At 71.0% G+C, this 107,436-nt stretch carries 100 protein-coding genes, 2 tRNA genes and 2 pseudogenes (1 of these 104 cut by a window edge); 45 read left to right on the top strand and 59 right to left on the bottom strand.

Annotated elements, in window-relative coordinates; translation table 11 throughout:
• From ACYU7L_RS08465 to ACYU7L_RS08515, 11 genes are all read left to right on the top strand, one after another.
• Positions 1 to 152, top strand: partial view of an MCE family protein gene (locus ACYU7L_RS08465; protein ID WP_460794999.1) — the 3' end only. Its footprint begins 883 nt before the window's first position; 152 of the gene's 1,035 nt are visible here — the last part of the coding sequence; its start codon lies beyond the left edge, outside the window; the stop codon is at positions 150 to 152.
• Positions 149 to 1,111: an MCE family protein gene (locus tag ACYU7L_RS08470; RefSeq protein WP_460795001.1), complete on the top strand. Its 963-nt coding sequence runs from the start codon at positions 149 to 151 to the stop codon at positions 1,109 to 1,111. The genes ACYU7L_RS08465 and ACYU7L_RS08470 overlap by 4 nt, the downstream gene beginning before the upstream one ends.
• 1 nt (position 1,112) lies before the next feature.
• Positions 1,113 to 2,258 carry an MCE family protein gene (locus tag ACYU7L_RS08475; RefSeq protein ID WP_460795003.1) on the top strand — a complete coding sequence of 382 codons (1,146 nt, stop codon included), beginning with the start codon at positions 1,113 to 1,115 and terminating at the stop codon, positions 2,256 to 2,258.
• Complete coding sequence (locus ACYU7L_RS08480) at positions 2,255 to 3,745, top strand: MCE family protein (RefSeq protein WP_460795005.1); 1,491 nt, start codon at positions 2,255 to 2,257, stop codon at positions 3,743 to 3,745. Before ACYU7L_RS08475 ends, ACYU7L_RS08480 begins: the two co-directional genes overlap by 4 nt.
• Entirely contained in the window at positions 3,742 to 5,046 is a 1,305-nt protein-coding gene (locus tag ACYU7L_RS08485; RefSeq protein WP_460795007.1) for an MCE family protein, read from the top strand. The genes ACYU7L_RS08480 and ACYU7L_RS08485 overlap by 4 nt, the downstream gene beginning before the upstream one ends.
• Positions 5,043 to 5,687 carry a hypothetical protein gene (locus tag ACYU7L_RS08490; protein ID WP_460795009.1) on the top strand — a complete coding sequence of 215 codons (645 nt, stop codon included), beginning with the start codon at positions 5,043 to 5,045 and terminating at the stop codon, positions 5,685 to 5,687. The genes ACYU7L_RS08485 and ACYU7L_RS08490 overlap by 4 nt, the downstream gene beginning before the upstream one ends.
• A complete protein-coding gene (locus ACYU7L_RS08495; RefSeq protein WP_460795011.1) occupies positions 5,687 to 6,661 on the top strand; it encodes a J domain-containing protein in 975 nt (324 codons plus the stop codon). The genes ACYU7L_RS08490 and ACYU7L_RS08495 overlap by 1 nt, the downstream gene beginning before the upstream one ends.
• Before the next feature lie 246 nt (positions 6,662 to 6,907).
• Entirely contained in the window at positions 6,908 to 10,372 is a 3,465-nt protein-coding gene (rpoB, locus tag ACYU7L_RS08500) for a DNA-directed RNA polymerase subunit beta (protein WP_460795013.1), read from the top strand.
• Positions 10,373 to 10,458: 86 nt separating this feature from the next.
• Positions 10,459 to 14,334: a DNA-directed RNA polymerase subunit beta' gene (locus ACYU7L_RS08505; RefSeq protein WP_460795015.1), complete on the top strand. Its 3,876-nt coding sequence runs from the start codon at positions 10,459 to 10,461 to the stop codon at positions 14,332 to 14,334.
• 139 nt (positions 14,335 to 14,473) lie between these two features.
• Positions 14,474 to 15,715, top strand: a complete 1,242-nt coding sequence (locus ACYU7L_RS08510) for a geranylgeranyl reductase family protein (RefSeq protein ID WP_460795017.1) — start codon at positions 14,474 to 14,476, stop codon at positions 15,713 to 15,715.
• The gene (locus tag ACYU7L_RS08515; protein ID WP_460795021.1) at positions 15,712 to 16,539 is read left to right on the top strand and encodes a lysophospholipid acyltransferase family protein; all 828 of its coding nucleotides are present in this window, start codon (positions 15,712 to 15,714) and stop codon (positions 16,537 to 16,539) included. The genes ACYU7L_RS08510 and ACYU7L_RS08515 overlap by 4 nt, the downstream gene beginning before the upstream one ends.
• 80 nt (positions 16,540 to 16,619) lie before the next feature.
• Here ACYU7L_RS08515 and ACYU7L_RS08520 read toward each other — a convergent pair.
• Positions 16,620 to 17,531 (bottom strand): annotated as a pseudogene (locus tag ACYU7L_RS08520) (acyltransferase family protein); the annotation flags it as partial.
• A gap of 35 nt (positions 17,532 to 17,566) precedes the next feature.
• Here ACYU7L_RS08520 and ACYU7L_RS08525 point away from each other — a divergent pair.
• Positions 17,567 to 18,466 carry an NUDIX domain-containing protein gene (locus tag ACYU7L_RS08525; RefSeq protein WP_460795025.1) on the top strand — a complete coding sequence of 300 codons (900 nt, stop codon included), beginning with the start codon at positions 17,567 to 17,569 and terminating at the stop codon, positions 18,464 to 18,466.
• Here ACYU7L_RS08525 and ACYU7L_RS08530 read toward each other — a convergent pair.
• The 8 genes from ACYU7L_RS08530 to ACYU7L_RS08565 form a co-directional block, all read right to left on the bottom strand.
• Positions 18,454 to 19,086 carry a hypothetical protein gene (locus ACYU7L_RS08530; protein ID WP_460795028.1) on the bottom strand — a complete coding sequence of 211 codons (633 nt, stop codon included), beginning with the start codon at positions 19,084 to 19,086 and terminating at the stop codon, positions 18,454 to 18,456. The two genes, ACYU7L_RS08525 and ACYU7L_RS08530, sit on opposite strands and share 13 nt — an antisense overlap.
• A 202-nt stretch (positions 19,087 to 19,288) precedes the next feature.
• Positions 19,289 to 20,440, bottom strand: coding sequence for a hypothetical protein (locus ACYU7L_RS08535; RefSeq protein ID WP_460795030.1), 1,152 nt, complete (start codon positions 20,438 to 20,440; stop codon positions 19,289 to 19,291).
• Positions 20,437 to 21,909, bottom strand: coding sequence for a PstS family phosphate ABC transporter substrate-binding protein (locus ACYU7L_RS08540; RefSeq protein WP_460795032.1), 1,473 nt, complete (start codon positions 21,907 to 21,909; stop codon positions 20,437 to 20,439). Before ACYU7L_RS08540 ends, ACYU7L_RS08535 begins: the two co-directional genes overlap by 4 nt.
• A complete protein-coding gene (locus ACYU7L_RS08545; RefSeq protein ID WP_460795034.1) occupies positions 21,906 to 23,111 on the bottom strand; it encodes a hypothetical protein in 1,206 nt (401 codons plus the stop codon). Before ACYU7L_RS08545 ends, ACYU7L_RS08540 begins: the two co-directional genes overlap by 4 nt.
• Positions 23,111 to 24,799, bottom strand: coding sequence for a hypothetical protein (locus ACYU7L_RS08550; protein WP_460795036.1), 1,689 nt, complete (start codon positions 24,797 to 24,799; stop codon positions 23,111 to 23,113). Before ACYU7L_RS08550 ends, ACYU7L_RS08545 begins: the two co-directional genes overlap by 1 nt.
• Entirely contained in the window at positions 24,796 to 26,793 is a 1,998-nt protein-coding gene (locus ACYU7L_RS08555) for a glycosyltransferase (RefSeq protein ID WP_460795038.1), read from the bottom strand. Before ACYU7L_RS08555 ends, ACYU7L_RS08550 begins: the two co-directional genes overlap by 4 nt.
• The gene (locus ACYU7L_RS08560) at positions 26,790 to 27,065 is read right to left on the bottom strand and encodes a hypothetical protein (protein ID WP_460795040.1); all 276 of its coding nucleotides are present in this window, start codon (positions 27,063 to 27,065) and stop codon (positions 26,790 to 26,792) included. The genes ACYU7L_RS08555 and ACYU7L_RS08560 overlap by 4 nt, the downstream gene beginning before the upstream one ends.
• Positions 27,066 to 27,208: 143 nt before the next feature.
• Positions 27,209 to 28,420 carry a glycoside hydrolase family 5 protein gene (locus ACYU7L_RS08565; RefSeq protein WP_460795042.1) on the bottom strand — a complete coding sequence of 404 codons (1,212 nt, stop codon included), beginning with the start codon at positions 28,418 to 28,420 and terminating at the stop codon, positions 27,209 to 27,211.
• Positions 28,421 to 28,521: 101 nt separating this feature from the next.
• Between ACYU7L_RS08565 and ACYU7L_RS08570 the strand changes: the two genes are divergently transcribed.
• The 4 genes from ACYU7L_RS08570 to ACYU7L_RS08585 all read left to right on the top strand — a co-directional run bounded on the left by ACYU7L_RS08570 (position 28,522) and on the right by ACYU7L_RS08585 (position 35,103).
• Positions 28,522 to 29,784: a hydroxyacid-oxoacid transhydrogenase gene (locus ACYU7L_RS08570; protein ID WP_460795044.1), complete on the top strand. Its 1,263-nt coding sequence runs from the start codon at positions 28,522 to 28,524 to the stop codon at positions 29,782 to 29,784.
• A gap of 119 nt (positions 29,785 to 29,903) precedes the next feature.
• Complete coding sequence (locus ACYU7L_RS08575; RefSeq protein WP_460795046.1) at positions 29,904 to 32,750, top strand: FAD-binding and (Fe-S)-binding domain-containing protein; 2,847 nt, start codon at positions 29,904 to 29,906, stop codon at positions 32,748 to 32,750.
• A 132-nt stretch (positions 32,751 to 32,882) separates the two neighbouring features.
• The gene (locus ACYU7L_RS08580; protein WP_460795049.1) at positions 32,883 to 34,067 is read left to right on the top strand and encodes a class I SAM-dependent methyltransferase; all 1,185 of its coding nucleotides are present in this window, start codon (positions 32,883 to 32,885) and stop codon (positions 34,065 to 34,067) included.
• Complete coding sequence (locus ACYU7L_RS08585; RefSeq protein WP_460795051.1) at positions 34,054 to 35,103, top strand: hypothetical protein; 1,050 nt, start codon at positions 34,054 to 34,056, stop codon at positions 35,101 to 35,103. Before ACYU7L_RS08580 ends, ACYU7L_RS08585 begins: the two co-directional genes overlap by 14 nt.
• Before the next feature lie 125 nt (positions 35,104 to 35,228).
• Here ACYU7L_RS08585 and ACYU7L_RS08590 read toward each other — a convergent pair whose 3' ends face one another.
• Both ACYU7L_RS08590 and ACYU7L_RS08595 read right to left on the bottom strand, forming a co-directional pair.
• A complete protein-coding gene (locus tag ACYU7L_RS08590; protein WP_460795053.1) occupies positions 35,229 to 35,741 on the bottom strand; it encodes a DinB family protein in 513 nt (170 codons plus the stop codon).
• Between the two features lie 246 nt (positions 35,742 to 35,987).
• Positions 35,988 to 37,481 (bottom strand): HNH endonuclease signature motif containing protein, encoded by a 1,494-nt coding sequence (locus ACYU7L_RS08595; RefSeq protein ID WP_460795055.1) that lies wholly within the window; start codon positions 37,479 to 37,481, stop codon positions 35,988 to 35,990.
• Between the two features lie 377 nt (positions 37,482 to 37,858).
• Between ACYU7L_RS08595 and ACYU7L_RS08600 the strand changes: the two genes are divergently transcribed.
• The 4 genes and pseudogenes from ACYU7L_RS08600 (at position 37,859) to ACYU7L_RS08615 (ending at position 40,258) form a co-directional block, all read left to right on the top strand.
• On the top strand, positions 37,859 to 38,677 hold the full coding sequence (locus ACYU7L_RS08600) for a patatin-like phospholipase family protein (RefSeq protein WP_460795057.1): 819 nt from the start codon (positions 37,859 to 37,861) through the stop codon (positions 38,675 to 38,677).
• 46 nt (positions 38,678 to 38,723) lie between these two features.
• Positions 38,724 to 39,254 (top strand): annotated as a pseudogene (locus ACYU7L_RS08605) (DNA topoisomerase IB); the annotation flags it as partial.
• A gap of 113 nt (positions 39,255 to 39,367) precedes the next feature.
• Positions 39,368 to 39,727, top strand: a complete 360-nt coding sequence (locus ACYU7L_RS08610) for a hypothetical protein (protein WP_460795059.1) — start codon at positions 39,368 to 39,370, stop codon at positions 39,725 to 39,727.
• 3 nt (positions 39,728 to 39,730) lie between these two features.
• Positions 39,731 to 40,258: an O-acetyl-ADP-ribose deacetylase gene (locus ACYU7L_RS08615; RefSeq protein ID WP_460795061.1), complete on the top strand. Its 528-nt coding sequence runs from the start codon at positions 39,731 to 39,733 to the stop codon at positions 40,256 to 40,258.
• Here the strand turns inward: ACYU7L_RS08615 and serC are convergent.
• Entirely contained in the window at positions 40,234 to 41,358 is a 1,125-nt protein-coding gene (serC, locus tag ACYU7L_RS08620; RefSeq protein WP_460796634.1) for a phosphoserine transaminase, read from the bottom strand. The two genes, ACYU7L_RS08615 and serC, sit on opposite strands and share 25 nt — an antisense overlap.
• A gap of 158 nt (positions 41,359 to 41,516) precedes the next feature.
• Here serC and ACYU7L_RS08625 point away from each other — a divergent pair, with 158 nt between their 5' ends.
• Positions 41,517 to 42,035, top strand: coding sequence for a GNAT family N-acetyltransferase (locus ACYU7L_RS08625; protein ID WP_460795063.1), 519 nt, complete (start codon positions 41,517 to 41,519; stop codon positions 42,033 to 42,035).
• A gap of 78 nt (positions 42,036 to 42,113) precedes the next feature.
• On the top strand, positions 42,114 to 42,731 hold the full coding sequence (locus tag ACYU7L_RS08630) for a hypothetical protein (protein ID WP_460795065.1): 618 nt from the start codon (positions 42,114 to 42,116) through the stop codon (positions 42,729 to 42,731).
• Between the two features lie 18 nt (positions 42,732 to 42,749).
• Here ACYU7L_RS08630 and ACYU7L_RS08635 read toward each other — a convergent pair whose 3' ends face one another.
• Both ACYU7L_RS08635 and ACYU7L_RS08640 read right to left on the bottom strand, forming a co-directional pair.
• A complete protein-coding gene (locus tag ACYU7L_RS08635; RefSeq protein ID WP_460795067.1) occupies positions 42,750 to 43,616 on the bottom strand; it encodes an SDR family NAD(P)-dependent oxidoreductase in 867 nt (288 codons plus the stop codon).
• Positions 43,604 to 44,707: a citrate synthase 2 gene (locus ACYU7L_RS08640; protein WP_460795070.1), complete on the bottom strand. Its 1,104-nt coding sequence runs from the start codon at positions 44,705 to 44,707 to the stop codon at positions 43,604 to 43,606. Before ACYU7L_RS08640 ends, ACYU7L_RS08635 begins: the two co-directional genes overlap by 13 nt.
• 125 nt (positions 44,708 to 44,832) lie before the next feature.
• On the opposite strand from ACYU7L_RS08640, the gene pdxH reads away from it, so the two are divergent.
• The 3 genes from pdxH to ACYU7L_RS08655 all read left to right on the top strand — a co-directional run bounded on the left by pdxH (position 44,833) and on the right by ACYU7L_RS08655 (position 49,386).
• Complete coding sequence (gene pdxH, locus ACYU7L_RS08645) at positions 44,833 to 45,516, top strand: pyridoxamine 5'-phosphate oxidase (protein ID WP_460795072.1); 684 nt, start codon at positions 44,833 to 44,835, stop codon at positions 45,514 to 45,516.
• 121 nt (positions 45,517 to 45,637) lie between these two features.
• Positions 45,638 to 47,374 (top strand): ABC transporter ATP-binding protein, encoded by a 1,737-nt coding sequence (locus ACYU7L_RS08650; protein WP_460795075.1) that lies wholly within the window; start codon positions 45,638 to 45,640, stop codon positions 47,372 to 47,374.
• Positions 47,371 to 49,386, top strand: a complete 2,016-nt coding sequence (locus ACYU7L_RS08655) for an ABC transporter ATP-binding protein (protein WP_460795077.1) — start codon at positions 47,371 to 47,373, stop codon at positions 49,384 to 49,386. The genes ACYU7L_RS08650 and ACYU7L_RS08655 overlap by 4 nt, the downstream gene beginning before the upstream one ends.
• Positions 49,387 to 49,653: 267 nt before the next feature.
• Here ACYU7L_RS08655 and ACYU7L_RS08660 read toward each other — a convergent pair whose 3' ends face one another.
• From ACYU7L_RS08660 to ACYU7L_RS08815, 32 genes are all read right to left on the bottom strand, one after another.
• Entirely contained in the window at positions 49,654 to 50,025 is a 372-nt protein-coding gene (locus tag ACYU7L_RS08660) for a hypothetical protein (RefSeq protein WP_460795079.1), read from the bottom strand.
• A complete protein-coding gene (flhA, locus tag ACYU7L_RS08665) occupies positions 50,022 to 52,061 on the bottom strand; it encodes a flagellar biosynthesis protein FlhA (RefSeq protein WP_460795081.1) in 2,040 nt (679 codons plus the stop codon). The genes ACYU7L_RS08660 and flhA overlap by 4 nt, the downstream gene beginning before the upstream one ends.
• Positions 52,062 to 52,139: 78 nt before the next feature.
• On the bottom strand, positions 52,140 to 53,285 hold the full coding sequence (locus ACYU7L_RS08670) for an EscU/YscU/HrcU family type III secretion system export apparatus switch protein (protein ID WP_460795083.1): 1,146 nt from the start codon (positions 53,283 to 53,285) through the stop codon (positions 52,140 to 52,142).
• Positions 53,282 to 54,043 carry a flagellar biosynthetic protein FliR gene (locus ACYU7L_RS08675; protein ID WP_460795085.1) on the bottom strand — a complete coding sequence of 254 codons (762 nt, stop codon included), beginning with the start codon at positions 54,041 to 54,043 and terminating at the stop codon, positions 53,282 to 53,284. Before ACYU7L_RS08675 ends, ACYU7L_RS08670 begins: the two co-directional genes overlap by 4 nt.
• Positions 54,044 to 54,050: 7 nt before the next feature.
• Positions 54,051 to 54,320, bottom strand: a complete 270-nt coding sequence (gene fliQ / locus ACYU7L_RS08680; protein WP_460795087.1) for a flagellar biosynthesis protein FliQ — start codon at positions 54,318 to 54,320, stop codon at positions 54,051 to 54,053.
• An 11-nt stretch (positions 54,321 to 54,331) separates the two neighbouring features.
• Positions 54,332 to 55,165, bottom strand: a complete 834-nt coding sequence (gene fliP / locus ACYU7L_RS08685) for a flagellar type III secretion system pore protein FliP (protein ID WP_460795089.1) — start codon at positions 55,163 to 55,165, stop codon at positions 54,332 to 54,334.
• Complete coding sequence (locus ACYU7L_RS08690; protein ID WP_460795091.1) at positions 55,162 to 55,617, bottom strand: flagellar biosynthetic protein FliO; 456 nt, start codon at positions 55,615 to 55,617, stop codon at positions 55,162 to 55,164. The genes fliP and ACYU7L_RS08690 overlap by 4 nt, the downstream gene beginning before the upstream one ends.
• Before the next feature lie 3 nt (positions 55,618 to 55,620).
• Positions 55,621 to 56,601, bottom strand: a complete 981-nt coding sequence (fliN, locus tag ACYU7L_RS08695; protein ID WP_460795093.1) for a flagellar motor switch protein FliN — start codon at positions 56,599 to 56,601, stop codon at positions 55,621 to 55,623.
• Entirely contained in the window at positions 56,598 to 57,557 is a 960-nt protein-coding gene (locus ACYU7L_RS08700; protein ID WP_460795095.1) for a flagellar motor switch protein FliM, read from the bottom strand. Before ACYU7L_RS08700 ends, fliN begins: the two co-directional genes overlap by 4 nt.
• Before the next feature lie 91 nt (positions 57,558 to 57,648).
• Positions 57,649 to 58,122 (bottom strand): flagellar basal body-associated FliL family protein, encoded by a 474-nt coding sequence (locus tag ACYU7L_RS08705; RefSeq protein ID WP_460795097.1) that lies wholly within the window; start codon positions 58,120 to 58,122, stop codon positions 57,649 to 57,651.
• Positions 58,119 to 59,030, bottom strand: a complete 912-nt coding sequence (locus ACYU7L_RS08710) for an OmpA/MotB family protein (RefSeq protein ID WP_460795099.1) — start codon at positions 59,028 to 59,030, stop codon at positions 58,119 to 58,121. The genes ACYU7L_RS08705 and ACYU7L_RS08710 overlap by 4 nt, the downstream gene beginning before the upstream one ends.
• Positions 59,030 to 59,797 (bottom strand): flagellar motor protein, encoded by a 768-nt coding sequence (locus tag ACYU7L_RS08715; protein WP_460795101.1) that lies wholly within the window; start codon positions 59,795 to 59,797, stop codon positions 59,030 to 59,032. The genes ACYU7L_RS08710 and ACYU7L_RS08715 overlap by 1 nt, the downstream gene beginning before the upstream one ends.
• Positions 59,797 to 60,099 carry a flagellar FlbD family protein gene (locus ACYU7L_RS08720; RefSeq protein WP_460795103.1) on the bottom strand — a complete coding sequence of 101 codons (303 nt, stop codon included), beginning with the start codon at positions 60,097 to 60,099 and terminating at the stop codon, positions 59,797 to 59,799. Before ACYU7L_RS08720 ends, ACYU7L_RS08715 begins: the two co-directional genes overlap by 1 nt.
• Before the next feature lie 172 nt (positions 60,100 to 60,271).
• Complete coding sequence (locus tag ACYU7L_RS08725) at positions 60,272 to 61,108, bottom strand: flagellar hook-basal body complex protein (RefSeq protein WP_460795104.1); 837 nt, start codon at positions 61,106 to 61,108, stop codon at positions 60,272 to 60,274.
• 63 nt (positions 61,109 to 61,171) lie between these two features.
• Positions 61,172 to 61,681, bottom strand: a complete 510-nt coding sequence (locus ACYU7L_RS08730) for a flagellar hook assembly protein FlgD (protein WP_460795106.1) — start codon at positions 61,679 to 61,681, stop codon at positions 61,172 to 61,174.
• A gap of 9 nt (positions 61,682 to 61,690) precedes the next feature.
• Complete coding sequence (locus ACYU7L_RS08735) at positions 61,691 to 62,953, bottom strand: flagellar hook-length control protein FliK (protein WP_460795109.1); 1,263 nt, start codon at positions 62,951 to 62,953, stop codon at positions 61,691 to 61,693.
• A complete protein-coding gene (locus ACYU7L_RS08740) occupies positions 62,950 to 63,939 on the bottom strand; it encodes a transglycosylase SLT domain-containing protein (RefSeq protein WP_460795111.1) in 990 nt (329 codons plus the stop codon). The genes ACYU7L_RS08735 and ACYU7L_RS08740 overlap by 4 nt, the downstream gene beginning before the upstream one ends.
• On the bottom strand, positions 63,936 to 64,397 hold the full coding sequence (locus ACYU7L_RS08745) for a flagellar FliJ family protein (RefSeq protein WP_460795113.1): 462 nt from the start codon (positions 64,395 to 64,397) through the stop codon (positions 63,936 to 63,938). Before ACYU7L_RS08745 ends, ACYU7L_RS08740 begins: the two co-directional genes overlap by 4 nt.
• On the bottom strand, positions 64,394 to 65,719 hold the full coding sequence (locus ACYU7L_RS08750) for a FliI/YscN family ATPase (RefSeq protein WP_460795115.1): 1,326 nt from the start codon (positions 65,717 to 65,719) through the stop codon (positions 64,394 to 64,396). Before ACYU7L_RS08750 ends, ACYU7L_RS08745 begins: the two co-directional genes overlap by 4 nt.
• Complete coding sequence (locus tag ACYU7L_RS08755; protein WP_460795117.1) at positions 65,716 to 66,426, bottom strand: FliH/SctL family protein; 711 nt, start codon at positions 66,424 to 66,426, stop codon at positions 65,716 to 65,718. The genes ACYU7L_RS08750 and ACYU7L_RS08755 overlap by 4 nt, the downstream gene beginning before the upstream one ends.
• A complete protein-coding gene (gene fliG, locus ACYU7L_RS08760; RefSeq protein ID WP_460795119.1) occupies positions 66,410 to 67,423 on the bottom strand; it encodes a flagellar motor switch protein FliG in 1,014 nt (337 codons plus the stop codon). Before fliG ends, ACYU7L_RS08755 begins: the two co-directional genes overlap by 17 nt.
• Positions 67,420 to 69,009 (bottom strand): flagellar basal-body MS-ring/collar protein FliF, encoded by a 1,590-nt coding sequence (gene fliF / locus ACYU7L_RS08765; protein WP_460795121.1) that lies wholly within the window; start codon positions 69,007 to 69,009, stop codon positions 67,420 to 67,422. Before fliF ends, fliG begins: the two co-directional genes overlap by 4 nt.
• The gene (gene fliE, locus ACYU7L_RS08770; protein ID WP_460795123.1) at positions 69,006 to 69,359 is read right to left on the bottom strand and encodes a flagellar hook-basal body complex protein FliE; all 354 of its coding nucleotides are present in this window, start codon (positions 69,357 to 69,359) and stop codon (positions 69,006 to 69,008) included. Before fliE ends, fliF begins: the two co-directional genes overlap by 4 nt.
• A 1-nt stretch (position 69,360) precedes the next feature.
• Positions 69,361 to 69,756 (bottom strand): flagellar basal body rod protein FlgC, encoded by a 396-nt coding sequence (locus ACYU7L_RS08775; protein ID WP_460795126.1) that lies wholly within the window; start codon positions 69,754 to 69,756, stop codon positions 69,361 to 69,363.
• 2 nt (positions 69,757 to 69,758) lie between these two features.
• On the bottom strand, positions 69,759 to 70,112 hold the full coding sequence (gene flgB, locus ACYU7L_RS08780; RefSeq protein WP_460795128.1) for a flagellar basal body rod protein FlgB: 354 nt from the start codon (positions 70,110 to 70,112) through the stop codon (positions 69,759 to 69,761).
• Positions 70,113 to 70,299: 187 nt separating this feature from the next.
• A complete protein-coding gene (locus ACYU7L_RS08785; protein WP_460795130.1) occupies positions 70,300 to 70,788 on the bottom strand; it encodes a hypothetical protein in 489 nt (162 codons plus the stop codon).
• A 2-nt stretch (positions 70,789 to 70,790) separates the two neighbouring features.
• Positions 70,791 to 71,156: a response regulator gene (locus ACYU7L_RS08790; protein ID WP_460795132.1), complete on the bottom strand. Its 366-nt coding sequence runs from the start codon at positions 71,154 to 71,156 to the stop codon at positions 70,791 to 70,793.
• 113 nt (positions 71,157 to 71,269) lie between these two features.
• Positions 71,270 to 71,617: a hypothetical protein gene (locus tag ACYU7L_RS08795; RefSeq protein WP_460795134.1), complete on the bottom strand. Its 348-nt coding sequence runs from the start codon at positions 71,615 to 71,617 to the stop codon at positions 71,270 to 71,272.
• Positions 71,614 to 71,997, bottom strand: a complete 384-nt coding sequence (fliS, locus tag ACYU7L_RS08800; RefSeq protein ID WP_460795136.1) for a flagellar export chaperone FliS — start codon at positions 71,995 to 71,997, stop codon at positions 71,614 to 71,616. The genes ACYU7L_RS08795 and fliS overlap by 4 nt, the downstream gene beginning before the upstream one ends.
• A 33-nt stretch (positions 71,998 to 72,030) precedes the next feature.
• A complete protein-coding gene (fliD, locus tag ACYU7L_RS08805; RefSeq protein WP_460795140.1) occupies positions 72,031 to 73,446 on the bottom strand; it encodes a flagellar filament capping protein FliD in 1,416 nt (471 codons plus the stop codon).
• A gap of 130 nt (positions 73,447 to 73,576) precedes the next feature.
• The gene (locus tag ACYU7L_RS08810; protein ID WP_460795142.1) at positions 73,577 to 74,770 is read right to left on the bottom strand and encodes a flagellin N-terminal helical domain-containing protein; all 1,194 of its coding nucleotides are present in this window, start codon (positions 74,768 to 74,770) and stop codon (positions 73,577 to 73,579) included.
• 201 nt (positions 74,771 to 74,971) lie between these two features.
• Complete coding sequence (locus ACYU7L_RS08815) at positions 74,972 to 75,814, bottom strand: sigma-70 family RNA polymerase sigma factor (RefSeq protein ID WP_460795144.1); 843 nt, start codon at positions 75,812 to 75,814, stop codon at positions 74,972 to 74,974.
• Between the two features lie 230 nt (positions 75,815 to 76,044).
• On the opposite strand from ACYU7L_RS08815, the gene ACYU7L_RS08820 reads away from it, so the two are divergent.
• The 7 genes from ACYU7L_RS08820 (at position 76,045) to ACYU7L_RS08850 (ending at position 81,902) form a co-directional block, all read left to right on the top strand.
• Positions 76,045 to 76,521: a flagellar protein FlgN gene (locus ACYU7L_RS08820; RefSeq protein ID WP_460795146.1), complete on the top strand. Its 477-nt coding sequence runs from the start codon at positions 76,045 to 76,047 to the stop codon at positions 76,519 to 76,521.
• 3 nt (positions 76,522 to 76,524) lie between these two features.
• Complete coding sequence (flgK, locus tag ACYU7L_RS08825; protein ID WP_460795148.1) at positions 76,525 to 77,937, top strand: flagellar hook-associated protein FlgK; 1,413 nt, start codon at positions 76,525 to 76,527, stop codon at positions 77,935 to 77,937.
• Positions 77,937 to 78,836: a flagellar hook-associated protein FlgL gene (gene flgL, locus ACYU7L_RS08830; RefSeq protein WP_460795150.1), complete on the top strand. Its 900-nt coding sequence runs from the start codon at positions 77,937 to 77,939 to the stop codon at positions 78,834 to 78,836. Before flgK ends, flgL begins: the two co-directional genes overlap by 1 nt.
• 74 nt (positions 78,837 to 78,910) lie before the next feature.
• The gene (fliW, locus tag ACYU7L_RS08835; protein WP_460795152.1) at positions 78,911 to 79,297 is read left to right on the top strand and encodes a flagellar assembly protein FliW; all 387 of its coding nucleotides are present in this window, start codon (positions 78,911 to 78,913) and stop codon (positions 79,295 to 79,297) included.
• A 37-nt stretch (positions 79,298 to 79,334) separates the two neighbouring features.
• Positions 79,335 to 79,571, top strand: a complete 237-nt coding sequence (gene csrA, locus ACYU7L_RS08840; protein WP_460795155.1) for a carbon storage regulator CsrA — start codon at positions 79,335 to 79,337, stop codon at positions 79,569 to 79,571.
• A 250-nt stretch (positions 79,572 to 79,821) separates the two neighbouring features.
• Positions 79,822 to 81,426 (top strand): MDR family MFS transporter, encoded by a 1,605-nt coding sequence (locus tag ACYU7L_RS08845; RefSeq protein ID WP_460795157.1) that lies wholly within the window; start codon positions 79,822 to 79,824, stop codon positions 81,424 to 81,426.
• On the top strand, positions 81,423 to 81,902 hold the full coding sequence (locus tag ACYU7L_RS08850) for a MarR family winged helix-turn-helix transcriptional regulator (protein WP_460795160.1): 480 nt from the start codon (positions 81,423 to 81,425) through the stop codon (positions 81,900 to 81,902). The genes ACYU7L_RS08845 and ACYU7L_RS08850 overlap by 4 nt, the downstream gene beginning before the upstream one ends.
• Positions 81,903 to 81,987: 85 nt before the next feature.
• On the opposite strand, the gene ACYU7L_RS08855 is transcribed toward ACYU7L_RS08850, so the two are convergent.
• From ACYU7L_RS08855 to ACYU7L_RS08865, 3 genes are all read right to left on the bottom strand, one after another.
• Positions 81,988 to 83,577: a glycoside hydrolase family 13 protein gene (locus tag ACYU7L_RS08855; protein ID WP_460795162.1), complete on the bottom strand. Its 1,590-nt coding sequence runs from the start codon at positions 83,575 to 83,577 to the stop codon at positions 81,988 to 81,990.
• 275 nt (positions 83,578 to 83,852) lie between these two features.
• Positions 83,853 to 84,692, bottom strand: coding sequence for a hotdog family protein (locus ACYU7L_RS08860; RefSeq protein ID WP_460795164.1), 840 nt, complete (start codon positions 84,690 to 84,692; stop codon positions 83,853 to 83,855).
• Entirely contained in the window at positions 84,689 to 86,062 is a 1,374-nt protein-coding gene (locus ACYU7L_RS08865; protein WP_460795166.1) for a cryptochrome/photolyase family protein, read from the bottom strand. Before ACYU7L_RS08865 ends, ACYU7L_RS08860 begins: the two co-directional genes overlap by 4 nt.
• 48 nt (positions 86,063 to 86,110) lie before the next feature.
• On the opposite strand from ACYU7L_RS08865, the gene ACYU7L_RS08870 reads away from it, so the two are divergent.
• Entirely contained in the window at positions 86,111 to 86,797 is a 687-nt protein-coding gene (locus ACYU7L_RS08870; RefSeq protein ID WP_460795168.1) for a metal-dependent transcriptional regulator, read from the top strand.
• 124 nt (positions 86,798 to 86,921) lie between these two features.
• Positions 86,922 to 87,272, top strand: coding sequence for a hypothetical protein (locus tag ACYU7L_RS08875; RefSeq protein ID WP_460795170.1), 351 nt, complete (start codon positions 86,922 to 86,924; stop codon positions 87,270 to 87,272).
• Between the two features lie 19 nt (positions 87,273 to 87,291).
• On the opposite strand, the gene ACYU7L_RS08880 is transcribed toward ACYU7L_RS08875, so the two are convergent.
• Genes ACYU7L_RS08880 through ACYU7L_RS08890 form a run of 3 tightly spaced genes read right to left on the bottom strand, consistent with a single transcriptional unit; the run spans position 87,292 to position 90,446 of the window.
• Positions 87,292 to 88,155, bottom strand: a complete 864-nt coding sequence (locus ACYU7L_RS08880) for a Sir2 family NAD-dependent protein deacetylase (protein WP_460795173.1) — start codon at positions 88,153 to 88,155, stop codon at positions 87,292 to 87,294.
• Positions 88,152 to 88,421 (bottom strand): DUF2277 domain-containing protein, encoded by a 270-nt coding sequence (locus ACYU7L_RS08885; protein ID WP_460795175.1) that lies wholly within the window; start codon positions 88,419 to 88,421, stop codon positions 88,152 to 88,154. The genes ACYU7L_RS08880 and ACYU7L_RS08885 overlap by 4 nt, the downstream gene beginning before the upstream one ends.
• Before the next feature lie 54 nt (positions 88,422 to 88,475).
• Positions 88,476 to 90,446 (bottom strand): beta-propeller domain-containing protein, encoded by a 1,971-nt coding sequence (locus tag ACYU7L_RS08890; RefSeq protein ID WP_460795177.1) that lies wholly within the window; start codon positions 90,444 to 90,446, stop codon positions 88,476 to 88,478.
• A gap of 106 nt (positions 90,447 to 90,552) precedes the next feature.
• Here ACYU7L_RS08890 and ACYU7L_RS08895 point away from each other — a divergent pair, with 106 nt between their 5' ends.
• Positions 90,553 to 91,722, top strand: coding sequence for a saccharopine dehydrogenase family protein (locus ACYU7L_RS08895; protein ID WP_460795179.1), 1,170 nt, complete (start codon positions 90,553 to 90,555; stop codon positions 91,720 to 91,722).
• Positions 91,723 to 91,847: 125 nt separating this feature from the next.
• Here the strand turns inward: ACYU7L_RS08895 and ACYU7L_RS08900 are convergent.
• The 3 genes from ACYU7L_RS08900 to ACYU7L_RS08910 form a co-directional block, all read right to left on the bottom strand.
• Positions 91,848 to 91,923, bottom strand: a tRNA-Arg gene (locus tag ACYU7L_RS08900).
• A gap of 85 nt (positions 91,924 to 92,008) precedes the next feature.
• The gene (locus ACYU7L_RS08905; protein ID WP_460795182.1) at positions 92,009 to 93,286 is read right to left on the bottom strand and encodes a DUF1501 domain-containing protein; all 1,278 of its coding nucleotides are present in this window, start codon (positions 93,284 to 93,286) and stop codon (positions 92,009 to 92,011) included.
• Positions 93,287 to 93,324: 38 nt separating this feature from the next.
• The gene (locus tag ACYU7L_RS08910; protein WP_460795183.1) at positions 93,325 to 95,115 is read right to left on the bottom strand and encodes a DUF1800 domain-containing protein; all 1,791 of its coding nucleotides are present in this window, start codon (positions 95,113 to 95,115) and stop codon (positions 93,325 to 93,327) included.
• Positions 95,116 to 95,420: 305 nt separating this feature from the next.
• Here ACYU7L_RS08910 and ACYU7L_RS08915 point away from each other — a divergent pair, with 305 nt between their 5' ends.
• Both ACYU7L_RS08915 and ACYU7L_RS08920 read left to right on the top strand, forming a co-directional pair.
• On the top strand, positions 95,421 to 96,551 hold the full coding sequence (locus ACYU7L_RS08915; protein ID WP_460795185.1) for an LCP family protein: 1,131 nt from the start codon (positions 95,421 to 95,423) through the stop codon (positions 96,549 to 96,551).
• Positions 96,542 to 96,733, top strand: a complete 192-nt coding sequence (locus ACYU7L_RS08920) for a hypothetical protein (RefSeq protein ID WP_460795187.1) — start codon at positions 96,542 to 96,544, stop codon at positions 96,731 to 96,733. Before ACYU7L_RS08915 ends, ACYU7L_RS08920 begins: the two co-directional genes overlap by 10 nt.
• A 113-nt stretch (positions 96,734 to 96,846) precedes the next feature.
• Here ACYU7L_RS08920 and ACYU7L_RS08925 read toward each other — a convergent pair whose 3' ends face one another.
• From ACYU7L_RS08925 to ACYU7L_RS08935, 3 genes are all read right to left on the bottom strand, one after another.
• On the bottom strand, positions 96,847 to 97,224 hold the full coding sequence (locus ACYU7L_RS08925; protein ID WP_460795189.1) for an MscL family protein: 378 nt from the start codon (positions 97,222 to 97,224) through the stop codon (positions 96,847 to 96,849).
• Between the two features lie 54 nt (positions 97,225 to 97,278).
• The gene (locus ACYU7L_RS08930) at positions 97,279 to 97,920 is read right to left on the bottom strand and encodes an SAF domain-containing protein (RefSeq protein ID WP_460795192.1); all 642 of its coding nucleotides are present in this window, start codon (positions 97,918 to 97,920) and stop codon (positions 97,279 to 97,281) included.
• Positions 97,921 to 98,004: 84 nt separating this feature from the next.
• Positions 98,005 to 98,301 carry an FmdB family zinc ribbon protein gene (locus ACYU7L_RS08935; protein WP_460795194.1) on the bottom strand — a complete coding sequence of 99 codons (297 nt, stop codon included), beginning with the start codon at positions 98,299 to 98,301 and terminating at the stop codon, positions 98,005 to 98,007.
• Positions 98,302 to 98,394: 93 nt separating this feature from the next.
• On the opposite strand from ACYU7L_RS08935, the gene ACYU7L_RS08940 reads away from it, so the two are divergent.
• The gene (locus ACYU7L_RS08940) at positions 98,395 to 101,073 is read left to right on the top strand and encodes a penicillin acylase family protein (RefSeq protein WP_460795197.1); all 2,679 of its coding nucleotides are present in this window, start codon (positions 98,395 to 98,397) and stop codon (positions 101,071 to 101,073) included.
• Here the strand turns inward: ACYU7L_RS08940 and ACYU7L_RS08945 are convergent.
• Complete coding sequence (locus ACYU7L_RS08945) at positions 101,070 to 101,699, bottom strand: 5-formyltetrahydrofolate cyclo-ligase (protein ID WP_460795199.1); 630 nt, start codon at positions 101,697 to 101,699, stop codon at positions 101,070 to 101,072. The two genes, ACYU7L_RS08940 and ACYU7L_RS08945, sit on opposite strands and share 4 nt — an antisense overlap.
• 23 nt (positions 101,700 to 101,722) lie before the next feature.
• Between ACYU7L_RS08945 and ACYU7L_RS08950 the strand changes: the two genes are divergently transcribed.
• The 7 genes from ACYU7L_RS08950 (at position 101,723) to ACYU7L_RS08980 (ending at position 107,418) form a co-directional block, all read left to right on the top strand.
• Complete coding sequence (locus ACYU7L_RS08950; protein WP_460795201.1) at positions 101,723 to 103,126, top strand: UTP--glucose-1-phosphate uridylyltransferase; 1,404 nt, start codon at positions 101,723 to 101,725, stop codon at positions 103,124 to 103,126.
• 37 nt (positions 103,127 to 103,163) lie between these two features.
• The gene (glp, locus tag ACYU7L_RS08955; RefSeq protein ID WP_460795203.1) at positions 103,164 to 104,444 is read left to right on the top strand and encodes a molybdotransferase-like divisome protein Glp; all 1,281 of its coding nucleotides are present in this window, start codon (positions 103,164 to 103,166) and stop codon (positions 104,442 to 104,444) included.
• A gap of 42 nt (positions 104,445 to 104,486) precedes the next feature.
• Complete coding sequence (gene moaC, locus ACYU7L_RS08960) at positions 104,487 to 104,954, top strand: cyclic pyranopterin monophosphate synthase MoaC (protein WP_460795205.1); 468 nt, start codon at positions 104,487 to 104,489, stop codon at positions 104,952 to 104,954.
• A complete protein-coding gene (locus ACYU7L_RS08965) occupies positions 104,951 to 105,436 on the top strand; it encodes a MogA/MoaB family molybdenum cofactor biosynthesis protein (protein ID WP_460795207.1) in 486 nt (161 codons plus the stop codon). Before moaC ends, ACYU7L_RS08965 begins: the two co-directional genes overlap by 4 nt.
• Positions 105,437 to 105,486: 50 nt before the next feature.
• Positions 105,487 to 106,050 carry a GNAT family N-acetyltransferase gene (locus ACYU7L_RS08970; protein WP_460796636.1) on the top strand — a complete coding sequence of 188 codons (564 nt, stop codon included), beginning with the start codon at positions 105,487 to 105,489 and terminating at the stop codon, positions 106,048 to 106,050.
• Between the two features lie 375 nt (positions 106,051 to 106,425).
• Positions 106,426 to 107,256, top strand: coding sequence for a divisome protein SepX/GlpR (gene sepX, locus ACYU7L_RS08975; RefSeq protein WP_460795209.1), 831 nt, complete (start codon positions 106,426 to 106,428; stop codon positions 107,254 to 107,256).
• Positions 107,257 to 107,342: 86 nt separating this feature from the next.
• Positions 107,343 to 107,418: transfer RNA gene (locus ACYU7L_RS08980), tRNA-Ala, on the top strand.
• Positions 107,419 to 107,436: the final 18 nt, after the last annotated feature.

Raw genomic sequence — 107,436 nt, forward strand, 5'->3', positions numbered from 1 at the left:
CGCTCAAGCTCGAGAAGATCGGCCGCACGGCGACGTACGGCTCCTGGTTCAACTTCTACCTCTGCTCCTTCAACGCGAAGGTCAATCTCCCCGCCGGCCTGGCCGTCCCGGTCAAGTACGACGTCGGCTCCTCAAGGTGTGATCTCGGATGACCCCGTTTCGTGAGCGCAACCCCGTGATCATCGGGGCGATCAGCATCGCGGTCCTGATCGGCATCCTGGTCTCGGCCTTCCGGGCCGACGACCTCCCGATCGTGGGCGGCGGCGACATCTACCACGCGGCCTTCGCCGAGTCCGGTGGCCTCAAGCCCGACGACGAGGTCCGCATCGCCGGCGTCCGCGTCGGCAAGGTCGAGAAGGTCGAGCTCGACGGCGACCACGTGCGCGTGGAGTTCCGGGTCGAGGAGGGCGCCGACTTCGGCGAGGAGACGCGGGCGTCGATCAAGGTCAAGACCCTGCTCGGGGCCATGTTCTTGGCCATCGAGCCGGCCGGCGACGGTCAGCTCGACACCGACGACGAGATCCCGGTCGAGCGCACGAGCTCGCCGTACGACGTGATCGACGCGTTCGAGGGCCTCGGCGAGACCTCCCAGGACATCGACACCGACCAGCTGGCCGAGTCCATGACGACCCTGTCCGACCTCACCCGCAACACCCCCGAGGAGTTCAAGGCGGCCCTCGACGGCGTCTCCGCACTGTCAACCAACATCGCGGCGCGCGACACCCAGATCAACACCCTGCTGAAGAACCTCCAGAAGGTGTCGACGACGCTCGACGACCGCGACGACGACATCATCACGCTGATGAGCGACTCCGAGGTGCTGTTCAAGGCCGTGGTGAAGCGGCGCAACGCCGTGCACCGGCTGCTGGTGTCGACCTCCACGCTCTCCCGCGAGCTGACCCGCATCGTCCGGGAGAGCCGAGCCGACCTCAAGCCGGCCCTCACCCACCTCAGGAGTGTCGTGAAGGTGCTGAACAAGAACGAGGACAACCTCGACAACAGCCTGCGACTGATGGCGCCCTTCTATCGCGTCTTCGCCAACACCCTGGGCACCGGCCCGTGGTTCGACACCTACATCCAGAACATCCCGCCCGTCCCGGAGGTGGGCTGACATGGAGCAGGTCAAGAAGCTGCTCGTCCCCGGGATCGTGCTGATCTTGGTGGTCGCGGCCGGGATCGCGATCTTCGGCGGCGGCGAGCGCAAGACGCTCACCGCGCACTTCCCGCGCACGGTCTCGGTCTACGAGGGCAGCGACGTTCGGGTGCTCGGGGTCCCGATCGGCGAGGTCATGTCGGTGACCCCCTCGGGCACCGACGTCGAGGTGAAGATCTCCTACGACGCCGACGTCAAGGTGCCGGCCGACGCCCAGGCCCTCATCGTCGCTCCGGCCGTGGTCGGGGACCGCTACATCCAGCTCGCGCCGGTCTACAAGGAGGGCGAGGTGCTCGACGACGGCGCCGAGCTCAGCACCGAGCAGACCAGCATGCCGCTGGAGCTGGACCAGATCTACCAGAGCATCGACGACCTCACCGTGGCGCTCGGCCCGACCGGCGCCAACAAGGACGGTGCGCTCTCCGACCTGCTCACCACCACCGCCGAGAACTTCGGCGGCCAGGGGGCGGCCTTCAACCAGACGATCAAGGACTTCGGCAAGTTCAGCGGGACCCTGGACGACAACAAGGAGGAGCTCTTCGGCGCCGCCGAGAAGCTCGGCTCGTTCCTCAAGACCCTGGCCGACAACGACGAGACCGTGCGCGACTTCAACACCTCGGTCGCCGATGTGTCGAAGATGCTGGCGGGGGAGCGCCGCGCGCTCAAGCGCTCGCTGCGCAACCTGTCGACGGCCATGGAGACGGTGTCCACCTTCGTCAAGGACAACCGTCAGCTCCTGGGCGACAACATCAAGGGGCTCAACCGGGTCTCCAAGGTGCTGGTCAAGCAGCGCGGCGCCCTCGACGAGATCCTCGAGGTGGCCCCGTTGGCGCTGAACAACCTCGCCCTCACCTACAACCCGCAGGCCGGCACGCTCGACACCCGCGCCAACCTCGGCGAGCTGCTCAACCAGGTGCAGAACGACCCGGAGGTCCTGCTCTGCGGCCTGGTCAACCAGGTGGACACGCGGGGCCGGATCTGCGACCTGATCGGTTCGATCCTGCCGCGCTCGGCCGCGTTCGGGCAGGGGGGCGTCGCGACCTCCCCCGAGCGCTTCGACGCCACCCTCGCCGGGCTCGCCGGACTGACGGAGGGAGCACGATGAGCCTCACGACGATGCGCACGGCCGTCCTGGTGGTCGTGGCGGCCCTGCTGCTCTCGGCCTGCGACTTCAGCGTCTACAAGCTGCCGCTCCCCGGTGGCGCCGACACCGGCGACAACCCGCTGACGGTGACCGTGGAGTTCCGCGACGTCTTGGATCTCGTGCCGCAGTCGACGGTCAAGGTCAACGACGTCAACGTCGGCAAGGTGACCGACATCGACCTGGACGGGCAGACGGCCGTGGTCGAGCTCGAGATCCGCAACGACACCGAGCTGCCGGCCGACGCCGTGGCCGAGATCCGTCAGACCAGCCTGCTCGGCGAGAAGTTCGTCCAGCTGGCCGCCCCCGCGGACAGCGCCGAGCTGGCCGCGACGGCGACGGACGGCGAGGTCGGGCTGCTCGCAGACGGGGCCCGGATCCCGTTGGAGCGCTCGGGGCGCAACCCCGAGGTCGAGGAGGTGCTGGCCGCGTTGAGCCTGGTGCTCAACGGTGGCGGCATCGCGCAGCTGAAGACCATCGCCGGCGAGCTCAACCTGGCCCTCGAGGGGCGTGAGGGATCGGCCAAGTCGGTCCTGCGCCAGGTCGACACGCTGGTCACCACGCTCGACGACAACCGCGACGACATCGTCGACGCCATCGACTCGCTCAACGAGCTCTCGAAGTCCGCGAACTCCCAGGAGCGCACGATCAAGCGCACGCTCGACGACCTGCCCGCCGCGGTGGAGTCGCTCGACGGCCAGCGCGACGACCTGGTGAAGGCGCTGCGGGCGCTCAACCGGCTCAGCGGCACCGGGGTGCGCGTGATCAAGGCGTCGAAGAACGCCACGATCGACACCCTCAAGCAGCTCACGCCTGTCCTCAACAAGCTCGCCGACAGCGGCGACGACCTGGTCAACTCGTTCCAGGTGTTCTTGACCTATCCCTTCGTGGACGAGGTCATCGGCCGCGACCCCCAGGTAGCGCGCAACCTCCACATGGGCGACTACACCAACCTCTCGATCCAGCTCGACCTCAACCTCGACGGCACGCCCCCCACGATCCCGGGCCTGCCCGAGGAGGTCTGCATCCCCTTCCACGCGATCGACGAGAACCTCGCGGACCTGGACCTCACCGAGCTCTGCAACGGTGCCCGCGAGCGGCTCAGCGAGTGCCTCAACGACCTGGTGGACGGCGACGCCGACATCGCGCGCTGCGCCCGGTTCCTGACCGGGACCGTGGAGGACCTCGCGAACGTCGTCTGCGCCACCCCGCTCGGCGCCCTGGTCGGTGCCCTGTGCCCCGCCCGCCCGCGCAGTGGCGGGGACGGCGGGGGCAGCGGGAGCGGACTGCCGGACCCGCTGGGTCTCGGTGGCCTGCTCGGTCTCAACCGGGCCCCGCTGGGGGCGGACCCCCGCCCCACGAGCGGCACAGGAGCGACGTTAGGTGAGCTGATGCAGGCCTATGACCCGGATCTGGTGTCCCTGCTGGTGCCTGCGACGGTGACGCGATGATCACCCGTCGCACCAAGGTCCAGTTGGTCATCTTCGTGATCATCACGCTGGTGGGCGTCAGCTACGTCGGCGCCAAGTACGCACGCCTGGACCGGCTGCTCTTCGACGACGCCTACACGGTGGTCGCCCACTTCGAGCGCTCCGGCGGCATCTTCACGGGCGCCGAGGTCTCCTACCGCGGCGTGCGCATCGGCGAGGTCGAGAAGATGGTCCTCACCGAGGACGGCGTCGACGTCCACCTCGGCATCGACAACGAGCACGACGAGATCCCCTCCGACACGGTGGCCCTGGTCGGCAACCGCTCGGCCGTGGGCGAGCAGTACGTCGAGCTGCAGCCCGAGGTCGACGACGGTCCCTTCCTGGAGAACGACTCCGAGATCCCCGTCGACATGACCCGCACGCCGATCGCCACGGAGAAGCTCCTCACCGACCTCTCCAACACCGTGAACTCGGTGGACCGCGAGGACCTGCAGACGGTCGTGACCGAGCTCGGGATCGGCTTCGACGGCACGGGGGAGGACCTGCAGCAGATCATCGATACGGGCAACTCCTTCATCGAGACCGCGGATGAGAACTTCGAGCTCACCACGGAGCTGATCCGCGACAGCAACACGGTGCTCAACACCCAGCTCGACTCCGCCGGCTCGATCCGCTCCTTCGCCCGCGACCTGAGCCTCTTCTCGGGGGCGCTGGCCGGCTCGGACGCCGACCTGCGCTCGGTGATCGACAACGGCAGCGCGACAGCCAACCAGCTGCGTCGCTTCCTCGAGGACAACGAGGTCGATCTGGCCTCGCTGATCAACAACCTGGTCACCACCGGCGAGATCGTGATCCGGCGCCTCGACGGGGTCGAGCAGCTGCTCGCGGTCTACCCCTACGTGGTGGAGGGCGGCTTCACGGTCGTGGCCAAGGACCCCCGCTCGGGCATGTACGACGCGCACTTCGGGCTGGTGCTCACCACCGAGCCCGAGGTCTGCCACGCGGGCTACGAGGTCACCGACACCCGGCCGCCCCAGAACCTCGAGGACCGGCCGATGGTGATGAACGCCCGTTGCACCGAGCCGCCCACCCAGAGCAACGCCCGAGGAGCCTCCCAGGCCCCGCGCGCGGGCGCCGAGTACGACGACGCACCGGTCGTCGCGCGGGTCGACCCCGACCAGGGCGAGGTCCGGTGGGGGAGCTCGGCCGCCACGGGCGAGTCGGCGGACGCCGCCCGGCCGGGTACCTTTGCCCCTCGGAGTCTTGGAGAGGAGTCGTGGAAGTGGTTGCTGCTTCATCCGCTGACGCAGACGCGGAAGTGACCGACGCCCGACCCGACCCCGACACGGCCGCCGAGGACAGCTCGAAGGCGCGCCCCGAGGAGAGCCCAGAGGAGAGCTCAGCCGTCCGAGGGCCCCGTCCCTCCGAACGGCTGCGGCGAGTGCTGCTCGCCGTACTCGTCCTCGCGGTGCTGGTCGCCGGCGCCGCGCTGGCGTGGACGCTGGTGCGCGCCGACGGCGGCGAGGCGCAGACCGCGCGTGACGACGTCATGGCCCAGGCCGAGCAGTTCGTGCTGCGGGTCAACAACTTCGGGCCCGACGACCTCGACGAGCAGGGCAAGCTGACTGACTACCAGGAGCTGGTCAACGAGGTCATCACGACCAAGCTCGAGGGGGAGTTCGCCCAGGGCGTCCCCGTCAACGAGACGCGCGCCGCGCAGCTCGGCGAGACCAACGCCGGTGACGTCTATGCCATGGGGGTCTCGCGTCTGGACGACGACTCCGCGACCGTGCTGGTCGCCGGTGGGGTCAGCGTCACCTACGACCCGCCCGCTGGGGCGAAGAGCCGCCCCGAGAGCAGGGGAGTGCCGACGTCGTTCCAGTTCCGCATCCAGGTGCAGCTGGTCAAGGTCGACGGCGAGTGGCTCGTCGACGAGTACACCCCCCTGGTGCAGGAGCCGTGATGCAGGCCAACTGGTACGACCTCCTCGACGTCGACCCCGGCGCCTCCACCGAGGAGATCCGGACGGCGTGGAAGAGCGCTGTCGCCGATCTGGACCCCACCGACCGACGCTTCCGGGTCTTCAACCAGGCCGCCGAGGTCCTGCTCGACGACGACCGCCGCGCGGCGTACGACGCTGAGCTGGCCGCGCAGGCCGAAGCCGAAGCCGAGCCGGCGCTGCTGGCTGAGGCCGAGCCCGAGCCCGAGGTCGGGGTCGGGGTCGCGCCTGAGCCGGAGCACGAGCCGGACACCGTGTCCATCGACAAGAGCTCGACCGAGGACGAGGAGGTGGCGCCCAGCGACTCCGAGACCGTCGCGGGCTCCGCGACGTCACGTCGCGCCGTGCCGCTCCTGCTGCTGGTCGGCCTGGGCGTGCTGGCCCTGGTGCTGGCGGCGGGAGCAGTCGCCACGCACCTGCTGCGCCCCTCGAGCGAGGCCGTCGCCGACGCCGCCGAGGAGGCCGAGCGCGCCGCGCAGCAGGCCGCGACGATCGTCTTCAGCTATGACCACACGCGGATGGACGCCGACCGGGAGGCCGCCTCGGCCCTGCTCACCGGCGACTACCGCGAGGAGTACGAGCAGCTCTTCGCCGTGCTCGAGGACAACGCGCCGCGGCTGGGCACCAAGGTCGAGGCGGAGTTCATCTCCTCCGGCATCGTGCGCACCGGCTCGGGCCGCGACGCCGATGACCGGGTGCAGGTCTTCGTCGCGTTCGACCAGGTCTCGACCGACAAGCAGAACACCGAGCCTGGCGCGCCCACCGCGGTCTACGCGGTCCTGACCATGGAGAAGGTCGACGGCGAGTGGCTCGTCTCCGACGTGCAGGGCCCGCCGATCGAGGAGGCCCCCGCTGCCGAGCAGCCCGACTCCGACCCCGGCCCCGAGCCGGACCCGGCGCCGGGCCGGGAGAGCAGCACGCCCACGCCGGAGGGGTGAGCGTCACAGCCGTTCTCCCCAACACGGGGGAGCGGTGCTTGACCCCGCGCGCCGCGACCTTCATGATCGTGCGCATGGTGGGGACGCTCGTCGCCCCTCTCCCGTGCGACCGGGTTGTCGCGCGCCTGCGGCTGCGCTAGTCTTACTCTTTGCGCCCGCTCTCAAATACTCTTCGGCCTGCCCGGTGGCCGGTTAGTGGTGGGCCGGCGCCACACAACCTTCAGCGATCCCTTCGAAGGAAATCTCTTGGCCGCGCGCACCAACGCTGGTAACTCCCGTCGAATCTCTTTCGCAAAGATCAGTGAGCCTCTCGAGGTTCCGCAGCTCCTCTCCCTCCAGACCGACAGCTTCGACTGGCTGGTCGGCAACGAGAAGTGGCAGGCCGTCGTCGAGCGACGTCTCGCCGCCGGTGAGGACGTGTCCCGCAAGTCGGGGCTGACCGAGATCTTCGAGGAGATCTCTCCGATCGAGGACTTCTCCGAGACGATGTCACTGTCGTTCGAGAACCCGGTGTTCTACGACCCGAAGTACACCGTCGACGAGTGCAAGGAGAAGGACTTCACCTACTCCGCTCCGCTCTACGTCTCCGCGGAGTTCACCAACAACGACACCGGTGAGATCAAGGGCCAGACGGTCTTCATGGGCGACTTCCCGCTCATGACCGACAAGGGCACCTTCGTCATCAACGGCACCGAGCGTGTCGTCGTCTCCCAGCTCGTGCGCTCCCCGGGCGTCTACTTCGAGCGCTCGGCCGACAAGACGTCCGACAAGGACATCTACACGGCCAAGCTGATCCCGTCGCGCGGTGCGTGGCTGGAGTTCGAGATCGACAAGCGCGACCTGGTCGGCGTCCGTCTCGACCGCAAGCGCAAGCAGAACGTCACGGTGCTGCTCAAGGCCCTCGGCTGGACCAACGAGCAGATCCGCGAGGAGTTCGGCGAGTACGAGTCGATGATGCTGACCCTGGAGAAGGACCACACCCAGGGCCAGGACGACGCGCTGCTCGACATCTACCGCAAGCTGCGCCCGGGCGAACCGCCCACGCGTGAGGCTGCGCAGACGCTGCTGAACAACTACTACTTCAACCCCAAGCGCTACGACCTCGCCAAGGTCGGTCGCTACAAGATCAACAAGAAGCTCGGTCTGACCGAGGCCTTCGACCAGCAGACGCTGACCGTCGACGACATCGTCGCCGCGATCAAGTACATCGTCGCGCTGCACGACGGCCGCGAGCAGATGGACTCGCCCCAGGGCGAGCTCGGCGTCTCCTCGGACGACATCGACCACTTCGGCAACCGGCGCATGCGCACGGTCGGCGAGCTGATCCAGAACCAGCTGCGCACCGGCCTGGCCCGCATGGAGCGGGTCGTCCGCGAGCGGATGACGACCCAGGACGTCGAGGCCATCACGCCGCAGTCGCTGATCAACATCCGTCCCGTGGTGGCGGCGCTGAAGGAGTTCTTCGGCACCTCCCAGCTCTCGCAGTTCATGGACCAGACCAACCCCATCGCGGGGCTGACGCACAAGCGTCGCCTCTCCGCGCTGGGTCCGGGTGGTCTGTCCCGTGACCGCGCCGGCATGGAGGTCCGCGACGTCCACCCGTCGCACTACGGCCGGATGTGCCCGATCGAGACCCCGGAAGGCCCGAACATCGGCCTGATCGGCTCGCTCGCCTCCTACGGACGGATCAACCCGTTCGGCTTCGTGGAGACGCCCTACCGCAAGGTCATCGACGGTCAGGTCACCGACCAGATCGACTACCTCACCGCCGACGACGAGGACCGCTTCGTCATCGCCCAGGCCAACGCGGCCATGGACGACGACCTGCGCTTCGTCGAGGAGCGGGTGCTGGTCCGCCAGCGCGACGGCGAGGTCTCCGAGATCCTGGCCGGCGAGGTCGACTACATGGACGTCTCGCCGCGCCAGATGGTGTCGGTCGCCACGGCGCTGATCCCGTTCCTGGAGCACGACGACGCCAACCGCGCGCTGATGGGCGCCAACATGCAGCGCCAGGCCGTGCCGCTGATCGTGAGCGACTCCCCGATCGTCGGCACCGGCATGGAGTACCGCGCCGCCGTCGACGCCGGTGACGTCGTCACCGCGGAGAAGGCCGGAGTCGTCAAGGAGGTGTCTGCGGACGCCGTCGAGACGATGAACGACGACGGGACCTACCAGACCTACCGCCTGGCCAAGTTCCGCCGCTCCAACCAGGGCACCTGCATCAACCAGCGCCCGCTGGTCAGCGAGGGTGACCGACTCGAGGTCGGTACGCCGATCGCCGACGGTCCGTGCACCGACCAGGGCGAGATGGCGCTGGGCACCAACCTGCTCGTCGCCTTCATGCCGTGGCACGGTCACAACTACGAGGACGCGATCATCCTCAGCCAGCGCCTGGTGCAGGAGGACGTCCTCACCTCGATCCACATCGAGGAGCACGAGGTCGACGCCCGCGACACCAAGCTCGGTCCCGAGGAGATCACCCGGGACATCCCGAACGTCTCCGAGGAGATGCTGGCCGACCTCGACGAGCGCGGCATCATCCGCATCGGCGCCGAGGTCACCACCGGTGACATCCTCGTCGGCAAGGTCACGCCCAAGGGCGAGACCGAGCTGACGCCGGAGGAGCGGCTGCTGCGCGCGATCTTCGGTGAGAAGGCGCGCGAGGTGCGCGACACCTCGATGAAGGTCCCGCACGGTGAGTCCGGCACGGTCATCGGCGTGCGCGTCTTCGACCGCGAGGACGGCGACGAGCTGCCCCCGGGCGTCAACCAGCTGGTCCGCGTCTACGTCGCCCAGAAGCGCAAGATCTCGGTGGGCGACAAGCTCGCCGGTCGCCACGGCAACAAGGGCGTCATCGCGAAGATCCTGCCGATCGAGGACATGCCGTTCATGGAGGACGGCACCCCGGTCGACGTGATCCTCAACCCGCTGGGCGTCCCGCGACGGATGAACATCGGGCAGATCCTCGAGCTCCACCTGGGCTGGCTGGCCAAGCAGGGCTGGGACCTCAACCTGCACGAGGACCCGGCCGACTCGGACTGGAAGAAGCGCCTGATCAAGATCCACGCCGAGTCCGCGGAGCCCAACTCCAAGGTCGCGACGCCGGTCTTCGACGGTGCTCGTGAGGACGAGATCACCGGTCTGCTCGGCTCGACGCTGCCCAACCGTGACGGCGTGCGGATGATCGGCGAGAAGGGCAAGGCCGACCTGTTCGACGGCCGGTCCGGCGAGCCGTTCCCCGACCCCGTCTCGGTCGGCTACATGTACATCCTGAAGCTGCACCACCTCGTGGACGACAAGATCCACGCGCGCAGCACCGGCCCCTACTCGATGATCACGCAGCAGCCCCTGGGCGGTAAGGCCCAGTTCGGTGGCCAGCGGTTCGGCGAGATGGAGGTCTGGGCGATGGAGGCGTACGGCGCCGCCTACGCCCTGCAGGAGCTGCTCACGATCAAGTCCGACGACGTCCCCGGACGCGTCAAGGTCTACGAGGCGATCGTCAAGGGCGAGAACATCCCCGACTCCGGTATCCCCGAGTCGTTCAAGGTGCTCGTCAAGGAGATGCAGTCGCTGTGCCTCAACGTGGAGGTCCTGTCCCAGGACGGCACCGCCATCGAGATGCGTGACGCGGAGGAGGACGTCTTCCGTGCCGCCGAAGAGCTCGGGATCGACCTGTCGCGTCGTGAGCCCAGCTCGGTTGAAGAAGTCTGAGTGACGCGGGAGGCGCACCCACCGGTGCGTCTCCCGGCCCTCGGTCCACACATTTTTCAAGAATCAAACGAAGGACAGCAGCCACCGTGCTCGATGTGAACTTCTTCGACCAGCTTCAGATCGGCCTGGCCACCGCGGACGACATCCGGACGTGGAGCCACGGCGAGGTCAAGAAGCCGGAAACCATCAACTACCGCACGCTGAAGCCCGAGCGTGACGGCCTCTTCTGCGAGAAGATCTTCGGTCCCACCCGGGACTGGGAGTGCTACTGCGGCAAGTACAAGCGCGTGCGCTTCAAGGGGATCATCTGCGAGCGCTGCGGCGTCGAGGTGACCCGCTCCAAGGTCCGCCGTGAGCGGATGGGCCACATCGAGCTCGCCGCGCCGGTCACCCACATCTGGTACTTCAAGGGTGTCCCGAGCCGCCTCGGCTACCTGCTCGACCTGGCCCCGAAGGACCTCGAGAAGGTCATCTACTTCGCGGCCTACATGATCACCTCGGTCGACGAGGACGCGCGTCACCGCGACCTGTCCTCGCTCGAGGGCAAGGTGCAGCTGGAGCGCGAGCGCCTCGAGAAGCGTCGCGACACCTCCATCGAGGACCGCGCCCGCAAGCTCGAGGAGGACCTCGCCACCCTCGAGGCCGAGGGTGCCAAGGCCGACGCGCGCCGCAAGGTCAAGGACGGCGCCGAGCGGGAGATGAAGCAGCTGCGCGACCGTGCCCAGCGCGAGATCGACCGCCTCGACGAGGTCTGGAACCAGTTCAAGTCGCTCAAGGTCCAGGACCTGATGGGCGACGAGATGCTGTACCGCGAGATGAAGACGTGGTTCGGCAAGTACTTCGAGGGCCACATGGGCGCCATGGCGATCCAGAAGCGCCTGCAGGACTTCGACGTCGAGGCCGAGGTCGAGTCGCTGCGCGAGACCATCGCGACCGGCAAGGGCCAGAAGAAGGTCCGCGCCCTCAAGCGCCTCAAGGTCGTCGACGCGTTCCGCAAGACCGGCAACCAGCCCCAGGGCATGGTCCTCGACGCCGTCCCGGTCATCCCGCCGGACCTGCGCCCGATGGTCCAGCTCGACGGTGGCCGCTTCGCCACCTCGGACCTCAACGACCTCTACCGTCGCGTGATCAACCGGAACAACCGCCTCAAGCGGCTGCTCGACCTCGGCGCGCCGGAGATCATCGTCAACAACGAGAAGCGGATGCTGCAGGAGGCCGTCGACTCGCTGTTCGACAACGGCCGTCGCGGTCGTCCCGTCACCGGCCCGGGCAACCGGCCGCTGAAGTCGCTGTCCGACATGCTCAAGGGCAAGCAGGGTCGCTTCCGTCAGAACCTGCTCGGCAAGCGCGTGGACTACTCGGGCCGTTCGGTCATCGTGTCGGGTCCGCAGCTGAAGCTGCACCAGTGCGGTCTGCCCAAGCAGATGGCGCTCGAGCTCTTCAAGCCGTTCGTGATGAAGCGCCTGGTCGACCTGTCGCACGCGCAGAACATCAAGTCCGCCAAGCGGATGGTCGAGCGCGCCCGCCCGGTCGTGTGGGACGTCCTCGAAGAGGTCATCACCGAGCACCCGGTGCTGCTCAACCGTGCGCCCACGCTGCACCGCCTCGGCATCCAGGCCTTCGAGCCCCAGTTGATCGAGGGCAAGGCCATCCAGATCCACCCGCTCGTGTGCTCGGCGTTCAACGCCGACTTCGACGGTGACCAGATGGCGGTGCACCTGCCGCTGTCCGCCGAGGCCCAGGCCGAGGCGCGGATCCTGATGCTGTCGACGAACAACATCCTGAAGCCGTCGGACGGTCGCCCCGTGACCATGCCGACCCAGGACATGATCATCGGCCTGTTCTTCCTCACCACCGACCGTGAGGGCGAGCCGGGCGAGGGTCGTGCGTTCTCGACGCCCGCCGAGGCGATCATGGCCTTCGACCGTGGCGAGATCTCGCTGCAGAGCAAGGTCAGGATCCGCCTCGACGACGTGGTTCCGCCGCTGGACCACGGCGCCGACTGGGAGACCGGTCAGTCGCTCACGCTCGAGACCACGCTGGGCCGCACGATCTTCAACGACACCCTGCCGGCCGACTACCCCTTCGTGAACTACGAAGTGGGCAAGAAGGCCCTGGGCGCGATCGTCAACGACCTGGCCGAGCGCTACACCAAGGTCGAGGTCGCGGCCTCGCTGGACGCGCTGAAGGACACCGGGTTCGCCTGGGCCACCCGCTCGGGCGTGACGGTGTCGATCGACGACGTCACGACGCCGGACGACAAGAAGACGATCCTCGCCGGCTACGAGGCTCAGGCCGAGAAGGTCCAGAAGCAGTTCGAGCGTGGTCTGGTCACCGACGACGAGCGTCGCCAGGAGCTCATCGAGATCTGGACCCAGGCCGCGGCCGAGGTCGGGAAGGCGATGGAGCTCAACTTCGACCGCGCCAACCCGATCTTCATGATGGTCGACTCTGGCGCCTCCGGAAACATGAACCAGATCCGGCAGGTTGCGGCCATGCGTGGTCTGGTGGCCAACCCGAAGGGCGAGATCATCCCGCGCCCGATCAAGTCGAACTTCCGTGAGGGCCTGACGGTTCTCGAGTACTTCATCGCGACCCACGGTGCCCGCAAGGGTCTGGCCGACACCGCGCTGCGTACCGCCGACTCGGGCTACCTGACCCGTCGTCTGGTGGACGTCTCGCAGGACGTCATCATCCGCGAGGACGACTGTGGCACCGAGCGCGGTCTGCCCAAGCGGATCGGCGAGCGCACCTCGGAGGGCACCGTCGTCATGGCGGAGAACGCCGAGACCGCCGCCTACGCCCGCTCGGCCGCTGTCGAGATCGTGCACCCGGTGACCGGCGACGTGCTCGCTGCCGCCGGTGAGGACCTCGGCGACGTCAAGATCGGCGAGCTCATCGCTGCCGGGATCGAGATCGTCAAGGTCCGCTCGGTGCTGACCTGCTCGGCTCGCACCGGCACGTGCGCCAAGTGCTACGGCCGCTCGCTGGCCACCGGCAAGCTCGTCGACATCGGCGAGGCCGTCGGCATCATCGCGGCCCAGTCGATCGGTGAGCCCGGCACGCAGCTGACCATGCGCACCTTCCACACCGGTGGTGTGGCCTCGGCCGACGACATCACGCAGGGTCTGCCCCGCGTCGTGGAGCTCTTCGAGGCCCGCTCGCCCAAGGGTCGCTCGCCGATCTCGGAGGCGGCCGGTCGCGTGGAGATCGAGGAGACCGACAAGGCCCGCAAGGTCCTGGTCACCCCCGACGACGGCTCCGAGGTCCAGGAGTACCCGGTCTCGAAGCGCTCGCGCCTCATGGTCGAGGACGGCCAGCACATCGAGGTCGGCCAGATGCTCACGAACGGAACGCCCGACCCGCAGGACGTCCTGCGGATCCTCGGTGTGCGCCGTGCGCAGGAGCACCTGGTGGACGAGGTGCAGACCGTGTACCGCAGCCAGGGTGTGGCCATCCACGACAAGCACATCGAGATCATCGTGCGGCAGATGCTGCGCCGGGTCACGGTCATCGAGTCGGGCGACACCAACCTGCTGCCCTCCGACCTGGTCGACCGGGTGCGCTTCGAGGAGGAGAACCGTCGCGTCGTCTCCGAGGGCGGTCAGCCGGCCTCGGGACGTCCGGTCCTGATGGGCATCACCAAGGCCTCGCTGGCGACCGAGTCGTGGCTCTCGGCGGCCTCCTTCCAGGAGACCACCCGCGTCCTCACCGACGCGGCGATCCACGGTCGCTCGGACTCGCTGCTGGGTCTGAAGGAGAACGTGATCATCGGAAAGCTGATCCCGGCGGGCACCGGCCTCGAGCGGTACCGCAACATCCGGGTGGAGCCGACCGAGGAGGCCCGCGCCGCGGCGTACTCCGTCACGGGCTACGACTCCTACGACTACGAGTTCGGCAACACCGGTGGCGGTGCTGCTGTCGCTCTGGACGACTTCGACTTCGGGTCCTACCAGAACTGACGCTCGACGTCTCGGACGGCCTCGTCTCCCTCGGGAGGCGGGGCCGTCCGCCATTTGCGGCCCGCCTGACGAAGAGGGGGCGGGCTCGGCGGCCGGTCCGGATTGGGGCGCAGATGGGGCCGCCTGTCAGAATTGACCGGTGAGCACACTCCCCGCCCAGACTGATCTGCTGGTGGTCGGCGCCGGCCCCGCGGGCTCCGCCGCCGCCGCCTGGGCCGCCCGCTCCGGCCTCGACGTGCTGCTGGTCGACGCCGCGGTCTTCCCGCGCGACAAGACGTGCGGGGACGGTCTGACGCCGCGCGCGATCGGGGAGCTGCAGCGTCTCGGGCTCGAGGACTGGCTGCGCGCGCACACGGTCAACCAGGGCCTGCGCGCCCACGGCTTCGGCCAGACGCTGCACCTGCCCTGGCCCGGCGGCTCGCTGCCCGACTGGGGCTCGGCGGTGGCGCGCACCGAGCTCGACGACCACCTGCGCACGACCGCCATCAAGGCCGGTGCCGCGGCTGTCGACGGCGCCCGCGCCGTGGACGTGCGGATGGACGGCGACCGGCTCGCCGCCGTCGTCTTCGACCACGCCGGTGAGCGGGTCGAGGTCGCGTGTCGGCGGCTGGTCGTGGCCGACGGCGTGCGCTCCCCGCTCGGCAAGCTGCTGGGCCGCGAGTGGCACCGCGACACCGTGTACGGCGTGGCCGGGCGCTCCTACATCGAGTCCTCCCGCTCCGACGACCCGTGGATCAGCAGTCACCTCGAGCTTCGTGGGGAGGAGGGCGAGATCCTCTCCGGCTACGGCTGGATCTTCCCGCTCGGCACCGGCGAGGTGAACATCGGCGTCGGCACCCTGGCGACCGCCAAGCGCCCCGCCAACGTGGCGCTGCGTCCGCTGATGAAGCACTACGCCGACCAGCGCCGCGAGGAGTTCGACCTGTCCGGCGACCTGCGGGCCCCGACGTCGGCCCTGCTGCCGATGGGCGGCGCGGTCTCGCACGTCGCGGGGCGCAACTGGGCGTTGATCGGCGACGCCGCGGGCTGCGTGAACCCGCTCAACGGGGAGGGCATCGACTACGGGCTCGAGACCGGCCGCCTGCTCGTGGAGCTGCTGGACAGCGGCACCGAGGACCTGTCCACTGCCTGGCCGGCCCTGCTGCGCGAGCACTACGGCGAGGCGTTCTCGATCGCGCGTCGGCTGGCCGGCCTGGTGACCGTGCCCCGGCTGCTGCCGACGCTCGGCCCCGTGGGCATGCGCTCGGACTGGATGATGACGCTGGCGCTGCGCTGGATGGGCAACCTCGTCACCGACGAGGACCGCGACCGCGCCGCCCGGGTGTGGGCGTGGGCCGGGCGCCGCTCCGTGGCGCGCGACGCCCGTCCGCCGTTCACGTGAGCACGGGGGCCTATCGCCTCAGCGCGGCTGTCGGTGGCACGCTCCTGCGAGGGCTGGGCATCCGGACCCGCTGGGAGGGGCTCGAGCACGTCGCCGGCTCCGGCCCGGTGCTGCTCGCGGCCACGCACGTGTCCTACCCGGACTTCGTCTTCATCGGACAGGCGGCTCTCCAGCGAGATCGCCACGTCCGGTTCATGGCGCGGCACGACGCCTGGGGTCACCCGGTCGCCGGGCGCGCGCTCAGCGCGATGCAGCACATCCCCGTCGACCGCCGAGCCCCAGCCGCGGCGTACCTGCGAGCGCGGCGGATGCTGCGCGAGGGAGAGGCCGTCTGCGTCTTTCCCGAGGCCGGGATCTCCTACTCCTACACCGTGCGCCCGCTGATGCGCGGCGTGGCGGCCCTGGCTAGCGAGACGGGCGTCCCCGTGGTGCCGGTCGCGATCTGGGGCAGCCAGCGGATCTACAGCGTCGGCCGGCCCGTCGCCGGCCGGGAGCCGGGGCCGGACTGGACGCGGGGGCGTCAGGTCGACGTCCACTTCGGCGAGCCGATGGCCGTGGCGTCCGGCGAGGACCTCAGCGCGTGGACCCATCGGCTCGGGGGGCGGCTGACGGAGATGCTGGAGGCGCTGCAGCTGCGGCCCGAGCATCGCCCCAGGCCGGGGGAGTACGCGCCGTGGTATCCCCACCACCTGGGAGGTCAGGCGCCGGACCGGCTCGAGGCGCTCACCTTGGACGAGGTCCCCCGCTCGGCTGTGCTGCCCTCCTGGGGCCCCTCTCCCGACGTGTGGTCGGGAGAGCCGGAGCGCCGGTTCGACCGGCGCTGACGCACCAGCCGGGTGATCTCGTTGACGGGATCGACGAGGTGGGCCAGGGCTCGCGCGACCGGCTCCCAGGACAGCAGGCTGGACAGGGCGATGCCGATCAGCACCGTCACCAGCAGCTGCGCCCCCGGCCGCTCCGGGAGCCACTCGTCATAACCGGCGTAGCCGGCCCCCTTCACCGCGAAGCCGTGGAGCAGGTAGACCACCATGCTGTAGCGACCGGCCCGGGTGATCCAGGACCGACCGTGCGGGATGAGCGTGAGCACGCCGAACGCGCTGACGACGCCGATGAGGAGGAGAAGGCCCCGGTCGGCGAAGGCCCCGGGCACCGCCGCCCCCATGTCGTCGTACGACGAGCGCTGGTAGAGCCACTCCGTGCTGATCCAGGCGTCGGTGCGCCCCGCCAGCCACCACAGGCCGGCGATCGTGGCCAGGCCGGCGAGCCAGGCGCGGGGGCGGCGCACCTGCTCGAGCTCCCAGCCGGTGAAGTGCAGGCCGAGGACGAAGAAGGGCAGCAGCGCCATCGCCCGGTTGAGGTCGAAGACCTCCGCGTTGACCAGCGGGCCGAGCAGGCTGATCACGACCGAGGCGGGGATGGCGACCCAGTGCCGCTTGAGCACGGGCGTCGCCAGGCGCCAGACCATGAGCACGGCGAGGTACCACATCGGCCAGTGCGGATCGAGCCAGAGCCGCTCGAGGGGCTCCTCGCCGCCCGCCTCCTGCCGGAACAGCGCGAAGAGGCCCTCGAAGACCAGGTAGGGGAGCAGCAACGTGGTCACCAGCGAGCGGAAGTGGCGGCGGGTCCACTCGAAGCTGCGCGACAGATAGCCGGTAATCAGCACGAACGCCGGGATGTGCACGTAGTAGATCGCGTCGTAGACGCGCCCCGTGAGGTCGCTCGCAGGGATGAGCACCAGCGCGTGACCGACGACCACGGCGGTGACCAGCAGCATCTTGGCGTTGTCCAGCCAGGGGTCACGTGGCTTGGCAGGCATCACCCCACGGTACCCAGGGCGATAGGTTGTGACACATGGGGAACCTTCCACGCCGGCAGCGGGTCGCGGCGTACGCCGTGATCGTGCGCAGCGGACGGATCCTGCTGTCCCGCCTCGCACCGCACATCTCCGTCGAGGAGCTGTGGACCCTGCCCGGTGGCGGGATCGACCACGGTGAGGACCCGCGCGACGCGGTGGTGCGCGAGGTCTTCGAGGAGACCGGGCTCGATGCGAGCGTCGGCGACCAGGCGCGGGTCTATTCGGCCCACCTCCCCGGGGCGTGGCGCGACGGCCGACGCGTCGACGCCCACGCGCTGCGCATCGTCTATGACGGCTGGGTCCCGATCGACGCCCCCGAGCCACGCGTGGTCGAGGTCGACGGCTCCACGGTCGAGGCGGCCTGGCAGCCCGTCTCCGCGGTCCTGGACGGCACTCTTCCTGTCGTGCCCATGGTGCTCGAGGCGCTGGCCGACCACCGGCCCGCACGCACCCAGCGGGTCGCGGCCTACGCGCTCGTGCGCCGCGACACGCCCGAGCCGGCCGTGCTGCTCACCCGGCTCTCCGCCCGCGCCGCCCACCCGGGCGCCTGGACGCTGCCGGGTGGTGGCATCGAGCACGGCGAGCGCCCCGCCGAGGCGCTGGGCCGCGAGGTGAGCGAGGAGTGCGGCGTCGAGTGCACGATCGGCCCGCTGCTCGACGTGCACGACGTCCACTTCACGGGGACCGCGCCGTCCGGGCGCACGGAGGACTTCCACGGCGTGCACCTGATCTATGGCGCGACCGTGCCCGACGGCGTGGAGCCGCAGGTCACCGAGGTCGACGGCACCACCGACCGGGTCGCCTGGGTCCCGCTCTCGCAGCTGGGCCTGTCGGAGTGGCCGGTCCTGGACGTCGTGGTGCACGCGCTCGAGGTCGCTGCTGCTCAGTCCGCCTGAGGGTTCGGGCCGGCCTGAGCGTCCGGGTCGACCTGAGCGTCTGGGTCGACCTGCGCGTCCGGGTCCGTCAGCAGCACCCGGACCCGGGCGGCCTGTGACGGCTCGGGTGCGGCAGCCAGGAGGGCGGCGGCGTCGCGCTCAGCGGAGCTGCGGATCATCTCGGCGACCAGCTCGGCCTGCGAGATCAGCAGGTCGGCGCGTCGGTTGGCCTCCGCCTCGGCGTCGTCCAGCATCTGCTGGGCGACGAGCTCGGCCTCCCGGAGGATCCGCGCCACCTGCTCGGAGAGCGGGGACCCCTCGACCTGCGGGGACTGCTCGCGCGTGGACAGCTGGCGGCGGGGTCGCTCGAGCGCCGGCGTCCGGCGCGGTGGCGGCACGGGACGGTCCTTGGCCCTGGCGACGGCTGCGCGTCCGATCTGCTGGGCGGTCGTGTAGGCGTCGACCGGAGGCGGCGCAAGGGCCGGAGCTGGGGTCGATGCAGGGGTTGAAGCTGGGGTTGAAGCTGGGGACGGCCGCGTGACGGCCGGCCCGGTGGCGGACTCAGCGTCCGTCGTGGCATCGGGCACGACGCCGGCGCGGCCCATCACGGCCATCACCGTGGGTGCGGGTCGGGTGCTCATCGCCCACCTCCACCTCAGTCCTCGGACACCCGAGTGCACCTCCAGCCTAGATCCTCCAGGCCCCGACCGGCGTTCGGATCGCGAGGTGTGCCGCGCTCGTGGCGGGGCTGTTCCCCGGCCGAGAGGCGCCTGTTGCCCCAGCTCGAACCCAGCCCGATCCCAGCCCGATCCCACGAGCGCTCGAGCCCGATCGACGCGCTGCTCACCAGGGAGCGACCGCCACCTCGCAGACGTTCAGCTTGGGGTGCGCGACGTTGTTCGTGACGCGGTAGGACGACACGATGAACGCGCGCGTCTGACCCGCCACGGTCCACCACAGCCGCAGCATGCCGTTCTGAGGCAGGTCCAAGGGGCCCACCGTCCCCCGCTCGTCGTCGTACCCGAGGCCGATCGTCTCGACGTGGTTCTCCACGAGCCCCTCTCCGGTGACGTACTCGACCCAGACCCGGGCGTCGGAGGCGGTCGGCGTCAGCCAGAACGACGCGTCGCCGTTGCGGCCGGTCTCGCAGCGCAGCGACATCCGACCGATGGCCGGGTAGGGCGCCGAGGTCTCCTCGTGGCCGAGCGCGTCCGCGTCACCGTGCCAATTGAGTCCGTGCCAATTGAGTTCGGGCCAATTGAGCTCGGGCCAGTCGAGCCCTGGCCGCACATCGGTGCGCGTCTTGAAGACCGCCTTGACCGAGCACGAGCGGTAGCGCGGGGGGTGGTGGAAGCCGTTCCACCACCAGTCCAGCCGGAAGGAGGTCGCCGGCGCGGTGGTCGCCGCCCCCGCGGGCTGGTGGCGACCGGGCCGCTGACTGATCACGCCGTGCAGATAGCCCGACGAGTGGTTCTCGATGCGGGTCCGCTGGTTGAGGCCCTCGTGGGCATAGCGCCCGGTGCCGCCGGTCCCGTCGTCGGCCGCATCGGAGAAGGTGTAGATGCGAGGAACCTTCACGGCGACGACCGCGCGGTCGCTCTTGGTCTCGTACTTCGCGATCCACATCTGGGTCTCCGCGCTCCGGTCGCTCGCATAGAGCCGGAGCATCGTCGCGCCGGGGCGGCAGACGAAGGTCGCGTGGCCGATCCCCGGCACGACGGCCGTCCTGGTGAAGCGCTTGCGGCGGTCGGTGCCCGTCCACTTCACGGTGACGCGCTGCACGCGCACCGCCGCGTCAGTCCGCGCCCGCCGTGCGACGGCGGCGGTCGTGGGGTCGGACTCCCCCCGGGAGGAGGTCGTCGCCGAGCGGTCACGGGCGACCGCACCCGCGGAGGGGACGGCGCCAGCGGCCAGCACCAGGGTGAGGGCGGCCGCGACGGCCGCGACCGGTGCTCGCCAGGTCGAGTGCTCCCGGCCACGGCGTACGACGCTCATGACACCGGCTCCGGGGGAGGGGCGGGCGTGGCCTCGGTCGCGTCGTCGGGGATGAACACCTCAGGCTCGGTCCCGCCCGCGACCCACGCGAGCTGGGTCGCCACGAGTGCGTCGGGCAGCGGCACCAGCCGCTCCGAGGTCGCCTGGTCCTGCGCTCCGGTGAGATAGCCGGTCAGGAACCTGCGCACCTCGCTGCGCTCCAGGGAGCGCGTGGTGGTGGTGATCAGCAGCTGGCGGCCCAGGGGGTAGGCGCCGCTCGTGATCGTGCGCTGGCTCGGGAAGATGCAGTCGTCCTCGCCCTCGTCGGTCACCTCGAAGGGGCGCAGCTGATCCTCGAAGAGCTCGTAGTAGCTGAAGCGGAAGTAGGCCACCCGGCCGTGCACCGCGTTGATGCGCGCGAGCGCGGCGCTCGCCTGGGAGCTGCGCCGAGCCACGACCCGGTGGGCGGCATCCGCCGTCCGGTAGGCGCCGAGGGCCTTGCCGCGGACCTGGTAGGCCGTGTCGAGCCGGGCCTGGTCGGCCGCCTGGTCGGCGGCACTGCGCTGGTCTCGGATGCCCTTGTCCCGCTCCTCGGTGGCCGCCCGCACCTCGGTCTTCGCGTCGTACAGCCTCTGGCGCGCGGCGACGAGGACCCGGCGAGCATCGGCAGCCTGGCGCTTGCGGGTGACCGCCCAGCGGGCGAGGTCCTGGTCCTGGCCGCGCCCGACGACGTACTCCCGACTGCCGGCGTCGGTGTCGAAGGCGCGGTAGTCGGAGCGGAGGTTGGCCATCGAGGGCTCGGGCGCGTCGAGCACGGTGCGACCGAAGAACCCGAAGGCGTTGTTCTCGCTGTCGGGGCCCCCCACCCCCAGCGTCACGTCGTCGAGGCCGAGCTGGTTCCAGTTGGTGAGGGGCGAGCCGGCCCGATAGATCTCCTCGACCTCGGGCACGGACAGGCAGTCACCGCCGACGTCGGTCTCGGAGCGGATCGCCACCACGACCGCCTCGGACGCGATCTGGAGCTGGACGACGTCGAGCCCGGCGTCCTGGCAGACCCGCCACTCCGCCTCACTCATCGGCCGGGCCGAGTCGACCAGGTCGACACCGCCCGCGCACAGGCTCGCGAACGCCTCCTCGGCACCGTTGTCACCGACCCGGACCTGGGCGAGTCCGCTACTGCCCTCCTGGGCCTCGGCCGCATCGGCGGTCAACGAGCCCCGGGTGGCGCCGTCGATGTCGACGATGCCGGAGGGGCGATCGGGGAGCGCCTCGCGCGCCGCCTCGATCTGCGCTCGGTCGCGGCGCTCCTGGGCGGCCGATTGAGCCTGCTCACGGTTGACGACGTCGGTGGCCTCGTCCCCCTGGTCGCTGGTGCAGGCGACGGCGGACAGACTCAGGGACAGGCCCAGCGAGAGACTCAGCATCATCGCTGCTCTGGTCCGCGCGACCCCGGTGCGCCCCCTGTCGTGCGAGCCGTGCGGGCTGGTCATTGCGTCTCCTCCCCGTCCTGCTCGTGGGCTTCGGTCCCGCTCGCTGTCCCTGGCTCCGGCTCGGCGTCGGGCGGGTACTTGTAGCGGGTGCCGAGCTCGAGGACCTCGAAGTCGTCGAGCGTGAGCCCCTGCAGCTCGTTGCCGGCGAGGAGGCCCGCGGTGGCGTCGCGCTGGGCATAGAGCGTGGGCACGGCAGCGCGGTCGACGATGATGGCCCCGTAGGTCCGCAGCGTCGCCACGATGGCGTCGGCCAGCCGGCGCTGTTGGATGGTGAGCTCGATCTCCTCGCCGGTCAGCGGGTCGATGGCGGGTCGCAGGACGACGTCGCTGCGCAACCGGACCCGGGCCCCCTCGGGCAGCGACGCACCGCGTCCGTTGCCGTCGGTCGAGGAGGCGGGGGAGACGAAGGTGCGCTGCGCCGGGCCCGGCACGCTGAGCGCGAGGGCGTGCTCGATCCGTCCCGCCTCGAGCTCGCCCGGGCGGATCAGCCCGGCGAAGAGCGGGAGACCCGAGCCACGGGCCCCCACAAGCTGGGGCTCGCCGTAGCCCGTGCCGTCGAGGTTCCACCGGCGGGCGAAGTGGTAGCTGATCGTGCCGTCGTCCTCGCGCCGGGCACGCCACAGGTCGTAGGCGGTGTCGCTGTCGAGGTCGACGATCGTGAACCAGCCGTCGTAGCGGGCGTCCGGGTCGATGTCGGACGGTACGGCGAGCGAGTCGCCCTCGATCTCGTCGCCACAGGTGAGCTGCCGGCACACCAGGTCGGTCGGCACGCCTCCGGCGACGACAGGGGTCGTCCAGGCCTCGGTGTTGATGTAGATGCCCTCGTCGACGACGCGGCGCTGGGTGCGCGGGGGGAGGTCGCCCTCCTGCTCGATGACGCCGATCCGCTCCTTGGCCAGGGCGATCATCTCCGAGGAGCGCTCATCGATGCCGACGGTGTCGACGCGGACGTTCCACGGGGAGTCGGCGGAGAAGAACCTGCGCTCGTCGAGGGCGGCGGCCGCGGCGGTGGCGCCGGCAGCGGCGCCTGGGGTCTCCGCCGCGCCCGGCGACGCCGTCACCGTCGTGGTGACGGTGGCCTCTGGTGCGTCGGAGCCCACCCCGAGTCCGCAGCCGGTCGCCAGCTGCAGGGCGAGCAGGGCGGCCCCGAGAGGGAGCAGACGAGTGGTCGTGCGGTCGAGGCGGCGAGCGTCGACGTCCATCACTCACCTCCGGAGGTGAGATCGAGAGGTGTGTCGTCCCGGTTGGGATCGTGTCCCTCGGTCTGCTTCGTCGTCGTGAAGTCGGCAGGGACGCCGACCAGCACGTAGCGCTCGGTCGCATAGACCGTGTCGAGTCGAGGGTCGGTGCCGTCGACCGCGTCGGCGAAGCGCTGGCTGAGCAGATCCTTGGCGACGTTGGTCGAGAGCAGCAGGTAGTCCACGGTGTCCGGGGGCGCGTCGGCTGCGTCGTGCCACGCGCCGTCACCGTGGTCCACCCGGTCGAAGAAGAGCTCGGGCTCCCCGGTCAGCAGGATGACGGCGAAGGTGTTGGAGTTGTCGGTGAGCACCGAGCCGTGCTCGGTGACGTGGTCCTCGATGTAGGTCGCCATGGCGAGCTCGTCGACGATCCCGACCACCCTTCCGTCGGCCGAGATGGCGCCCTCCTGGGAGTCCTGGGTGCGGATCGCGTCCGCGAACTGCGCCTCGAGGCTCTGGTGGGGATAGTCGGACATGGCACGGAAGGTGAGGGGGATGCTCACCACCAGCCCGAGGATCAACCCACCCGTCACCAGCGCGCCGCCGCCGGGCAGCACCCGGACCAGCCAGATCGCGCCGATCACGCTGAAGACCAGCATCGGGAGCCCGTCGCGCATCGCCATCGGGTTGTCGGTGAGGTCGAGTGCCGCGGAGGCGGCGGGTGCGGCGACGGCCAGCACGAGCGCCAGGCCGAGCCAGGCCGAGAAGCCGTTGCGGGTGAGCACGGCGGCGACGAGCAGGGCAGGCAGGACCACGAGGGCCAGCGGGGCGGCACTGAGCACGAGGTCCCACGTCGCGCGCGCAAGCTCACCGGCCGACTGGTCGCCCCCCATCTGGCCCACGCCGCTGTTGCGCTCGGTGATCCAGGCGATGGGGCTGCCGAGCAGCAGCGCGTTGAAGACGCACCACAGCGCGACGACGTAGGTCGTGGGGCTGCTGAACCCCACGGTGGTGCCCTCCACCTCCTTGCCGTCGGCGCCGGCGTGCGCGAGGACGACGATGATCATCACGAGGGAAAGGCACAGCCAGAGCAGGCTGCTGTAGCCGGTGAGCGCGGCCGCGGAGAAGGCCAGACCGGCGATCATCACGAAGCGGATGTCGGCCGTGACGTACCAGGCGAGCAGAGCCCCGAAGGCCACGACCACCGGCGCCAGCCAGAGCAGGGCGTGGGCGCCGTTGCTGCCGTAGAACGCGAACATCGGGTTGAGCGCCAGCGCCACCAGCACCGCCACGCGCAGGGGGCCGGCGATCTCCGCGCGGCGCATCATCGTGTTCAGGACGACCGCGATCAGCCCGGCGAACACCGCGGACCCGAGCGGCACCAGCACCAGCGACTTGGCCACCGTGCCGGACACCGTCAGCGGGGTGATCGCCAGCGTCACCAGCGGCGCGTGGTCGAAGCCGACGGCCGACAGCTTGGCCGGATCGTTGTGGAAGATCATCAGCGCCCGGTTGAAGCGGTCCAGCACCTCGAAGCCCACGACATGCAGGTCCACGATGAGCCAGTAGCCCAGGACGGCGTAGGCCGTGGTGAGCGTCAGGAAGACGGCGAGGCTCTCCAGCCGGCGGCGGGGGATGTCGTGCACCCGCTTGCCGGAGTTCTGCACCATCTCCGGCCTCTGCCGGGGTGGCGGCACCAGGACGGCGGTCATGGCTTCGCCTCATCGAGCCCGTGCTCGGTCTTCTCCCAGAAGAACGGGTTCGTGAACAGCTGCGCGAAGCCCTTCCAGGCGGCCCAGCTCATCAGGCCCCAGTAGAGCGGCGAGAGCAGGGCATGGCGGGTCAGACCGAACTGGCCGCGCTGCAGACTGCCCGCCACGTTGAGATAGACGAAGACGAAGTTGCCGATGAACAGCATCGAGGCGGCGACGTAGAAGACGAAGTTGGGGAAGAGCTGACGGATCAGGTCGGCCTCGGTGAAGACGTAGAGCGTGGTCAGAGCCCAGAAGATCGGGTTGATCAGGAGCAGGAAGGCGCTGCCCATGGTCAGGTTGAAGCTGAGGAAGTCCTTCGGCCCGAGCTGGCCCAGCAACGTCAAGGGGTGGCGCATGTGGACGAGCCAGGTCTGCAGGTAGCCCTTGATCCAGCGGCTGCGCTGGCGGATCCAGTTGGGGAGGCTGCTGTTGGCCTCCTCGAGCGTCGTCGAGTCGATCATCGCGGTGCGGTAGCCCTCGCGGTGCAGGCGCATCCCGAGGTCGGCGTCCTCGGTGACGTTGAAGGGGTCCCACCCGCCGAGCTCGCGCAGCCGCTCGGTGATGAAGTGGTTGGACGTGCCGCCCAGGGGGATCGGCACCCGGTCGGCGGCCATGGCGGGGAGCACCAGCTCGAAGTGCATGGAGTACTCGTTGGCGAACCAGGCGGTGAGCTGGTTCTGGTCCTGGTTGAAGTAGTTGAGCTTGGCCTGGACGCAGGCGACCTCCGGGCCGGCCCGGTCGAAGGCGATGACGGCCTTCTTGAGCTGGTCGGGGTCGGGGCGGTCCTCGGCGTCGAAGATCACGCAGAACCGTCCCTCCGCCAGGAACAGTCCGTAGTTGCAGGCCTTCGGCTTGGTCCGCGGCTGGCTATCGGGCACCACCACCAGGTGGAAGTGCGGTGGCAGGTCCAGGTCGCGGATCGTCTCGACGGTCTCGGGGTCGTCCTCCTCGCACAGCAGCTTCACGTCGAGCTTGGTGCGCGGGTAGTCGAGGGCGTTGATGCCGCGCACCAGGCGCGGGACGATCCCGGCCTCACGATAGAGCGGCACGAGGATCGTGTACGTCGGCAGTGCGCGCTCGTCGAGCCCGGCGAGGTCGGCGTCGGTCACGTCGGTCTCGAAGTGGGTGCCGAGCGCACGCAGCGTCAGCCGCAGCTTGTAGGACGACGCGGCGAGATAGAAGGCGCTGCACACGGCGATGAACCCGATGGCGGTGCCCATCGGCCAGATCACTGCGCAGACGAGGACCGCCACGGCCAGCGTGATGAACGAGATCTTCTGGGCGGGCGAGATGACGACGTGCGCGGAGTCGTCGGGGCGCGACTCCATCAGCGACGACACCGCCGCGTGGCTCCAGACGTCCGCGTGGACGCGCTGCAGCACCTGGTCGATCTCGCTGCGGTTCGCCATCACCTGGCGGACCGGTAGACCCACCACGTCCTCGAGGTAGGCCAGGGGCATCGGGTCGAGCGGCCGGGCGACGGCCACGAACAGCAGTCCGTCGGCCTCGCCGACGGGGACGCAGCGCAGCGCCTGTGCGGTGGTGGCGGGCAGCCGCCGGGCGATCTCCAGGTCGGGGACGAAGCCGTCCAGACTGACCCGGTCGAGACCCGACCGATCCGCGAGGACTGCGACGAGGTCGTCCTCGTCCAGCGCGCCGTAGGCGACCAGGATGTCGCCGACGTGCTCACCTGTCCTGCTGTTCTGGCGGCGTGCCATCGCGACGTCGCCGGGCCCCACCAGCTCGAGCTCGAGCAGCAGGGCGAGCATCCGCTCGGCCTCCTCGGGGCCCTCGACGAGCGCAGGGGCGAGCAGCTGCTCCTGGTCGGCGAGGTCGCTCGAATCGGTCTCGGGCGGTGTCTCGGGAGGGGGTGTCTCTGGAGGGGGCGTCTCGGGAGGGGGAGGGAAGCCGGCGGCGGCGCTCCTCGCCTCACCGGACGTCGAGGTGGTCACGACGCACCCGATCCGAAGCCGCCCGGGGACCGGACGACGAGACCGCCCGGGTCGCTCTCGCGGCGAGACGTCGACCGCTGGCGGGGCCGCATCAGGAGATAGGCGAGGAAGGCCAGCCCGAGCACGACCAACGGGGCGATCAGGAAGCCGACGAAGACGACCGTGAAGATGACCAGCGTGACCACGAGGCCGAGCACTCCCGCGCCCACCGAGGTGCGATCCGTCGCCGCGCGTCCCGCCTCGGACTGTCCCTTCCTGGTGATCGTTCGCATGGTGTCCTCCTGACTCGCACCCCCCTGGGCGGGCCGAGTCCCTACCTCAGACTAGGGACACGGGCCGGGCCGCGCAGGGACTTCCGTCCCCTTGGCCGTGTGCTGGCCGACACGTTCCCCGCAGGTGTAGGCCGGTGGAGATCTCACCTGGAAATGGACCGCAGCCACGATGCGACGAGCTGACCGTACGGCGAGCGGGGGGTGTCGCTGCCCGCGTCGAGCAGCGACATCGGGTCGTCGCCGTGCCGGGCCCACACCCAGAACAGCACGCCGGTGTCGGTCTCCTCGGCCCAGGCGAGATAGTCCGCGACGTACGACGACGACGGGTCCTCGGCCCCCAGCTCCGCGGTGATCAGCGGCACCTGCTGGGCCAGGGGAGTGAGCACCGCGTCCCAGCACTCCCGGGTGCCGCACTGCTTGAAGTCATAGCTGTGCATCGCCGCCACCAGCTGGTCGTCGTAGGGCCGGTGCTCGAGCCAGCCCGACAGGTCGTTGGCATAGTCGAGACCGCCCAGCAGCACCGGCTGGCGAGCACCCGCCTCCCGGATCGCGGCGACGACGTCGGCCATGCCGACGGCGGTGTACGTCGCGCCCGACGGCGGCACCCGGTCGTCCTCGGCAGGCGGCGTGCACCCGCCGTCGCGCCAGCACGCCCAGGTGAGCTCGAACGCCCACTCCCCGCGGGCGTCGTCGAAGCGTGAGTAGGGCTCGTTGAAGGCGTCGAACATCACCGACGGGTGGTCGCGGAAGGTGGTGGCGACCGAGGTCCAGAAGGCCAGCGAGTCCTCGTCGGGCATCGCCAGGTTGCCGAACTCCGGCTCCCCGGCCCGCTTGCGGCTGTGCAGGTCGAGCACGGCCACCAACCCCGCCTGGTTGAGAGCGTCGACGAACCCGACGACCTCGGCGCGATAGTCCGCGACCGCCGGCTCGTCGCCCGGGCCGGCGCTCTCGTCGACCGGCGCCTCCCGGGTGCCCAGCCAGCAGTCCTGGTTGAGCGGGATCCGCACGGTGGTGGCGCCCCAGTCCGCGATCAGTCGGGCCTCGCTGGCGGCTGGGTCCTGCGCCACCACGTCGACCAGGGCGGAGAGCGCCCAGCCCTGGGCGCAGGGGTACTCGAAGCCCGACCAGTTCACGCCGCGAGGGATGAAGGTCTCCCCGGTGCGCCGGTCGACGAGCCGGTCGCCGTCGACCACGGGTCGGGGTGCGGTGCCGGTCCCCGGGCCCGCTGACCCGGTGGGGGACCCGTCCGGCGCGCCCGGATCCTGAGACGACGTAAGTCTGGGCGCTGCGACCCAGACCGCCAGCGCGGCCGCACAAGCCAGCGCCAGCAGCACGGCGGCCCGCCAGCGACGCATGGCTCTCCTCCTGACGATGCCCCCGCCCGATCGTAGGGCGCGGGCGCTCGGGGCGTCCTGGGTTCGGCCCCGTCGCGGCGTGAGATCGCTACTGTGGCGCCATGCGCGAGACGGTGTTCACCTATGCGGCTCCGGCGTTGAAGTTCGGCCCCGGCGCGTCCAGCGAGATCGGCTACGACCTGACCCAGTACGGCGCGTGGCGCGTGCTGCTGGTCACCGATCCGGGGGTCGCGGCGACCGGCCACCCGGCGCGGATCGCCGAGGAGATCGCCGAGTGCGGCATCGACGTGACGACGTACGACCGGAGCCACGTGGAGCCGACCGACGAGTCGCTCACCGACGCCATCTCGTTCGCCCGTGACGCCGGACCCTTCGACGCGATCGTCGCAGTCGGCGGCGGCAGCGCGATCGACACCGCGAAGGCGGTCAACCTGCTGACGACCAACCCCGGCGAGCTGATGGACTACATCAACGCGCCCGTGGGCAAGGCGCGCGCACCCGAGAAGCCGCTGCTGCCGCTGGTCGCCGTGCCCACCACCACCGGCACCGGCAGCGAGAGCACCACGATCTGCGTGCTCGACGTGCTGGCGCTGCACGTGAAGACCGGCATCAGCCACCCGCGGCTGCGCCCGACGCTCGCGGTCGTCGACCCCCGGCTGACGATGTCCCAGCCGACGATGGTGACCGCGGCCTCCGGCATGGACATCCTGTGCCACGCCCTGGAGAGCTGGACCGCCCGGTGGTACGCCGACTTCGACGCCAAGGAGCCCCAACAGCGGGTGCCCTACTGCGGTGCCAACCCGGTCGCCGACATGTGGGCGGAGAAGTCGCTGCGGCTGCTCGCGGGCGCGTTCCGCACCGCCGTCCGCAACGGCGACGACGTGGAGTCGCGCGAGCAGATGGCGCTGGCCGCGACCTTCGCCGGCCTGGGCTTCGGCAACGCCGGCGTCCACATCCCGCATGCCAACGCCTACCCGATCGCCGGTCGGGTGCGCGACTACCGTCCCGCGGGCTACCCGCAGGACGAGGCGATGGTCCCGCACGGGATGGCGGTCTCGCTGACGGCGCCGGCGGCGTTCGCCTTCACGTTCGAGGCCGACCCCGCCCGCCACCTCGCCGCGGCCCGGATGCTCGACCCGGACGTCACCGAGAACGGCGCCGACACCCTCCCCGGCGTGCTGCGCGCGCTGATGCGCGACATCGGCATCCCCAACGGCCTGGCCGAGGTGGGGTACGGCGAGAGCGACGTCGACGCGCTCGTGGAGGGTGCGCTCAAGCAGCAGCGGCTGTTGGCGACCGCCCCTCGCTCGGTCACGGCCGCGGACCTGGCCGGTGTCTTCCGGAGCTCGATGCAGCACTGGTGAGCCCGGCCCGTCACACCCGGTCTCCGTCACACCTGGTCTCCGGGACCCGGACGGGCCTGCGGTCCGAGGTGCGTGCCGTGGGAGGATGACGGCGGCCGAATCGGGCCGCGAGAGGAGACGTGACGGTGGCACAGGAGACGCTCAGCGGCACGGACCTGGTCGCCGAGCTGCGACGGCGCGACGTGCTCGACGTCGACGACTCCACGCTCTCGCGGGCGCTGTACTCCTCCGACGCCTCGCTCTACCGGATCGTCCCGCAGGCCGTCGTCCGGCCCCGCCACCCCGACGAGCTGCTCGCCGTACTCGACGTCGCGCGCAGCCTCGGCACCTCCGTCACCATGCGCGGCGCGGGCACCTCGATCGCCGGCAACGCCATCGGTCCCGGCATCGTCGTCGACACGCTGCGCCACCTCAACAACGTCATCTCCCTCGACGTCGAGTCCGCCACGGCCCGGGTCCAGCCGGGCACGGTGCACGCCACCCTGCAGCGCGCGGCCACCCCCCACGGGCTGCGCTTCGGCCCCGACCCGTCGACCCACACCCGCTGCACCGTCGGCGGGATGATCGGCAACAACGCCTGCGGCTCGCGTGCGCTCGGCTACGGCCGCAGCTCCGACAACGTCGAGGGCCTCAAGGTGGTCTTCGGCAACGGCGAGCAGGCCACGCTCGGCCCCGGCGCAAGCGACAGCACCGGACACGGGGCGGGGCATGGGGCCACCGCCGACCGGCTGCGGGCCTTGGCCGGTGACCACCTGAGCCACGTGCGGACCAACTTCGGCCGCTTCACCCGCCAGGTCAGCGGCTACTCCCTCGAGCAGCTGCTGCCCGAGCAGGGCGGCCGGGTCGACCGGTTCCTGGCCGGCTCCGAGGGCACGCTCGGCCTGATCCTCGAGGCCGACGTCCGGCTGGTGCGCGACGCTCCCGTGCGCACGCTGGTGGTGCTCGGCTATCCCGACATGTTCGAGGCTGCCGACGCGGTGCCCGCGCTGCTCGACCAGCCGCTGGTGGCCTGCGAGGGCCTGGACGCGCGCATCGTCGACATCGTCCGCGCCACCGGCGGCTCGGTGCCGCCGCTCCCGCGCGGGGCCGGCTGGCTCTTCGCCGAGGTCACCGCCGACACCGCCGCCGAGGCGGACGCGATCGCCCAGCGCGTGGTCGCCGCGGCCGGCGCGCTGGAGCACCGCGTCGTCACCGACCCGGCCGAGTCGGCCGCGCTGTGGCGGATCCGCGAGGACGGCGCCGGGCTGGCCGCCCGCAGCCTCAGCCGCCCCGCCTACTCCGGCTGGGAGGACGCTGCCGTGCCGCCCGAGCACCTCGGCGCCTGGCTGCGCGACTTCGACGCGCTGCTCAAGGACCACGACCTCGACGGCGTCCCCTACGGCCACTTCGGCGACGGCTGCGTGCACGTGCGCATCGACTTCCGCTTCGAGGACCGCGGCGCGAGCTTCCGCGCGTTCCTGCTCGACTCCGCGCGCGCCCTGCAGAAGTACGGCGGCTCGCTGTCGGGTGAGCACGGCGACGGCCGGGCCCGCTCCGAGCTGCTCCCGCTGATGTACGACGAGGACTCGCTGCGGCTGTTCGCCGCCGCGAAGGCCATCGCCGACCCGGACAACGTGCTGAACCCCGGTGTGCTGGTGGACCCGGACCCGCTGGACGGGTCGCTGCGCCCCGGCCGGCCGCGCCACGAGCCGCTGCCGATGTTGCGACTCACCCACGACGCCGGCTCGCTCGCCAACGGCGCGCATCGCTGCACCGGCGTCGGGAAGTGCGTCGCCGGGCCCGGCGGCGGCGTGATGTGCCCGTCGTACGACGCGACGCGGGACGAGAAGGACTCCACCCGTGGCCGCGCACGCGTGCTCCAGGAGGCGCTCGACGGCGAGCTCGTGCGCGGCCTCGACGACCCGGCCGTCCACGACGCGCTCGACCTGTGCCTGTCGTGCAAGGGCTGCGGCCGCGACTGCCCCACGGGCGTCGACATGGCGACGTACAAGTCCGAGGTGCTGCACCAGCAGTACAAGGGCAAGCGCCGCCCCCGCAGCCACTACACGCTCGGGCGGCTGCCGAAGTGGGCCAAGCTGGCTCAGCCGGTGACGCCGCTGGCCAACCGGGCGCTCAAGCTCGGCCCGCTGGCGCGCGTCGCCAAGGCCACCGCCGGCATCGACCAGCGCCGGTCGATCCCCGCCTTCGCGCCCAAGTCGCTCAAGTCGCAGGCCAAGGCGCGCGCCAAGGCTCTGTCCAAGGGGGGTGGAAGCACTCCGGTGCAGACACCCGACGTGTGGATCTGGGCCGACTCGTTCACCAACCACTTCCTGCCCGGCGGCGGGATGGCGGCGATCGAGGTGCTCGAGGCGGCCGGCCTGCGGGTCTCGGTGATCCCCGAGCCCGCCTGCTGCGCGCTGACCTGGATCACCACCGGCCAGCTCGACCAGGCCCGCTCGATCATGGCGCGCACGGTCGCCACGCTCGCGCCGTACGTCGCCAGCGGCGTGCCGATCATCGGCCTCGAGCCGTCGTGCCTCGCGACCCTGCGCAGCGACGCGGTCGAGCTGCTCGACGACCCGCGCGCCCTCGAGGTGTCGCGCGGGGTGATGACCTTCGCCGAGCTGCTGGAGAAGCAGGGCTGGACTCCGCCCGACCTCACCGGCGTCGAGATCGTCGCGCAGCCCCACTGTCACCAGTCGTCCGTGCTCGGCTGGGACGCCGACGAGCGTCTGCTGCGTCGCGCCGGCGCAGTCGTGACGAAGGTCGGCGGCTGCTGCGGGCTGGCCGGCAACTTCGGCGTCGAGAAGGGGCACTACGAGGTGTCGGTGGCGGTCGCCGAGACCCAGCTGCTGCCGGCGGTGCGCTCGCACCCGGACGCGATCGTGCTGGCCGACGGGATGTCGTGCCGGATCCAGCTCGACGACCTCGCGGGCGTCCCGGCGATGCACCTGGCCGAGCTGCTCGCGTCTAGGATCGAGCGGTGAACCCCCGCCAACGCCGACTCGTGATCCCCGTGGCGCTGGCGGCGCTGATCGTGATCGTCGTCATCGCCTCGTTCCTCTAGAGAAGCCTCCCGGAGCACCGTGTCCGAGCCCCTCCTCCGTGTCCTGTCCCGCATGCGCGGGCACCTGCTCGACCCCGAGGGCCTGGTCCGCGCCGTCGCGACCGGCCGCCAGAAGGGCCAGCAGCCGCCCTGGAAGCGGGTCGAGCTGCGCTACGTCGACCTGAAGGCCGGGCGCCACCTGCAGGTCGTGGCCTACGACGAGACGCAGGCGCACACCAGCAACCACCTCGCCGGCGACGCCGCCCGCGACGCCGTCGACGACCTCCTCGACATGCCCTTCGCCAACTGGCACGTCGAGACGACCACCCAGACCCACCAGGTGCGGGTGACCAAGAAGCTCGAGGCGCTCGTGCACACGGCGGACCGGGTCGAGGAGGTCGAGGTCGAGCGCGGCCACGACCGCGAGAAGCCGCGGCTGCTCGCCGAGGACGACCCGGTGCTCAAGGCGCTCGGCATCTCCGACGCGCACGGGCGGATCAAGCCGACCCGGCAGGCGAAGTACCGCCAGGTCGAGGAGTTCCTCCGCCTGCTCGACAGCTCGCTGACCGAGGCACTGAGCGGCGCGCACCTGCGCAAGCCGACCGCCGAGGACCCGCTGCGCATCGTCGACCTGGGCTGCGGCAACGCCTACCTGACGTTCGCGGCGCAGCACTACCTCTCCACGGTCCGCGGCCTGCCCGTCGCGCTCACCGGCGTCGACGTCAAGGAGCAGTCGCGCGAGCACAACAGTTCGGTGGCCGGCGAGCTCGGTGTGGACGCCTCGTTCGTGGTCGGCACCATCGCCGGCGCCGAGCTCCCCGAGCCGCCCGACGTGGTCCTCGCCCTGCACGCGTGCGACACCGCCACCGACGAGGCGCTCGCCCGCGCCGTCGGCTGGGGTGCCTCGCTGGTGCTGGCCGCACCCTGCTGCCACAACGACATCGCCGCCCAGCTCCGCCGCAGTCCCACCCCCGCGCCGTACTCGCTGCTGACCCGGCACGGGATCCTGCGCGAGCGCTTCGCCGACACCCTGACCGACGCGCTGCGTGCCTCGCTGATGCGGCTGCAGGGCTATCGCGTCGACGTGGTCGAGTTCGTCGGCAGCGAGCACACCCCGCGCAACACCATGCTCCGCGCGATCCGCACGGGCAAGCCGGTCAAGGGCGGCGGCGTGCGCAAGGAGTACGACGACCTCGTCGAGACGTGGGCGATCCAGCCCAAGCTGGCGCTGCTGCTCGAGGAGCATGTGGACGCGTGAGACGGCAGGGGCGCTGCTCCTGGCCGTCCCCTTCGCCCTCGGGCTGAGTGCCGCGAGCGGGTCCGGCGTCGAGCCCGACGTGCTCTTCTCGTTCGCCGACCCCGAGATCGTCGAGTCCAGCGGCCTGGTCGCGACCGACGGTCTGGTCGTCACCGTCAACGACTCCGGTGACGCGGCGCGGGCGTTCGTCGTCGACCCCGGCTCGGGGGAGACGGTGGGGGTGACCCGGTGGGACCCGGGGACCGACGACGGCCGGCCCGACGACGTCGAGGCGCTCGCTCCCGGTCCGGACGGCACGGTGTGGGTCGGGGACATCGGCGACAACGGGGCGTCGCGCGACTCGATCCAGGTCGTCCGGGTGCCGGTGGGGCGCGGCGAGCTCTGGGGCTCGGAGCCGGTCATCGACCTCGTCTATCCCGACGGCGCCCGCGACGCGGAGACTCTGCTCTCCCACCCCGTGACCGGCCGGCTCTTCGTGGTCAGCAAGTCGGTGTTCGGCGGCACGGTCTATGCGGCGCCACCGCGGTTGGACCCGGCTGCGCCCAACCGGATGAGGGCGATCGGGCCGGTGATCGGGATCGCCACGGACGGCGCGTTCTTCCCGGACGGGCGGCACCTGATCGTGCGCAGCTATACGGGGGCGACGGTCTACACCTTCCCGCAGCTGGCCGAGGTGGGGTCGATGGACCTGCCGGACCAGGAGCAGGGGGAGGGGATCGCCGTCGACAGGCGTGGCCGGGTGCTGCTCAGCTCGGAGGGGCTGGCAGCGCCGGTGCTGGAGCTCAGGCTGCCGGCAGGGGTGCGGAAGGCGGTTGCGGAACCGACGGAGGAGCCCTCGGCCGAGCCCTCAGCGGGGGCATCCGGGCGGCAGGAGGCGGCCGATGTCGACGCTGACGGTGACGACGCTGACGGTGACGACGACGCGTCGGAGGGCGAGGGCGTCTCGGAGGATGTCTGGGCCTGGTTGGCGTTGGCCGGCGGGTTCGCCGGACTCGGGCTGATCGTCTGGCTCGCGGGGCGTCTGCGCCGGAGGTGAGGCTGGCCGGGTGCTGCTCAGGCTCCGCGCCGCGGGCCTCGCTCAGGTGCGTCGGCCACTACGTAGCCCTTGAGGCGCCCGATGTGCGGGCCGCGTGATCGGGGTGACCGGCCGGTTCCCGCAATCTAGGTCGAGGCCGGACTGCGGGCGGCGAGGATCTGCTCTCGCAGGATGTCGGCGTGGCCGCAGTGCTGGGCGAGTTCCCGCAGGACGTGGAGGAAGATCCAGCGCATCGGCAGAGGTCCTCGACGATTGCCCTGGACGACGTCGTCGAGCCCCAGAGGTGCTGTGGCCGTGCGAGACGCCTCGCACGTGTGGTCGTAGGCCGCTCGCACCGTCTCGATGGTGTCGCCCTCGCGGAGGACGAACGACTCCTCGGGGTCCGCGGGGCAGTCGATCTCGCTGCGCATGCGGCCTGTGATGGCCTCGTCGAACCACACCTGCTCGACGAACCGCGCGTGCTTGACGAGTCCGAGCAGCGTCGTGCTGGAGGGCACCAGCGACCGGCGAGCCTCGTCCTCGGTGAGCCCGTCGAGGCAGTGGGAGAGCGCGCGGCGATGGTCGTCGACGAACGACTCGAACTGGTCGCGTAGAGGTGCCGAGAACATGGCTGGGTCATGGCTCGGGGTAGTGGGCACGGGCCGAGGATACGGACAGGAGGCTTCTCGGCCCGACGGAGTGTGCGGATCTGAGGAGCAGGCCGTGCCCCTCCGCTGTGGTCCAGCAGGGCACTTCTTCGGTGGTCGAGCAGGTTGCGCAGCAACCGACGTCGAGACCCGCGCGGCCAGGGCGCGCCCGAGTCACTCGTTGATCGAGCAGGGCGCGCAGCGCCCGACGTCGAGATTCACCACGTACGGGGGGTGAGGAGGGTGCTGCCGGGTGGCCTATTCGCGGCGTGGTCGGTGTCTGACCCAGTCGGGTGGTTGGGCGGGTGGTCGGTCGGGGTCTCGGTGTCGCCGTGGTGGGGGTGGTTGGAACTCGGGCAGCCCGTCGCGTGGGTTGAGCCTGACTTCCCAGGGGGTGTGGTGGATGGTGCGGTGGTGGTGTCCACACAGCAGCACCATGTTGTCCAACGATGTGGGGCCGCCGTCGACCCAGTGGGTGATGTGGTGGGCGTGGCACATCACCGGTGGCCGGGTGCAGGCCGGGAACGCGCAGTGCCGGTCGCGTACGACGAGGGCTCGCCATAGGGCGGGGGTGACCAGGCGGTGGGCCCGGCCGACGTCGAGCTGCTCGCTCGGGCCTCCGAGTGCGATGGGGATGATGTCGGCATCGCACGCCAGACGTCGCGCGGTGGCCGCGGACATCGTGAGTCCTTCGTCGGTGACGCCGAGCCCGGCAGCGAGGTCCGCGGCGAGTCCGGTGTGGTCGAGGCCGAGCAGTGGCCAGTCGATCCCGCCCTCGAGGGTGCTGGGTGCATGCCGGTTCAGGTGGCCGACCAGAGCTTGGTAGTCGATGGTGACGGTCACCCGCGGCCTGGCGCCGTGACACTCGGGCGCCTGGTCGGTGTCCAGGCCGTGCTGGGCGTTCTGGATAAGCGCGTCCCACAAGCGTGCGCCGTGGTCGCGGGGATCGATCACCTCACCACTACAACCGTCATCACCGGTGCCGTTCTCCTCACCGGTGTCGAGCGCGGGCTGGGGCTTGGTCAACGGCAGGAGCGCTGCTTTGAGGATCGCGGCGTCCTCCACCGACCCCCGGCCTTTCACGCGGACGCCGCCGGCGCCGTCGTCGACGATGGACAGGAACCGGTTGAGGTGGGCGGCGCGTTCCTCCCGGTCGAGTGCCTTCTCGAGGTCACGTTCGGTGCGCTCAGGGTCGATGACGTGGATCAGGTGGCGGGCTGCTTTGGCGAGCTCGGAGGCATCCAACACCCCGGCCTCGGCCAACAACAGAGCCTCGGCCTCGGCACGCAGGCGCGGGTTGGTGGGCAGCTGCTCGATCGCGTCGACGATCACGGCCGCCTGCTCCGGTGAGACCTTGCCGGCACGTAGTGCTTCGAGGGTGGCGCGGCGCTCGCCGCGCAGGAGGCCGGCGTGGTCTACCGCCCGTTTGCCCTGAGCGCGGCGCAGGCCGGCTAGGTGGGTGAACCAGTCGCCGGTCGAGGCCCAGGCGAGCTCGGTCTTGGCGGCGGCGCGGGCGTGGACCTCGGCCAGCATCTCGGCTTCGAGGGCGGCCACGTGGGCACGGAGAGCTTCGAGGGCGGCGACGCCTTCGAGGAGGTCATCGACGGGGCGGGTGGCCCACAGCACGGAGTCCAGCCCAGCCAACGCGTGGTCGGCCAGACCGAGCGCATCGACGGCGCCACCGATGGCACCGTCGATGGCACCGATGGCACCGGGTCCGGTGTCGTCGGGGCCGTTCGGGGTGGTCGCCATAGACATCACTCAAACAGGTGGCACCGACATTGACCCCCGGTTTGACCTGGTCTGGTCTCGAATTGTGGACAACATTCGAAAGTTTTTCTGGCGGCCCACTAACTGTCCACAGGGGCGGGTTACAGGTGGGGTCTCGACGTCGGTTGCTGCGCAACCTGCTCGACCAGCGAGGGCACGTGGGGGTCTCGACGTCGGTTGCTGCGCAACCTGCTCGACCAACGGGGTGGCGCGACCTGCTCGACCAGCGAGGGGGGTGCGACTTGCTCGACCACCTAGGGTGCTCGTTTGCCGAGGTCGGGGGCTGCGGGACGTTCGCCCCTGCAGCCCGACCCTTCGTCGGCCCGATACTGACGTCAGGGACCGACCCGGGAGGCGACATGACGCGCGAGCACAGCCCTCCCAAGGTCGCGGTCGACGGTCACCCCGCGCTCATCGAGTCCCGCCACCCGCTGGCGATGGTCTATGGCGGCGGTGGTGTGTTCGGGATCGCCTACACCGCCGGGGTGGCAGCGGGCCTGGCCGCGACCGGCGTACCGGTCGCGACCGCGCCCTCGCTCGGCACCTCCGCGGGCTCGTGGACCGCATCGGCGGTCGCGCTGGGGATGACCTACGAGGACATGGGGCACGCGAAGGCGACGCCGGTCCCCAATCGGCACGCCGGTGTCCTGGCCGACGTCGCTCGCGGTCTGTTCGGAGAGGCCACTCACCCGCTCGTCAGCGTCTCGGCGGTGGCGCTGCGCAGCGGGCGGCGCCACATCCTCGACGGCGGTCGCTACCCCCTCGCGGACCTGGTGGCGGCCTCGTCCGCCGTACCCGGGCTCCTGCCTCCGCACCGCGTCGACGGTCGGCTCTACATCGACGGCGGGATGTGGTCGGCCACGTCGGTCGACGCCGCGGCCGAGGCGGACCACGTGATCGTGGTGGCCCCGTTGGCCGGTGTCGTGATGGGGGCGATGGGGCGCACCGCCGGGTTCCTGCTCGAGCGTGAGCTCAACAAGTGGCGCTCGCGGCACCCGGAGAGCACGATCACGCTGATCCGGCCCAACCGGGCGATGGCCGAGATCGCCGGGATCCGCCCGCTGGCGCTCTTCGTCGATGCCCGGGCTCGCCAGGTCTACCCCCTGGCGGTCGAGCAAGGGGTACGGCGCGGCGAGCAGCTGCGCCGACTGCGCAAGGAGGCCGGCCCAGCAGCCTGACCAGAGCGCAGGTTTGCCGGAGGCCCCTCCTGGCAACCTGCACGCCATGGTGCGGCTGCGCAGGACCTCACCCGATCAGCCGGGGTGGACGCGCCGGCGGGCGGGCCGCGGGTTCGTCTATCTCGACCAGTCCGGGGTCCGGCTCCCGGACGAGGCCGTCGAGCGCATCAAGTCGCTGGTGATCCCGCCGGCCTGGAGCGACGTGTGGATCACGCCGCACGCCCACGGGCACCTGCAGGCGGTCGGGACCGACGACGCCGGACGGCGCCAGTACATCTACCACGACGACTGGCGCACCCGGCGCGACGCGGAGAAGTTCGAGCGGATGCAGGCCTTCGGAGAGGCGCTGAGCAAGGCGCGCGAGCTGGTCGTCACCGACCTCGGGCGCGAGGGGATGCCGATCGAGCGGGCCTGCGCGGCCGCCGTACGCCTGCTCGACCTCGGCTACTTCCGGATCGGCAACGACGTCTATGCCGACACCAACGGCAGCTTCGGGCTGACCACCCTGGAGCGCCGCCACGTGCGGCGGCGCGACGGCAAGCTGGTCTTCATGTTCACCGGCAAGTCCGGCGTCGACCACCGCATCGAGATCGACGACGCCGTGGTCATCGAGGCGATCCAGGTGATGCGCCGGCGGCGCCACGAGGACCCCGGCTGCTCGCCTACAAGAACGGTCGCTCCTGGCGGGGCGTGCTGCCCACGCTCGTCAACGACTACGTCCGCGAGACCACGGGCCTGGAGGGGTCGGCGAAGGACTTCCGCACCTGGCACGCGACGGTGCTCGCGGCAGCCGCACTCGCCGAGACCGAGGAGCACGGCGAGAGCGCGGCCTCGCGCAAGCGCGCGGTCTCGGGGGCGATGAAGGAGGTCTCGTCGTTCCTCGGCAACACGCCGACGCTGGCGCGCTCGTCGTACGTCGACCCGCGGGTGGTCGAGGCCTATGAGCACGGGCAGACCATCGACCTCTCCACCGCCCGCAGCGCCGAGAACCCCGATGAGCGCCAGATCGCCCTCGAGCGGGCGGTGCTCGACCTGCTGCGCGAGGATTGAGCCATGCGGATCACAGCGGTGGAGGGCGACATCACCGGCCAAGACGTCGACGCGGTCGTCAACGCTGCCAACCGACGGATGCGCGGCGGCGGGGGAGTCGACGGCGCGATCCACGCGGCGGGCGGGCCCGCGATCCTCGAGGACTGCCGGCGCCGCTTCCCCGACGGCCTCGCGACCGGGCGAGCGGGGTGGACGGTCGCCGGGGAGATGGCCGCACGCTGGGTGATCCACGTCGTCGGCCCCAACCACCGCGCCGGCGAGACCGACCGGTCGCTGCTGACGTCCTGCTACTCCGAGGCGCTGCAGGTGGCCGACGAGCTCGGCGCCCGCACGATCGCCTTCCCGCTCATCAGTGCCGGCATCTACGGCTGGCCCAAGGACGACGCGATCACCGCGGCGCTGGAGACGCTGCGGGCCACGCCCACCGGGGTGGAGGAGGCCCGCATCGTCGCCTTGGGCCGCACGTCGTACGACGAGGTGGCCGCCGCCCTGCGGCAGCAGCCGGATCAGGCCAGGCGCTCGACCACGTAGTCGATCGACGCCGTGAGCGCCTCGATGTCGGCGGGGTCGACGGCGGGGTACATCGCGATCCGCAACTGGTTGCGCCCCAGCTTGCGGTAGGGCTCGGTGTCGACGATGCCGTTGGCGCGCAGCACGGCCGCCAGCGCAGCCGCGTCGACGGAGTCGTCGAAGTCGATGGTGCCGATGACCAGCGACCGGTCGGCCGGGTCCACGACGTACGGCGTGGCGAGGGCGTGCTTCTCGGCCCAGCCGTAGAGCGCGTCGGACGACGCCGTGGTCCGCTCGACCATCCCCGCGAGCCCGCCCTGGGCGTTCATCCAGTCTAGCTGCTCGGCCATCAGGAACAGCGTGGCGACCGACGGGGTGTTGTAGGTCTGGTTCTTGGCGGAGTTGTCGATCGCGGTCGGCAGGTCGAAGAACGCCGGGATGTGCCGACCGGAGCCGGCGATCTCGGCGGCGCGCTCCAAAGCCCGCGGCGACATCGTCGCGATCCACAGGCCGCCGTCGGAGGCGAAGCACTTCTGCGGCGCGAAGTAGTAGACGTCGGTCTCGGTCAGGTCGACCGGCAGACCACCGGCGCCCGAGGTGGCGTCGATGAGCACGAGCGCGTCGTCGTCGGCGCCGGCCGGGCGCACGACCGGGGCCATCACCGCGGTGGAGGTCTCGTTGTGCGCCCAGGCATAGGCGTCCACGCCCGCCTCGGCGACCGGGTCGGGCCGCGAGCCGGGGTCGGAGGCGATCACCGACGGGGCGTCCAGCCAGGGCGCCTGCTGCGCGGCCTTGGCGAACTTCGAGGAGAACTCGCCGAAGGTCAGGTGCTGGCTCTTGCGCCGGATCAGCCCGAAGGTCGCGATGTCCCAGAACGCCGTGGCGCCGCCGTTGCCGAGCACGACCTGGTAGCCCTCGGGCAGCGAGAACAGCTCGGCCAGCCCCTCGCGGACCCGGCCGACGGTGTCGCGGACCGGGGCCTGACGGTGCGACGTACCCATCAGGGAGGTGCCGGTCGCGGCGAGCGCGTCCAGCGCGGAGGTGCTGATCTTCGACGGGCCGGCGCCGAAGCGGCCGTCCACGGGGAGGAGGTCAGCGGGGATCGTGATCGCGTCCGTCACCTTGTCGCTCACGGGCAACCTTTCGATGGTCTTTTCGATGGTCGAGGTGGTCGAGGATGACGGCGCTGTCAGCCGGATCTATTGTGACAGCCCGCGCAGCCACGGACACATCCGATATCGCGCGCCGAGGATCAGCCACAGCAGCCAGGAGGACGCGGATGGAGCAGACGCTCGAGGGGGGCGCGGGGACCGGACAGCTGGAGATCCGGCGCGTGGGCTTCGGCCACCCCGACGCCCTGCGGCTGGTGGACGAGGTGCAGGCGGTCTACGTCGAGCGCTACGGCGGCCCCGACGACACCCCGCTGGAGCCCGCGATGTTCGAGCCGCCGACCGGCTCGTTCTTCGTGGGGTACGTCGGCGGTGCCGCGATCGCGACCGGGGCCTGGCGTCGGCGCGATGACCTCGAGGTCTTCGGCACCCGCGCGAGCGCCGAGATCAAGCGGATGTACGTCGCGGACAGCCACCGCGGAGCCGGGCACGCGCGCCGGATGCTGGCCCACCTCGAGGAGACCGCGGCCCGGGCGGGGGCGGAGGCGCTGGTGCTCGAGACCGGCACCCGCCAGCCGGAGGCGATCGCGCTCTACGTCAGCTCGGGCTACGTCGAGATCGGCAAGTTCGGCTACTACGCCCACTCGCCGATCTCCCGGTGCTTCGGAAAGGCACTGGGCTTCGGGTAGGCCTGGGCGTCGGATAGGGCCCGGCTGACGTGCAGGAATCCCGGACGGTCCGCGACTGAACCTCTTAGCGTCGATGACGTGAACCCTGTTCTCTCCTCTCGGCCCTCGCTCGCTGCCCTTCCGCTGCTGCTGCGCACGCTCCTCGCCGCTCTCGCGCTCGCACTTGTCGTCCCGGTCCTCGCGGCCGCCCCAGCGGGAGCGGTGATCGAGGACTACGCGTCGTACGAGCCCCAGAAGCGGTGCTCCCCGAACGCCAAGGCCGGGACCGTGCTGCTGGCCGGCTGGCTCGTGCGCAGCTTCGGCGGCGGCAACGGGTCGATCTCGCGCAGCTGCGGGAGCGGCGGCACCTCCGAGCACAAGGAGGGACGCGCCATCGACTGGATGGCCAACGCCTCGAACCCCGCCGACGTGAAGCGGGTGCAGCGGTTCTTCGACAAGGTGTTCGCGACCAGCCCCGGTGGTCAGGAGCACGCCTGGGCGCGCCGGATGGGCATCATGTACGTCATCTGGGACGACCGGATCTACTCCAGCTGGAACCAGTTCGCGGGCGACCCCTACCTCAGCTCCTCGTGCAAGCGGAGGAAGCGCTGCTCGCCGACGCTGCGGCACCGCGACCACGTGCACGTCTCGCTGACCCGCCGCGGCGCCAAGGGCCTCACCAGCTGGTACGTGCCCCGCCTGAACCGCCGCCGCTGAGCCCAGGCGTACGGCGGATCAGCCGGCCGAGCGCCTCGCCTGCAGCCGGCGCTGCTTGGCCACGAAGCGAGCCGACATCCGCTGGGTGAAGCCGGGTGCCAGGCGGCCGATGCGCCAGGCGATCCGGGCGGTGCGCGGGGTGACGAGCATCGCCTCGTCGCGGGCGATCGCCTCCAGCACCTGCTCGGCGAGCACGCTGGCGTCCATCGGCCGCCGCACGCCCTGCCCGCGCAGGTAGTAGTCGCGTCCGTGGAAGCGCCCCACCGCCCCCTTGTCGAGGATCGGCGTCTCCACCGCCGAGGGGCACACGACCGTCACGCCGACGCCCTTGGCCCGCGCCTCCGAGCGCAGCGCGAGCGAGAGCCCGACGACGGCGTGCTTGGTCGTGACATAGCTGGTCAGCATGCCGCCGGCCATCAGCCCGCCCATCGAGGCGGTGTTCACGATGTGGCCGTGGCCCTGGCGGACCATCAGCGGGTACGCCGCGTGGACGCCGTGCACCACGCCGCGGATGTTGACGTCGATGATCGCGTCCCAGTGGGCGAGCGTGAGCTCCTCGGTCTCGCCGCCGAACGAGATCCCGGCGTTGTTGAACATCAGGTCGAGCCGCCCGGAGCGCGCGACGACGTCGTCGACCACTGCCTGCACGGCCGCCGCGTCGGTGACGTCGAGCGCCACGGCGCGCGCCGTACCGGGACCCGTCTGAGCCTGATCCTGTGCAGCGACCGTCCGCTCGGCCGCGGCCCGGTCCAGGTCGGCGCAGACGACGTCTGCACCGGCCCGGACCAGGGCGGTGGTGAGCGCTGCGCCGATGCCGGAGCCGGCACCGGTCACGACCGCGGTCTGCCCGCGGAAGCGCTCGGGGTCGATGCCTACTCGGCCCACGCGTCGTTCCAGCCCTCGACCGAGCTGGCCGGGCGCGTCGACGGACCGGTGTAGACGGCCGAGGGTCGGATCAGTCGCCCGGTGCGCTTCTGCTCCAGGATGTGCGCCGACCAGCCGCCGGTGCGGGCGCAGGTGAACATCGAGGTGAACATGTTCGACGGCACCTCGGCGAAGTCGAGCACGATCGCGGCCCAGAACTCGACGTTGGTCTCGAGCACCCGGTCGGGACGACGCTCGCGCAGCTCGGCGAGGGCGGCCTTCTCGAGTGCCTCGGCGACCTCGTAGCGGGGAGCGTCGAGCTCCTTCGCCGTACGACGCAGCACGCGGGCGCGCGGGTCCTCGGCCCGGTAGACGCGGTGGCCGAAGCCCATCAGCCGCTCGCCGTTGTCGAGCAGCCGCTTGACGTAGGCGGTGGCGTCGCCGGTCTCCTCGACGTCGCGGATCATGCCCAGCACGCGCGAGGGGGCGCCGCCGTGCAGCGGGCCGCTCATCGCGCCGATCGCGCCGGAGAAGGCCGCGGCGACGTCCGCGCCGGTGGAGGTGATCACGCGGGCGGTGAACGTGGAGGCGTTCATGCCGTGCTCGGCGGCCGAGCTCCAGTAGGCGTCGATCGCCTTGACGTGCTTGGGGTCGGCCTCGCCCTTCCAGCGGATCATGAACCGCTCCGCGAGCGTGGCGCCCTTGTCGACCTCACGCTGGGAGACGACCGGCTGGTCGAGCCCGCGGGCGGCCTGCGCGGCGTATGACAGCACCATCACGGCGACCCGGCTGAGGTCCTCGCGGGCCTGCTCGTCGGAGATGTCGTAGGTCTGGCGCATCCCGAAGGCGGGGGCCAGCATCGCCACGGCCGCCTGGACGTCGACGCGGATGTCGCCGGTGTGCACGGGGATGTTGTAGGGCTCGGCCGGCGGAAGACCCGGATCGTAGGCCCCGTCGATGAGCAGGCCCCAGACCTTCTCGAACGGGACGCGCCCGACGATCTCCTCGATGTCGACGCCGCGGTAGCGCAGCGCCGAGCCCTCCTTGTCGGGCTCTGCGATCTCGGTCTCGAAGGCGACGACGCCCTCCAACCCGTGGTGCACCTCGGTCATGAGGCTCCTTTGCCTGTGTCTGCCGGGCGCGTCGAAAGCCCCGGTTTGCCTCACGCATTGTGCACCCCCGCACCCCCTGCCCAAACACGCGAGCGTCCCAGTGGCCGGCTGGCTAGGCTCTGGACATGACCGACGCCGCCCGTTCCCCGAGGCCGGTGCCCGGCCTCACCCCCGCCCTCGCAGCGCTGCGGGAGGACTACACCCGCGGCGGTCTCGAGGAGCACGACCTCGCTGCGGACCCGATCACGATGTTCGGTCGGTGGTTCGACGACGCCCGCTCCGGCGGCCTCCACGAGCCCAACGCGATGGTGCTCGCGACGGTCTCCCCGGCGGGCCGCCCGTCGTCGCGGATGGTGCTGCTCAAGGGCGTCGACGACGAGGGCTTCGTCTTCTTCTCCAACCGCGGCTCCCACAAGGGGCGCGACCTCACCGCCAACCCGGCCTGCGCGCTGCTCTTCCCCTGGCACCCCCTCGAGCGCCAGATCCGCATCGAGGGGAGCGCCACCGAGCTTCCACGCTCGGCCGTCGAGGACTACTTCGCCCAGCGCCCGCGGGGCTCCCAGCTCGGCGCCTGGGCGTCGCCGCAGTCGCGTGAAGTGGCCGGTCGGCACGCCCTCGCCGCGTCGTACGACGCCGTGGTGGCGCGCTTCGCCGACGACGAGCCGGTGCCGGTGCCCGACGAGTGGAGCGGCTGGGTCGTGGCCCCGGAGACGGTGGAGTTCTGGCAGGGCCGCCCCGGCCGGATGCACGACCGCCTCGTCTACGAGCGCGACGGCTCCGGCTGGCGCACCTTCCGGCTGGCGCCGTGAGGGGGGTGTCGGTTTCCCCGGTCGACCGGGGAAACCTGAACTTGTCCGGCGAAACTTCGCCCGACAACATCAGCGATCCCCGGTCGACCGGGGAAACCTCCGGCCCCGAAGGCCGCCCCTGATGCTGCTGCGCCTGCTCCGCCTCCACCTCGCGCCGTACCGCTCCTGGCTGCTGGCCGTCCTCGGTCTGCAGTTCGTCGGGGTCGTGGCCATGCTCTATCTCCCCAGCCTGAACGCCGACATCATCGACAACGGCATCGCCCGGGGCGACACCGGCTACATCCTGCGGGTCGGTGCGGTGATGCTCGCCGTCTCGCTGGTCCAGATCGTCTGCTCGGTGGGTGCCGTGTGGTTCGGAGCGCGCAGCGCGATGGCCTTCGGGCGCGACGTGCGGGCCGCGCTGTTCCACCGCGTCGGCACCTTCTCGGCGCGCGAGGTGGCGCACTTCGGGTCGGCCTCGCTGATCACCCGCGGCACCAACGACGTGCAGCAGGTGCAGATGCTGGTGCTGATGACCTGCACGATCGCGGTCTCGGCCCCGATCATGATGGTCGGCGGCGTCGTGATGGCGCTGCGCGAGGACCGCGGGCTCGGCTGGATCCTGGCCGTCGTGGTGCCCGCGCTGTTCCTCGCCGTGGGGCTCGTGGTGAGCCGGATGGTGCCGAGCTTCCGTGCGATGCAGGAGCGCATCGACGCCGTCAACCGGGTGCTGCGCGAGCAGATCACCGGGATCCGGGTGGTGCGGGCCTTCGTCCGCGAGCCGCAGGAGGTACGACGCTTCGCGGTCGCCAACGCCGAGCTGACCGAGGTGGCCGTGCGCGCCGGGCGGTGGATGGCGACGCTCTTCCCGCTGGTGATGCTGGTCGTCAACGTCTCGAGCGTCGCGGTCATCTGGTTCGGAGGGCAGCGCGTTGACTCCGGTCAGATGGAGGTCGGGGCGCTGACGGCGTTCCTGTCCTACCTGATGCAGATCCTGATGTCGGTGATGATGGGCACCTTCATGCTGATGATGCTGCCGCGCTCCGCGGTGTGCGGCGAGCGCGTGCTCGAGGTCCTCGAGACGCCGTCGTCGGTCGTCACGTCGGCCGACCCCGTCACCCCGGATCCCGAGCGCCGCGGCTGGCTCGACCTGGAGGGCGTGGCCTTCGCCTATCCCCGGGCGGAGGCGCCGGTGCTCACCGACCTGACGTTCTCCGCGCGCCCCGGTCAGACCCTGGCCGTGGTCGGCTCGACCGGGGCCGGCAAGACGACGCTGGTCAACCTCGTGCCGCGGCTCTTCGACGCGACCGCCGGCGCGGTCCGGGTCGGGGGCGTCGACGTGCGCGACCTCGACCCCGAGGCGCTGTGGAGCCAGATCGGCCTGGTGCCGCAGAGGGCCTACCTCTTCAGCGGCACCGTTGCGAGCAACCTGCGCCACGGCCGCCCCGAGGCGAGCGACGAGGAGCTCTGGGCAGCCCTCGAGGTGGCGCAGGCAGCGGACTTCGTGCGGGCGCTCCCGGAGCGGCTCGAGGCCTCCGTCAGCCAGGGCGGCACCAACTTCTCCGGCGGCCAGCGCCAGCGGCTCGCGATCGCCCGCGCCGTCGTGCGCAAGCCCGGGATCTATCTCTTCGACGACTCCTTCTCGGCCCTCGACCTCGCCACTGACGCCCGGCTGCGCGCGGCGCTGCGTCCGGCCACCCGCGACGCGACCGTGCTGATCGTGGCTCAGCGGATCGCCACGATCCGCGACGCCGACCTCGTCCTGGTGCTCGAGGAGGGCCGCATCGTCGGCCGCGGGACCCACGACGAGCTGCTGCGAGACTGCGCGACCTATCAGGAGATCGTCAGCTCCCAGCTCACCAGTGAGGACGTCGCATGAGCGCCCCGGAGAACAAGCCGGCGAGCACGGCCAAGAGCATGCCCGTCAGCAAGGGCAAGGCCTTCGAGGCCACCGAGCGGATCGAGGCCGGCCCCGGCGGCCCGGGGCGCGGCCCGCACGGCGGCGGGATGGTGGGCCAGAAGGCGATGACGTTCGGTCCGTCCGCCAAGCGCCTGGCCGCGCGGATGCGGCCCGAGCGGCTCAAGGTGGCCGCGGTCGTGCTGCTGGGCATCGTCAGCGTCGCGCTGATGTCGGTCGCGCCGCGGATCCTGGGCCACGCCACCGACCTGGTCTTCGACGGCTTCGTCGGCCGCGGACTCCCGTCCGGCAGCACCCGCGACGAGGTGGTCGCGCAGCTGCGCGAGCGCGGGGACGACACCCAGGCCGACATGATCGCCGCGATGGACGGCCTCGTGCCCGGGCAGGGCGTCGACTTCGACGCGGTCGGGCGGGTGCTGCTGATCGTGCTGGCCATCTATGCGGCGGCCTCGCTGCTGGCCTGGCTGCAGGGCTTCATCCTCAACGAGGTCGTCCAACGGACCGTCTACCGGATGCGCGAGGACGTCGAGACCAAGATCAACCGGCTGCCGCTGGGCTACTTCGACCGCTCCCCGCGCGGTGAGCTGCTCAGCCGCGTCACCAACGACATCGACAACGTCAGCCAGACGCTGCAGCAGACGATGAGCCAGCTGCTCACCTCGCTCATGACGGTGCTCGCGGTGCTCGGGATGATGTTCTGGATCTCCCCGCTGCTGGCCCTGGTCGCGCTGATCTCGGTGCCGGTCTCGCTGCTGGTCACCCGCGCGATCATGAAGCGCTCCCAGGGCATGTTCGTCGCCCAGTGGCGGCGCACCGGACAGCTCAACGGCCACATCGAGGAGGCCTTCTCCGGCCACGCCCTGGTCAAGGTCTTCAACCGCCGCGAGGAGGTGGAGCGGGCCTTCGCCGAGCAGAACGACGAGCTGTACGACGCGAGCTTCGGGGCGCAGTTCGTCTCCGGGCTGATCATGCCGGCGATGATGTTCATCGGGAACGTCAACTACGTCCTCATCGCGGTGATCGGCGGCCTCCGCGTGGCGAGCGGATCGCTCTCGCTGGGCGAGGTGCAGGCGTTCGTGCAGTACACCCGCCAGTTCACCCAGCCGCTCACCACGGTCGCGTCGATGATGAACCTGCTGCAGTCCGGTGTCGCCTCCGCCGAGCGGGTCTTCGAGCTGCTCGACGCCGACGAGGAGCCGGTCGACCCGCCGGCGCTGGCGGAGCCCGCCGTACGGCGTGGGGAGGTGGCGTTCGAGCACGTGTCGTTCCGCTACGACCCCGAGACGCCGCTCATCGACGACCTGTCGCTGGTCGCGCGCCCGGGGCAGACGGTGGCCATCGTCGGCCCGACGGGCGCCGGCAAGACGACGCTGGTCAACCTCGTGATGCGCTTCTACGACATCGACGCGGGACGGATCACCCTGGACGGGATCGACATCACCGCGATGCCGCGCAGCGCGCTGCGCGGCCAGGTCGGGATGGTGCTGCAGGACACCTGGCTGTTCGGCGGGACGATCCGCGACAACATCGCCTACGGGCGCCCCGACGCCTCCGAGGAGGAGATCCTCGAGGCCGCCCGCGCGACGTACGTCGACCGGTTCGTGCACGCCCTGCCCGACGGCTACGACACGGTCGTCGACGAGGAGTCGGGCAGCCTCAGCGCGGGGGAGCGCCAGCTGGTCACGATCGCCCGCGCGTTCCTCGCCGATCCGGCGCTGCTGATCCTCGACGAGGCGACGAGCTCGGTCGACACGCGCACCGAGCTGCTGGTGCAGCACGCGATGGCCGCCCTGCGCAGCGAGCGCACGTCGTTCGTGATCGCCCACCGGCTCTCGACGATCCGCGACGCCGACCTGATCCTGGTGATGGAGGACGGGGCGATCGTCGAGCAGGGCACCCACGCCGAGCTGCTCGAGCGGGACGGGGCCTACGCCGCGCTGCACCGCTGGCAGTTCGCCGCAGCTGTGGACTGAAGCCTCGGAGGGGCGACGCCGGAAATATCCCTTGTCGACCCCCGACCCCGGACGTACCGTTGTCGCACACGGGAAAGGAGGTGGTCCGACAGATGAAGTCTTTCAGGACGCGTGAGGTGGCTGCTCGCTAGCAGCTCCACCGCCGACGGCAGCGTGTTGCAGCCGCTGGCAATTCCAGGGCAGTCACCCGGCCCGCAGGTGAACCGGTCAGTCCTCCGGTTCGGACGACTCGTCGTCGAGCCTGCGGGCCGTTCCCATTTCAGGCGCTCATGTCCGGTCCGGGTCCGCGCCCATGTTCGGCGCCATCTGCTGGAAGACACCCGCGGCGACGTCGGGCGACACGTCGGCGGCCAGGTCCCGTGGGGTGGCCGGACCGGTGCTCAGGTCCGGGGCCTTCTCGAAGGCCGCGCCGACCACGTCCACGGGCGCCACCGGCTGACGTTCGGCCCTGGTCGCCTCGAGCGCCTTCTCGGACATCCGCTTCGCCAGGCTCAGCACGCCCCACACCGCCACCAGGCAGAGCAGCCAGCGCTGCAGCGCGACCTCCAGGGAGAGGATCCCGTCGACGTAGACCGCCCACCACGCCGGCCCGCTGAGGAGCAGGGAGCCCCCGATCACCGAGACCGACATGGGGTTCACGACATCACGGCCAGGTGGTTGTCAGCGCTCACCACGCCCTCCGACCGGATCTGGTCGGCACCGGTGAGCTCCTGGTAGGACAGCACCGCGAGCTTCGGCAGCATCGACTCGACCAGGCGGCGGACCGCCGGCCGGATCTGCGGCGCGCAGACGAGCACGGGGGAGACGTTGCGGTTCTCGGCCTCGGTGATGAGCTGGGCCAGGTGGCTGAGCATCAGCTGACCGATGTCGGGGGAGATCGCGATGGTGGGTCCGGCGTCGGTGGCCCGCAGCGACTCGAGCAGCTGCTGCTCGAGCTGCGGCTCGAAGGTGATGACGTGCAGTGCCTTGTCGACGAGGTACGGCGAGGCGATGCCGGGCCCGAGGGCGGCGCGGGCGGCCTCGACCAGCGAGTCGGTGTCCTTGGTGCGCGCGGCCCGCAGCGAGAGAGCCTCGAAGATCCGCACCAGGTCGCGGATCGCGACGCCCTCGGTCAGCAGCGTCTGCAGCACCCGCTGGACCTCGCCGAGGCTGAGCTGGGCGGGAGTGAGCTCCTCGATCACGACGGGGTGCGAGCGCTTGACGACGTCGGTGAGCATCTTGACGTCCTCCCGGCCGAGCATGCTGGCCGCGTGCTGGGTGATGACCTCCGCGAGGTGGGTGGTGATCACCGAGGCCCGGTCGACCACGGTCGCGCCGCTGAGCTCGGCCTGGCTGCGCAGCTCGGCGGGGATCCACTTGGCCTCCAGGCCGAAGACGGGCTCGCGGGTGGCCTTGCCGGGCAGCGAGGCGAGGAAGTCGCCGATCGCGAGCACGGTGCCCGCCGGGGCCTCGCCGCGGGCCACCTCGGTGCCGAAGAGCAGGATCGCGTAGGTGTGCGGCGGCAGGTCCATGCTGTCGCGGGTGCGCACCGGCGGGGCGACGACGCCCAGCTCGCCGGCGATCTTGCGGCGCAGCGCCTTGACCCGCTCCAGCAGGTCGCCACCGACGCTGGGGTCGACGAGGTCGATCAGGTCGACGGCCAGCTCGAGGCCCAGAGGATCCACCTGGATCTCGGCCACCAGCTGCTCGGGGGACTCCGCGGTCGGGAGCGCCTCGGTGGTCTTCGGCGCCTCGATCGGTTCGACCTCCTGGGGAATCCGCGACGAGGCGATCAGCATGATGCCGCCGGCGAAGATGAAGGGGATCTTGGGCAGCCCGGGGATCAGGCAGAGGCCGAACGCCGCGAAGCCGGCGACGCGCAGCGGCATCCGGTTCTTGGTGAGCTGGCGGACGATGTCGGAGCCCATGTCCTCGTCGGCCGTGGAGCGGGTGACGATCAGGCCGGTGGCCACCGACAGCAGCAGGGCGGGGATCTGGGAGACCAGGCCGTCGCCGACGGTGAGCAGGCTGTACGTCGTGACCGCCTCGCCGAAGGGCATGCCGAGCTGCGCGACGCCGACCGCGAAGCCGCCGATCAGGTTGACGATGGTGATGATGACGGCGGCGATCGCGTCGCCCTTGACGAACTTCGAGGCACCGTCCATCGCGCCGTAGAAGTCGGCCTCGCCGTGCACCTCGGCTCGGCGACGCCGGGCCTCCTCCTCGTCGATGAGACCGGAGTTGAGGTCGGCGTCGATGGCCATCTGCTTGCCCGGCATCGCGTCGAGGGTGAAGCGGGCGCCCACCTCGGCCACGCGGCCGGCACCGTTGGTGATGACGACGAACTGGATGACCAGCAGGATGACGAAGATGATCATGCCGACGATGAGGGAGCCGCCGACGACGAAGTGGCCGAAGGTCTCGATGACCTTGCCGGCATAGCCGTCGAGCAGGACGAGCCGGGTGGCGCTCACGTTGAGCGCGAGCCGGAAGAGCGTCATCACCAGGATCACCGCGGGGAACGAGGCGAAGTCCAGAGGCTTGTTGACGAACATCGCGACCATCAGCACCAGCAGCGCGCCGGTGATGTTCAAGGCGATCAGCATGTCCAGCACAGCCGCGGGGAGCGGCACGACCAGCATCACGACGATCATCACGATGCCGACGGGAACGCCGAGCTGGGTCAGACGCTTCATGAGGGCCTTCCGGAGGGTCGCTGCAACGAGTGCCCTCCATGGCACAGACTCACGGACCCCGTCCTGGCGTCCGCCTGCTTATCGGCCGGGTGTCGCGACAACTGAAGGGTTGGGTCGGCGACGTCGCACCGGGCTCGTGGCCGGCAGCTCCTCGCGCCCACGCGGGGTGTCGTGCTGGCCGCCGAGCTGGCCGCGGGTGCGTCGGCTGATCACGAAGGCGAGCACCTGGGCGACCGCGCCGAAGAGCTCGGTCGGGATCTCCTGGCCCACCTTGGTGGAGCCGTAGAGCGCCCGGGCCAGAGGTACGTCGCGCACCAACGGCACGCCGGCCTCGGAGGCGGCCTCGCGGATCTTGGCCGCGATCACGCCGGCGCCCCGGGCCACGACGCGCGGGGCGCCGTTCTCAGGGTCGTAGCGCAGGGCGATGGCGACGTGGGTCGGGTTGACCAGCACCACGTCGGCCTGCGGGACGTCGCTCATCATCCGGTTGCGGGCGGCCGCGAGCTGGCGGCCGCGGATGGCGCTCTTGACCAGGGGGTCGCCCTCGCTCTGCTTGTGCTCGCGCTTGACCTCGTCCTTGGTCATCCGCGTCTGCTTGCCCATCTTCTTGCGCTGGAAGGCATAGTCGGCGCCGCCCAGGACGACGCCGGCGATCGACACGTTGATGACCAGGCTGGTGGCGTCGTCCTTGACCGTCTCCAGCACCGTGGGGATCGAGGGCAGGCTGCCGACCATCGGCATCAGCCCGCGGATGGACAGGTAGCCGAGGTAGGTCACGACGCTGGCCTTGAGCAGCATCTTGGTGCCCTCCCACAGCGCCTGCAGACCGAAGATGCGCTTGGCGCCCTTGATCGGGTCGAGCTTGGACAGCTTGGGCTTCAGCGACTTGGTGGCGAGGTAGAACCCGCCCTGGGACAGGGCCCCGGCGATGCCGACGACCATCACCGCGGCGCCGAGCAGGAGCAGCGTGAGCGCGATGTGCTTGGCGCCGTTGGCGGCCAGCTGCAGGGCCAGGGCGGGAGAGGCATCCGCGCCTGCACGCAGGCTGGTGATCATCAGCTCGCGCAGGTTCGACAGCTCGATCCCGAGCAGCTTGGGCAGGAACGCGCCCACGATCAGCATCGAGGCCCAGGAGCCCAGCTCCTGGGTGCGCGGGACCTGGCCCTCCTTGCGGTTCTCCTTGTTCTTCTTCGGTGTGGGTTTCTCGGTCTTCTCCTCGCTCATCCCACACCCGCCAAGGCCGCCATCGCCTCGTTGGCCAGGGTGACCAACCGGTCGACGGCGTCGGGGAGGACGGGGAAGGAGAGCCCCACCAGGAGCAGGGTCAGCGCGATCTTGACCGGGAACATCACGTTGATCGCGTTGAGCTGGGGTGCGACCTTGGTGAGCAGGGCCAGCGCGAGGTCGGAGACGAAGAGCACCGCGATCATCGGCAGGGCGATCTGGACGGCGGTGACGAAGAAGAGGCTGAACGCGGTGGTGATCACGTCGTGGATCCGGCTGAAGTCGGGGGTCGCCCCGAGCGGAAGGAAGTCGAAGGTCTGCAGCAGGCCGCCGATGACCAGCAGGTGGCCGCCGCTGACGAACAGCAGGGTGGTGGCGAGGAGCTGGTGGACCTTGCCCATGACGGTGCTGGAGTTCATCGACAGGGGGTCGAAGCCCTGGGCCAGCGAGAAGCCGCCGAAGACGTCGATGAGCGCGCCGGCGGCGGCGATCGCGGCGAGGAGCAGGTGGGTGGCGAAGCCCATCGAGAGCCCGATGACGACCTGGGTGCCGGCGTCGACCATCAGGTCGACCCCGTCGGTGGAGATCGCTTCAGCCGAGGGCGCGGCGGCGAAGGCGAGGCCCAGGGCCACGATCATCTTGGCCATCCCCGGCACGGAGCGGCCCGCGAACGGCGGGACCACGGCGAGCCAGGTGAGGATCCGCACCGAGGCGAGCAGGTAGGCGATCAGCGGCGCGCCGTCGATGGTGAGTGTCATGGGCGCCTCAGCCGAGCAGGGACGGGATGCGCTCGAAGAGGTCGACGGTGAAGTCGATCATCGTGGCCAGCATCCAGTTGCCGCAGACGATGAGCGCGACGCCCACGGCGAGCAGCTTCGGCACGAAGGCGAGCGTGAACTCCTGGATCTGGGTCATCGACTGGAACAGCGAGACGGTGAAGCCGACGACGAGCGAGGTGAGGAGGATGGGGGCGGAGAGCTTGAGGGCCACCATCATCGTGTGCATGGCGATCTCGATGATCGCGGTGTCAGTCATGTCGGCGGCACCTATCCGTAGCTCGCGACGAGGGATTTGATGACGAGCGCCCAGCCGTCCACGAGGACGAAGAGGAGGAGCTTGAACGGCAGCGAGACCATGACCGGCGGCATCATCATCATGCCCAGCGCCATCAGGGCTCCGGCGACGACGATGTCGATCACCAGGAACGGGATGAAGATGATGAACCCGATGATGAAGGCCTGCTTGATCTCGCTGAGCACGAACGCCGGGGCCAGGGTGGTCAGCCCGACCTCGTCGCGGTTCGCGGGCAGCTCGCGGTCGGCCACGTTGGTGAGCAGCCGCAGCTCCTCGTCGCCGGTGTTGTCGAGCATGAACTCGCGCAGCGGCTCGACACCGTCACCGAACGCCTGGCTGGAGTTCTTGTCGCCGTCCAGGTAGGGCTGCACCCCGAGCTCGTTGATGTCACCGAGCACCGGGCCCATGATGAACAGGCTCAGGAAGAGCGCGAGTCCGGCGAGCACCTGGTTGGGCGGCGTCTGCTGCAGCCCGAGCGCGTTGCGGGTCAGGCCGAGCACGATGAGGATCTTGGTGAAGCTGGTGCAGGTCAGCACGATCGCCGGCAGCAGCGAGAGCAGGGTGAGCCCGATCAGGGCGGTCACCGAGGTGCTGGGGCTGTCGGTCAGACCGTCGAGCTCGATGGTGACGCTGGAGCCGCCGCTGGGTCCGCCCGGTCCGCTGGGGCCGTCGGGGGCGGCGTACGCCGTGCCGACCGCCGTGAGCAGCCAGAGGGCGGCGACGAGCAGGAGCAGGGTGAGGGCGCGGCGTGACGTGGCAGTGAGGGGGGCAGTGAGGGGGGGAGAGATGGAGGGAGCGAGCGTCACGAGGTCCGCCTGCTGGCCGCCGTGAAGGCCTGGCGCCAGGTCTGCGGGCTGAGCACGGAGCCGACGAGCGGGCCGGTGCCCGCCGAGGGGGTCGTGGCGCCGATCCGGGCCACCTTGGTCCCGCCCTTCGCCACCGTCTGCTCGGAGTCGTCGCCGTCGCCGAGCAGGGCCAGCGCCGCGGTGTCGGCCTCGGTCTCGAAGTCCTCGATCTCGTCGGGCTCGAGCTCGGCGAGGACCCGGATCTGCTGCTCGGTCACGCCGAGCACCAGCACGCGCGAGCCGACCGTGACGACCGACACCGACGACGAGCGGCTCAGCGCCTGGCGCTGGACGATCTGGATGAGGGCGTCTCGGCTGCCGCGGAAGCGCCGGGAGGTGAGCTTGGCCAGCAGCATGAGCAGTCCGAGGACTGCTGCGAGCGAGAAGGCCAGGCGCAGCGTGAGCTCGAGCAACGATCAGCCCACCGAGGTGTCGGTGATGATCTCGGTGACGCGCAGACCGAAGTCCTCGTCGACCACGACGACCTCGCCGCGGGCGATGAGCCGACCGTTCACCAGCAGGTCGGCGGGGCTGCCCGCCGCCCGGTCCAGCTCGAGCACGGCGCCGGGGGAGAGCGCGAGCAGGTCCCGCACGGTCATCCGGGTCCGGCCGAGCTCGACCGTGACCTCCATGTCGACGCCGTGCAGCATCTCGATGCCGCGGCGGGGGACTGCGCCGTTCGTCTGGGGGATGTTGCCGACGGCCGGAAGCGCCTCGTAGGAGACCGCGCCGGCCTGGGGCTGCGGGGCCGCAGGCAGGGGAGTGGCTGCCTGGGGGACAGCCTGGGGCACGGGCTGGGCAATCGGCTGGGCAACGGGCTGGGCAACGGGCTGGGCAGCCGGCTGGGTCATCGGCTGGGCAATCGGTTGGGCGACCACGACCTGCGGCTCGGGCTGCGCCGCGGGGACGGGCTCGGGCTCCGCGGCGGCCTGCTCGGCCGCGGCCAGAGCAACCAGAGCGGTGCTCAGCGTCGCGTCCTGGAGCAGGACCGCGGCCGCGAAGCCGCTACCGAGGAGCGGTACGACGGTGAAGTCGGGGCCGACGTCGCCCACGATGAGCTTGAGGTCGACCTCCTTGGCGGGGCCCACCTGGGTGCCCAGCGCCGTGGCGATCACGTCGAGCGTGGGCTGCACCGCGGCGGCCAGGTCGAGGCCTCCGAGCGGGCTGGTCTCCAGCGCTGCCACGAGGTCCTGGGCGACGAGCAGTCCCAGCCGACCGGTGACCGGGCCCTGGAGCTCGGCCGTCACCCCGCCGGCGAAGGCCGCCGTGACGTGCTCGGTCCCGGGCTGGGCGCCCATGGCGACCAGGGGCTCGGCGGATGGGATGACCTCGGTCGCGGCGGTGGCCACGGCGATCGCCAGCTCGGTCAGCTGGTCGGCGAGGGGGGCGGCGGTCATTGCTTCTCCTTCGGGGTGCCCACGATGAGGGCGGCGAGACGGGGGCCACGGGCCCCGGCGGTGGCGTGGGCGAACGTGGTGCCGTCGACGACGACGTCGAGCGGGGCTGAGGCAGGGTGACCCAGGCGGAGCACGTCGCCGGGACGCAGGTCGCCGAAGTCGTCGGGCGAGAGCTGGGTCGGGCGGAAGCGGACCGCGATGTCCACCGGCACGGTCTGGAACTGGGTGGCCAGCTCGCCGGCGGCGCGGGCGCGCTGGTGGCGCTCACGCTCCGAGACGGGCGCGGGCGCCGCCGCCTTGACCATGTGCGGCAGCAGCTCCTGGAAGGGAAGGCACACCGTCATCGGGTGGCTCTTCTCGTTGATCTTCAGCTCGAGGGTCGCGACCACCATCACGTCCGAGGCGCCGGCCACCTGGGCGAACTGGGGGCTGTACTCGACGCGCAGCACCTCCGGAAGCAGGGGCAGCACGCCCGCGAGGGAGTAGCGCATCTCGCCGAGCAGCCGCTCGACGAGACCGGCGACGATGCCCGACTCGATCTCGCTCAGCGGCCGCGCCGGCTGCTTGGAGTTGCCGTGCCCACCGAGCATGTGGTCGACGCACGACATCGTCGCGACCAACGGGATGTTGAGCACGCACGAGGCGTTCAGGGGGTCGGCCGAGAAGATCGTGAGGTACGTCGAGGCGTCGAGCGAGTCGACGTACTCCGCATAGCTGCGCTGCTCGATCGACGTCAGCGTGACCGAGGAGACCATCCGCAGTGAGGACGTGAAGACCGTCGTCGCCTGGCGGGCGAAGCCGTCGAAGGCCAGCTGCAGCATCCGCGAGTGCTCGCGGGAGAGCTGGATCGGACGACGGAAGTCGTAGGGGACGGGCTCGCTACGGGTACGCCGACGGGCACGACCGGCCTGATGCGCCGTTCGTGGAGGCAGATTCGTTGCCGCGGAGGGATGCACGAACCATGCATCGGCCCCACTTCGCGGGATCTGAAGGGTCCGCGCGGATCCGTCCTGGATCCGCGCGAGTCCCCTCAGCCGCCGTCTGCGGTCACTGGGTGACGAAGTCGGTGAAGTACACCTCCATCACGTCGCCGTGGTAGTCGTGCTCCAGCTCCTTGATCAGCTTCTCCTTGAGCTCGCCGCGGTACTCCGGGTTGCTCAGCTTGTCGAAGTCCTGGCCGCTGAAGAGGTCGATCGCCGCGTCGAGAGCCTTGCTCCCATCGGCCTCGTGGGCAGTGGTGGTGAGCTGCAGCGCGAGCCCGATCTTCAGGTAGTGCCCGCCGGTCAGGTTCACCTGGATCGGCTCCATCGACACGACCTCGCCCGGCTCCGGCGGCGGCTCGGCTCCGCTCGGCTTGAGCATGAACCACCAGGCCGCGGCAGCGACCAGGACGACGACGCCGACGATCATCAGCAGCTTCTTCTTGCTGCGCGGCTCGGCGTCGCCCTTGGCCTTCTTGCCCTTCTTGCCGGTGCCGGTGCTGCCGGCAGCGGCCTCGGGGTTGATGGCTGACACGATCATCCCTCTTCTCCCTCGTTGGCTCGTCGCTCGGCCACGATGTTGTCCAGCAGTTCGCGACTCTCTGCGGGGATGCCCGAGAGGACCACGATGTCGACGCGCTTGTTGACCCGCTGCGAGCCCCGGATCTTGGGGTCCCACAGCGGCTTGGTGTTGCCGAAGGCGGACGCCGAGAGGCGGTCCATCGGCACCCGGCCCTTCTCGTTGAGCCGGCGCAGCACGGTGATCGACCGCGCGGCGGAGAGGTCCCAGTCGGTGGCGTAGTACTTCGGCGTGACCGGCACCTGGTTGGTGTGTCCGTCGACGCGCAGCGGGTCCGGGATCTGGCGCAGCACCGGCGCGAGCACGTCCACGACCCGGTTGCCGCGCGCACTGAGCGTGGCCAGGTTGGCGTTGAAGACCACGTGCTGCGAGACCAGGCTCACGACCAGCCCGCGATCGTCGATCGAGGTGAGCACGTCGGTGCCCAGGCCCTCCCGGGCGAGGGCGGCCTTGACCCGGCGGGCCAGGGCCTGCAGCCGGTTCACCTCGGCGGCCGCGGCGGCGTACTGTGCCTGCAGCTTGTCACGGTCGTGCTTGCTGATCGCGGAGTCGATGCGGGACCGCTCCTCCTGGGACAGCTGCTTGAGCGACTGGGCCGTGACCAGCTCGGGCGTCAGGTTGCTCCCGCTCTGCTCCAGGACGGTCTCGCCACCCTCCATGAAGGAGTTGGTCTGGCCGCCGAAGCCGACGGCCAGGCCGGAGCGCAGCGCGTTGTACTTCGCCTGGTCGACCTGGCTCATCGCGAACATCACGATGAACAGCACCATCAGCAGCGTCACCATGTCGGCGTAGGTGACCATCCACCGCTCGTGGTTGTCGTGCTCCTCCTCGATCTGCTTCTTGCCCTTGCGGCCACCCCCGCCCGACATCAGGCTGCCTCGTCCTCACGCTGCTCCGTGGGGAGCAGCGACTTCAGCTTCTGCGCGATGATGCGCGGGTTGGAGCCGGCCTGGAGCGCGGCGATGCCCTCGATGGCGAGCTCCATCCGCGCGACCTCCAGGTCGCTGAGCCGCTTGAGGCGGCTGGCGATGGGCAGGAAGATCACGTTGGCCGACATCACGCCCCACAGCGTCGCCACGAAGGCGCCGGCGATGAGGTGGCCGAGCTCCTCGGGGGCGCCGAGGTTCTCGAGCACGTGCACCAGGCCCATCACGGTGCCGACGATGCCGATGGTCGGCGCATAGGCGCCGGCATCGGCGAAGAACTTCGCGGCCTGCTTGTCGGCGAGCTTCTTGGCGAAGACCTCGGACTCCAGGATGTCGCGCAGCTCCTCGGGGTCGGTGCCGTCGATGGCCATGGTGACGCCGCGGACCAGGAACGGGTCGTCGATGTCGGCGAGCGAGTCCTCCAGCGCCAGCAGGCCCTCGCGACGCGCCTTGTCGGCGAGCGTCACGATGGACGGGACGAGGTCGCCGGCCGTCTGGGCCTTGCCCAGGAAGGCAGTCTTGAGCGCCTTCATGGAGGACTTGAAGTCGGAGATCGTGCCGCCGGCGATGCTGATGAAGGTCGTACCACCGAGGACCAGCAGCATCGGCGGGAACAGCAGCAGGCTCATCGGGCTGCCGCCCTCGAGGATGTTCGCGATGATGATCACCACGAACGCCATGCCGATGCCGATCAGGGTTGCCGGATCCATCAGGACTCCCGGCGGTCCGCGTTGAGCGCGGGGTGAGGAGTCACCGTGCCGAGGGTGGGTGCCCGGTGGCGCTCGTGGGGGCTGTCATGCGGCGTGGGCGCGACCTCGAGGCGGGTGCTGATCGCGATCACCTCACCGCGGTGCTCGCGGATGGCGTCGACCACGTCCTCGAGGGGCTCGGTCACGACGTACTTCTTGCCATCCACCAGGGTGACCACGGTGTCCGGTGTCGAGTCGACGCGCTCGATCAGGTCGGAGTTCAAAGCGAACACCGATCCCGAGAGTCGGGTCAGATAGATCATGAGACGCACCGTCCTTGTGCATGACTGCGAGTGGCCGTCCGTGGCAACTCAATAGATAGTTTCGGCGGCCCCCACCTCGATCTGAGGGGTTGAGCCGAGGTAAATGCGACCCGCTCGGGCGTACGACGGGGCACGCCCGCGTGGGCGGGCCCCGTCGAGGCCTGGTGAGCGGTCAGCGCTTGATGTTCACGAGCTCCTCGAGCACCTGGTCCGAGGTGGTGATCACGCGTGAGCTGGCCTGGAAGCCGCGCTGCGCGAGGATCAGGTTGGTGAACTCGGCGGCGAGGTCGACGTTGGACATCTCCAGGGCGCCGCTGATGAAGGTGCCGAGCTGGCCCTCGCCGGAGGCCCCGACGACGGCGTCGCCGGAGTTGGCCGTGACGCGGTAGCTCGTGCCGCCGACCTTCTCGAGACCCATCACGTTGGCGAAGTTGGCCAGGGCCACCTGCGCGATGTCGCTCTGGGTGCCGTCGGCGAAGAGCCCGCGGACCTTGCCGTCGGACCCGATGTTGTACGACGTGAGCTTGGGCGTCGCGTTGAGCGGCAGGGTGATGTCGCCAGGAGCCCCGGTCCGGAGGCCGGTGGCGGGGTCCACGGCGTAGCCCTGGACCCGGTTGCCCTCGGGGTTCACCAGGGTGCCGCTCTCGTCGAACGTGAACGCGCCGGCCCGGGTGTAGAGCGTCTCGTTGCCCTTCTGGATCACGAACATGCCGTCGCCCTGGATCATCAGGTCGGTGGTCTTGCCGGTGGTCTGCGCGGAGCCCTGGCCGAAGTTGGTGCTGGTGGCGGCCACCTGGACGCCGAGGCCGACCTGGATCGGGTTGGTGCCGCCGCGCTGGGCGTTCTCGCCGGAGGCAGCGGTGAGCATCTGGCTCAGCGTGTCGGAGAAGACGGTGGTGCTGGACTTGAAGCCGGTGGTGTTGGCGTTGGCGATGTTGTTGCCCGTGACGTCCAGCATGGTCTGGTTGACGCGGAGGCCGCTGATGCCGGCGAAGAGTGAGCGAAGCATGGTGGGGTTCCTCTCGGGAGGGTCAGGCGCCGGTGGTGGCGCCGGTCGTGCGGGACGGGAAGGTCAGGGGGTCTCGGGCGTGGCGCCCGTGGGAGGAACGGTCGTTCCGGTCCCGGACTGAAGGGGGGCCCCGACAGCAGGCAGGGCGGCAGCAGGCAGGTTGGCCACGACCGACTGGACCTGGCCGAGCGTCACCTGGGCGCCGTTGACGTCGAGCATCGGGCCGCCTGAGCCGAAGGAGACCGAGCCGACCGGACCGGACTTGGTCACGCCCTCGGCGTCGAGGTAGGTGACGTTCTTGCCCACCATGTTGCTCGCGCCGAAGGTCACCTGCGCGCTGACGAGGGCCGCGGTCTGGTCGGCGACCTCCTGCATCTTCTCCAGGGAGGTGAACTGCGCCGACTGGGCCAGGAACTCACCGGAGTCGGCGGGGTTCAGCGGGTCCTGGTAGCGCAGCTGCGCCACCAGGAGCTCGAGGAACATCTGCTTGTCCTCGCCGTTGGCCGCAGCGGCTGCCGACGGCCCACCGGTGTACATCCCGGGGGCGACGCCCTCGGTTGCGGTGATTGACACGTGTCCTCCTCAGACGGTCACGTCGATGCCCGCGGTGCGGGCGCCGGTGACGGGGTCGACTCGATGGGGCGAGGTCGCCGCACCGTCTGTGCCGTCCATGGCACTGCTGCTTCCACGCGTCCCTGCGTGCTGGTCTGTGTTCGGCTCCCCGTCGGGGTCGCCGTCGCCCGAGCCGGACGCGCCGGATCCCAGGTCGCTCAGGAAGTCCGAGCCGTACTGCTGGCTCAGCTGCTGCCCGAACTGCTGGCTCGTCTGCTGGCCGGCGGTCGACTGGCTGACGCCGGGGGCGCCGCTGGCCAGGTCGCGGACCACGATGCGGGCGTCGCCGTTGCCGATGGTCTCCAGGAGCCTGCGCAGCTCGGAGCTCCCGTTGAGCAGCGACTCCTGCGCCTCGGCGCCGGCGGCCAGACTGACGACGAGCTGCTCGCCTGGACGCGAGATGAGCACGACGCGCACCTCGCCGAGGTTCTCGGGCTGCAGACGCAGCGTCAGACGCTGCATGCCGTTGCCGTTGCCGGCGATGCGGACCACCTCGGGGAAGACCTGCTCGGTGACCCGTGCCTGCGCGGCCGGGGCCGTGCCGTCCACCGCGGTGGTGGCGACGGTGGCGGTCGGGCCGTTCACGCCGAGCCCGGTGGGGGCCGGCGCAGCCTCGTTGGCGGCGGTCATGCCGGCCGGGATCGCGCCTGTTCCGGTCGTGGCACCAGTGCTGGGTCCGGTCGGCGCAGCCGCATCGAAAGCACCGTCCGCCGCAGTGGAGGTGGGGCTCGTGAGGGACCCGGGGGTGGCACCCGGCTGCGGTGTCTGCGGCTGACCGCCGGTGCCGGGGCGCGAGGAGCCGCCGCCGGGGATGCCGGCCGTCGGGGCCGCGAGGTCGGCGTCGGCGAGCGCGGCGGTTCCGCCGGTCTTGGCGTCGGTGGTCCCATCGGCATCGGGCGCGGGGGCGGCGAGCTGTGCCGCTGCCTCCGCCGTGGCCGGACCGCTCGCCGGGATCAGCTGTGCCAGGCCGGGGGGCACGGGGGCCCACGGAGCAGCGGTGTCGACGTCCGCGCCGTCGGCAGCCGCGGGCGCCTCCGCCGGGGTCTCCTCGGCCGCCGGCTCACCGGTGCCCGCGTCGACCGGGACGGCCGGCCCACCCAGCAGCTGCTGGACGAGCGCGAGGAACTCCTCGCCGGCCTGGGCCGAGCCGGAGGCGTCGCGTCCGCCTGCTGATGGCGCCGCCACGGGCGATGCCACCGGCATCGGCCCGACGGGAAGTGCGGTCGAGCTCATGACTGTCTCACCATCGCTAGCACGGAACGGACGTAGTTCTGGGTCTCGGCATAGGGCGGGATGCCGTCGTAGCGGATGACCGCACCGGGCCCGGCGTTGTACGCCGCGAGCGCGAGATCGGTGCGCCCGAAGCGGTCGATCAGGGTGTCGAGCAGCCGGGCGGCGCCGTCCACGGCCTGGGCCGGGTCGAACGAGTTGCGCACTCCCAGGCCCGCGGCCGTCGCCGGCATCAGCTGCATCAGGCCGCGCGCGCCGGCCGGGCTGACCGCGGTCGGGTTGTAGCCCGACTCCTGCTTGGCGACGGCGGCGAGCAGCGTGGCGTCGACGCCGTACTTGGCGGCCGCCGCGTTGAAGAGCGCGGAGTACGGCGTGCTCGCGGAGACGCGGGAGCTGCCGGACGCGCTCGACGCCGCTGAGACGGACGAGGCAGGTGCCTCGTTGACGATCCGGCGGATCGCGGTGGGGGTCTCGTAGACCGGCGAGATCTGGACGCTCTTGCCCGGACGCGGGGCCTCGATCATCTGGTTGTTGCCCAGGTAGATCGCGACGTGGTTGACCGGCGACTTGAACGCCAGGATGTCCCCGGGCTTCGCCTGGGCCAGGCTCGACACGGCGGTCCCGGCGGTGGCCTGCTGGTAGGAGACCCGCGGCAGGTCGTGGCCGAGGTTGCGGTAGACGAGCTGGACGAGTCCGGAGCAGTCGAGGCCCTTGTCAGGGTCGGTGCCGCCCCAGACATAGGGCACGCCGAGGTACTTCTTCGCCTCGGCGACGACCTCCTCGCCCTTGGTGCTCCCACCGGCGCCGCCAGCGGCGTTCGTCGCGGTGGTGCCGCCGGCGCGCTGGAGGGCGTCGGCGAACTCGGTGCCGGAGGTGGCGCTGGTCGCGCCGGAGGTGCTGGCCGCACTGATGCCCGAGGGCGCAGGGACCAGCGCTGCGAGCTGTGCCTGGATCTGCCCGATCCGCGCGGTGACGTCGATGATGCTCATCGCAGCGCCTCCTCTCGGGCGACTCGCTTGGCGTGGCCTCGTCGCCACACGTCGATCGCGGTCTCGTCGAGGTCGCGCTCCTCGCGCTTGGCACGCTCGGCGCGGCGCTCGGCGGCCCGGTTGGCGAGCAGGGTCTCGACGGCGGCGAGCCGGCTCTTGTCGCTGGTCCAGCGCTCACGCGCGGCCATCGTGACCGTCTCGGCCGACTCGAGGGCGTGGCGCGTCTCGATGGCCACCTCCGACCAGGACAGCACGGTGCGCTGACGGTCGAGGAAGGTGCCCAGGTCGCCCGAGGCGTACGGCGCGAGCGTGGCGAGGTGCTCGCGGATCATCGTGAGCCGCTCGGCCAGCTGACGCTCGTCGGCCAGCGCACGGACCAGGCCGATCCGGCTGTCGCGCTCGCGCACCGAGCGGACCCGGGCGACGGCGCGCAGGCCGGGGTCGTGGACGGTCTTCACGAGGCCACCAGGTCGATCAGGCGCTGCCAGGTCTCAGCCGTCGGCGTGGCGTCGTCCATGTCCTGGCGCAGGAAGTCGTTGATCTGGGGGAGCAGCGCCAGCGCGGCGTCGGCGTCGGCGTCGGCACCGGCGACGTACGCGCCGATCTCGACGAGCTCGCGGACGTTGCGGTAGGCCGCCATCAGGCGACGCAGGTGCGAGGCCGCCTTCTTCTGCTCCGGGGAGCAGATCGCGGAGGCGACCCGGGAGATCGACTCGAGCACGTCGATGCTGGGGAAGTGGCCGGAGGTCGCGAGCGACCGGGCCAGCACGATGTGGCCGTCCAGGATGGAGCGGGCGGCGTCACCGATCGGGTCCTGCATGTCGTCGCCCTCGACGAGCACCGTGTAGAGGCCGGTGATGCTGCCGTCGGCGGAGGTGCCGGCGCGCTCGAGGATCTGGGGGAGCAGGGTGAAGACGCTCGGCGGGTAGCCGCGGGTCGCGGGCGGCTCGCCGGCGGACAGGCCGATCTCGCGCTGGGCCATCGCCACGCGGGTGAGGCTGTCCATCATCAGCACGACGTCGCGGCCGCTGTCGCGGAACCACTCGGCGATCCGGGTGGCGACCAGCGCGGCGCGCAGCCGGACGACCGGCGGCTCGTCGGAGGTGGCGACGATGACGACCGAGCGGGCCAGGCCCTCGGGGCCGAGGTCGTTGTCGAGGAACTCGCGGACCTCGCGGCCGCGCTCGCCCACCAGGGCGATCACGGAGACCTCGGCGTCGGTGCCGCGGGCGATCATCGAGAGCAGGCTGGACTTGCCGACGCCGGAGCCGGCCATGATGCCGATGCGCTGGCCGCGACCGCAGGCGGTGAGGGCGTCCATCGCGCGGACGCCGAGACCGAGCTGCTCGTCGATGCGCGGACGGCTCATCGCGGGGGGAGGGGTGTTGTCGACCGAGACCGAGGGGAGGTCGAAGATCGGCGGGCCGCCGTCGAGGGGACGCCCGAGTCCGTCGAGCACGCGACCGCGCAGGGCCTCGCCGACGTTGATGCGCAGCGGGCCGCCGGTGGAGCGGACGTGGTCGCCGATCCGCAGACCGGTGGTGGAGGCGAGCGGGAGGCAGACGAGGCCGGCGGGGCCGCTGGCCACGACCTCGACGGGCACCGGCGCGGGGCCGACGACCTCGAGCAGGTCGCCGACGGCGGCCGGCACGCCGGTGATGCGCACCGAGAGGCCGAGCAGCTCGGCGACGCGGCCGAGCGTGCGGGGGCGTACGGCGAGGAGCGCGCGCTGGTGCAGGTCGGAGCCGACCAGCTGGCGCATCGGGAGGTTCGACGTCATCGCAGGACCTCCGCGAGCCGCTCCAGCGCCGTGCTGATCCGCAGGTCGATCACGGCCTCGTCGGTCTCCACCAGCGCCTCGCCGGAGGCGAGCTCGTGGTCGGGGACGACCTCGACGCCGAGCTCGGCCAGGCCGGCGACGGCCTCCGAGCCAAGCGCGCCGGATTGCAGTGCGCCGGGGTGCAGCCGGACCCGCACCGCCGCGCCCCGGGGCAGCACCGCGAGCACGCGTCGTACGACGTCGGCGCCGGGGTCGGCGGCGATGGCGACCTCACGGCCGAGCACCTCGTGGGTGACGCTGAGGGCGAGCTCGGTGGCGTCGTCGGCCAGCTGGGCGCACACGTCGGCGGCTGCGTCCTGGAGCTGCTGGGCGGCGAGCAGGAGCCCCTGGATCGCGGTCTGGTGCTCCGCCTCACGACGCTCGGCGTCGCGACGGTTCTGCACCAGGAGCGCGTGCGCCTCGGCGACCGCCTTGTCGTGCGCCTCGCGGCGACCCTGGGCCCAGCCCACGGCATAGCCCTGGGCCCGGGCGGCCGCCCGCGCCTGCTCGGCGAGGCCGCTCAGGTAGTTCTCGGTGACCTCGTCGCCGAGCACGGTCGACTGACCGAGCCGGGTCCAGGTGCCGGTGCGCAGGTCCGGGCTGGGGGACAGGGTCGAGACCGCCGCCCCCTCGCCGCCGCGCAGCACCGGGTCAGAGAACGAGCTCATCGTCGTTGCCCCTCCGGACCATGATCTGACCCTGCTCCTCGAGCAGGCGGATCGTGCGGATGATGGACTGCTGCGCCTCTTCGACCTGGGCCAGGCGGACCGGGCCGAGCAGCTCGACCTCTTCGAGGAGGGTCTCGGACGCACGCTCGGACATGTTCTTGGTGATCTTGTCGCGGACGATGTCCTGGACGCCCTTGAGCGCCAGCGCCAGCTCGGCGTTGTCGACCTGACGCAGCACCTGCTGCACCGAGCGGTCGTCGAGGTTGATGATGTCCTCGAACATGAACATCTTGTTGCGGATCTCCTCCGCGAGCTCGGCGTCGATGGCCTCGAGGCCCTCGACGATCTGACGCTCGGTGGAGCGGTCGGAGCGGTTGATGATGTCGACCAGGGGGTCGACGCCGCCGACGCGGGAGAGCTCGGCCGGCTGCAGCACCGACGACAGCTTGCGCTCGAGCACGGACTCCACCGAGCGGATGACCTCGGGGGAGGTCCGCTCCATCACGGCGATCCGGTGCGCGACCGCGGCCTGCTGGTCGGAGGGCAGCCCGGACAGCACGAGGGAGGCCTTGTCCGGCGTCATGTGCGCCAGCACCAGGGCGATCACCTGCGGGTGCTCGTCCACGATGAACGAGCGCAGCTGGGCCGGGTCGGCGCGGTGCAGGAACTGGAACGGCATCTTCACCGCGGCGGCCTGCAGCCGGGCCATGATCTCGGCGGCCTTCTCCACGCCGAGCGACTGCTCGAGCATGTTGCGGGCGAAGGTCAGCCCGCCCTGGGTCATGTTCACCCGGGCCTTGGCCATCTCGGTGAACTCGGTGAGCACCGACTCGGTCTCGGAGGCGCTCACGGAGTCGAGCTGGGCGATCTCGGCGGAGATCGCCTCGACCTCCGCGTCGGAGAGGTGGCTCAGAACGTCGGCGGCCTTGTCCTTGCCGAGCTGGATCAGCACGATGGCGGCCTTGCGGACGCCCAGGGTGGCGAGTGCTCCCATCATGGGCGGTCCACCAGCCATCCGCGCAGCAGGGTGGCGACGTCTTCGGGCTGACGCTCGACCAGCGAGGTGAGCTCGTCACGCAGCTCGTCGGCGGCGTTGCCCTCGGCCGCCTCGAGGGCGGTCAGGGCCGGAGAGGTCTCGAGGACCGGCTCGGCGGCGACGCGGGCGGCGTTCTCCTGGCGCAGCTGCTCCACGACGTACGACGTGGCCTGGGCGCGTGCCTTGGCCCGCTTGCGGCCCTTGAGCCAGGCGAGGAGCAGGGCGAGCAGGACGACGACGACGATGGCGATGTTGCGCAGCATCTCGCGCTGCTCGGCCTTGGCAGCGGCGGCGGCGGCGGCGGCCAGCTCGGCGGCGGCCGCGTCGTCGGCACTGCGGTCGAAGGGCATGGTGGAGACACGGATCGTGTCGCCGCGCTCCCGGTCGATGCCGGCCCCTGCGGCGAGCAGGGCCTGGACCTCGACGGGGTCGATCGCCACGGCGGTGGCGGAGTCGAGGATGACGGCGAAGTGGATGGAGTCGACGCTGCCGGGGGCGGCCTCGCGGGTCTCCTTGACGGTGTCGAAGGGGTTGTCCTCGGTCACCGACTCCTTGTCGTAGGCGGACTCGCCGCCGCCTGTGCCGGTGTTGTCCATCTGCCCGTCGGGGCCGACGACGCCGCCGGCCTGGGCATTGGCGCCGGGACCGGTGTAGGTCTCGGTGGTGCGCGAGGACGACAGCGGCGGGTCCTCGGGGTCGGACTCATAGGTGACCGACTCGGAGACGGCCTTGTCGAAGTCGAGGTTGGCGGTCACCTGGACGGTGGAGTTGCCGGGGCCGACGACCTTGTCGAGCATGGCCTGGACCCGGGCGCTCATGTCGTTCTGATAGTCGCTGACCTGCTGGTTGCGCGTGGTGGCGGCGCCTCCGGAGGCGCCGTCGGTGCTGGACAGCACCCGGCCCTCGGAGTCGGCGACGGTGACCTTCTCGGGGTCGAGGCCGTCGATGCTGGAGGCGACCAGGTGGACGACCGCCTGCACCTGCTCGCCGTTGAGCGTGTTGCCGGGAGCCGTGTCGACGAGGATCGAGGCGGTGGCCGGCTCCTGCTCGTCGGCGAAGACCTGCTTGGCGGGCAGCGCGAGGTGGACGACGGCGGTGTTGACGCCGGAGATGCCCTCGACCGTGTTGGCGAGCTCGGCCTCCATGGCGCGCTTGAAGTCCGTCTGCTCCTTGAACTGCGAGGTGCCGAGGCCCTGGTCGTCGAGGAGCGAGTAGCCCTCGTCGCTGGAACCGGGCAGACCCTCGCCGCTCAGCGCGATCCGGGTCTCATAGACCTGCTCGCGGGGCACCATGATCGTGGCGCCGCCGTTCTCGAGCTTGTAGGGGATCGCCTGGGAGTCGAGCTCCTCGATGACCGCCGAGGCGTCCTCGGAGGCGAGGTCGCTGAACAGCGGCGCATAGTTGGGCGTCGAGACCCAGCGCAGCACCAGGAAGCCGCCCATGAGCAGGGCCGCCACGCCGACGAGCGCCACGGCCCGCTGGCCGATCGTGAACGACGAGAAGATGGTGCGCAGCCGATCGAGGCCGCGCAGGGCGTTGTCCTTCATCCGATCGGGATCCGCATGATCTCGTTGAACGCCTCGATGGCCTTGTTGCGCACCGCGACGGTCAGCTGGGTGGTGACCTTGGCCTCGGTGGCCGCGGTCGTGTAGTCGTGGATGTTGTCGAGGTCGCCGGTGGCGGCCTTGACGGCCAGCGCGTCACTGCGGTCCTGGACCGACTCGAGCCGCTCGATGCCGTCGAGCAGCAGGTCGCCGAACGCCTGGTTGACCTGCGGGGTGCCGCTGGGGCCGGAGACACCGCCGCTGGAGGCGAGGCCGTCCAGGCGGTCGGTGGTGGCGACCTGCGGGGGGACGTACGGCGTGAAGCCGATCGCCTCGATGCCGGGGACACTCATGTCAGCCACGTCCGATCTGGAGGGCAGCGCCGTAGGTTTCCTGCGCGTTCTTGGTCACCTGGACCGAGGCCTGGTAGCCGCGCTGGGCCATCACGAGCTGGGTCATCTGGCTAGACATGTCCATCTCGGGGAGGCGGATGTAGCCCTCCTCGTCGGCCAGCGGGTGGTCCGGGCTGTGCACCATCCGGCCCTCTGGGTCGCTGAGCGCCACCCCGCTGACGGCGACGCCGCTGCCGTCGGGACGGGCGCTCACCATCAGCATCTGGGACTGGAAGGCGGCCCCGTCCGTGCTGGTCGCGGTGTTGGCGTTGGCGATGTTGTGGGCCAGCGAGTCGAGCCACGTCTGGTGCATGCCCATCGACGAGCCGGCGATGTTGAGCAGGTTGAAAGCAGTCATGATCAGGCCCCTGCGATGGTCGAGAGGATCGTGGAGCGGTCCGAGACCGCCCGACTGATCACCTGGTACTGGAACTGGGACTGCACAGCGGCGAGCGTCTCCTTGCGGAGATCGACGTTGTTGCCGTTGGCGCCCACGGGGGTGTTGGTGGGGGTGCTCGCGATGGCGGGCTCGGCGCTCAGGTCGCCGGTGCCGATCGCGGCACGCAGGGAGCTCTCGAACTCCACGCTCGTCGCCCGGAAGCCCGGGGTGTCGACGTTGGCGATGTTGTCCGCGATCACCTGCTGACGGGTGGAGAGCCCGTCGAGGGCATAGTTGAGGACCGCGCCGACAGAGTCGGGGATGGCAAAGGACACGCTTGCTCGGCCTTCCAGGAGGAAAACGAAGTCGGTGCCAGTCCATCGGCGGGGGAGGAGCGATCCTTGCTCGCAGCATCCTTCGGCCATGCCGGAGGGGTTCTTAAGGGATCGCCAGAAAACAGCAAGAACCCGCCCTTTCGGGCGGGTTCACTGTGGTCTTGCGGGGTGCGTGCTGGACCAGGGCTCAGCTGAGGATGACCGAGAGCCGTCCCGAGCCATAGCCGGGGATGTCGAGTACCACGTCCTCGCGGCGGCCCAGGGTGAGGGCGCGCACGAGCATGTCGTGGGGGATCGGGTCCCCTGCCGGGTGCATGCCATAGAGGCGCACGTGGCCGGCGTTCTCGACGTTGAAGATCGACGCGGCGATGTTGAGCGCCTCGTAGAGGTTCTCGGCGATCGTCTCGTCGAGCGCGCCGGCCGCGATGACCGACTCCGCCTGCTTGACCGGCACCAGCCCGAGGGCGGCGCCGAGGTAGGCCGACATCTTCAGGTCGCACACGATGACGCCGGTCACCCGGAGCATGTCGTCGACGAAGGCCGCGATGCTGACCGGCGTCTTCGGGCCCGGAGCGAGCGGAACGCCCGGCGTCAGCGTGACCGGCTTGTCCAGCAGACCGGCGAGCAGCTCCCGGATCTGCATCGGGGTGGGGAGGTGCGTGGGCAGGCTGCTCATGGCTAGGCCCCCACAGCGGCGCTGAGGACCTCGTCGAAGGCCTCGGGCGTGAACGGCTTGGCGATCAGGAACGCGGCACCGGTGCTCGCCGCCCGGGTGCGCATCTCCTCGGAGCCCTCCGAGGTGACGAAGCCGAAGGTCACGGTGGACCCGGCGGCGCGCAGCGCGGCGAGGCAGTCGATCCCGTTCATCTCCGGCATGTTCCAGTCGGAGAGGATCAGGTCCGGCGGCGAGGCCAGCGCGAGGTCGAGGCACTCCTTGCCGTTGCCGGCCTCGACGATGTCGTGCCCGCCCCAACCGGCCTGGCGCAGCGTGCGGATGACGATCTGGCGCATCACGCGGCTGTCGTCGGCGACGATGATCTTCACGGGAGGGTCCCTTCGAGTTTCGTGATTGTTCGGCGTCCGCCGGAGCGGAGAGCCACGTCCCTACCATCGGGCGGGAGGGCTCTGTCTTTAGCGGATTCGGCCGGAAGTGGCCCTCAGGCCTGGATGTCGAGGTACAGCGCCGGCCCCACGCCGCGCACAGAGGCGCGACCGGTGGCGCGGTCGACCCGGTCGGCGAAGGCGTGCTGCTGACGGCTGGCGTCCAGCCGCTGCTGGAGGGTGTCCTGCACCCGCCGCTGCCGCTCGAGCAGGGCCAGCGCGCGCTCGACGAGGTCGTCGGGGATCGGGCCGTCGAGCTCGGGCTCGTCCCAGCTGGCGGGGGGAGCGACGGTCGCGTCCTCGTCGAGCAGTCGCTCGGCGCGCATCACGTCGAGCTCCAGACGATCGAGGGCCGTCTCCCACACCAGGTGGCGCCGCTTCTCGGGAGAGAGCCGGTGGTTCATGCGCTCGCGGAGACCGTGGCCATCGCCGCGTCGCGCCAGGCGTCGCGCAGCTGGCTGACCACGTGCAGGCAGAACGTCGTGATCTCGAGGTCCTTGCCCATGTTGGCGCGGACGAGCTCGGTGTGGAGGTAGTCGTAGAGAGCGCCGAGGGCGGGTCCGCCGGACCAGGCCTCCGGCTTCAGGCTCGAGCGCAGCTCGAGGACGATCTCCTGCGCGTGCAGCAGCTGCTCGTGTGCCACGGACCTCTCGCCCGTCTGCAGAGCCGTCGCCGCGCGCTGCAGGTCGAGGACCAGCCGCTCGTAGAGCATCACCAGGAGTGATGCGGAGCTCGCGGTGGACACCGACGCGTTGAGGTAGGTGTTGCGTGCGTTCGGGATCATGGCTGGCCTTCCGGGGTCAGGCGCTGGGTGGGGCTATCGGGAGGAGTAGGACGGGAGGGAGTTGATCTGGCCTGCCAGCCAGCTGCTCTGGCTGTTCATGTTCGACAGGGCGACCTCGAGAGCGTTGAACTGACGCGAGAGGGTGGTGCGCCGTAGCTCCAGGCGCAGGTCCCAGGAGTCGATGTTGTTCTGAAGCCGGTCGATCGTGGACTCTCGTCCCTTGACCGCTCCCGTGACGGTCCCGGTGGTCGGGTCGCTTGCGGCCTTGGACACGATCTCCAGTCGGGCGGCCCAACCGTTGGTCGAGCCGGGGACGTCGGGGTCAGCCTTCGTGAACTGGGCGGCGACCGCGGCCGGGTCGGCCGCGTAGGCCTCCTTGAACTTGGCCTCGTCGAAGACCAGCTTGCCGGCGCGGTCGGTCTGGATGCCCATCCCGGCCATCGTCGTGTTGCCGGAGCCGAAGACGGTGTTGAGCAGGGCACTGCGCACGCTGCGTGCGGTGGCGTCACCCGCGAGGGTGCCAGCCTTCGCGGCGCCCTTGGCGCCGGCGGTCTGCTCGTCGATCCAGCCGAGAGCGGTGTTGAGCTGGTCGACCAGCCCCTTGACCGAGGAGACCAGGCTGGTGGGGTCCTGCTTCACCGTGACGGTCGAGATCGTCTGCGGCGATGCAGCAGTGGCCTTGTCGGCGGTCACGGCGTTGTCGGCGATCGTGATGCTCACACCGGGCGCCACGTCGGCGAACGTGTTCGTGGCCGAGGTCAGCGTGAGGCCGGCTCCCAGGGTGATCGCCGCGTCGGTGCCGATGCGTGCCCCGGGGGCCTGCTGCGCGAGGGGGGTGCCTGCGGCCGTCCCACCGGCATCGTCGTAGGAGAGCGTGAAACCGGACGCCGCGCCGGTCTTGTCGGCGGTGACGACGAGGCCGTACTGGGCGCTGCCGTCGGCCGCGGCGCCGGTGCGGACGACAGTGGCCGTCAGCCCGGTCTTGTTGTCGGTGTCGTTGATCGCATCGGCGAGCCCCTGGAGGGTGCCGTCCGTGGTCAGCGTGATGGGCGACTTGGTCGGGTCGGTGAAGTCGAGCCGCATCGGGCCGGTCGTCACTGCCGGGGCGTCGGTCTTCGCTGCGAAGGAGAAGCTGACCTGGTGGGCAGTGGCGACGGAGGTGACGCCGACGGTGAAGTTGGTGGCCGCGGCGCTGGCGCCTGCGGTGACGGTGACCTGCGAGCTGCTCGAGGTCGCCTTGAGGCCCTGCCAGGTCTCAGCCTTGGCGAGGGTGGTGGCGGCGCTGCCCAGCGTGGCGATCCGGGTGTTCAGCTGCTGAAGAGCTGAGAGGGTCGACCTCTGGGATGCCTGCTGGGTCTTGAGGCGGTTCTGCGGGATGGCCTCGAGAGGCATCAGCTGATCGACGATTGCGGCGCCGTCGAAGCCACTGAGTCCGCCGATGCTGGCCATGACCACTCCTGAAGTCGAGACGGGCGAGGGCATGAGGGCCCTCGGGAGCCCGGTGGGACGCGGGTTGCGCGTCCCACCGGGACCGGGGTGTTGTCAGCTCAACCGCGAGAAAGCGGAGGAGCCAGGTGGATCAGCGCAGCAGGGAGAGGACGCCCTGCGGGGCCTGGTTGGCCTGGGCCAGCATGGCCGTGCCAGCCTGCGACAGGATCTGCGAGCGAGTGAAGTTCATCATCTCGGACGCCATGTCGGTGTCGCGGATCCGGCTCTCGGAGGCCGACAGGTTCTCGACGGCCACGTTGAGGTTGTTGATGGTGTGCTCGAAGCGGTTCTGCAGGGCACCGAGGTCGGCGCGGGAGGTGGAGACCTTCGCGATGGCCTTGTCGATGCTCTTGATCGCCACGTCCGCGCCGCTGGCCTGGGTGAACTTGACTTCGCGAGCACCGAGCTCTGCAGCGTTCTCGGTCACGCCCGCACCAGCCGTCTTGGCGGCAGCGCCGGTCACGACGAGATTGCTGCCAGAGACTGTGGCAGTCGCCGCGCCAGCACCGAGCGCGGCGGTCATCTGCGTGTTGAGTGCAGTCGTCCGCTTGGTGACGTCGTCGTCGGTCGCGGCGTACTTGACGCTCGCCAGGTCGAAGCTCTTGCCGTTGACCGAGATGACGCCGTTCAGGTCGTCGAAGCCGTCGCGCGTGGTGAGATTGGCGGTGACCGTCTGCACCGACGCAGTACCTGCCGTGGTGTCCACTGTTGCGGCGCCGCCCGACGTGGCGGCGGTGGTGCCACCGACCGTGGAGACGTCGACAGCCTGGACGCCGAGACCGGTCGCGCTCATGTCCTGCGCGACCTTCACGGAGATGTTCTCGCCGGTGTTGGCACCCACCTGGAACTTGCCGTCGTACTTGCCGTCCAGCAGGCTCTGGCCGCTGAACTTGGTGGTGTCGGCGATCCGGGTCAGCTCCGACTTGAGCTGGCCCATCTCGGACTGGATGTTGTCCTTGGCGGCCTGGTCGAGCGAGCCCGTGTTGGCGCCCTGGACGGACAGGTCGCGCATCCGCTGCAGGATCGAGTGGGTCTCGGTCAGTGCACCTTCAGCAGTCTGGACGACGCTAACGCCGTCCTGGGTGTTGCGGACGGCAACCTTGAGGCCACCCACCTGCGAGCGCAGGCCCTCGGAGATCGCAAGACCGGCAGCGTCGTCGGCCGCGCGGTTGATGCGGAAACCGCTCGACAGCTTCTCGAGCGACTTGGACATCTGACCCTGGGTGACCGACAGGTTGCGGTACGAGTTGAGGGCGTCGATGTTCTGGTTGATGCGGAGGCTCATGATGGGTTCCTTCCCAAAGGTTCTGTTTGTCTTCTGGAGTCCGTCCGTGGGCTCCGTCGAGATGACCTATCGGCGGTGGGGGTGGGCGCCTGAAGGAAAACGCGGAAAAACTTCTGACCGGTTTGCGGCGCTCGCAAATGGCAGCAGCACCAGTGCCCTCGGCACTGATGCTGCTGGTGACTGCCTGCGATCCGCTGGTGGTCAGGCGGTCGCGTCGAGCGTGTCCCGCACCGGACGGCGGATTCCGGCCGCGTGCCGGGCGGCAACGGCGGCGAAGTAGGACTCGCGACGCTTGGCCGCGCAACCGTCGGGACGAGCGGTCGCCGGGACCAGGTCGGGGTCGAGCTCGCGGTTGAGTGCGTCGCGCAGCAGGACCAGTGCCTCGGCCCGCATCTGGGAGACGCGCGACTCCGAGACGTTGAGGGTCTCGGCGATCTCGGCCATCGGGCGTTCGGCGAGGAAGTACTGCTCGACGACCAGACGCAGCCGCTCGGGCAGCTCGGTGATCGCCTCGGTCAGGTAGATCAGGCGCTCCTTGTGCTCGGCGGCCTCCTCCGGGCTCGGCAGGGCGCTGACCAGCATCTCGGCCATCGGCGCGTCCTCGGAGGCTTGCAGCGAGAGGACCTGGGCGCGGGCGACGTCCTCGTCGTTGGCGGTGATCTCGTCCACGCGCAGACCGGTCGCGGTGGCGACCTCCTGCTCCGTCGCCGGCCGGCCGTACGCCGTGGCGAGGGCGGTGCGGGTGTCGGAGAGGTCACGAGCGCGGCGACGCACCGAGCGGGAGGCCCAGTCGATGCTGCGCAGCTCGTCGACGATGGCGCCGCGGACCCGGGTGGCGGCATAGCGGGGGAAGGGAACGCCGCGCTCAGCGTCATACGCGTGGCCCGCCTGGACGAGTGCAGCGAGGCCCGCGGACGTCAGGTCATCGCGGTTCACATGGGAGGGCACCCGGCTCATCGTCTCGCGGACGATGTGGCCCACGAGGCCCATGTGGGAGCAGATGAGTTCGTCAGCCTCGGCGGAGGCGGCGCGCAGGTCGGTCACGTGGAGGATCCTGTGGCAACCGCGAACCGGTTGTCCGGAGTTCAGGCAGAAGTCGCGCCTTCCCCCGTATGAAGTCGTCGTAAACCTCGGAGCGCGAACTTATTTCCGTCGTGATCTTTCGAGGGATTCCGTGCGAAAACGACTCAGGTCGTCCCGACCTCACGCCGATGCTCTCTCCTGACAGGCTCTGGAGCGGAGCCTGCGCACCCCTAACGTGAGGAGCCGGGCGGATGGAGAAGCTGTCGCTCATCCTGTGGCGCGAGCGGGAGCTGCTCGAGACCTTGCACTACAAGCTCGAGGTCGAGCAGCTCATCATGGCCGCCGGAGAGACGCGTTGGCTGGCCCGCGCCGCCCGCGAGGTCGAGGAGCTGCTGCAGGTGATCCGTGAGACGGAGATGCTGCGCGCGATCGAGGCCGACACCGTCGCCGCCGAGGTCGGGATCGACCCCAACCCCAGCCTCAGCTCCCTCATCGAGGTCGCGCAGGAACCGTGGGCGAGCATCCTCACCGAGCACCGCGAGTCGTTCGCGACCGTGACCGAGCACATCATCCGTGTCGCCGAGCTCAATCGCAGCCTGATCGCCGCCGGGTTCCGCTCGGCCCGCGAGACCCTGCTCAACCTGGGCGGCGGCATCGCGACGTACACCCCCGAGGGCGCCGCCGTGACAGCACCGCTGCGCGCCGCCCGTCTCGACTGGAGCCTCTGACACATGAGTGGATCGTTCTCCTCCATCAACACTGCGTTGAGCGCCATGCGCTTCCAGCAGATCTCGATGGACGTGGCCAGCAGCAACGTGGCCAACGTGAACACCGACGGCTACGTCCGCCGCCGGGTCGTCGGCGAGACCATGGGTGCGGCTGCACAGCCGGCCATGTGGTCACGCGGCGGCGAGGGCGGGACCGGCGTCCGGTCCACAGGAGTCGATCGGATGGTCGACCCCTTCCTCGACGCGCGCTCCCGTGTCGAGCACGCCAACCAGTCCTACCTGGACGCGCGCGCCACCACGCTGGCCCGAGTCGAGACCGGGCTGGCCGAGCCGGGTGAGAAGGGCGTCTCCGCCGCGATCGGCGACTTCAAGAAGACGCTGGGCGACCTCGCCAACGCGCCAGGCAGCGACGCCTCTCGCGCCCAGATGCTGGCCGGTGCCGCGACGGTTGCCGACGCGTTCCGTCTGCAGGCGCGCAACATCACCACCGAGCAGAGTGACCAGCGCCAGCAGCTGCTCACCGTCCGCGACGAGGTCAACACGCTGGCCTCCGACCTGGCCGACACCAACCGCAACATCCTGGCCGCCAAGAATGCCGGCCTCGACGCCAACATATTGCTCGACGCGCGCGACCAGCTCTCGATGCGGCTCTCCGAGCTGACCGGCGCCACCGGGACGATCCAGTCCGACGGCACCATGGCCGTGACGCTCAACGGCGTCGACCTGGTCAAGGGCAAGGACGCCGGCCAGCTGCAGATCAGCGGTGGCGTCGGCGCCGACGGCGAAGCCCTGGCGAGTGACGTCAGCTTCGCGATCGTGGGCCCGACCGGCTCCACCACGGCAGTGCCCGGCGCGATCAGCGGCAAGGCCGGCGCCATGCAGAGCCTGCTCAACGACACGCTCCCCGACTACCTGGCCGACCTCAACGCCGTGGCGGCGTCATTCGCCAACGCGGTGAACGCCCAGCACGCGCTCGGCTTCGACGCCGACGGCGCCCCCGGCGGCGCGGTCTTCGACGTCGGTGGGGACCCGGCCCGGGTGGCCGAGGTGCTGAAGGTGCACGCCGACATGTCCGGCCCGGGCAAGGTGGCGGCCTCCGGCATCGCCGGCACCCTGGACTCGAGCAACGCCGAGGCGATGGCCGACTCGATCAACGCCGCCGGGATCGAGGACAGCTACCAGCGCCTGGTCAACAGCTTCGGTAGCCAGGTCGCCTCCGTGCAGCGCCTCGCCTCCAACCAGAGCACGCTGACCAAGCAGGTCGACAACTCCCGTGAGCAGATGGCCGGGATCAGCCTCGACGAGGAGATGGTGAACATGCTGACCGCTCAGCGGGCCTATGAGGCGGCCGCTCGCGTGATGACCACGATGGACTCGGTCCTCGACACCCTGATCAACAGGACGGGGCTGCGCTGATGAGCGTCGGACGCGTGACCCAGCGGATGATGTCCGAGGGCTCCCTTGCCGGACTGCAGCAGAGCCTCGCCCGCTCGGCCAAGCTCCAGGAGCAGCTCTCCACCGGCCGGATCATCAACCGGCCCTCGGACTCGCCGACCGACACCACGTCCTCCATGCGGATCCGCTCGGCACTGGCCGAGCAGGACCAGTTCGTCCGCAACGCCGACGACGGCCTCGCGTGGCTCAGCCAGGCCGACAGCACGCTGTCCTCGATCGGCGACCGGGTTCGCCGTGCCCGCGAGCTGGCCCTGCAGGGCGCCAACACGGGCGCTGCCGGTCCGCAGGCCCGTGAGGCGCTGGCCACCGAGGTGGACCAGATCCGCGAGAGCCTGATCGCGCTGGGCAACACGACGTACCTCGACAGGCCCATCTTCGGTGGCGTCACCGCGGGCGCGCAGGCCTATGACAGTGACGGACTCGCCCTCGACCCCGCCTCGATCAACGGCAAGGTCGAGCGCACCGTGGCCGACGGCGTCCGGGTGGCGGTGAACATCAGCGGCACCGCGGTCTTCGGTGACGGTCCGACCTCGCTTTTCCAACAGCTCGAGGACCTCTCGGCCGACCTGCGCGCCGGAGACAGCGCCGGGATCCAGACCGGGATCGGGGCGCTGGCGAGTGCCGGTGACCGGGTCGCGACCGCGCAGGCCGAGATGGGCACGCGTACGACGCGCGTCGAGGCGGCCCGGCAGGCGGCCGACGACACCAAGATCACCATGTCGTCGTCGATCTCCGAGCTCGAGAACGCCGACTTCGCCAAGACCGTCGTCGCCATGCAGTTGCAGGAGTCGGCCTACCAGGCCGCTCTGGCCGCCACTGGCCGCGTCATGCAGCCCAGCCTGCTGGACTTCCTGCGATGAGCGTCGCAGTGCTGAGCGGCGATGCTGTGTCGCCCTGCCATGATGAGGTCGTGTCCCGAGCCGCAGGAGAAGACGTGACCGACGTTCCGGTGATCGAGCTGGTCCAGCCGATGCCTGGCTTCCCCGACCACCGACGCTTCGCGCTCGTGCGGCTCGACGAGCAGAGCATGCTGGCGAGCCTGCGCTCGCTCGACGACCCGGAGCTGCGGTTCCTGGTGGTGCCGCCGGCGCAGTTCTTCCCCGACTACGCCCCCGAGGTCGGACTCGACATCGCCGCCGAGCTGGGCATCGAGTCGGCCGAGGACGCGCTGCTCCTCGTGGTGCTTACCGCCGGCGCGTCGCTCGAGGACACCACCGCCAACCTCGCGGCCCCGGTCGTCATCAACACCTCGACGCTGCGCGCCGCCCAGGTCATCCTGGACGCCGCCCAGCTGCCGGTCGCCGCGCCGCTGCTCGGCTGAAGATCGGCCGGCTGGTCCAGCACGGTAGCCTTCCCCCATGCTGGTATTGAGTCGTCGCGCAGGCGAGAGCATCGTGATCGGTGACGACGTCACCATCACGATCCTCGACGTCCGCGGCGACGTCGTGCGCGTCGGCATCGAGGCTCCCCGCTCGATCAAGGTGCACCGGGCCGAGCTCCTGCGCGAGCTCGAGGCCAGCAACCGCCAGGCCGCGTCCCCCAGTGAGGACGCCGTAGCCTCCCTCAGTCGCGCCCTCCGCGAGCGCAAGGACTGACCCGGCGCAAACGCGCCCTCTGAGACCCGCGAGTCGGCGCAAACGCACACGCCGTACGCGCCGAGTCGGCGCTAACGCGCCCTCCAGAAAGCGTGAGTCGGCGCAAACGCACCCCCTGACGCCGCCGAGTCGGCGCTAACGCGCACTCCGAGAAGCCTGTGGTGACAGCTCGTCGATGAATGGTTGTGAATCGCAACCAGTCGGCGTAATGTGGTTAGTCCAACCAATCTCGCCCAGAACAGGTCCTCTCTTGGCCAAGTCCACCGCTCCCGACGCGCAGACTGATCCGGTCGCCACCATGCCCGTGGCCGGCGCTCCCGCGATGACCCACCGCGAGGTGCTCGAGGCGCTCTCGGGTCTGCTGCTCGCGATGTTCGTCGCGATGCTCTCCTCGACGGTCGTCTCCAACGCCCTGCCGCGGATCGTGACCGACCTGAAGGGCACCGAGTCGGGCTACACCTGGGTCGTCGTGGCGACGCTGCTCACGATGACTGCCTCCACACCGGTGTGGGGCAAGCTCGCGGACCTGTTCAACAAGAAGATGCTCGTGCAGACCGGGCTGGTGATCTTCACTGCCGGGTCGCTGTGGGCCGGCTTCGCCGACAGCATGGGCGAGCTGATCGCCGCTCGCGCGGTGCAGGGGCTCGGCGTCGGCGGTCTCACCGCGCTCGTCCAGGTGGTCATCGCCTCGATCGTCTCGCCGCGTGAGCGTGGCCGCTACTCGGGCTACATCGGTGCGGTCTTCGCGGTCGCGACGGTCTCCGGCCCGCTGATCGGCGGTCTCATCGTCGACACGTCGTTCCTCGGCTGGCGTTGGTGCTTCTTCGTGGGCATCCCGGTCGCGGTCGTCGCGTTCATCGTGCTGCAGAAGACGCTGCACCTGGAGACGGTCAAGCGCGACGTCAAGGTCGACTACCTCGGCGCGATCCTGATCGCCGGCGGCGTCTCCCTGCTGCTGGCCTGGGTCTCCCTGGCCGGTCACCAGTTCGACTGGGCCTCGCGGGAGACCGCGGCCCTGGTCGCCGGTGGTGTAGTGCTCATCATGCTCGCCGGCCTGGTGGAGGCCCGGGTGGCCGAGCCGATCATCCCGCTGCGCCTCTTCCGTGACCGCACGATCGCCCTGGCCACCCTCGCCTCGGTGATGATCGGCGTCGCGATGTTCGGCTCGACGGTCTACCTCTCGCAGTACTTCCAGACCGCTCGCGGCATGACCCCGACCCACGCCGGCCTGATGTCCGTCGCGATGGTCGGCGGCCTGCTGGTCTCGAGCATCGGCACCGGCCGGATCATCTCGACCACCGGCTTCTGGAAGCGCTACCTGGTCGGCGGCATGGTCTTCGTCATCGCCGGCCTGGCCCTGCTCTCGACCATCGACGACTCGACCTCGCTGGTCGTGGTCGGCGTCTTCATGGCGATCCTGGGCGTCGGCCTCGGCGCCACCATGCAGAACCTCGTGCTCGCTGTGCAGAACACCGCCGCCCAGAGCGAGATGGGCGCCGTCAGCTCGCTGATCGCCTTCTTCCGCTCGCTCGGCGGCTCCGCCGGTGTCGCGGTGCTGGGCGCCGCGCTGAGCCACCAGGTCGTCGACGGTGTGCGCACCGGGCTCACCGATCTCTCCCGCCAGACCGGCAAGCCGATCGAGCTCGAGGGAAGCGCCAACACCATCCCCGACATGGACGCGCTGCCGCCCGCCGTACGCGCGATCTTCGAGGCGGCGTACGCCGACGGCACGGCGCACCTGTTCCTGATCGCGGTGCCGTTCGCCGTGGCCGCGCTCGTGTGCGTGCTGTTCATCAAGGAGGTCCCGCTGCGGACCACCATCCACCGCGAGGACGAGCTGGAGAGCGTGCAGTGACCCCCGCTAAGACGACGGTGGACACCCTCGCCGACGAGGCTCGCCGCACGCAGGAGCTCCTCGCCCTCGAGGCGCAGATGGCGTTCCTCGGGCGTCGGCTGCGGCGCAAGCTGACCCAGCAGGCGCAGGACATCTCGCCGGGGCTCGGCATCAACAGCTATGCCGTGCTCGAGGTCCTGGCCCAGCGCGGCGGTCGCCGTCAGGGGGAGGTGGGCGAGATGGTCGGGCTGGAGAAGGGCGGGCTGAGTCGCGCGGTCAACGACCTCATCGAGCTGGGCCTCGTGTCCCGTCAGACTGACCCCGACGACGGGCGGGCCCACCTCATCGACCTCACCGGCGACGGCCGCGCGCGGATGAACGAGCTGCACCACGTGCGCCGCGATCGCTTCCGCAGCCGGATGGACGAGTGGTCACTGCAGGACCTGCAGGATCTGTCGTCGCTGCTGACGCGCTACAACGCGACCTGGGGCGTCTGACCAGGCTCCAGATCCGCGTGACCCGGCTCGAAATTCGCGTGACCCGGCAGAACCTTCTGCCGGGTCACGCGAATTATCTCACGGGTCAGGTGGTGCGGAGCCAGGTTGCGGTGTCCGGAGCTCCGGGGGTGTCGCCGCTGCAGAGCAGGACCTCACCGTTGGGGAGGCCGGCTGCCTCGCTGCCGGTGTTGACGACGCAGAGCAGGTCGCCGCGGGTGAAGGCCAGCACGTCCTCGCCGAGGTCGAGCAGCTCGATTGTGTCGCCGGCGGTGGCCGCGAAGGTCCGTCGTACGGCGAGCGCGCGGCGGTAGAACGCCAGCGTCGAGTCCTCGTCGCCCTGCTGGGCCTCGACGCTCAGCGCCGCCCAGCCGTCGGGCTGGCGGATCCACGGCTGGTCGTCGCCGGGGGAGAAGCCGTACGGCGGGCGGTCGCCCGACCACGGGATCGGCACCCGGCAGCCGTCGCGTCCGACCTCGCCGGTGCGGTGCCAGCTCGGGTCCTGGCGATGCTCGGGGGCGACGTCGACCTGCTCGATGCCGAGCTCCTCACCCTGGAAGACGTAGGCCGAGCCCGGCAGCGCGAGCATCGCCATCGTCGCGGCCCGGGCCCGGGCGAGGCCGACCGGGCCCCCGCCGTACCGCGTGGCGTGGCGGACGACGTCGTGGTTGCTCAGCACCCACGTGGGTGAGGCGCCGACCGCGGACGTCTCGGCGAGCGTCGTGCGGATGACGTCGGCGAAGGCGCTCGCCGACCAGGGCGCGAGCAGCCAGTGGAAGTTGAACGTCTGGTGCAGCTCGTCGGGCCGCACGAACCGCGCCATCGACTCCGAGGTGGGCGTCCACGCCTCGCCGACGGCCATCCGGTCGCCGTCGTACTCCTCGAGCACCCGGCGCCAGCGGCGGTAGACGTCGTGGACCTCGGGCTGGTCCCACATCGGCTCGTCGGTGACGGTCCGCTCGACCATCGACTCGGGCAGCTGGGTGGCGGGCTGCTCGGCGGCGTCGGGGACCACCTGGTCGCGCAGGCTCTCCTCCTTGAAGAGACCGTGCGCCACGTCGATGCGGAAGCCATCGACACCTCGGTCGAGCCAGAAGCGCAGCACACCCTCGAACATGTCGCCGACCTCGAGGTTGCGCCAGTCGAGGTCAGGCTGGCTGGAGTCGAAGAGGTGGAGATACCACTCCCCGTCGTCGATCCGGGTCCACGCCGAGTTGCCGAACACCGACTGCCAGTTGTTGGGCGGCTCGCTGCCGTCGACGCCGCGGCCCTCGCGGAAGATGTAGCGCCCGCGCTCGGGGCTGCCGGGGCCGGCGGCGAGCGCGGCCTGGAACCACGCGTGGTCGGCGGAGGTGTGGTTGGGGACCAGGTCGATGATCGCGCGCAGCCCGAGCTCGTGGGCACGCGCGACGAGCGTGTCGAGGTCGTCGAGCGTGCCGAAGCGCGGGTCGACGTCGGTGTAGTCGGCGACGTCGTAGCCGTGGTCGAGCTGGGGCGAGGGATAGAACGGCGTGATCCACAGCGCGTCGACGCCCAGGTCGGCCAGGTGGGGGAGGTGCTGGGTGATGCCCGGCAGGTCGCCCAGCCCGTCGCCGTCGGAGTCGGAGAAGCTGCGGACGTAGATCTGGTAGCAGACCGCGTGCTTCCACCAAGGGGTTGGATCGTTCAAATCAGCCATGGGTCCAGTGTTGCAAACGGGTCAACCCCGGTCGCCCGGCGTGAGTCGGTGTCCAGGGCGAGGGGGGCCGGCGAGTCGATCAGTGTTCCCCGGTCGACCGGGGAAACCGACACACGACGCCGGCGCGCGTCGTACAGCCGGGGTCAGCGAGGACCACGGGGCTGCTGGGGCGAAAGGGGTAGTTCACGCTGTCAATCACTGATGTTGTCGGGCGAAGCTTCGGCCGACAACATCAGCGTTCCCCGGCCGACCGGGGAAACCGACACGCCCAGCCGTCAACTGGCGTTGAACGCGCTCGGGTCCACTTCGACCCAGGTGTGCTCGGCGCGGGCCACGACGCGGCCGTCGGAGTCATAGAGCGTGCTCGCCGTCGTGGTACGGCGCCCCTCGGTGCCCAGCGTGTGGCCGACGACGACGTGCTCGTCGCCGATGATCGGCAGGGCATCGATCTCGGCGGTCATCCGGCCGAGCACCATCACCCGGTCGGCGACCCCGCCGGCCCAGCCGCTCACGCAGTCCAGCGCGGCCCAGGTGACGGCCAGCGACGCGCGCGGGTGCTCGTCGACGTAGTGGTGATAGTCCTCCACGGTGCCGGCGCGCGGACGCCAGGTCGCGGCCCAGCGGTCGGTGCCGGCCACCGGCCCAGGGAAGATCCGCAGCCCGTCGCCCTCCTCGCGGTCGGGCCCGCACGAGAAGCAGGTCGGGAAGGGGTGGCGGGTGAATCCGGGGTAGCCCGCCGATGCCGCCCGCGCCGCCTCGGGCGTGACCGGTTCGACCGGGACCAGGTCGCGCCCGGCCAGGCGGGCCTCGGCCACCACCTGCCCGTCGCACGACGCGAGCGTCGGGCCGTCGCTCTCATCAGCCCCGCGCTGCGTCGTCACGCTCATCGCCACATCGAGTGGCGGTGGCCTGCGCAGCGTCACCTCGACGGCCGGCCAGGCGTCGGCGCGGTTGGTGGGGCAGGCGGCCGACGGGACCAGCGCCGCCAGCGCGCCGGCGGTCCATCCACCGTTGCCCGAGCCGGGCGGTCCGCAGAAGCGGGCGGGGACGACCAGGCCGGACTTGTGGGGGCCCGACTTGTGGGGGGCGGTCTCGTCGGGGGCATGCTCAGTCACGTGCGGATCCTCTCCCAGCGGCGCAGCGCCTCGCGGCGCTCCTCGGCATGGTCCACCACGGGGGCCGGATATCCCGGCACCCCGGTCGGCGCGTGCGGGTCGGCGGCGTCGGCCAGCTCGGGCACCCACCGCCGGACATAGCGCCCGTCGGGGTCGAACTTGCGCCCCTGACCGGTCGGGTTGAACACCCGGAAGAACGGCGACGCGTCGGTCCCGGAGCCGGCCACCCACTGCCAGTTGTGCTGGTTGGAGGCCAGGTCACCGTCCACCAGCCACTGCATGAAGTGTCGCGCACCGTGGCGCCAGTCCACATGCAGGTCCTTGACCAGGAAGCTCGCCACGATCATCCGGACCCGGTTGTGCATCCAGCCGGTCTCCCGCAGCTGGCGCATCCCGGCGTCCACGATCGGGAAGCCGGTGCGCCCCTCGCGCCACGCGTCGAAGTCGCCGGCCGGCCCGTCCCAGTCCATCCGGGCGAACTCCGGCCGCAGCGACTCGCGGGCGGTCTCGGGGCGGGCGTGGAGCACGTCGGCGTAGAACTCCCGCCACGCCAGCTCCTTGCGGTACGTCGCGGGGCCGCTGCCCGCCGGCAGCGCGGCGAGGTCGGCGAGCATCGTGCGCGGGTGGATCTCGCCCCACTTCAGGTGCACCGACATCCGCGAGCTGCCGTCGCGCCCCGGGATCTCCCGCTCGGTGTCATAGCCGGCCACCGCCTCGTCGAGGAAGTCGCGCCAGCGCCGCAGCGCCGCCGCCTCGCCGGCCTCCGGGAGCTCCATCCCGTCCGGGGCGGGCGCCTCAGGGACGCCGACCCCCTCGAGCTCCAGCCAGCGCGCCGTCGTCGGCGCGGCGACCGGCGCCCGCCAGCCGTGGGCGATCCAGGCCTTCGAGAACGGCGTGAAGACCTTGTACGGCGTGCCGCCGCCGCTGCGCACCCGCCCCGGCGCCACGGCGTACGGCGAGCCGGTGCGGACGAGCTCGATCCCGTGCTCGGCGAGCGCCTGCTCCACCGCCTCGTCGCGCGCCGCGCCGTACGGTCCGAAGTCGCGGGCGACATGGACGCGGGACGCGCCGACCGCACGCGCGGCGGCGACCACTTCGGTCACCGGGTCGCCACGCAGCACGCACAGCCCGGCCCCCTCGCTGAGCGAGCGCACCGAGACGTCCAGCGCGCGCAGCGAGGCCGTGAGATAGGCCCGGCGAGGCGCACCGGCGACGTCCCACAGCACGGGGTCGAGGACGAAGAGAGGCAGCGTCGCCTCCGCGGCGAGCGCGTCCAGCAGAGCAGGATTGTCGGCGAGACGAAGGTCTCGTCGAAACCACGCCACGGTGTGGACGGCTGGGCTCGCATCGGCGCCGGGGGAGAGGGTCATCGCCCTCCACGATGCCAGCCCCTGCGCGAAGTAAGTAAGAATGGAGGGGTGAGCGACCTGATCGACACCACTGAGATGTACCTCCGGACCATCTATGAGCTGGTCGAGGAGGGAATCGTCCCGTTGCGCGCGCGGATCGCGGAGCGGCTGCACCAGTCCGGCCCGACCGTCTCGCAGACCGTGGCCCGGATGCAGCGCGACGGGCTGCTGACCGTCGAGGGGGATCGCCACATCGAGCTCACCGAGGAGGGCATGCGCCTCGCGACCCGCGTGATGCGCAAGCACCGCCTCGCCGAGCGCCTGCTCACCGACGTGATCGGCCTCGAGTGGGAGCTGGTCCACGCGGAGGCCTGCCGCTGGGAGCACGTGATGTCCGAGACCGTGGAGCGCCGGCTCCTCGAGCTGCTCGGCCACCCGACGTCGTCGCCCTACGGCAACCCGATCCCCGGTCTCGACGAGCTCGGGCAGTCGGGCGTGGGCGAGGACTTCATGACTGGCGTCGAGCCGCTGTCGAAGGCCGCGACCAGCGAGGACTCGCGGGTCCTGGTGCGCCGGATCTCCGAGGAGATGCAGAAGGACGAGGTGCTGATGAGCGCTCTGCGCCGCGTGGGCGCCGTGCCCGATGCGACGGTGTCGGTGGTCGCGACGGCCGACGGCGTGCTGATCGGCTCCGGCGGCGAGAGCGCGGAGATCGTGCCCGAGGCGGCCGACCACATCTTCGTGCGCAAGCTCTGACACACAGCTGAGTCGGCTTCGGCCGACTCTCAGGGTTGTGGGGTTCGGCTTACCCCGCTGTGGGTACAGCGTGGCGGTGCGGCCCGTAGGTTTGGCTGCGCAAGCAGCCAGGAAGAGGGAAGTCATGGAGCTCATCGACGTGTCGCAGCGCCTCACCCGCGATCTGCACAACATCGTGGTCAGCCATGCCCGGACCTCGCTGACGCGCGGCCTCGAGCTCGGCGAGGACGTCGTCGTGCGTGACGCCGAGGGCCGACGCCGCTCGGCCAGCGTGACCGGCTTCGAGTTCACCGAGGACGACACCCTCTATGTGCTGGTCCTGGGCGCCAGCGTGCGCGGCGAGGACGACGACCGTCCCGCCCAGCGAACCAGCGTGGACGACGTCGTCGACATGCTCGAGGAGATCCGTCGCCAGCGCCGCGCCCCCGAGCGCGAGCACACCGACCCGCTGGCCCGCATCCTCTCCCACGTCTGAGGGGCCACGCCTGAGGCCCCTAGCCTCGTCGCGCCACCAGCTCGGCGAGGAACTCGCTGCACCCCGTCTCCACCGCGTACGACGCGAGCTCGTCGCCGCGGGTGACGCCCCGGTTGGCGATCACCACCGGCACGCCGGCCTTGGCCGCGCGTCGTACGAACCGCAGGCCGCTCATCACGCTCAGTGACGTCCCGACGCACACGAGCGCACCGCCCGAGCCGGCCCCCTCCCCGGCAGCCAGGGCGTCGACGGCGTCGAAGCAGCGCTGGACGCGGGGCGCCGGCACGTTCTCCCCGAAGAACACGACGTCCGGCTTGAGCAGCCCGCCGCACGGGCAGTCCGGCACCACGAAGTCGGCGGTGTCGTCGAGGTCGACGTCCCCGTCGGGGCGCACCTCGACGTCTGCGTGCGTCTCGGCGTAGCCCGGGTTGAGCGCGGCGAGCTGCTCCTGGAGGGCCGCGCGGGCGGTCACGGCGCGACAGCCGAGGCAGACGACGTCGGCGATCCGGCCGTGCAGCGCGACGACGCGCGGCGTGCCGGCCCGCTCGTGGAGGCCGTCGACGTTCTGGGTGATCAGCAGCTCGGGGGCCAGCCGGGTGGTCGCGTGGTGGCCGGGGTTGGGATCGGCGTGGCGCATCCGGGTCCAGCCCACGTGGCTGCGGGCCCAGTAGCGGCGCCGGGCCTCGGGCCCCGAGACGAACTCCTGGTAGGTCATCGGCCGCCGCGCCGGCGCCATCGGTCCCCGGTAGTCGGGGATGCCGGAGTCGGTGCTCAGCCCCGCACCGGTGAGCAGCACCAAGGGTCGACTGGCCAGCAGATCCAGGGCGGGCGCGAGCGCGTCGGGGCTGCGGACCGAGGTGCCGGTCGTGGAGGTGAGCGTCATCGTCCGTAGCGCAGCGCGGCGCGGGCCCGCGCCTTCTCGGCCTCGACGGCGCGGTCCTTGGGCGGCGCGGCGCTGACCAGCCGGTCGAGGAGCCGATGGGTGGCGGCGGTGACCTCGGCGACCGCCTCGTCGAAGGCCGCCTGGTTGGCCTGGGACGGCTTGGTCGTGCCGCTCACCTTGCGGACGTACTGCAGCGCCGCGGCCGCGACCTCGTCGTGGGTCGCCGGCGGCTCGAAGTTGTGGAGCGTGCGGATGTTGCGACACATGCGCTCGAGCGTACGCCGCAGGGCCCTCCCCCTGAAGGGCTGCGCCTGACGGCATCAGACCCGGAAGAACCGCGCCCCGTCCCCGGTCACCAGCAGCACCCGCCCGTCGGGCAGCGGCAGCAGCCGGACCCGATCGACGTCGTGACCGTGCTCCACCTCGACCATCCGGTTGTGCAGCGTCCCGTCGACCGGCCGCAGCACCGAGACCCACCCGGTGCGCCCGGTCCAGCCCCGCGAGACGACGGTCAGGGCGGTCCGGCTCTCCGGCAGCCAGGTGAACTGACGCGGGTCCTGGCCCGCCATCGCCTGCGAGCGGGGACCGTACTCCACCTGCGACGCCTTCCGCGGGTTGGTCAGGTCGGTCAGGTTGAACAGCGCCGCCTGGCCGCCCCGGGTGCGCCCGCGGGCGTCCCCGGCCACGCCCATCCCGATCATCCGCGTGGGCCCGAGCGGGTGCAGGTAGTCGGAGAAGCCGGGCATCTTCAGCTCGCCGAGCTTGCGCGGTCGCGTCGCGTCGCTGAGGTCGACGGCATAGAGCGGGTCGATCTGGCGGTAGGTCACCAGCACCGCGAGGTCCGCGAACCAGCGCACCGACTGAATGTCCTCGCCGATGCCGAGCTTGTCGAGCCGCCCGACCTCGACCAGCTGGTCGCCCCTCTCCTCGAGCGTCACGACGGAGTTGAAGTCGCCGGTCGCCGAGGTGCGTCCGACAGCCAGACGCAGCGTGCCGTCGTGGTGGTCCATCGCCCACCGGTCGGCGATCGCGCCGTCGACCTCGCCGGAGGCGACGTACGTCGTGCGGGTGCCGTCGAGGGCGAAGGAGTGCACGTCGCTGACGCCCTCGTCGGCGGCGCGGCGCGCGGCCGGCCGCCCGAACCAGGACCAGGTCGTCGTGGCCACGAAGATCCGATCGGCCCCGACATAGGCGACCCGGCTGTCGGTCGCGATGGCCGTGGCCGAGCCGGGGTCGTCGGCGCCGGCGGCGAGGTCGGTCGCCACGACGGCGAGCGTGCCCAGACCACCCTCGTCCGGCAGCCCGACGTCCTCGCACTGCGCCAGCAGGTCGGTGCGCGCGGAGCCCTGGCCCTCCTCGATCGTCACCGTCGGCAGCCAGTCGTCGATCGTCGTGGCCCGCACGATCGCCCGGTTGCGACGCACGGCCTGCTCCTTGCTCCGCCCACCCCGGGCGCCCACGAAGTCGAGGTCGGGCAGCCCGCTCTGCAGCACCAGCCGGACCACCTCGCCGTGCTGGCGGGCCTCGACCAAGGCGCTGTCATAGACGCGCTCGTCGACCACCACCGGCGCCGCCGGGTCGCTCAGGTCCACGCGCAGGGTCCGGGTCCGGGGGTCCTCCCAGTAGCCCGCCTCGTCGGCTCCCACCACCAGCGCCTCGTCGCCCACCAGCAGCACCCGGGCCTCCACGATGTCCGCCAGCGGGAGCCGGCCCAGCTGCTGCACCTTGCGCCCCGCCACGTCGTACGTCGTGAGGTGGTCGTCCTCGACGCGCACCAGCAGCTCGCCGTCGGTCTTGGCGACGTCGGGCTCGTCGACACCCTGCTCCTGCACGTTGGTGCCGGTGGCGCTGGAGGTGGCCTTCTGCATGGCGGGGCTCTCGGCCCGGGCCCCCGCCATGGCGTCGCGGCCGAAGCCCAGCTCGAGGATGCCGTACTCCATCTCCCACCCCCAGGGCCCGACCAGGTCCACGCCGCGCTCGACGTACGCCGCCAGCACGTCGTCGCACGAGCTCGCCCCGGTGAGCGCTCCCGTCGTCTGCGCCCGCCAGCCGGCGCCGGCGTCGTAGCTGTCGTCGGCCCGGTCGATCGACTCGCCGGCTGCCGAGCTGTCCGTGGAGGCACCGGACGCGTCGGCCCGGCCGTCGGCCCGGCCATCGTCGGGGTCGTCGACCTGCGTGCCCGCGAGGAAGGCGCCGACCACGGCGAGGACGGACACTCCGGCGATCGCCAGCCGTCCGCGCTGTCCCGGTCGGGGCGTGGGGGTGGGGGAGGTGCTCTCGTCGGCCGGCATGTGGCGCTCCTCCAGGTCGATGAGTCGGTGGGTCGGTGGGTCGCCGGATGAGACGGTCGCCGAGACACATCGGTTCCGCGACCGGCGGCCTGTCACGATGGGGCGCATGGCTGACGAGCGCGACTTCGACATCGTCCTTCTCGGAGCGACCGGCTTCACCGGCGCCCTGACCGCCGCCTACCTGGCCCGCCACGCCCCCGACGGGCTGCGCTGGGCACTGGCCGGGCGCAACCCCGGCAAGCTGGAGGGGGTGCGGCGCGACCTGGCCGACATCGACCCGGGCCTCGCCGAGCTGCCGCTGCTCGCGGCCGACGTGACCGACCCGGCCTCGCTGGCCGACCTCGCGCGTCGTACCCGGGTCGTGGCCACGACGGTCGGCCCCTACCTGACGTACGGCGAGCCGCTGGTCGCCGCGTGCGCCGAGGCCGGCACCGACTATGTCGACCTGACCGGTGAGCCCGAGTTCGTCGACCGGATGTGGCTGGCCCACCACGCGACCGCGGAGCGCACCGGCGCCCGGATCGTGCACGCGTGCGGCTTCGACTCGATCCCGCACGACCTCGGCGCCTACTTCACCGTCCAGCAGCTGCCCGACGACGTGCCGCTGACCGTGCGCGGTGTGGTCCGCGCCGGCGGCATGTTCTCGGGTGGCACCTTCCACTCGGCGATGACCGCGATGTCGCGCCCGCGCGAGATGAAGGCCGCCTCGACCGCGCGTCGCCGGGCCGAGGGGCGCCTCACCGGCCGCTCCTCACGCGCGGTCGCGGGCAAGCCCCAGCGCGACAAGGAGCTGGGCTACTGGCTGCTGCCGATGCCGACGCTGGACCCGTTCGTCGTCGCGCGCAGCGGCGCCGCGCTGCCGGCGTACGGTCCGCGCTTCCGCTACTCCCACTACGCCGGCACCAAGACGCTGCACTACGCCGCCGGTGGGGCGCTGGGTGTCGGTGCCCTGGGCCTCGCCGCGCAGGTGAAGCCCGTGCGCAACCTGCTGCTTGGCAAGGTCAAGCAGGGCGAGGGCCCCGACGAGAGCCGGCGCGAGAAGTCGTGGTTCACCGTCGACTTCGTCGGCGAGGGCGGCGGGCGGACCGTGCACACCCGGGTCTCCGGCGGCGACCCCGGCTATGACGAGACCGCGAAGATGCTCGCCGAGTCGGCGCTGTGCCTGGCCCTCGACGACAACCCGCCGACCGCCGGCCAGGTCACCACGGTCCAGGCGATGGGCGACCACCTGATCGAGCGGCTCCAGCGCGCGGGGATCACCTTCGAGACCCTCTGAGCTCTCCGGTGGTTGAGGAGCGAGCGTCTCGAAACCGCCGTCGCGAGCCCGACCGGCAAGTAACTGGAGATGCTCACGCAGCGGGTGAGGGAACTCCTCCAGTTACCCGTCGGTCGGTGGAGAGGTGGTGCCCCAGGCCAGAGTCGAACTGGCGACCTTTCGCTTAGGAGGCGGCTGCTCTATCCACTGAGCTACTGGGGCGCGACGCCTCGGCCCGGTCGCCCGGGGAGCACGTCGGCGGACATCTTGCCACGTACGACGAGTGCCCCGACGTCGCAGGGGCGCCTCACAGGCTGGTCATCACTCCGACGCTCTCCGGCTGGAAGCCCGGGAACACCTGGGCCGACGACGCGCCGAAGCGGGAGACGATGACCTCGCTGAGCACGCTGCGATAGTCCGTGGTCACCAGCAGGTCGGCGTCGCTGGTCTTGGTGAGGCCCGGCCAGTTGCCGTAGTACTTGCCCCCTTTGACCCCGGCGCCCATCACGAACATCACGTTGCCGTGCCCGTGGTCGAGGCCCTGGTTGGCGTTCTCGACGACGCGGCGGCCGAACTCGCTGACGGTGACCAGCGTGACGTTGTCCGCGAGCGGGCCGAGGTCGGTGAAGAAGGCGGCGACCGAGCCGGCGAACGCGTCGGCCATGTTCTTCAGGTTGCCGCTGGTGGGCGAGCCGATCCAGGTGTGGTGGTCCCAGGAGCCGTGGTCGACGGTGATGATCTCTGCGCCCACGTCGGCGCGGATGGTGCGGGCGGTCGAGCGGAGCGCGGTGGCGAGATCCCCCTTGGGATAGACAGCGCCGTTGGCGGGGTCCGCGCCGGAGGCTCGCACCGGCGCGAAGTCGGCGACCACACTCAGGGCGGAGCGAGCGCCGACGGCGAGGTCGCCGGGGGTGTCGCCCCAGGCGGTGGCCAGCGCCCGGCGACGCGCGGCCTCCTCGCCGGCCCCCGTCGGGCCGGCGAGGCGGACGTCGTCGACGCTGGAGGTGACCAGCACGGGCTGCGGGCCCGAGATCGCGGTCGACGGGACACCGCCGCCCATCTGGATCGCCTCGAGGGGGGAGCCGGCGCCGTCGCGGCCGACCAGCCGGTTGAGCCAGCCGACGCGGGCGTCGGAGCCGGGGTCGGCGTCCTCGAGCTCCTCCATCGCGGAGAAGTGCGAGCGGTTGGGTGCGGGCAGCCCGGTGGCGTGGACGGCCGCCATCTTGCCGGCGCTCCACAGCGGGAGGAGCGGGGCCAGCGAGGGGTGCAGGCCGAACATGCCGTCCTTGGCCAGCAGCCGGTCGGAGGCGACGCTGATCGAGGGCCGGGAGGCGTAGTAGACGGGGTCGGCGTGCGGCACGACGAGGCTGAGCCCGTCGGCGGCGCCGCGCATGGAGAGCACGACGATGACCTGCTCGGCCACCCCGCTCGCGGCGTACGACGTGGTCGTGGCGGCGGCGCCGTGGGCGACGGTCAGCGCGGCGGCGCCGCCCAGCGCCATCGCGCCCCGCAGGAAGCCGCGCCGCGACGCACCCCGATAGTCGGAGCAGCAGCCGTCGCCGGCTGGCTGGATCTGGTTGCTCATGGTGCCTCTCACGGCCTGGGTCGAGGGGGTCGTCGTGCTCATCGGAGCATGTGCTCGGGGCTGTCGAGCAGGGTCGTCAGCAGGATCGGCATCCGCCAGCGCACGAGCGCGTGGGTGGCGGTGACGATCTCGCCGGGGGGAAGCGTCAGGGCCTCGCTGCACGCCTTCTGCATCCGCGCCGACGCCGGCCGGCCGAGGAGGGTGCGCGACAGGTGGTCGACCAGCGCGTCGAAGCGGATCCGCTCCGCGGGCAGGCGCGAGAGGTGGGTCGGGTAGGAGATCTCCTTGCTGGGCCACCACCGTCCGGCCATCGAGTAGTGCACGTCGAAGGAGCCCAGCAGGCGTGAGGCCGAGGACCAGGCCTGGTTGGTCTGAGGCTGGCCGTCCGGCCGGGGCCAGTCGAAGGGCTCCTGGCCGATCGACGAGGTCTGCCAGAGGATCTGGTTGGCCGCGGAGCTGCTCGAGATCGGCTTGTTGATCGTGGTGCCGAGCGCGCGATAGGTCGCGACCACGTCGTCGGTGGGCGTGCGCACCTTCGACCCGGCGGCGCTGCGGAACTCCTCGCTGGTGACCAGCGCACGCAGCACCGGGCGGATCGCGGTGCCCTCGGCGAGGTAGACGCTCGCCAGGTGGGACACCAGCGCCGCGGACGGCTCGTCGGAGACGAAGCGCACCGCGAGCTTGCGGGCCAGCCGCTCGGCGGTCCTCGGGTGCCGGGCGAGGTAGGTCAGGTAGGCCTCGGCGACCGGTCGACCGTCGGTGGCGGCGTTGGCGTGGCTGAAGCCGAGCACCTTGACGGGGCCCACCCAGTGGCTGGGCGCGTCGTACCAGACCTTCCAGGTGCGCCAGGTGTCCACGCGGTAGCCGGTGAGGATGCGCGCCGACGCCTTCACGTCGTCCTCGCTGTGGTTGCCGCGCCCGACGGTGTGCAGCTCGAGCAGCTCGCGACCGAGGTTCTCGTTGGGGGCGCGCTTGGTCGACGACGAGTTGTCGAGGGAGACGCCCATCGCGGGGTGGGTGACGGCGGCGACGAGCATCTCGTCGAAGCGGCCCAGGGCATGGGAGCGGATGAGCTTGCCGTAGGCGGCGCGGAACGGGAAGACGCCGTCGTCGTACAGCGGGACATGCAGGTGGTGCTCCCAGAACTCCGCCATCACCTCGAGCACCTGCCGCTCGGAGCGGATCCGGCGCAGCAGCGCCCAGCGGGCGTAGTTGGCCATCGCCTGCCAGCCGCCCTCGACCTCGTCGCGGTCACGCTGGGCGATGACGCCGGCCTCGAGGTCGAGCGAGGTCCACCAGGTCGACATCTCGTCGGCCGGGTCGGCGATCCGGTCGGGCTCCAGCTGGGCCTCGAACCAGGCTCGTGGCCCGCCGGCGGCCCGCACCTGTGCGTGCAGGGCGGGGGTGAAGCCATAGCTGAACCGGCTGGTGAGGTGTCGCTCCTCGGCGCTCGGCAGCGTCGGGTCGGTCCCCGGCGGCGTGGGCTCGGGGGTGGGCTGGGGCTGGGGTTCGGGCTGGGGGGAGGGCGTAGGCGCCGGCTCCGGGGGCCGCGGGGTGCTCGGGGCCCGGTGATGGCGGTGCTTGCAGCGGTGCTTGTGACGGCACGTGTGGTTGCGGTGCAGGGGGCAGCGGTGGAAGTGCTTGCACTTCCTGCGGTGGGCCACCCGACGCCGCGCATCGACAGCCTCGGCGGCCTCGGCCGGCAGCAGCGGGGCTGTGGCGGCGGCGGCGAGCCCGGCCAGGGTGCCGCGGCGCAGCAGTCGACGCGTGAAGGCGACCCCTGAGGCGTCACCTGAGGTGGGGGCGGGTGCGGGCGAGGAAGATGGCACGGCGGTGCTCCCGAGTGAGTACGTCGGCTGGCTCCAGCCCTTTCGGCCCCCGGGAGGTGGTTCTTGAGCGGCAGGGCGTGCGGAATGACGGGAGAAGCTGCAGCGCGTGGTGTCACTCGGTGTTCGTTTTGCAGGAGTGCCTGCTGGCCCGCACACTTTGTGGTGGTCGACTAGATTTTCCTTGCCCACCGGGGGGCTTCGATCACAGTCCTGGACCCGTTGACAGGGAGACACCTTTGTCCGACACGCCGCCCCCGCGCCCGAAGCGCAGAGCCGAGCGCCCCAAGCGGCACACGGTGTTTCGCGTGCTGGGCTCCACGGTCCTGGTGCTGTCGCTGATCACGGGGCTGGCGGTCGTCTATGCGTGGCGCCACCTCGAGGGCAACCTGGAGACGATCTCGGACGACGGCATCCTCACCGATCGCCCGGACAAGGTCGAGGTCGAGGGTCCCAAGGAGCCGCTCAACATCCTGGTGATGGGGTCCGACTCCCGCGAGGGCGAGAACAACATCGACGGACTCACCGGTGGTGGTGAGCGCTCGGACACCACGATCCTGATGCACGTCTCGGCCGACCGCGAGACGGCGTACGGCGTGAGCCTGCCGCGTGACGCCATCGTCGACCGGCCGGAGTGCAAGGTCCGCGGCAGTGACCCGGTGCCGGCCGAGGACGGCGTCATGTTCAACACCGCCTTCTCCGAGGGCGGACCGCTGTGCACGGTGCAGATGATGGAGACGCTCACCGACATCCGCATCGACCACTACGTCGTCGTGGACTTCAACGGCTTCAAGGACATGGTCGACGCGGTCGACGGCGTCGAGGTGTGCATCCCCAAGACCGTCGACGACCCCGAGCACGACATCTACCTCGAGGCCGGGACCCGCGAGATCTCGGGGCGCGAGGCCCTCAACTACGTCCGCGAGCGCACCCAGCTCTCCGCCAACTCCGACATCGGCCGGATGAAGCGGCAGCAGGCCTTCATCGCCTCGATGATCAACAAGGTCGTCTCCGCGGACACCCTGTCGCGCCCCGACCGGCTCTTCAAGTTCCTCGACGCGGCGACCAAGTCGATCATGCTCGACGAGGACCTCGCCAGCCTGACCAAGCTGGCCGACCTGGGCATGCAGTTCAAGAACACCGGGCTCGACAAGATCAAATTCATCACGGTGCCGTGGGAGTTCTACGAGCCTGACCCCAACCGGCTGGTCTGGACCGAGGACGCCGAGCTGCTCTGGGACAAGATCCGCAAGGACCAGCCGCTGGGCAACAAGCTCAGCGACGGCGTGATCTCGGCAGCCAAGCCCCCGGGCCAGGACGGCCCCTCCGGCTCTCCCGACGACGAGGCCACCGATGGGCCGACTGGCGACCCGGACGGCGACACCAGCGCCGACGACCTGGCCGAGGCCGAGGCGCTCGAGAACGGTCTGTGCGCCTAGTGCCCGAGCGCGAGGAGACCGACTGGCAGCGCCGCCGGCGCCTCGCCGAGGTCTTCGGGTATGTCCTGCCCGAGACCACCAGCGACGAGCGCGACGAGCCGTCGGGCGCAGGTGAGCGCGGTGCCGGGGAGAGCGGGACCGACGCCTGGCTGCGCGCCCAGGTCCCGCCCCACCACGGCTGAGTCGGCGCGAACGCACGCTCAGAGCCAGCTGAGTCGGCGCATCTGCACCGGCTCGCGGGCCGTACGACGGTGAAATTGCGCCGACTCGGGGGTGAAGATGCGCCGACTCGGCGTTAGAGCTTGTTGGTGCCCGGGGCGGCGTTGGCGGCGAGGAGGTCGCGGATCTCCTGGAGCAGCATGACGTCCTCGGGGGTGCCGGGCTCCTCGGAGGGGAAGTAGCGCTCCTTGGCGATGGAGTAGGGCTTCACGATGAAGAAGTAGACGACCGCGGCGAGGATCAGGAACGCCAGCACGGCGGTGAGCCAGGCGCCGACGGAGACGCCACCGGGGTTGTAGTTGGAGAAGTCCTTCTGGCCGCCGATCTTGCCGACGATGTCCATGATCACCGCGACGGTCGCGGTGACGACCGTGGCGAAGGCGCCGCCCATGATGAAGGCGACGGCCAGCTCGACGAGGTTGCCGCGCAGGATGAAGTTCTTGAAGCCGGTCATGTGGTGCTCCTAGGGAAAGTCAGGCGCCGAGAGTGGTGCTGCGCGTTCAGCACGCTAGCGACTGAACGCCAGGCTGAGGAAGTCCTGCACCGCCGCGTCGGCGACCGTCGCTGCCTCCAGGGTCGACACCCCGATCACCAGCAGGCGCCCGGGCAGAGCGTCGCGGCCCTCCGTGACAGCAGGCACCGCCAGCACCGGCACGTCGCTGGCCACCACGCGCGCGCCCTCACCACGCGGGTCCGCCGCCAGCACGTCGATCCGGTCGCCGACCTCGACCAGCCCGACCATCCCGGCGTCGGGCATTCGGACCGGGAGGGCGGTCAGGCCCGGATAGCCCTCGAGCAGCGACGGCGCGACCAGGCGTACGTCGGTCAGCGGCTCGCCGCGTGCCAGCGGCGAGGCCAGCGTGCGTCCCACCGCCCCCTCGGCCAGGTCGTCGGGGACGCTGTCCGGGGAGAAGGACGCCTCGACCAGGTCGTCGGAGTCGAGCACGACGCCAGCCGGCAGGTCGTGCGCCGCGACGAGCACGGCCACCCGCGGCGGAGGTGGCGCGGCGGCGGCCTGGACACCGGCGGCCACGGCGACCGCGCCGAGCAGGGCGGCCAGGAGACGGCGCCGGACCAGCACCGCGCGCCGTACGCGCATCCCCAGAGAAGACAGCGACGGCAACGACGACGAAGAAGAAGGCTGGGCCATGCCCTCGACGCTAGGAGAAACCGTCGCGTCGTGGACCGCTCATCCACAGGCCCCCGCCACAGGGCCCCGCCACAGGGGCGAGGATCAGGAGGCGGCGGCGGAGGGGGTGCTGCTCGAGGACGAGCTCTCGGACTTCTTCGCCGGGGTGGCGGCGGGCGTCGACGACGTGCTGCTCGAGGCGGCGGGCTCGGAGGCGGAGGACGCCGCACGGCTGTCGGTGCGGTAGAAGCCGGAGCCCTTGAAGACCACGCCGACCGCGTTGAAGAGCTTGCGCAGGCGACCCGAGCACTCGGGGCACTCGGTGAGCGCGTCGTCGCTGAAGCTCTGGAACTGCTCGAAGCCGTGGCCGCACTCGGTGCAGGCGTACTGGTAGGTCGGCACGCTGGTCCTCCGGATGTCACTCGTCTGGGATCGACCCGGGTGATTGGCACTCACCCCGGTCGACTGCCAATGGTACGGCACAATGGGTGAGCGATGACGGAACAGTCCGCTGCCCCCGGCAGCCTCTCGGAGGACACCTCACGGCCAGAGGCCCCGGTGCGGTGGTGGCGAGCCCTGCGCGGCTGGCCGGCTGCGGCGCGCTGGGCGGTCTGGGTGTCGCTGGCGCTGGTGATCCTGCTGCTCGCCACGCTGGCGACGGGGGCGACGCTGGTGCGCCGGCCGTTCCCGCAGACGACCGGCGAGCTCGACCTGCCCGGGCTGAGCGCACCGGTGGAGGTGGTCCGCGACGAGTACGGCGTGCCGCAGCTCTACGGCGACTCGATGAGCGACCTGCTGCGCGCCCAGGGCTACGTTCAGGCCCAGGAGCGCTTCTTCGAGATGGACGTGCGTCGCCACCTCACCGCCGGCCGGCTCAGTGAGCTCTTCGGCGAGGCGGGCCTGGAGTCGGACAAGTTCACCCGGACGATGGGCTGGCGCCGCGTCGCCGAGCAGGAGCTGGCCCTGGTCGAGCCCGCCACCCGCGCCGCGCTCACGTCGTACGCCGACGGGGTCAACGCCTACCTCGAGGGTCGCGGCACCAGCGAGATCGCCGTCGAGTACACGATGCTGCGCCTCGACGGGCTCGACTACGCCCCGGAGCCCTGGACCCCCGTGGACTCGCTGGCCTGGCTCAAGGCGATGGCCTGGGACCTGCGCGGCAACATGGGCGACGAGATCGCGCGCACGCTGCTCGCGGTCGACCACACGCCCGAGCAGGTGGCCGAGCTCTATCCCGACTACCCCTACGACGAGCACGCGCCGATCGTCGGGTCCGGCCGGGTCGTCGACGGCGTCTTCGAGCCGGACGCCGAGGAGGGTGGCACCCGCAAGCCGCAACGCCCGTCGTTCCTGGCTCCCACGCCGCAGGGTGCTGCCCAGCGCCGGGCCCTGGCCGGTCTCCAGCAGCGCCTCGACGACCTCCCGGCCCTGCTCGGACGGGGGGACGGGCTGGGCAGCAACAGCTGGGTCGTGGACGGGGCGCACTCCGCCACCGGCGAGCCGCTGCTGGCCAACGACCCGCACCTCGGCGTCGGCATGCCGGGGGTGTGGATGCAGATGGGACTGCACTGCCGCGACGTCTCCGCGTCCTGCCCGCTCGACGTCGCCGGCTTCACGTTCTCGGGCGTGCCCGGGGTCGTGATCGGACACAATGCCGACATCGCCTGGGGGTTCACCAACCTCGGCCCCGACGTGACCGACCTCTACCTCGAGCGGCTGCAGGGGGAGCGCTGGCGCTACGCCGGCCGCTGGCGGCCGATGGACATCCGCACCGAGACGATCCGGGTGCGCGACGGCGACGACGTCGAGCTGACGGTCCGCGAGACCGACCACGGCCCGCTGCTCTCCGACGTGTCCTCCGAGCTCAGCACCGTCGGCGCCAACGCACAGGCCGGCGGCCGGTGGGCGGATGACGAGGACGAGGAAGGGGACGGCTATGCCGTCTCCCTGGCCTGGACCGCCCTGGAGCCGTCGACGACCGCCGACGCCATCCTCGCCCTCAACACCGCCTCCGACTGGACCGAGTTCCGCGCGGCGGCGGCCGACTTCGCCGTACCCGCGCAGAACCTCGTGTACGCCGACCGCGACGGCCACATCGGCTACCAGGCGCCGGGCCGGATCCCGATCCGCAAGTCCGGCAACGACGGCACGCTGCCGTCTGAGGGCTGGAAGCCGGAGAACGACTGGACCGGCGACTACATCCCCTCCGACGCGCTGCCGAGCGTGCTCGACCCCGAGGAGGGGTTCATCGCGGCTGCCAACCAGGCCGTCGTGGGGGAGGACTACCCCTTCCACCTCACCGACGACTGGGACCGCGGCTACCGCGCCCAGCGGATCCGCGACGTGCTCGAGGCCGAGGGCGAGCTCTCGGTCGACGAGATGCTCGACCTGCAGCTCGACGACCACAACCCGATGGCCCCGATCCTGGTGCCGCGGCTGCTCGACGTCGGCCTGCCCCGCGGCTACTACGGCGCCGGGCAGCGGCTGCTGGAGACGTGGGACTTCACCCAGCCGGCCGACAGCGCCGCGGCCGCCTACTACAACGTCGTGTGGGACAACGTCCTGGAGCTGACCTTCCACGACGAGCTGCGCGAGAGCCTGTGGCCCGATGGCGGGCAGCGGTGGTTCGCGGTCATGGAGCGGCTGCTCGAGGAGCCCCGCAACGCGTGGTGGGACGACCGGGGCACCGACGACGTCGTCGAGACGCGTGACGACATCCTGACCGCCGCCCTGATCGCAGCACGCGACGAGCTGACCCGGAGCCAGGCCGTCGACCCCGACGAGTGGGAGTGGGGTCGGCTGCACACCCTCGACCTGCGCAGCCAGACCCTCGGCAGCTCCGGCAACCCGCTCGCCGAGTGGCTGGTCAACCGCGACGGCTACCGCGTCGGGGGCGGCTCCAGCCTCGTCGACGCGACCGCGTGGGACGCCGCCGAGGGCTACACCGTGACCAGCGCCCCGTCGATGCGGATGGTGGTGTCGATGGCCGACCTCGACGACTCGCGCTGGATCAACCTCACCGGCGTGTCCGGACACCCCTTCCACGACCACTACACCGACCAGACCGAGCTCTGGGTGGACGGCGAGACGCTCGCGTGGCCGTTCAGCCGCGGCGCCGTGGCGGACGCGGGCGAGGACCGGCTCCTGCTGGTGCCCGGTGAGGAGGAGGACTAGCGCAGGCGGGTGACGCCCGATGGCGTGGCCACCGCGGTCACCGGGCGGTCGTGCGCCTCGACGGGTACGACGAGCCCGGCCTCCTCGTCGTACAGCACGACGCAGGTGAACGTGCCCACCGGCACCCGGCCGAGCGCCCGGTCGTAGGAGCCGCCGCCGCGGCCCAGCCGCACTCCGCTCGGGGACACCGCCAGCCCCGGGACCAGGACGACGTCGGCGCCGGCGACCGCGTCCACGCCGAGGCGTGTCCCGGCCGGCTCGAGCAGCCCCATCCGTGCCGGCACCAGCGAGCCCGGGCCGCGATAGACGGCCCAGTCCAGGTCGCCGTCGGGGAGCAGCACGGGCAGCAGCACCCGCCGCCCCTCGCCGTACAGCCGGTCGAGGAGCAGCCCGGTGCCCGGCTCGGTGCCGAAGGAGACATAGATCGCGACCGTGGCCGCGCGCCGGATCTCGGGGGTCTCCAGGAGGTGTCCGGCGAGTGCGGTCGCCGCCGTGCCCACCTCGGCCAGCGCGAGGCGGTGCCGGGAGGTCAGCAGTCTGTCTCGCAGAGCGGTCTTCGCCGCCGACAGATCAGCGGGAACGCTGTCCGAAGGGCGGGATTCCGAGGGGGATTGCGGGGGTTCCACGGGGCAAGCCTACGATCGGGAGCATGGGTAGTGCAGCGTTGAAGCGAGCCGTCGAGAAGATGCGGGACGCCGAGGTGGACGAGGTCGCCGTCGAGGTGTTCGCGCACTACTTCCGACTGCTCGAGCACGGAGAGACCGGGATGATCCCGGAGTCGACGATCGACCCCCTCGAGATGGAGTCGCTCGCTGACGTGGACGTGTCCGAGGCGGTCGCCGCGCAGGCGATCCAGGACACCGCGGTGATCAAGCTCAACGGCGGCCTCGGCACGTCGATGGGCATGGATCGCGCCAAGTCGCTGCTGTGCGTGCGCCGGGGGCTGTCGTTCCTCGACATCATCGCCCGCCAGGTGCTGCACCTGCGCAAGGAGTACGGCGCGACGCTGCCGCTGATCTTCATGAACAGCTTCCGCACCTCCGCCGACACGATGGCGGCGCTGGAGCGCTACGAGGACCTGCCCGTCGAGGGCCTGCCGCTGGAGTTCTGGCAGAACAAGGAGCCCAAGCTGCTCACCAGCGACCTGTCGCCGGTCAGCTATCCCAAGGACCCCGACCTCGAGTGGTGCCCGCCCGGGCACGGTGACCTCTACACCGCGCTGCGCGGCAGCGGCGTGCTCGACCAGCTGATCGACGCCGGCTACCGCTACGCGTTCGTGTCCAACTCCGACAACCTCGGCGCGGTCCCCGACGCCCGGGTCGCGGGCTGGTTCGCCGAGTCGGGCTCGCCGTTCGCGATCGAGGCGGTGCGCCGCACGGCCAACGACCGCAAGGGCGGCCACTTCGCCCGCCGCAAGAGCGACGGCCGGATCGTGCTGCGCGAGACGGCGCAGACGCTGGACTCCGACAAGGGCGCGCTGGCCGACCTGGACCGGCACCGGTTCACCTCGACCAACAACCTCTGGTTCGACCTGGTCGCCGTGCGCGACGCGCTGATCGCCCGCGAGGGGATCCTCGGGCTGCCGCTGATCCGCAACGTCAAGAACGTCGACCCGGCCGACAAGTCGACCCCCGAGGTGGTCCAGATCGAGACCGCGATGGGGGCGGCGATCGAGGTGTTCGACGGCGCGCGGACCATCGAGGTCGGCCGCGACCGGTTCGTCCCGGTGAAGACGACCAACGACCTGCTGGTGCTGCGCTCGGACATCTACGACCTCGGGCAGGACTACGCCCTGGACCAGGCGGCCCCGGTGCCGTTCGTGGACCTCGACGGCGACTACTACAAGCTCGTCGGCGACTTCGACAAGCGCTTCCCCGAGGGTGCGCCCTCGATGCGGGATGCCACGGCCGTGCGCGTCGACGGGGACTGGACCTTCTGCAAGGGCGTCAAGCTCGTCGGCGAGGTCAAGCTGACCAAGCCCGCGTCGGCGCAGCGCGTCGATGCCGGCACCGTCCTGGGCGCGGAAGGGGCCGACGGGGCCCAGCATGGGTGAGCACAGCATGGGTGAGCACAGCATGGGTGAGCACAGCGTGAGTAAGCACAGTATGGGTGGACAGAGCAGGGGAGAGCCGGCCCCGCTGACGCCCGTCGACGAGCACCTCGACCGGATCCTCGCCGCGGTCTCGCCGCTGCCGGACTATCCCCAGTCGCTGATGGAGGCGCTCGGGCTCGCCGTCGCCGAGGACGTCGTCTCCCCGATCGCGCTGCCGAGCTTCGACAACTCCGCGATGGACGGCTACGCCGTCGTCGCCGCGGACGTGGCCACCGCCTCGGCCGAGACGCCGGTGCACCTGCCCGTCGTCGGCGAGATCGGCGCGGGCCAGGCCCGGCTGCTGGCGATGTCGCCCGGCACGGCCGTCAAGATCATGACCGGAGCGCCGGTGCCCGCCGGCTGCGACGCGGTGGTGCCCTACGAGTGGACCGACCGCGGCGTCGCGCAGGTCCGGGTCAGCGCCGCGCCCACGCCCGGTCAGCACATCCGCCGGGCCGGCGAGGACGTCGCGGTGGGCGACCTGCTCGTGACGCACGGGACCGTGCTCGGGCCGCGCCACCTGGGTCTGCTCGCCTCCGTCGGACGCGACAAGGTCCGCTCCCGACCGCGCCCGCGCGTGGTCATCCTCTCGACCGGCTCCGAGCTGCGCGAGCCCGGCACCCCCCTGGGACACGACACAATCTATGACGGGAACTCCTGGCTGCTGGCCGCCTCCGCCCGGGCCGCCGGCGCCATCGCCTACCGCGTCGGGATCGTGCCCGACGACCGGCGCGCGTTCCTGGAGGCGCTCAGCGACCAGCTGGTGCGCGCCGACGTCGTGGTGACCAGCGGCGGGGTCAGCCAGGGCGACTTCGACGTCGTCAAGGAGGCGCTCGCCGAGCTCGGCACGGTCTGGTTCGGCGGGGTCGGCATGCAGCCCGGCAAGCCACAGGGGTTCGGCACGGTCGGCGAGGACGCGACGCCGATCTTCACGCTGCCGGGCAACCCGGTCTCGGCCTACATCTCCTTCGAGGCGTTCGTCGTGCCGGCGCTGCGCAAGATGATGGGCAAGCTGCCCTATGCCCGTCCCACGCACCGCGCGCTGCTCACCCACGCCATCAGCTCGCCTGCCGGCAAGCGGCAGTTCGTCCGCGGGGAGTACGCCGTCGACGGGGGCTCCCACGGGGGCGGGGCGCACGTCTCGCCGGTCGGGGGCCACGGCTCGCACCTGATCGGGGACCTGGCAGCCTCCAACGCGCTGATCGTCGTGCCCGAGGACGTCACCTCGGTCTCCGCCGGCGAGCAGGTGCAGGTGCTGCTGCCCGACGAGAGCTTCTAGCCACATGACCGGCCTGCTGGCCGACTGCCCGATGGGGGACCGATGGACCGCCTGACCCATGTCGACGAGACCGGCGCGGCCCGGATGGTCGACGTCTCCGCCAAGGACGTCACCGCCCGCACCGCCTCGGCGTCGGGCCGCGTGCTGGTGTCCCCAGCCGTCGTGGCGCTGCTGCGCGGCGAGGGCGTGCCCAAGGGCGACGCACTCGGCGTGGCCCGCATCGCCGGGATCATGGGCGCCAAGCAGACGCCCTCGCTGATCCCGCTGTGCCACCCGCTCGCCGTCTCCGGCGTGACCGTCGACCTCACGGTGACCGACGAGGCGGTGGAGATCCTGGCGACCGTGCGCACCACCGACCGCACGGGCGTCGAGATGGAGGCGCTCACCGCGGTCTCCGTCGCCGCGCTCACCGTGGTCGACATGGTCAAGGCCGTCGACAAGGGCGCGGTGATCACCGACATCCGGGTGGAGACCAAGACCGGCGGCAAGAGCGGGGACTGGATCCGATGAGCGGCGCCGGGCTGCCCGCCGCCGTCGTCGTGGCGTCCAACCGTGCGGCCGCCGGCGTCTACGAGGACACCACCGGCCCCCTGATCGTCGACGCCCTGACCCGACTCGGCTTCGCCGTGGGCGCGCCCACGGTCGTCCCCGACGGGACGCCGGTCGGTGAGGCGATCCGGGCCGCGGTCGACGCCGGGGCGCGCGTCGTACTCACCACGGGCGGGACGGGCCTCACCCCCACCGACCGCACCCCCGAGGCCACCGCGCCGCTGCTCGACCGACAGGTGCCGGGCATCGCCGAGGCGATCCGCGCCGCCGGGGTGGCCAAGGGCGTGCCGACCGCGATGCTCTCGCGCGGGCTCGCCGGGGTCGTGGGCAGCTGCCTGGTGATCAACCTCCCCGGGTCGCGCGGCGGCGTGAAGGACGGTCTCGCGGTGCTGGAGCCGGTCCTGGTGCACGCCGTGGAGCAGATCGTCGGGAGCGACCATTGAGCCAGGGCCTCGGAGGCCTGCTCGACGGCGGGCGGGCCTGGCCGGTCCGGATGCGGCACGGGGCGGTCCTGCTCCGGCCGCTGGAGTACGGCGACGCCGCCGCCTGGCGTGAGGCTCGGCAGCGCAACGCCGACTGGCTGCGCCCCTGGGACGCGACCGTGCCGCCGGGCACCGACGTGCGGCCCACGTCGTTCCGCCAGCTCGTCCACCGCCTGCGCAGGATGGCCCGCTCGGGCTCCACGATGCCGTTCGCGATCGAGGTCGACGGGCGCTTCGCCGGCCAGGTGACGGTCAACAACATCGTGCGCGGCTCGGCGCAGTTCGCGTCGGTCGGCTATTGGATCGATCGGGAGTTCGCCGGGCGCGGGGTGGTCCCGCTCGCGGTGGCGCTGGTCATCGACCACTGCTTCACGACCGCCGGCCTGCACCGGATCGAGATCGCGATCCGCCCCGAGAACACCAACTCGCTGCGCGTCGTCGAGAAGCTCGGGGTGCGCGAGGTCGGCTATGCCCCGAAGTATCTCCACATCGACGGCGAGTGGCGCGACCACCGGCTCTACGCCGTCACCTCCGAGGAGTGCCCCGACGGGATGGTGGGTCGGGTCCTCGGCTGAGGATTGAGCCCCCGTCGGTTTCCCCGGTCGACCGGGGATCGCTGAACATGTCCGGCAGAACTTCGCCCGACAACATCAGTGATTGACAGTGTGAACTACCCCATCAGACGCAGCGGCCCCGCTGACCCCTCTGTCCACGACTGTGTACGACGCGCTGGGGCGTTGCGTGTCGGTTTACCCGGCCGACCGGGGAACGCTGATGTTGTCGGCGGAGACCAACGCCGGGCAACCACTCAGCGATCGATCGTCAACCTCGTCGCGCCGGGTGAGATTCACGCCGTCCGCACGCCTGAGTCACACCAGTCACATGAGTTGTTTTGCGACACACCTATGGACATGAGCCTCATTAATCGCTAGGCCTCCTAACCTCTGAGCGTGGACCTGAGCGCAGTTATCTTCGTTGCCCTCGCTGTGGCGTGGGCTGTGTACCTCGTGCCCAAGGCGCTCAAGCATCATGACGAGGCCGTGCGCACCCGATCGGTGGACAGGTTCTCGCACACCATGCGTGTGCTGGCGCGCCGCGAGCCGGCCGGCGTGCAGGCGGACCAGGCTGCGACGCCCGGGCGGGTCCCCTCCGCCCCGGTCGTCGAGACCGTCGCCGTCCGCCCGACCCCGGCGCAGGTCAAGGCCCGCCGCGAGGCGTCGCGTCGCGCGACCCAGCGTCGTCGCCGCGTCCTCGGCGCGGTCCTGGCCCTCAACCTGCTGGCGGTCGGGCTCTCCGCGTCCGCCCTGATCAGCTGGTGGTACGTCGCGCTGCCGGCGGGCCTGCTCGTGGTCTGGCTGGTCGCCTGCCGGGTGATGGTCAAGAGCGAGCGTCGTCCGTTCGTGGCGCCCGTCGTCACCCACGTGGCCGAGGTCAACGAGGAGACCGGCGAGATCGAGCTGGTCCCCACGAGCTTCGAGGTCGCCCGCAACGAGCAGGGCTTCGACGAAGTCGCCGCCGAGGCCGAGACCTCGATCTCGATGGCCGCCGCGACCGTCGACCCCACCCTGTGGGACCCGCTGCCGGTGACCCTCCCGACGTACGTCACCAAGGCGCCGGCCGCCCGTCGCAGCGTGCGCACGATCGACCTCGACTCCACCGGCGTGTGGTCCTCGGGCCACGCCGAGGGCGACTCGCGCATCGCCCGGGAGGCCGACGAGGCAGCCCAGGCGGCCCGTTCCTCGCGCGGTGGCGAAGCCGGGCGGCGCGCCGTCGGGTCCTGACCGGACCTGATTCGGCTCGCGCCGGATCGTGGTGCTAACGTTTCCTCTCGCGTCGGCCTGGCCGACGTGGCTGTATCGAAGAACATGGGGCTGTGGCGCAGTTGGTAGCGCGTCTCGTTCGCAATGAGAAGGTCAGGGGTTCGAATCCCCTCAGCTCCACCAACCAGAGGCCCGGGGGGG

Source organism: Nocardioides pacificus (genome assembly GCF_054775955.1).

Excerpts from the sequence above, each read along its gene's own strand:
- ACYU7L_RS08820 (WP_460795146.1), top strand. The coding sequence starts at position 76,045 with ATGGAGAAGCTGTCGCTCATCCTGTGGCGCGAGCGGGAGCTGCTCGAG.
- flgL (WP_460795150.1), top strand. The coding sequence starts at position 77,937 with ATGAGCGTCGGACGCGTGACCCAGCGGATGATGTCCGAGGGCTCCCTT.
- ACYU7L_RS08600 (WP_460795057.1), top strand. The coding sequence starts at position 37,859 with ATGACGCGCGAGCACAGCCCTCCCAAGGTCGCGGTCGACGGTCACCCC.
- ACYU7L_RS08570 (WP_460795044.1), top strand. The coding sequence starts at position 28,522 with ATGCGCGAGACGGTGTTCACCTATGCGGCTCCGGCGTTGAAGTTCGGC.
- ACYU7L_RS08740 (WP_460795111.1), bottom strand. The coding sequence starts at position 63,939 with ATGAGCATCATCGACGTCACCGCGCGGATCGGGCAGATCCAGGCACAG.
- fliE (WP_460795123.1), bottom strand. The coding sequence starts at position 69,359 with ATGAGTGTCCCCGGCATCGAGGCGATCGGCTTCACGCCGTACGTCCCC.
- ACYU7L_RS08650 (WP_460795075.1), top strand. The coding sequence starts at position 45,638 with ATGCTGCTGCGCCTGCTCCGCCTCCACCTCGCGCCGTACCGCTCCTGG.
- ACYU7L_RS08705 (WP_460795097.1), bottom strand. The coding sequence starts at position 58,122 with ATGATCGTGTCAGCCATCAACCCCGAGGCCGCTGCCGGCAGCACCGGC.
- ACYU7L_RS08525 (WP_460795025.1), top strand. The coding sequence starts at position 17,567 with ATGGGGAACCTTCCACGCCGGCAGCGGGTCGCGGCGTACGCCGTGATC.
- ACYU7L_RS08795 (WP_460795134.1), bottom strand. The coding sequence starts at position 71,617 with ATGAACCACCGGCTCTCTCCCGAGAAGCGGCGCCACCTGGTGTGGGAG.
- ACYU7L_RS08675 (WP_460795085.1), bottom strand. The coding sequence starts at position 54,043 with ATGACACTCACCATCGACGGCGCGCCGCTGATCGCCTACCTGCTCGCC.
- ACYU7L_RS08530 (WP_460795028.1), bottom strand. The coding sequence starts at position 19,086 with ATGAGCACCCGACCCGCACCCACGGTGATGGCCGTGATGGGCCGCGCC.
- ACYU7L_RS08895 (WP_460795179.1), top strand. The coding sequence starts at position 90,553 with ATGGCTGACGAGCGCGACTTCGACATCGTCCTTCTCGGAGCGACCGGC.
- moaC (WP_460795205.1), top strand. The coding sequence starts at position 104,487 with ATGGACCGCCTGACCCATGTCGACGAGACCGGCGCGGCCCGGATGGTC.
- ACYU7L_RS08550 (WP_460795036.1), bottom strand. The coding sequence starts at position 24,799 with ATGACCGCCGTCCTGGTGCCGCCACCCCGGCAGAGGCCGGAGATGGTG.
- ACYU7L_RS08865 (WP_460795166.1), bottom strand. The coding sequence starts at position 86,062 with ATGACCCTCTCCCCCGGCGCCGATGCGAGCCCAGCCGTCCACACCGTG.
- ACYU7L_RS08925 (WP_460795189.1), bottom strand. The coding sequence starts at position 97,224 with ATGACCGGCTTCAAGAACTTCATCCTGCGCGGCAACCTCGTCGAGCTG.
- ACYU7L_RS08930 (WP_460795192.1), bottom strand. The coding sequence starts at position 97,920 with ATGGCCCAGCCTTCTTCTTCGTCGTCGTTGCCGTCGCTGTCTTCTCTG.
- ACYU7L_RS08670 (WP_460795083.1), bottom strand. The coding sequence starts at position 53,285 with ATGAGCGAGGAGAAGACCGAGAAACCCACACCGAAGAAGAACAAGGAG.
- ACYU7L_RS08545 (WP_460795034.1), bottom strand. The coding sequence starts at position 23,111 with ATGGACGTCGACGCTCGCCGCCTCGACCGCACGACCACTCGTCTGCTC.
- ACYU7L_RS08495 (WP_460795011.1), top strand. The coding sequence starts at position 5,687 with ATGCAGGCCAACTGGTACGACCTCCTCGACGTCGACCCCGGCGCCTCC.
- ACYU7L_RS08725 (WP_460795104.1), bottom strand. The coding sequence starts at position 61,108 with ATGCTTCGCTCACTCTTCGCCGGCATCAGCGGCCTCCGCGTCAACCAG.
- fliS (WP_460795136.1), bottom strand. The coding sequence starts at position 71,997 with ATGATCCCGAACGCACGCAACACCTACCTCAACGCGTCGGTGTCCACC.
- ACYU7L_RS08810 (WP_460795142.1), bottom strand. The coding sequence starts at position 74,770 with ATGAGCCTCCGCATCAACCAGAACATCGACGCCCTCAACTCGTACCGC.
- fliF (WP_460795121.1), bottom strand. The coding sequence starts at position 69,009 with ATGAAGGACAACGCCCTGCGCGGCCTCGATCGGCTGCGCACCATCTTC.
- pdxH (WP_460795072.1), top strand. The coding sequence starts at position 44,833 with ATGACCGACGCCGCCCGTTCCCCGAGGCCGGTGCCCGGCCTCACCCCC.
- ACYU7L_RS08535 (WP_460795030.1), bottom strand. The coding sequence starts at position 20,440 with ATGAGCGTCGTACGCCGTGGCCGGGAGCACTCGACCTGGCGAGCACCG.
- ACYU7L_RS08735 (WP_460795109.1), bottom strand. The coding sequence starts at position 62,953 with ATGAGCTCGACCGCACTTCCCGTCGGGCCGATGCCGGTGGCATCGCCC.
- ACYU7L_RS08885 (WP_460795175.1), bottom strand. The coding sequence starts at position 88,421 with ATGTGTCGCAACATCCGCACGCTCCACAACTTCGAGCCGCCGGCGACC.
- ACYU7L_RS08880 (WP_460795173.1), bottom strand. The coding sequence starts at position 88,155 with ATGACGCTCACCTCCACGACCGGCACCTCGGTCCGCAGCCCCGACGCG.
- ACYU7L_RS08905 (WP_460795182.1), bottom strand. The coding sequence starts at position 93,286 with ATGAGCAACCAGATCCAGCCAGCCGGCGACGGCTGCTGCTCCGACTAT.
- fliD (WP_460795140.1), bottom strand. The coding sequence starts at position 73,446 with ATGGCCAGCATCGGCGGACTCAGTGGCTTCGACGGCGCCGCAATCGTC.
- ACYU7L_RS08470 (WP_460795001.1), top strand. The coding sequence starts at position 149 with ATGACCCCGTTTCGTGAGCGCAACCCCGTGATCATCGGGGCGATCAGC.
- ACYU7L_RS08785 (WP_460795130.1), bottom strand. The coding sequence starts at position 70,788 with ATGAGCAGCCTGCCCACGCACCTCCCCACCCCGATGCAGATCCGGGAG.
- ACYU7L_RS08715 (WP_460795101.1), bottom strand. The coding sequence starts at position 59,797 with ATGGATCCGGCAACCCTGATCGGCATCGGCATGGCGTTCGTGGTGATC.
- ACYU7L_RS08890 (WP_460795177.1), bottom strand. The coding sequence starts at position 90,446 with ATGCCGGCCGACGAGAGCACCTCCCCCACCCCCACGCCCCGACCGGGA.
- ACYU7L_RS08640 (WP_460795070.1), bottom strand. The coding sequence starts at position 44,707 with ATGACCGAGGTGCACCACGGGTTGGAGGGCGTCGTCGCCTTCGAGACC.
- ACYU7L_RS08875 (WP_460795170.1), top strand. The coding sequence starts at position 86,922 with ATGGAGCTCATCGACGTGTCGCAGCGCCTCACCCGCGATCTGCACAAC.
- ACYU7L_RS08560 (WP_460795040.1), bottom strand. The coding sequence starts at position 27,065 with ATGCGAACGATCACCAGGAAGGGACAGTCCGAGGCGGGACGCGCGGCG.
- flhA (WP_460795081.1), bottom strand. The coding sequence starts at position 52,061 with ATGAAGCGTCTGACCCAGCTCGGCGTTCCCGTCGGCATCGTGATGATC.
- ACYU7L_RS08970 (WP_460796636.1), top strand. The coding sequence starts at position 105,487 with ATGCGGCACGGGGCGGTCCTGCTCCGGCCGCTGGAGTACGGCGACGCC.
- flgK (WP_460795148.1), top strand. The coding sequence starts at position 76,525 with ATGAGTGGATCGTTCTCCTCCATCAACACTGCGTTGAGCGCCATGCGC.
- ACYU7L_RS08855 (WP_460795162.1), bottom strand. The coding sequence starts at position 83,577 with ATGGCTGATTTGAACGATCCAACCCCTTGGTGGAAGCACGCGGTCTGC.
- ACYU7L_RS08940 (WP_460795197.1), top strand. The coding sequence starts at position 98,395 with ATGACGGAACAGTCCGCTGCCCCCGGCAGCCTCTCGGAGGACACCTCA.
- ACYU7L_RS08485 (WP_460795007.1), top strand. The coding sequence starts at position 3,742 with ATGATCACCCGTCGCACCAAGGTCCAGTTGGTCATCTTCGTGATCATC.
- ACYU7L_RS08615 (WP_460795061.1), top strand. The coding sequence starts at position 39,731 with ATGCGGATCACAGCGGTGGAGGGCGACATCACCGGCCAAGACGTCGAC.
- ACYU7L_RS08475 (WP_460795003.1), top strand. The coding sequence starts at position 1,113 with ATGGAGCAGGTCAAGAAGCTGCTCGTCCCCGGGATCGTGCTGATCTTG.
- ACYU7L_RS08480 (WP_460795005.1), top strand. The coding sequence starts at position 2,255 with ATGAGCCTCACGACGATGCGCACGGCCGTCCTGGTGGTCGTGGCGGCC.
- ACYU7L_RS08965 (WP_460795207.1), top strand. The coding sequence starts at position 104,951 with ATGAGCGGCGCCGGGCTGCCCGCCGCCGTCGTCGTGGCGTCCAACCGT.
- ACYU7L_RS08950 (WP_460795201.1), top strand. The coding sequence starts at position 101,723 with ATGGGTAGTGCAGCGTTGAAGCGAGCCGTCGAGAAGATGCGGGACGCC.
- ACYU7L_RS08585 (WP_460795051.1), top strand. The coding sequence starts at position 34,054 with ATGTGGACGCGTGAGACGGCAGGGGCGCTGCTCCTGGCCGTCCCCTTC.
- ACYU7L_RS08720 (WP_460795103.1), bottom strand. The coding sequence starts at position 60,099 with ATGATCTATCTGACCCGACTCTCGGGATCGGTGTTCGCTTTGAACTCC.
- ACYU7L_RS08580 (WP_460795049.1), top strand. The coding sequence starts at position 32,883 with ATGCGCGGGCACCTGCTCGACCCCGAGGGCCTGGTCCGCGCCGTCGCG.
- ACYU7L_RS08655 (WP_460795077.1), top strand. The coding sequence starts at position 47,371 with ATGAGCGCCCCGGAGAACAAGCCGGCGAGCACGGCCAAGAGCATGCCC.
- ACYU7L_RS08775 (WP_460795126.1), bottom strand. The coding sequence starts at position 69,756 with ATGACTGCTTTCAACCTGCTCAACATCGCCGGCTCGTCGATGGGCATG.
- ACYU7L_RS08750 (WP_460795115.1), bottom strand. The coding sequence starts at position 65,719 with ATGACGTCGAACCTCCCGATGCGCCAGCTGGTCGGCTCCGACCTGCAC.
- fliG (WP_460795119.1), bottom strand. The coding sequence starts at position 67,423 with ATGATGGGAGCACTCGCCACCCTGGGCGTCCGCAAGGCCGCCATCGTG.
- ACYU7L_RS08755 (WP_460795117.1), bottom strand. The coding sequence starts at position 66,426 with ATGAGCTCGTTCTCTGACCCGGTGCTGCGCGGCGGCGAGGGGGCGGCG.
- fliQ (WP_460795087.1), bottom strand. The coding sequence starts at position 54,320 with ATGACTGACACCGCGATCATCGAGATCGCCATGCACACGATGATGGTG.
- fliN (WP_460795093.1), bottom strand. The coding sequence starts at position 56,601 with ATGACCGCCGCCCCCCTCGCCGACCAGCTGACCGAGCTGGCGATCGCC.
- ACYU7L_RS08565 (WP_460795042.1), bottom strand. The coding sequence starts at position 28,420 with ATGCGTCGCTGGCGGGCCGCCGTGCTGCTGGCGCTGGCTTGTGCGGCC.
- ACYU7L_RS08710 (WP_460795099.1), bottom strand. The coding sequence starts at position 59,030 with ATGTCGGGCGGGGGTGGCCGCAAGGGCAAGAAGCAGATCGAGGAGGAG.
- csrA (WP_460795155.1), top strand. The coding sequence starts at position 79,335 with ATGCTGGTATTGAGTCGTCGCGCAGGCGAGAGCATCGTGATCGGTGAC.
- ACYU7L_RS08625 (WP_460795063.1), top strand. The coding sequence starts at position 41,517 with ATGGAGCAGACGCTCGAGGGGGGCGCGGGGACCGGACAGCTGGAGATC.
- ACYU7L_RS08540 (WP_460795032.1), bottom strand. The coding sequence starts at position 21,909 with ATGACCAGCCCGCACGGCTCGCACGACAGGGGGCGCACCGGGGTCGCG.
- ACYU7L_RS08595 (WP_460795055.1), bottom strand. The coding sequence starts at position 37,481 with ATGGCGACCACCCCGAACGGCCCCGACGACACCGGACCCGGTGCCATC.